This is a genomic window from Mycobacterium haemophilum DSM 44634 (assembly GCF_000340435.2).
Classification (GTDB): Bacteria; Actinomycetota; Actinomycetes; order Mycobacteriales; family Mycobacteriaceae; genus Mycobacterium; species Mycobacterium haemophilum.
In genome coordinates this window covers 1,670,520-1,785,862 of the sequence record NZ_CP011883.2, presented here as the reverse complement: position 1 = coordinate 1,785,862, position 115,343 = coordinate 1,670,520, and the positions used below count along the sequence as shown (strand labels likewise).

Here is a 115,343-nt window from a genome sequence, read left to right as displayed (position 1 = left end):
TGTGGCCCGCCTTCACGAAATGATCAAGGAACCGCTTCCTGATCTCGTGTGTCTGCACTCTTTCTTCTTCCCTAGTTCCCAACGTGCCTGGGGTCGATTCCAAGCCTATTCGCCAGACAATTGGAAGGCCGTCTAACGACACTTTCGACCGCACAGATTACCGGTCTGGCGCCACCCCGTGTGCCATGTGTAACGCCGGTTACGCCTCCACGAAAGTCAAACGCACCGACCGCCGCGGGTTATCTCGGTTGAGATCGACCAGAACGACGCTTTGCCAGGTCCCCAGCAGCGGCGCGCCGCCGAAGACCGGCACCGTCACCGACGGTGCGACGATCGCCGGCAACACATGATCGGCGCCGTGACCCGCTGAGCCATGCGCATGCCGGTAGCGGTCGTCGCGCGGCAATAGCCGTTCCAGCGTGTCGATCAAGTCGTCGTCAGAGCCCGCACCGGTTTCGATGATCGCCAGCCCCGCCGTGGCGTGCGGGACGAATACGTTGCATAGGCCGGCGCTGTGGGTCACGCAGAATTGGCGTACCGCGTCGGTGAGATCCACGATGCGGCGACGCGCAGTGTCTACCTCCAGCACATCGGTATGCACACAGTCCAGCCTACGGGCGTGACTTGTCGACCTGCCAATCCTGATGCGCAACCCTCGAGAAAGCCCCGCCAAGAAGCATTGCCAACGCCTACGTGGTTGGAGGAAGGTAGTTGATGGACCGGTGGCGCCACCGGGGCGCTGCCCCGACATAGGAGGGGTCGATCGTGTACGCACGCTCTACCACCATCCAGGCGCAACCCCTGTCGGTCGACATAGGAATTGCGCATATTCGCGATGTCGTCATGCCCGCCCTGCAGGAGATCGACGGGTGTGTCGGGGTGTCGCTGTTGGTCGACCGGCAGTCCGGCAGATGCATCGCCACCAGCTCTTGGGAGAACGTGCAGGCGATGCGCGCCAGCGCTGCGCGGGTGGCGCCCATTCGCGATCGGGCTGCGCTGATGTTCGACGGCAGCGCCCGGATCGAAGAATGGGAGATTGCTCTGCTGCACCGCGACCACCGCTCGCACGAGGGCGCATGCGTGCGGGCCACCTGGCTCAAAATGGTACCGGACCAGCGCAGCCGATCCGTGGACTTCTATCGGACATCGGTGCTTCCGGAACTGGAGAAACTCGACGGGTTCTGCAGCGCCAGCCTGATGGTCGACCACCCCGCATCCCGGCGTGCGGTGTCCTGCTCGACGTTCGACAGCATGGACGCAATGGCGCGCAACCGCGACCGAGCGACCGAGTTGCGCAGCAAGCGGGTCCGGGATTTGGGAGCCGAGGTACTCGACGTGGCCGAATTCGAGCTGGCAATCGCGCACTTGAGGGTACCCGAGCTGGTCTGATGCCGAGCGTGCGGCCAGCCGCACACTCGCACGGCTAGCCCCGCCGGCCGCGGATGATCGCTCGCAGCCGGCCTAATCGACCGACGATCTCACGTTCACCGCCGCGACCGGTGGGCCGATAGTAGTCCACTCCCACCAGCTCGTCCGGCGGATACTGTTGGTCGACAACACCGTCGGGGTCGTCGTGGGAATACTTGTAGCCTTTGGCGTTACCCAGCGCCGCCGCACCGGAATAGTGCCCGTCGCGCAGATGGGCCGGGACCAAACCGGCCTTGCCGGCTTTGATGTCGTCTATCGCAGCACCCAGCGCGATCGTGACGGCGTTCGACTTCGGCGCAGTGGCCAGATGAACGGTGGCATGTGCCAGCGTGAGCTGGGCTTCGGGCATGCCGATTAGCTGCACAGTCTGCGCGGCGGCGACCGCAACCGGAAGCGCGGTCGGGTCGGCCATGCCGATATCTTCGCTCGCCAGGATCAGCAGCCGGCGCGCGATGAACCGCGGATCCTCCCCGGCGACCAACATGCGCGCCAGGTAGTGCAGCGCGGCATCCACGTCGGAGCCACGCACCGATTTGATGAAGGCGCTGACGACGTCGTAGTGCTGGTCGCCGTCCCGGTCGTAGCGCACCGCGGCTTTGTCCAGGGATTGCTCGATGGCCGTGACCGTCAGCTCGTCACCGGCGTGGACGGCTTCGGCGGCCACCTCCAATGCGGTCAAAACCCGGCGGGCATCGCCGGCTGCCAACCGCACCAGCAGGTCGACGGCCTCGGGCGCCACCGCGACCTGCCCGCCCAGGCCGCGGGGATCGTCGATGGCCCGCTGCACCACGGCACGGATGTCGTCGGCGGTCAGGGGCCGCAGCTGCAGGATCAGCGATCGAGACAACAGCGGCGCCACCACTGAAAACGACGGGTTCTCGGTGGTCGCCGCGACCAGCAACACCACCCGGTTCTCCACCGCGGAAAGCAGGGCGTCCTGCTGGGTCTTGGAGAACCGGTGCACTTCGTCGATGAACAGCACGGTCCGCTCGCCGGAAAGGAGTCCCTGCCGGGACCTATCTATAACAGCTCGAACATCTTTGACACCCGCCGACAACGCCGACAGCGCCTCGAACCGGCGCCCGGTCGCCTGCGAGATCAACGCTGCCAGGGTCGTCTTACCGCATCCCGGCGGGCCGTAGAGGATGGCCGACGCCACACCCGAGCCCTCGACGAGGCGGCGCAGCGGCGACCCCGGCGCCAACAAGTGACCCTGCCCGACCAGCTCGTCCAGCGATGCCGGACGCATCCGCACCGCCAGCGGGGCCCCGGCCGAGATGCCCACGGCGTGGTCGGTCGGCTGCGGCGGGCCAGGAAGGTCAAACAGACTGTCAGACACAACGTTAGACATACCACGAAGGGTAGACACGTCGTTCGGGGTGAACTTCGCCGAGATTGCCGTCAAGGCTGTGATTCGACCGCCGATCGCAACCATGACGGCAATCTCGGCGCAAACAGCAGCCGGGAACCCGCCCGGGCCGCAGCTGCCCTAACCCCGGCCGCGTACCTCGGTGCTGATGGTCGGACTGGAGGCCACCTCGTCGACGACGGCGTGGATGAACTGCATCTTGTCCAAAACGGCGGGCGGCAACACGAACGGGTATAGGTCGTCATGGCCCATCGAACGGTTGACCATGTTCAGCGACCAGGACAACGGCAGCCACATGTCGATGATGGTGGGAAAAGCGCTGGGGCCCAACACTCGTCGCTCAAAGGTCGCCGACGCCGGCGCCAATCCGCACCAAGCCGAGGTGTCCAGGGCATCGCGGATGTGCAGATAGTGGGCGAACGTCTCGGCCCAATCCTCGGCGGCGTGCATGGTGGCATACGAGGACACGAAGCGCTCCTGCCAGTCCGCGGGCACGCCGTCGTGGTAATGGCGGTCTAGCGCCTCGGAGTAGTCGGCGTCGGGATCACCGAACAGTTCACGGAAGCGCTCCAAATACACACCCGAGTTGGCGATCAGCCGGTAGAAGTAGTAATGCCCGATCTCGTGGCGGAAGTGCCCGAGCAGAGTGCGGTATGGCTCGTCCATCTCAACCCGCAACTGCTCACGGTGAACATCGTCGCCCTCGGCCAAATCCAGTGTGATGACGCCGCCGTCATGCCCGGTGACGACCTTCTCGTGCTCGCTGGACAGCAGATGAAACGCCAGCCCAAAGTCGGGATCCTGGTCACGCCCGACAATCGGCAGCTTCAACTCGTTAAGTTCGGCGATCAGCCGCCGCTTAGCCGCCTCAGCTCGGGCGAACCCGGCCAGACCAATGGTGTCCGCATCGTGCGGCCGTCGTTGAGTCAACGCGCACGACGTGCACAGCCCACCGGGTTGATCAACGGGGACCAACCAATTGCATTCGGCCAGATGAAGATTGGCGCACAGTTGATACTCGCCGGCAGCAACGGCACCGGCGTGCTCGGCGTCGCCAATCACCAGCAGCGCCATGTCCTTCAGCGAAAACCCCAGCGCACTGCCGCAGGACAGACACGCGGAGTTCTCGAACGTCAGGCGCTGGCCGCAGTTGGGACATCGGAAGTCACGCATACCGCGCTGGCCTTAAAGAGGGCCTTCGTAGGGCGCTACGTCAACGGCGACGTCGATCACGCTGTGCTCGGAGTTGGTGTAGATGATGCCGCGCAGCGGTGGCACGTCCGCGTAGTCGCGGCCCCGGCCGACGACGATGTATCGCTCGTCGACCAGCTGGTCATTGGTGGGATCCAGTCCCAGCCACTCGAACCGGCCGGGCTGTTGCGGCGTCCACACCGAGGCCCAGGCATGGGTCGCATCGATGCCAATCATCCTGTCCTTCCCCGGTGGAGGGTCGGTGGCCAAGTACCCGGATACGTAGGTGGCCGCCAGACCGTTGGCCCGTAGGCACGCAATCGCCAGCCGAGCGAAGTCTTGGCATACCCCTTCTCGGGCCTGCAGAACCTCGTTGACTCCGGTGGAAATCGTCGTGGAGCCCGACCGATAGGTGAAATCGGTGTAGATCCGCGTGGTGAGGTCACGCAGCACCTCGACCAATGGACGCTGCGGCTCGAAGCTGGGCGCAGCGTACTGCCGCACTTCGTCGGTGATCTCCGGCGGATTCAGATCCAGGGTGAATTCGGTCGCCAGCGCTCCCTGCCGGCCGGCCGGCCGGGCCGCCTCCCACGGCGCGGACGCCGGCCCACTGGTGAACAGCTCGAGCGGGGTCGGGTACACGTCGACGATGGATTCGCTGGTGACGGTCAGCGTGCGGTGCGGCTCGGTGACGTGGAAGTAGGAGCTGACGTTGCCGTAGCCGTCGCGGCTGATCGAGCTGTCGGCGGGGGCCGGCGCAATATGCAACCGATGATCGACACAGCGCTGTCGCAAGGAGTCGCGTGGCGTGAGAAACCCGCGGCCGTAGGAGCTGGTGACAACATCGGAATAGCGGTATTCGGTGCGGTGGCTAACTCGGTACCGCCGGGTCGCCGCGACGTCAGCTGCGTCCGCTTCATGGGATGTCATGGCATCACCCGACGCTGGTCTGGCCCCCACAGTGGCTGCATCTCGCCGGGCAGCGAGAGCTGGGTGGTGGTGATGACGTCGGCCAGGTCAAGCAGCCCGTGGTGTATCCCGGTCAGCAGCGCGGCCAGCTCGGCGCGCTCCCCGTCGGCGGTGACCACGTCGAGGTCGGCCGGATCGAGCCGACGCAGCCGGGTACTGATGTCGTCGACCAGCCGTTCGGCCCGCGACGAGCCCGATGCTCCAGGTAGCGCCCGCAAGTCGGCCCGCAGCCGCTCCAGCTGGTAGGCCAGCGACCGCGGGTTCTCCGCCTCGAACAGCACCAGCTCGGCAACCGTGGCGACACTCACCGCGCCGAGGTTGCGCCGCAGATAGATCACCGACGACTCGCAGGCCACCAACGTGGACTCGATGATCGTTTGCTCGGCAGCGCGGCTGCGGGCCTTCAGCAGGGTGGCCGCCAGCAGCGCAGTCAGCCACTGCCCGCGTTCGATCCGTTTGCCGATATCGGTCATGGTCCAGTCGACATCGCGCACCACCGATTCGGCCGCCACCCCGGACAACGCCAGCATCCCGGCTAGTGTCGTGGCCTGCACCGCAGCCAATTCGGTGTCGTCGGCGAGTGCGGAGGGTTCGCCGGATTCGCCAGGTTGGCCCGGTTCAAAGGACCGCCCGGACGCCGGGACCGGTGCCGACAGCTGCGCCAGTGACCGCTCCACGCTGCCGAGCACCATCCACGTGTCCTTCGACATCTGATCCCGCACCGCCCGCGCGGCCAGCCCCAGCCGTGCGACCGACTGCGCCAGCGATCCCGGACGCTCCGGGTCAACGGTCAGCGACCACAGCGTCGCTGACGCGTCGACGCCGGCGGTATCGGTACCGGTGACCTGACCGAGTGCAGCGAGCAGCACCGGCACGCATTCGCTGCCGTCGGTGTCCTCGCGGTGGTGGAATTCGTGGTACCGCTCGCGGGTGGCGGCCAGTAATCGGGCCATGCCTTCAGCGCGTTCGGCGTAGCGCCCGACCCAAAACATGTCGGACAGCACCCGTGGCGAGCTGATGCCGCGGGTGCCGCCGGGCTTTACCGCCGCCGCCAACTCAACCGACGGAATGGTGACTTCGGCGCGAGCCCGGGTCGGCGGCTTGACCCAGATATCTTTAGCCGCAACGGTATTCAGGCTGTACGAGGCGTTACCCGGGGCAAGAGCATAACCCAGGCCACCGATCATCGGTGCGTAACCACCGCGTTGTGAGACGGTGAACAATCGCATCCCAACGCCGGCGGCGGTCAACCCACCCGGGTCGTGGTCGGTGGGCGCGGACGAAAACTCTGGCAGCTCCTGACCGACCCACTGCCAGGGCGCGGCCTCGATACGCGCGGCCAGCGTCTGCCGCTGCGTCGCCGACAGCATGGGACCGACGATCGACTCGCCGCCGGCGGTCGACTTAATGAGCAGCGACGACAAGCGCGTCAGCAGGTGCGAACGCTCCGCATCGATGCCGGCCCAGTACAGCGCGGCCGTCGGCAGCAGCGGGGCTTCGCCAAGCAGCTGCAGCGACAACTCGGGCAGGAACCGCATGAGCCCCGCGCTTTCCAGGATGCCGCTGCCCAGTGTGTTGACCACAGTCACCGTTCCGCGCCGCAGCACCTCGACCAACCCCACCACGCCCAGCTTCGAATCGGACCGCAAATCCAGCGGGTCGACATAGTCGGCGTCGACCCGACGCAACACCACATCGACCTGTTTCAGGGTGCCCAGCGACCGCATCCACAGCTTGCCGTCACGGACCACCAGGTCAGCGCTTTCCACCAGCGGGAAACCCAACACGGATGCCAGGTAGGCCTGGTCGAACGCTGTCTCGGAGTGGATGCCGGGGGTAAGCACCACGACCACCGGATCCTCGGCGGCCTCGGGCGCGGCATCGATCAGTGCCAGCCGCAACGTCTGCGCGAACGGTGACGCCGGACGCGGCCCGACCCGTTCGTACAAGTCAGGAGCCGCGTGCGCGACGACCCGACGGTCGGCCAGCGCATATCCGGCTCCCGACGGTGCCTGCGTCCAGTCCGCATTGACCAGGAAGCTCCCGGACCGGTTCCGGCTGATGTCGCAGCCGTGCATAAAAAGCTGATGACGGCCCGGTATCTCGATCGCATTGGCCGCCCGGACGTAGCCGGGGTGACCGAACAGCAGCGCAGCCGGCAACACCCCGCTGGTGACGCAGCGACGCGGCCCATAGAGGTCAGCGAGCACCGCATCGAGCAACCGGCTGCGTTGCACGATACCGGATTCCAAGGTGGCCCAGTCTTCCGGAGTAAGCAGCAACGGCAGCGCGTCCAGGTGCCAGGGTGTGGGCCCGCCGGCACCTGGACGGTGCCGACCGGATCGGTCGCTGTGATTGATAGCGATATAGGTGATGCCGTCGTTGTCAACCAGGGCACGTACCGTTGCGCGCAACCGATCCAGGCCGGCGCGGCCACGCTCACCAATGACTTCGGCCAGCTCTTGCCAGCCCGGCCGGACGTTGCCGGCGGCGTCGACGCACTCGTCGTATCCAGCGAAACCGGACCGGCCGTCGCGCACGTCAAACAACGGCTGCTGCGCCCACGCGGCGCGGTAACCGGCCAACAACTGGTCAGGATCGTAGGGCCCACCGACCAGATCGGCGGCCGGCGGCGAGTCGAACAAGGCGTCAGACGGCAACGCGCTACCTCCTGACAAAAACAACCTCCTGCGTCTCGATACCGACCTCCTCCACGAGACAAGCCCGGCTCCGCGCGCGGGCTCAGTCGGCAACCGACACTAAGCGCACCATAGCCGGCGCACAATCGACACGTGGCCACGTGGAACGACGTCGCAAGCGTCGTGGGACGATTGCCACTCACCGCCGAGCAGTCACCGCACGTCTGGTGAGCGGCAAGAAACCGATGGTGTGGGAGCAACCCCTGCGGATTCGCCGTAATTCGCCCGGCGGGTCATTGCACGAGGCACGACACCGTCTTGACCGCCTTGGTCTGGTGAACGATCTGCGGCGCCTCGGCAAACGGGGTCATCAACGACAGCGCAGTCGCCACCTCTTTGGCATAGTCCCTCATCACCCGGGCGTTATTTTCCCAGTACCGGTGGTAGATGGCCTCGTTGGCCACGATCACTGGATAGTATTCGCCGAACCGGTCCCGCGCGATCAGGTCATCGATGTCAGCGCGAAGGTCGGCGCACGTCTGCACGGGCACCATCGCCGCCTGCGCCGCGTCATAGGCTACCGCGATGCACTGGATCTGCTCAGCGGTCACGTCGGCACGAGCTATGGTGTCCCGCAGCCAAACCAGATACCGCACGGCCGCCTTGATCATCTGTGTCGCCGCCGCACCCATCCACAACCCCGGCAACGTTCCGAGCACCACATGAATATCCGCCGCCGCTGCAGAAAACCCATTCGACAAGGCAGACCACGCCTTAGCGGCGGCAAACAGCGAGGACGCGCCGTTGCCATGCAGTTGCGTGGCGTTCTCCGCCGGCGTTAGCGCATCGAAACGCATCAGTTGGAATTGAAACAACCCCTTGCTCCTGTCGGCGCTAGAACTCGGCGTTGTCCTCCTCAGCGGTCAAATACATGTCCGCGGCGCTCGACACCGAGTCCCCGAACCTGTCAAAAATCAACCAGGCCCGTTCGCTGACCTTCTGATACTGCTTCGTGTGCGCAGCCAAGAAGCGCTGCACCTCTTTTGACACCACGTCGGCACCCGGGGCAACAACACTGGTCATATCCCAAGTCGCGCTGACCTCGGTGTTAACCAGGTCATACCAGGTTTTCGTCAGCCCACCAGCCGCTGCCGCCAACGTCTTGGGGGCTGTGATCACAAAAGACATGCCAACTCCGCCTCTCGCCGGTACTGCCCGTGCCAAACTTCGCCCAATGATCACCGTGACGTGACAAGGGCAACAGGTTAAATCCAGCCCCACTGGCCAGAGCCTAGCAATCTACACAACCGACCCCACCTGCAGACCACGACCACGCGACACCGGGTTGCCCCCTGGTAGCGGAGACCTCCGCATGTCGGGCAGCGCCGGAATGTGCACCCCGAAGTTGCGGGAGTGGGCCGCCCGCTTGGCAATTGCGATACCGGCGCGGTGCAGGATGCTGATGCACGCGCGAAATTCGAGCACTGTGCCAGGAACATCGAATTGCGTTGAGGGCGTGAATTTTTGAAACCAGCAGGGACTCGGTCTGATTACCGATCGCTCGGCCCGGTGCAGCTCGAACAGCGGGATCTAGCTAGCTGCTATTGCACGAGGCACGACGCCGTTTCGACCGCCTTGGTCTGGTGAACGATCTGCGGTGCCTCGGCAAACGGGGTCATTAACGACAACGCAGTCGACACCTCTTTGGCATACGTCTTCATCACCTGGGCGTTACTTTCCCAGTGCTGGTGGTACTTGGCCTCGTTGGCCGCGATCACTGGATAGTTTTCGCCGAACCGGTCCTGCGCGATCAGCCCGTCAATAGCAGCACGTAGGTCAGCGCAGGTCTGCTTGGGCACCATCGCCGTCTGCGCTGCATCGTAGGCTACCGCGATGCGCTCGATCTGCTCAGCGGTCACTTCGACATGGGCTATGGTGTCCCGCAGCCAAGCCAGGTACCGCGCGCCCGCCTTCGCCATCCCCGTCGCCGCCGGACCCGTCCACACTCTCGGCAGCGCCCGGAGCGCCACGTAAATATTGCCCACCGCTATCCACAGCTGACGCGACAAGGCAGACCACGCCCTGGAGGCGAGAAACAGCGAGTTAGCGCCCCCGGCGTCACCCAGTAGCTCGGCGTTTGCCTCCGGCGTTAGCGCACTGAAATCCACCAATTCAAATTCAAACAACCTCTTTGCTCCTTTCGGCTGGTAACGACTGCCGCTATTCGTGTCGCGTCGGCTGTGCAGGGTCACCTACAGCGAGGACCTGGCGTTCTCCTCAGCGGTCACATAGCTGTCCGCAGCGGCCGACACCGAGGTCGCAAACTCGTCGAAAATCCCCGCCCAGGCCCGGGCGCTGACCTCCCGATACTGCTTTGTGTGCGCGACCAAGAAACGCTCCACCGTTACTGACACCACGTCGTAACCCGGGGCATGAGCACCGGTCGTCACCGGCGCCACCCTGAGCTCGGTGCTAGCCACCTCATCGCCGACTTGCCTCAGCACAGCAGCCGCTGCCTGCAACGTCGTAGGATCTACGATCACCAAAGGCATACCAACTCCACTCCTGCTCAAAACCCGAACAATTACCAGGGGACGGTCAATGATCGTTCGCTTTGCACTGTCGTGCCATGCTGCGCCCAATGATCACGGTGATGCTACAGGCGCAACAGGTTAACTCCATCCGAACCGCCAGAGTCTACGACATCGAGACTGGGCACCGGTTCGCTCGATCCCACGGGCACCGACCAACTACGCCGAGCAACACTTCCAGTCGCCCACAGAAAGCGACCTCACCCGAAAACCAGCCAAGCCGAGCTATGACGGCAGACACACTCGGTCTCGCCGAGCCCGATCATGTTCTCACACAGCGCATTATCGAAGACATCGCCGACCACCCCGGCGGGATCAGCCCAGCCACATCAATTTATCGCCGGAATACATTGCAGCATAGCGACATCCAGAACCGCACTATCACAGACCTAAGCGGTCTGCAGAAGCGGTATCGGCTGGATCAACCCGGTGTTGTTGGCGATCGACGGCGGCTGCTGCCACGGAGTCAACCTCGACAACGCATCCGACAACCTACGCCTATCGCCCGAACGCGTTGCTATAGACCAGCTTCGTCCTCCGAGCGCGGTTAACGGTAATCCACCCCGGAGGCACCACCTCGCGACGTGCATCGCGAAAGGCCAGCACCATGTTATAGATCTGTTTCTCGGCCTCAGAGCACTGCTCCCCGACGTCATCTAGCCACCTCAGGAACGGCTTGACCACTAGGACGGGTTAGTCACCACTAGACCCGCTGCAGCTCGAACAGTGGGAGCACCCGGCTGGTCTTGGCCTGGTAGTCCGCGAATCCCGGTGCCGCGGCGGTAATTTTCGGGAAGATCTCGTCACGCTCCGCCGACGGCAGTTCACGCGCCGTCACGTCGAACGCTTCGACCCCGATCTCGACGTGTGCCCGCGGGTTGGCCCGCAAGTTGTGCACCCAGGCCGGACTGACCGGGGCACCGGCGAAGGATCCGATGATGATCAGCTTGCCGTCGATGCGGAAATAGGCCAGCGGCGAGGCCCGGTGTTGGCCGGACTTGGCGCCCGTGGTGGTGAGCAGCAACAAGTTCGAATTGGCGAATTGCCCGCCAACCTTGCCGCCATTCGCCCGGAACTCGTCGACGACGGTTTTGTTGAACGCATTCAGCGTGCCAACGTCAGGGAATTGTTCGGTCATGCCCCGTCAACGTGCTTGGGTTGGGCATCTATTCCGGACTCCTTGCGCTGCTGGGCGGTGATCGGCGCCGGCGCATCGGTGAGCGGGTCGACTCCACCGCCGGTCTTGGGGAACGCAATCACCTCACGGATCGAGTCCATCCCGGCCAGCAAGGCATTGGTCCGATCCCAGCCGAAGGCGATCCCGCCGTGCGGCGGCGCGCCAAACGTGAATGCCTCCAACAGGAATCCGAATTTCTCTTCCGCCTCAGCCTTGTTTAGGCCCATCACCGCGAACACCCGTTCCTGGATATCGCGGCGGTGAATACGAACCGAGCCGCCGCCAATCTCGTGGCCGTTACAGACGATGTCATAGGCGTCGGCCAGCACGCTGCCGGGATCGGATTCGATGTTGGCCTCGAATTCCGGTTTCGGCGAGGTGAAGGCGTGATGCACCGCAGTCCACGCCCCGGAACCCACCGTCATTTCGCCGGCCTCGGTGGCCTCGTCGGCGGGTTCGAAGAGCGGCGGATCAACCACCCAGACAAACGCCCACGCCTCGGGGTCGATCAGGCCCAGCCGGCTGGCGACCTCGCTGCGGGCGGCCCCCAGCAGTGCCCGCGACGACTTCGCCGGGCCCGCTGAGAAGAAGATGCAGTCCCCGGGTTCGGCGCCCACGTGGGCGGCCAGCCGAGAACGTTCGGCGTCGCTGAGGTTCTTGGCCACCGGGCCGCCGAGCGTGCCGTCGTCTGCTACCAGCACGTAGGCCAGGCCGCGGTGCCCGCGCTGTTTGGCCCACTCCTGCCACCCGTCCAGCGTGCGCCGCGGCTGTGCAGCACCACCGGGCATCACGACCGCACCGACGTACGGTGCCTGGAAGACACGGAACGTGGTGTCGGAGAAGAACTCTGTGCATTCGACGAGCTCCAGCCCGAACCGCAGGTCGGGCTTGTCAGAGCCGAACCGTCGCATGGCATCCGCATAGCTGATCCGCGGGATCGGCGTCGGAATCTGGTAGCCGATCAGCGCCCACAGCTCGGTCAGGATCTCTTCGGAGATCGCGATGATGTCCTCGGCGTCAACAAAGCTCATCTCCATGTCGAGCTGGGTGAATTCCGGCTGGCGGTCGGCGCGGAAATCCTCGTCTCGGTAGCAGCGGGCGATCTGGTAGTAACGCTCCATCCCGGCCACCATCAGCAACTGTTTGAACAATTGCGGGCTCTGCGGCAGGGCATAGAACGTGCCCGGCCGCAACCGGGCCGGCACCAGGAAGTCGCGCGCCCCCTCCGGGGTCGAACGGGTGATCGTCGGTGTCTCGATCTCGATGAAGTCGTGGCGCGCCAGCACCGCACGCGCGGCGGCATTCACCTTAGAGCGCAACCGAATTGCGGCACCTGGGCCGTCGCGACGCAGGTCGAGGTAACGGTATTTCAACCGCAATTCCTCGCCCGCGGGCTCATCGAGCTGGAACGGCAGCGGCGCGCTCTCGCCGAGCACGGTCAGCGACGTGGCGTTGACCTCAATCTCCCCGGTGGGAATCTCGGCGTTGGCGTTACCCTCCGGGCGAATCTCGACGACGCCGGAGACCGCGACGCAGAACTCAGCGCGCAGCCGGTGCGCCTGGGCCAGCACTTGAGTGTCCTGGGGGTCGCGGAACACCACCTGCGTGATGCCCGAAGAGTCGCGCAGATCGATGAAGATGACGCCGCCGTGGTCGCGGCGGCGAGCCACCCAGCCGGCTAATGTCACCTGCTGCCCGGCATCGCTTTTCCGCAATACACCAGCGCCGTGGCTACGCAGCACAAACACTCCCCTTTTACTTGGCATATAACGACTGCCCAGTCTAAGGGGCGGTGTAATTTCGGCCGTATCGCCACCAACCCCACAACCAAGATCGCACTGGTCGGTCCCGGCGCCGTCGGCACGACGGTCGCCGCACTATTGCATGCAGCCGGGCATTCGGTGCTGGTGTGTGGTCACACGCCGCGCGACAGCATCGAATTGCGGCCCGACGGCAACCATCGGATCGTGGTGCCCGGTCCGGTGCGCACCGATCCCGGCGAGGTGACCGGCCCGGTCGACGTCGTGGTGCTGGCGGTCAAAGCCACCCAAAACGATGATGTGCGCGGGTGGCTGACTGGGCTGTGTGACGAGCACACCATTGTCACCGTGCTGCAAAACGGTGTTGAGCAGGTCGAGCAGGTGCAGCCGCTCTGCCCGTCATCAGCCGTGGTTCCGGGGATCGTCTGGTATTCCGCCGAAACCCAGCCGCAGGGCTGGGTGCGGCTGCGCGGAGAAGCTGCGCTGGTATTACCCACCGGACCCGAGGCTGAGACGGTCGCCGAGCTGCTGCGTGGCGCCGGCTGCCGGGTGGACTGCGACCCGGATTTCCACACCGCGGCCTGGCGCAAGCTGCTGGTCAATGCGTTAGCCGGATTCATGGCGCTGTCCGGGCGGCGCAGCGGAATGTTTCGCCGCGACGACGTCGCCGCGCTGTCGCGCCGCTATGTCGCCGAATGTCTGGCCGTCGCGCAGGCTGAAGGCGCGCGGCTAGCTGACGACGCAGTCGACGAGTTGGTCGGGCTCTTCGGCCAGGCGCCAGAAGATATGGGCACGTCGATCCTGGCCGACCGGGAAAACCATCGGCGGCTGGAATGGGATATCCGCAACGGGGTGATCATCCGCAAGGCACGCGTCCACAACCTGGCGACCCCGATCAGCGACGTCGTGGTACCGCTGCTGGGTGCGGCCAGCGACGGGCCCGGCTAGCAACGCTGGCCACGCTCGGGGGCTGCGGTGTGCAAAGCTGGACTGCAGGCTGGGTCAGTTTGCAGGGGCAAGTGCAACGGAGCGTGTGATGACCTTCAACGAGGGTATGCAGATCGACACCAGCACCACGTCGACCTCCGGCGGCGGGCGGCGGATAGCGATCGGGGGCGGCATCGGCGGGCTGCTGGTCGTGGTGGTCGCGATGTTTTTGGGCGTGGATCCGGGCGACATTCTGAGCCAGCAGCGAATCGACACCACCGATGACGTCGCGCCTGGTTTCGACTTGAACAGGTGCAAAACCGGGGCCGATGCCAACAAGTACGTACAGTGCCGGGTGGTAGCCACCGGTAACTCGGTGGACGCTGTCTGGAAACAACTGCTGCGCGGCTACACCCGTCCGCACGTACGGCTGTTCAGCGGCCAGGTGAACAGCGGTTGCGGACCGGCCACCAGCGCAGTGGGACCGTTCTACTGCCCAGTGGATAGAACGGCGTACTTTGACACCGACTTCTTCCAAGTGCTGGTCGACAAATTCGGTTCCAGCGGCGGCCCACTTGCCCAGGAGTACGTGGTGGCTCACGAATATGGCCATCACGTACAAAACCTGCAAGGAGTGCTCCGCCTCACCCAGCAGGGCGCCCAGGGCGCCCACGGCAACGGCGTGCGCACTGAGTTGCAGGCAGACTGCTACGCCGGCGTGTGGGCGCACTACGCGTCGACGGTCAAGCAGGACAGCACTGGGGTGCCCTACCTGGAACCGTTGAGCGACAAGGACATCCAAGACGCCCTCTCGGCTGCGTCCTCGGTGGGCGACGATCGCATCCAGAAAGCCGCGACCGGACACACCAACCCCGAATCGTGGACACACGGTTCGTCCGCGCAACGGCAGAAGTGGTTCACCGTGGGATATCAGACCGGTGACCCGAACAAGTGTGACACCTTCGACGCCACAAACTTGGGATAGCCGCGACGTGCCCCACGACGTCTTGTGCAACGCGAAGGAGACGACCTAGTGTAATGATGCGTAATCATGCGTAATGATCCGCAAATCCTCTTGATGCGGATCATTCGCTTGTTATGTTGCGCCTCATGAGAAATGCAAGCAAGAGAGGCACCCAGAGCAAACGGGATCGGATCTTGGACGTGGCCGCCCGCCGACTGCACGAAAGACTGAAAGTCGGACGCACGGCCTGGATCATGCTCACGCTGGTAGCGCTTTCGATGCCCGCGAACCAGGTTGTCTCCGGATGCGGCGGCTTTTTTCAGCCTTCCAACCAGCAGCAGGTTGCTCCCGTAGCAGAAGCGCAACCGGCCGCCACTGAGTAGGACACCTGCAGCATCGTCACCGCGTCGGCGCTGGCCTGTTGCGCATGTTTGGCACGCCGAATCGTCTTGGTGATGGTCACATCTGAGACGCCAACGATGACGGGCAGACCCGCGTCGATGGTCACCCACCAGCTGTCCTGACCTGAGATGCAGAGACGCCGTTGGTCTGAGGCGGGCAGGGTCGGGTGCGACGGTGCTCAATGTCGGTATGGTCATCGCACTGTGATGCCATGTTTGGCAAACCACGCGTTGGCCCCGTTGCCAGAACGCGGCCGCGGTTTCTTACGTTCGTCTGCCAACAGCTCGCTGTTGGCCAATTGGGATTGCCCATGGCGCGACCCAACATCCGCCACCCACCGCCAGCCGGGATCTTGCCGAGCTTCTGACATCGACATGCACCATGTCACCGCACCGGGCCGATTACCAGGGCCGCGTCGAGCACGAAACGCCGCTGCCACCGTTTTGCGATACTACTGTCTGACCGTCCACCGCGACCTCACAGTGGAATTCGGGATTGACCCGCAGCCCCCCGCTGGCGGTAACGATCGCCCATTGGTTCGGATGTGCCAGCGTGGTCGTATAGACCAGTGGCGATCAGATCGCTGGTGATTGTCACGGTGTAGATCACCTGATGACCTCGGGGTCCGCGGCTGCCGTCGGCGCAGTCGCTGCGACTTCCGGCACCGCCGCACACGTTGTCATCGCGACCGCGCTGATCACTTTTCGCAGGCCCGTCATGACAAAGACGCTACCGGATTCAATGACCCGAGCTGCGGTCTCGGCAGACGTTCACCGGCAGATGTACCAACAGTCGCCCGGCTCGGGTATGAAGCATGAATGAGCGACGATCCGCAACGGGCCGACGGCCCTGACCCGGCCACCCCGGACATCAGACCCGGCGTCAACCGCCGCCGCATGCTAACGGCGAGCGCGGTATCGGCGATCATTGGCGCGGGCGTCGGGGTAGGTGGGGCCGCACTGGTGTGGTCTCACCCGCGCGGCCCGACGGTGTGGTACCAGCCGGACCGACATGGCGCGCCGCCGGTGGGCGGTCTGCATCTGCAATTCGGCAAAAACGCCGCCACCGAGGTTGTGGTGTCATGGCACACCACCGACGCCATCCGCAACCCACGCGTCATGCTCGGCACACCGACGTCTGGGTTTGGCCAAACCGTGCCGGCCGAAACCCGAACGTACCGAGACGCGCAGTCCAACACCGAGGTCCGCGTCAACCACGCCCGCTTGACGAACCTGACCGCGGACACCGACTACATTTACGCGGCGGTCCACGACGGTGCGGCACCCGAGCTGGGGACCGTCCGCACCGCACCAGCAGGGCGAAAACCGCTGCGCTTCACCAGTTTCGGCGACCAATCCACTCCGGCGCTAGGCAGGTTGACCAATGGCACATACGTAAGCGACAACATTGGATCGCCCGCAGCCGGCGATACCACGATCGCGATCGAACGCATCGCTCCGCTGTTCAACCTCGTGAACGGTGACCTGTGCTACGCCAACCTCGCCCGAGACCGGATCCGCACCTGGTCGGACTGGCTTGATAACAACACCCGCTCGGCGCGGTACCGGCCGTGGATGCCGGCCGCCGGCAATCACGAGAACGAATTAGGCAACGGGCCAATCGGTTACGGCGCCTATCAGACTTACTTTGCGGTGCCCGATTCGGGCTCTAGCCCGCAGCTGCGTGGGCTGTGGTACTCGTTCACCGCCAGCTCGGTGCGGGTAATCAGCCTAAACAACGACGACGTGGCCTTCCAAGATGGCGGTAACTCATACGTGCACGGATACTCGGCTGGAGAGCAAAAGCGCTGGCTTGCAGCAGAACTCGCCGACGCCCGGCGCGATCCGGATATTGACTGGGTGGTCGTTTGTATGCATCAGACGGCGATCTCCACCGCTGACCGCGCCAATGGCGCCGACCTCGGGATCCGCGAGGAATGGCTGCCGTTGTTCGACCAGTACGGGGTCGATCTGGTGGTGTGCGGCCACGAACACCACTACGAGCGCTCACACCCGTTGCGCGGAACATTGGGCACCGACACCCGAACACCAATCCCCGTCGACACCCGCAACGACCTCATCGACGCCACCAGGGGCACGGTGCACATGGTCATCGGCGGCGGCGGTACCTCGCTGCCCAGCAACGCGCTGCTGTTCCCGCAACCCCGGTGCCGCGTGTTGACCGGCGTCGGCGCATTTGATCCTGCGATCGGGCGCAAGGCACCGATCTACGTTTTAGAGGATGCGGCGTGGTCGGCATTTCGCGACCGCGACAACCCTTACGGCGTTGCGGCTTTCGACGTCGATCCAGGTCAACCAGGCGGCAATATGTCAATCAAGGCAACGTATTACGCGGTGAGCGGGCCGTTCGGCGCTATCACCGCAATAGACCAGTTCACTCTCACCAAGCCGCGCGCCGCATAACTCAGAACAGGGTCGGCTGGGCAGCTACCGGAACCACCGCCGATGTGGTCGCCAGCGGCAACCGGCGGTGATCACCCATCAGCCGATACTTCGTCATCAGCGACGCAGCGCGTTGCCGAAGCATCTCGCGGTAGCCCGGCGGCAGATACGCTCCGCGCCGGTAGAGCTCCCGGTACTGGCCGACGAGTTCGGGATGCGCACCGGCCAACCAGGACATGAACCAGCCGCGAGTCGCACCACGCAGATGGAGACCGAAAACCGTCGCACCGGTGGCGCCGGCGGCCGCGATCTGGCCAAGCAGCCGGTCGAGGTGCTCGATGGAGTCGGTGAGATGCGGCAGGACCGGCGCCACCATCACATGGCAGTCCAGACCGGCGTCGCGGATTGCGCTGATCAGCCCCAGACGCGCCTGCGGCGTCGGTGCGCCCGGTTCGACGTCGCGGTGCAGCTCCGCGTCCGCTACTGCCAGCGACACCGACACCGACACCGGGACCTGTTGCGCGGCGTCGGCGATGAGCGGTAAGTCCCGGCGCAGCAGGGTGCCTTTGGTCAAGATTGACAGCGGCGTACCGGACCCGACGAGCGCGCCGATGATGCCGGGCATCAGTGCGTAGCAGCCCTCGGCCCGCTGGTAGGGATCGGTGTTGGTGCCCAGGGCGACGGTTTCCTGCCGCCACGACGGCCGATGCAGCTCGTGGCGCAGGACATCGGCAACATTGGTCTTCACCACCACCTGTGTGTCAAAGTCAGTGCCGCAGTTGAAATCCAGATATTCATGGCTGGGACGCGCGAAACAATAACGACAGCCGTGCGAGCAGCCGCGATAGCCGTTGACGGTATACCGAAACGGCAACGCGGCCGAGTCCGGCACCTTGTTTAGCGCTGATTTACATAGCACCTCGTGAAAGGTGATGCCCCCGAAACGCGGAACGCGCACGCTTCGGACCAGGCCGATCCGCTGCAGCCCCGGCAACGCCCCGTCGTCGACGGGCATCCCGTTGACCGCGACGGCCTGACCAGCCCAGCGCATGCAGTTATTCGAACATTAGTTCGATGATCTGTCAAGTCCTTGCCCGGAAGCGCTACACCGCCCCCGTGATCCCTGGAGCGCCCGCCAATTGACCACCGTTGCCGCCCATGCCGCCGTTGCCGCCGAAGTTGCCGGCCCCGCCATTGCCGCCGTTGCCGATCAGGCGAGCGTTACCGCCGCTGCCACCATTGCCGGGCGCAAAGCTGGCGCTGGCACCCGCGTCACCACCGGGACCGCCGTTGCCGATCAAGCCACCGTTACCACCGCCGCCACCGTCACCACCACCGCCGACGATGCTGATCCCGCCGGTCCCGCCGGCCCCGCCGTTGCCGAACACACCGATAGCGTCGCCGCCGTGGCCTCCGGTGCCGCCGATTCCGGCGAGACCGAACCCGCCGGCGCCGCCGTTGCCGCCGGCGCCGATCAACAGTGCGCCGCTACCGCCAAAGCCACCGGTCAGCCCGTTGCCGGTGTTCACATCTGTCCCGCCGACTCCGCCCAGCCCGCCGTGGCCGAACAATCCCACAGCGTTGCCGCCATTGCCGCCAGCCGAGCCGTCTCCGACGATCACGCCATCCCCACCCTTGCCGCCATTGCCGGCGAGATAGCCGCTATCCCCGCCACGGGCACCGGCACCGCCGTTACCACCGTCGCCGATGAGGAATCCACCGTTGCCGCCGGCCCCGCCAAGACCTGCTAACCCGGGTGCGCCGGCACCGCCGTTACCGCCATCACCGATAAACCGTGCGTCGCCGCCGTTACCGCCAACACCGGCAGTTCCACCCCCGATGTCCAGGGCGCCGGCCCCACCGTCACCACCGCGACCGATCACCCCAGCCGTGCCGCCATTGCCGCCGGCCCCGCCGTTGCCACCAATGCCGATCCCGCCGGTCCCGCCGGCACCCCCGTAGCCGAACAGCCCGACGGCGTCACCGCCATTACCGCCGGCCCCTCCGATTCCGGCGCCGCGCCCTGGGCTAGCGAGCCCACCGTCGCCGCCGTGACCGCCGTTGCCGAACAACTGCCCGCCGGTACCGCCGTCGCCGCCGATCCCACCCTGGCCTCCGCCCCGCCGCCCCGCCGGCCCCGCCATCGCCAATCCACTGGGCATTGCCACCGTGCCCTCCGAGGCCGCCATCGCCGGTGCTGCCGCCGAACCTGGCACCTCGGCCGCCGGCTCCACCGCTGCCGGCTGCCCCACCATCACCCCACAGACCCCCGGTGCCACCGTTGCCACCATTGCCACCGGTGCCACCGGTGGCGCCGCGGCCGAACGAGTCCCCACCGACCCCGCCATTGCCGCCTACCCCACCGTTGCCATACACCCCGCCGGCGCCGCCATCCCCGCCATTGCCACCGTTGCCGCCGGTTGCGCCGTTGCCGCCATTCCCGCCGGCGCCTCCAGTGCCCCATAGCCCGGCAGCGCCGCCGACCCCGCCATTGCCACCATTGGCGGCGCCAGCGAAGCCTGCTCCGGTGCCGTCGCCGCCGACCCCGCCGATCCCGCCGTTGCCGAACAGCCACCCGCCGTGGCCACCGTTGCCGCCTGCCGCGGCGGTGCCGCCACCACCACCGGCCCCGCCGTTGCCGATCAGCCCAGCATCACCGCCATTGCCACCGGCGATCCCCTGCCCAGGGTTGGTGAAGCCGTCGCCACCATTGCCGTACAACAAGCCCCCGGGGCCCCCGTTGGGTTGTGTTGCCGTCCCGGGAGTGCCGTTACCAATTAGCGGGCGCCCCAGCAGCGCCTCGGTGTGGGCGCGTTGATCAGACCCAATAGATCCTGCTCCAGGGTCTGCAACGGCGAGACGTTTGCCGCCTCAGCGCTGGCGTACTGCGCCGCACCGGCATTGAGCGCCTGGACGAACTGTTGGTGAAATTGCGCCACCTGGGTGCTGAGCGCCTGGTAGGCCTGGCCATGCCCGGAAAACAACGCCGCAATGGCCGCCGACACGTCATCAGCACCGGCCGCCAGTACTCCGGTTATCTGGGCGGTCGCCGCGGCGTTGGCTTCGCTCAGCGAAGTACCGATTCCCTGCAGATCTGTCGCTGCGGCCGCCACCAACTCCGGGACCGCGATCACAAACGACATGCTTTGCCTCCCAACGCCTCAGCATCTCCGCCGAACGGCTTTTACGGCTTAGTCAATTCTTGAACCGTATGGTAGATAGCGGCGGTGCCTGATTCAGGCGAACGACAAATTTCGTCCGGCGAGTTCGGCCAAGCTAACCCGGCGCCAGCCGTGAAATCACGTCGGCGACAACCGAATCCACAGGAACCGAGACCTGCTCACCGGTGGCTAGATCCTTCACCCCGACGGTGCCGGCCTCGATATCTCGATCACCGACTACCAGCGCGACGCGGGCACCGGAACGGTCCGCCGCGCGCATCGCACCCTTGAGTCCGCGCGCCCCGTAGGCCAGGTCGACGCGGACGTCAGCAGCACGCAGCCGCCCGGCCAACACCGCCACCTTGAGCTTGGCCGTTTCGCTTAGCGGCACGCCGAACACGTCGCAGCGCGTGGTTTCCCCCACGGTCTTGCCCTCGGCGCGCAGGGCCAGCAAGGTCCGGTCCACCCCGAGCCCGAATCCGATGCCCGACAGGTCCTGTCCGCCGAGCTGATGCATCAGACCGTCATACCGTCCGCCGCCGCCGATGCCGGATTGCGCGCCCAAGCCGGGGTGGACGAACTCGAAGGTGGTTTTCGTGTAGTAATCCAGTCCCCGCACCATCCGCGGGTTGATGACATATGGCACCCGCAAGGCGTCCAGGTGAGCCAGCACCGTATCGAAGTGCTGCTTGGCGACATCGGACAAGTGGTCGAGCAACACCGGCGCTTCGGCTGTCATCGCCTGCACCTGGGGTCGTTTGTCGTCGAGCACCCGCAGCGGGTTAAGCTCGGCGCGTCGGCGGGTGTCCTCATCAAGGTCAAGCTGAAAGAGGAACTCCTGCAACAGTTCTCGATATTGCGGGCGGCAGGTCTCATCGCCCAGGGAAGTGATTTCTAACCGGAACCCGTCCAAGCCCAGGGAGCGGAAGCCGACGTCGGCGATGGCGATCACCTCGGCGTCCAGGGCCGGGTCGTCGACGCCGATCGCTTCAACGCCGACCTGCTGCAGTTGGCGGTATCGGCCGGCCTGGGGACGCTCGTATCGGAAAAACGGGCCCGCATAGCACAGCTTCACCGGCAACGCGCCGCGGTCCAGACCGTGCTCAATCACCGCCCGCACCACCCCGGCGGTGCCCTCGGGGCGCAGCGTTACCGAGCGGTCACCACGGTCAGCGAACGTGTACATTTCCTTGGCCACCACGTCAGTGGATTCACCAACGCCGCGAGCGAACAGCGCGGTGTCCTCGAAGACGGGTAATTCGATGTCGCCGTAACCGGCCCGGCGGGCGGCGGTGAGCAACCCATCACGGACCGCGACAAACTGCGCCGAGTCCGGCGGAAGATAGTCCGGTACCCCCTTGGGCCCAGAAAACGCAGTGAATGACTCCGTCACAAGCTACAGGCCCTCGAGGAACGGATTGAGACGACGCTCGGCGCCGATAGTGGTGGAGTTGCCATGCCCGGGTAGTACCACGGTCTTGTCGTCGAGTACCAACAATTTTTCGACGATGGAGCGGTAGAGGTCACGGCCGCTGCCACCGAACAGGTCGGTGCGGCCGATGGTGCGCTCGAACAACGTGTCGCCGGTCAACACCACGTCTGTTGAGTCGGTGTCTGCTGCGACCCGGAAGCATACCGAGCCGCGGGTGTGTCCGGGTGTGTGATCGACGTTGACGGTCACACTGCCCAGGTCGAGCTTGTCGCCGTCTCGGTCCAGCTCGACGACCTGCTTGGGCTCGCGGAAGAACGCCCCCGTGACGATTTGCGCCATCCGCGGACCGAAGCCGAAGATCGGATCGGTCAGCATGAACCGGTCCTCGGGATGGATGTAGGTGGGGCAACCATAGGTGTCGGACACTTTCTGGGCCGACCACATGTGGTCGATGTGGCCGTGAGTGAGCAGCACCGCGGCCGGAGTCAAACGATTCTCGTCGAGGATGCGCCGCAGCGGGCCCATCGCACGCTGGCCAGGGTCCACGATGACGGCATCCGTGCCCGGCCGGTCGGCCAGCACGTAACAGTTGCACTGCAGCATCCCGGCGGGAAATCCGGTGATAAACACGGTCCCAGTTTCCCATCCCGAGCCGTCGGCGACGATGCGGGCCGCAGCGGCCCGCTCAGCAGCGGGGAAGGACGCCGGGAAACGAAAACTTGACACGGATCGAGGCGCCCACATTAGCCTGGGCTGGCAACTCTGCACCCACTCACCGGACAACCATGGAGGCATACCGGACGTGCCGACCAACGAACAGCGACGCGCGAGCGCCAAGCGCAAACTCAAACGGCAGCTGGAGCGCCGCGCTAAGCAAGCCCGATGGCGCCGAATCCTGGTGATAAGCGGTGGCGTGGTAGCGGCGGGGGCCGTGATCGTCGCGGAAGTGGCCACCGTCGTAGTCGGCAAGCATGACCACAAGAGCGATACCGCCTCGACGACCGCCAGCAACTCCCTGACAACGACTAGGGCTCCCGCCGTCACGCCGTCGGTGCTGCCGTTGCCGTCGTTCCAACCGTCGGCCAACCTGGGCGCCAACTGCCAATACCCGCCGTCGGCGGACAAAGCCGCCAAGCCGGTCAAGCCGCCGCGGACCGGCAAGGTGCCGACCGATCCAGCCACGGTGAGCGCGAGCATGGTGACCAACCAAGGCAATATCGGTCTACTGCTGAATAACGCCGAATCACCTTGCACGGTAAATAGTTTCGCCAGTCTGACCGGCCAGGGCTTCTTCAACGACACAAAATGTCACCGGTTGACCACTTCGCCGATGCTGGGCGTCTTACAGTGCGGCGACCCGAAAGGCGACGGCACCGGCGGCCCGGGCTACGAGTTCGCTAACGAGTACCCCACCGATCAGTACCCGCCTAATGACCCCAAATTGCGGCAGCCTGTCCTGTATCCGCGTGGCACGCTGGCGATGGCCAATGCCGGTCCGAACACCAATGGCAGCCAGTTCTTCTTGGTCTACCGGGACTCGCAGTTGCCGCCCGAATACACCGTCTTCGGCACGATCCAGGCCGACGGGCTGGCCACGCTGGACAAGATCGCCAAAAATGGAGTGGCCGGCGGCGGTGAGGACGGGCCACCGGCCACCGAAGTCACCATCAAGTCGTTGCTGCTCGACTAAATCTGCAGCTCATCTCCCAACGAGATTGCCGCGGCGGTTGTAATTAGCCCCGAAAGCGCAACCCTGGCGGCAATCTCGGCGCCAAACGTCAGGACGCAGACGTCACCCGATAGACGTCGTAGACGCCTTCGACATTGCGGACCACATTGAGCAGGTGTCCGAGATGCTTGGGGTCACCCATCTCGAAGGTAAACCGGCTGATGGCCACCCGGTCACCCGACGTGGTGACCGACGCGGACAGGATGTTCACCTTTTCGTCGGCGAGGGCCCGCGTAATATCTGATAGCAGCCGATGCCGGTCGAGCGCCTCCACCTGAATCGCCACCAGAAACACCGACGACGACGACGGCGCCCACAGCACCTCGATGATGCGCTCGGCCTGCTGCTGCAGCGACGCCGCATTGGTGCAGTCGGTGCGGTGCACACTGACCCCGCCGCCACGGGTGACGAACCCCATGATCGCATCGCCGGGCACCGGCGTGCAGCATTTGGCTAGCTTGGTCAGCACACCTGGGGCGCCGGGGACCGATACCCCGACATCGTCGGTGCTGCGTTGACGTCGCAGCATGGTCGTCGGCGTGGACCGTTCGGCCAGTTCCTCTTCAGCCTGATCGATACCGCCCAGCTCGGCCAACAGCCGCTGCACGACGTGCCGGGCCGACACGTGTCCCTCACCGATGGCGGTGTACATCGCGGACACGTCAGCATAATGCAGTTCTCGGGCCACCGCCGCCATCGACTCACCATTCACCAAGCGCTGCAACGGAAGTCCACCGCGACGAACCTCGCGCGCCATGGCCTCCTTGCCGGTTTCCAGCGCCTCTTCACGGCGTTCTTTAGCGAACCACTGGCGGATCTTCGTCTTAGCGCGCGGCGACACCACGAACTGCTGCCAATCCCGCGACGGCCCGGCATTAGGCGCTTTGGACGTGAAAACCTCGACGACTTCCCCGTTTTCCAACTGGCGCTCCAACGCCACCAGCCGCCCATTGACCCGGGCACCGATGCAGCGGTGCCCGACCTCGGTGTGCACCGCGTAGGCAAAGTCCACCGGCGTAGACCCGGTCGGCAGCGTGATGACGTCCCCTTTGGGGGTAAACACGAAAATCTCTTGCACCGCAAGGTCGTAACGCAATGACTCCAAGAACTCGCCCGGGTCGGCGGCCTCCCGCTGCCAGTCGAGCAGCTGCCGCATCCAGGCCATATCGTCGATCTCGGCGGCCGCATGAGGATGGAGAACGCCGTTGCGGCCCTTGGCTTCCTTGTAGCGCCAGTGCGCGGCGATGCCGTATTCGGCGGTACGGTGCATGTCACGGGTACGGATCTGCACTTCCAGCGGCTTACCCTCAGGCCCGACGACCGTGGTGTGCAGCGACTGGTACACACCATATCTCGGCTGAGCAATGTAGTCCTTGAACCGCCCCGCCATCGGCTGCCACAACGAATGCACCACGCCGACAGCGGCGTAGCAGTCGCGGATCTCGTCGCACAGGATGCGAATGCCGACCAGGTCGTGGATGTCGTCGAAGTCTCGCCCCTTGACGATCATCTTCTGATAGATCGACCAGTAATGCTTGGGCCGGCCCTCCACCGTCGCCTTGATTTTCGACGCGCCCAGGGTGCTGACGATCTCGGCACGGACCTTGGCCAGGTAGGTGTCGCGGGATGGTGCACGGCCCGCTACCAGCCTGACGATCTCCTCGTATTTTTTGGGGTGCAAGATCGCAAAGGACAGGTCTTCCAACTCCCACTTAACACTGGCCATACCCAACCGATGTGCCAGTGGCGCAATGACTTCCAAGGTCTCGCGGGCCTTGCGCGCCTGCTTTTCTGGGGGCAGGAAGCGCATGGTGCGCATGTTGTGCAGCCGGTCGGCCACCTTGATCACCAACACCCGCGGATCGCGGGCCATCGCGGTGATCATCTTGCGAATGGTCTCGCCCTCAGCGGCGCTGCCCAGCACCACCCGATCCAGCTTGGTCACCCCGTCGACGAGATGGCCTACTTCTTCGCCGAATTCTTCGGACAATGCCTCAAGGGTGTAGCCGGTGTCCTCGACCGTATCGTGTAGTAGCGCGGCCACCAGGGTGGTGGTGTCCATACCCAACTCGGCCAAAATGTTGGCCACGGCCAGCGGATGGGTGATGTACGGATCACCGGAACGCCGCAGCTGACTGGCGTGCCGTTGGTCGGCTACCTCAAAGGCTCGCTGCACCATCGACAGGTTTGCCTTGGGATAAATTTCCCGGTGCACCGCCACCAGCGGCTCGAGCACGGGACTGATGGTGCTGCGTTGGGCGGTCATCCGGCGGGCCAACCGGGCCCGGACCCGACGAGACGCACTGCTAGAAGTCTTTAGGGTTTCGACCGGCGGCTCTGGTATCTCAACGGCCGGCCCGAGGACCAGCGGAGCTGGTGCCGACGGCTGCAGAGCTTGCGCCGTGCCCTGGTCGTCCGCCACGTTGGTCACCTCCGACCTCGAGGATATCTCTGAGTCCGATTGCCCCGCTTCTCCTCGGGCCATCCCGGCCCGCATCGTCGCGAGGCTGAGTCCGATTGCCCCGCTTCTCCTCGGGCCATCCCGGCCGGTCGGAAGTACTCGGGTCGCGAGGCTAGGTGCGGCTCAAGCTGTGTACCGGTAGCGGCGCGATCGCCTCGCGACCACCCAGCGCCGTGAGTTCCATCACCACCGCCGCCGTGATCACATTGGCCCCACCACGCTCCAGCAACCGGCACGCCGCACCGAGGGTGCCACCGGTGGCCAACACGTCATCAATGATCACCACGTTGCGGCGCCGCAGCTCGATGGTGCCGGCAGGGATCTCCACAGTGGCGGGGCCGTACTCTCTCTCGTAAGCCTCGCTGAGCACCGGCGGCGGCAACTTGCCGCTCTTGCGGATGGCCAGCACGCCAGTGCCCAGCCGGGCGGCGACGGCGGCTGCCACCAGGAACCCGCGGGCGTCGATGCCGGCCACCAGATCAGCGCCAGATACAACGTCGGCCAACGCATCAGTCACCGCGGTCATCGCCTGCCGGTCGGCGAACAGCGGAGTGAGGTCTTTGAACTGGATTCCTGGCGTCGGGAAATCGGCCACATCCCGGGTCAGGGCAGCGATGAGGTCGGCGACGGGAGCACTCCCCCTAAGACTTTTCACTCCACTAACGCCCATCGGTCCATGTTCCAACCCGCACCCCAACGGGTCGGATTCCTGCTCACTGCATACATTGTCTTCGACATCAGCAGCATTCGCTGCTGTCGATATAGCGGCAATGTCGGCATATCTGCCCAGAGTACCGGTGCACTATCGGCGAGCAGCCTAACACGCTCGGCCGGGTCAGCAGATACCGCCAGCGCGCCGATAGTGTTGTCGACCTGGACGTTTGCGTAGCCAGACAGGTTGTTGCCGTTGCCGCTGTGTAGGTCATAGGCGTCCATCGCGGATGACCCACTCGATCCGCTGCCGGTGGCGCCACCGGTGCTGGCCAATAGCACGTCGATCTTTCCGTCCCGAAGCGCCCGCGGGCCTGAGGGGTCCTTCGAGGAGTCCAAGGTGACGCTGGACACGGTGATACCAGCTGCAGCGCACGTCTTGGCGATGGTCCCGATGGTGGCCGCCAGCCGTGCGTTGGGCCCCTGGTAGCCGATCCGCACCGGCAGCGCCGCACCACCCAGCGCGTCGCGCGCTGCCGCGGGATCCGCCTTGCTGAACTGGCCGGCCTCGGGGGCACCGTCGGCCGCAGCGATGGCATCCTCGGTGGCCGGGGACAGCCGTGAGTTGGCAACTGGCACCCCCACATCCCGAGCGATCACGTCGCGGGGCGTACACAGCGCCAGCGCGCGGCGGGCGGCAACCGCAGCCAGCGGCCCCTGCGGCGCAAAGATCAGCTGCTCGATGCCCGCCGACGGCGAGTCGATGCGCGCGTAGTTGTCCGGAGTGGCCAGCGATCCCGACGACCCGACCGCGACGTCGACGACGTCGACGCTCCGGTTGTTGACTCGGTCGCCGATGTCGGTTCCCTGCGGCCATACTGTGATCCGCTTGGTGATCGCCTTGGAGCCCCACCAACGGTCGTTGGCAACAAGCACCACAGCGCCACCGTTCAAGACAGATTCGATCTTGTACGGGCCTGACGACGGGAAGCGTTTCAAATCGACAGCTGGTTTGAGATCCCAGGTGGTGTTCCACAATCGCGCGATCTGTTCCACCAATGGCGCCTTGTTGGTCAGCAATGCCGCCGTCACGTCGATATCCAGTTGGTCGGCGATGACGTGTGACGGCATCATCGAGGTCGCAGCGAACAGCTGGTCGTAGTCGACCACGCTGCGGTCCGGGACGAAGGACACCCGGGCTTTCTTCTGCCCGGTCAAGCACTCGATGTTGGCGATGTCGCGGTAACCAGCCTGGGTGGCAGCATCGAAGCCCGGAAACCGCCCGGACTGGGCCGCCCAGGTCAGCACCAGGTCGTCGCAGGTCACCGGCTTGCCGTCGGAGTAGACGGCGTTGTCGGCGATCTGATAGTCGAGCACTAATGGCGCCCCGCCCACCACCGTGACGGTTCCGAAGTCGTGGTCAGCGATCACCTGTCCATCGGGGCCGTGATAGCCGAAGCCGATGAGCGTGCGGGCAAACGCCTGCGCTCCGGCCGATGCGGCACCGACGACGGTGTTGGTGTTGTAGGTGCCCAGCGCGCCGTCGACCACATAGACGATCTCCCCCGCGGCGCTTCCAGAGCACGCGGTCAGCGTCACCGAAGCCACTAGCGTCGTGACTAAACCTATTGCGGTCCACCGCAAAACCCCGAGCAAGCCGGCCCGCAAGTCACGATCGCCCACGGCTCGCCGACCTCGGGTGGCCACCTTGACTACCGCGACTACCGCCGGCCGGCGTTCCGCTTGCCGGTGGGACGTCGGGTACCGGTCGGCCGCACCGGACGCACCCCCGGTGCCGGCTTGCTGGGTGCCGTCGGCGCGGACGCGGTGGCGGCATCGGTGCTCACCTGCGATGCTGCGTCAGCGCAGGATTCCGTTTGATTCTGCGGCTTTTGGGTGTCAGCTGCAGCGTTGCTATCAGCGTTTTTACCGCCCACGTGCGAACCGGAGGTACGCCGTTTGACTACCCGGCGGGTGTGGGCGCGTACCAGCTCGGTGCGTTCACGGAGCGTGACCAGCAGCGGAGTGGCAAAGAAGATCGACGAGTAGGTACCGACGATGATGCCGACCAGCTGCACCAATGCCAGGTCCTTGAGCGTGCCGACTCCCAGCAGCCACACCGCGACCACCATCAGCGCCAGCACCGGTAATACCGAGATCAAGCTGGTGTTGATCGAGCGCATGAAGGTCTGGTTGATCGCCAGGTTGGCCTGCTCAGCGAAGGTGCGCCGAGTGGTGTGCTGGAAGCCGTGGGTGTTCTCCTCAACTTTGTCGAACACGATGACGGTGTCGTAGAGGGAGAAACCGAGGATCGTCAGCAGGCCGATGACGGTGGCCGGAGTGACTTCGAAGCCCACCAGCGAGTACACACCGGCGGTGACGGTCAGGTCGAAACACATGGTCGTCAGTGCGGAGACCGCCATATAACGCTCGTACCGCACGGTGATGTACAGGCCGACGAGCACTAGGAACACCACCAGGGCGATCACCGCCTTCTTGGTGATCTGACCGCCCCAGGTCTCCGATACCGCCGCGTCGCTGATGGCCTGCTTGCTGGGCTTACCGTCGGCGCCTTTGGGTCCGAACGCATCAAACAAGGCGTTACGCAGCTTCGACGTCTGGTCATTGGACAGCGTTTTCGAACTGATCTGCACCGTCGCTGACGCGCCGCTACCGACGATGACCACCGATTGGGGATCCGCGCCGAGGGCCTTATGGAAGACGTCCTCGACCTGCGCGACCTGAGCGCTGCCGCGGGGCATGGACACCGTGGTGCCGCCCTTGAAATCGATCCCGAAAGTGAACCCGCGAACGATGATGGACAGGATTGCGACCGCCACGATGGCACCGCCCACGCTGTACCACAGCCGCCGGCGTCCCACCACCTCGAACGCACCCGTGCCGGTGTAGAGCCGGGAAAGAAAGCCGTGCTGCGGCAGCTGCGTGGCGGGATCGTCAGTCAGCTGCACGGCGTCCTCGGCGGCTTTAGTGACGTCGACCGCACCGGTGCCCGTGCCGTCGGTGTTGTCATCTCGGTCTGATTCGCCGATGCCCTTGGCGGTCTCGGTGCCGGCTTTAGCTCTGGAGGCCATCGCGCTACCCCCGTCCCGTCTTGATGGAGGCCCGTCGTTCGCGGGCAACCTGTTGAACGGCGCCCAAGCCGTTGTATGCCGGCCTTGCCAATATCGGGGACTTGGAAGCCAGGTACACCAGCGGCCAGGTCACCAGGAACACCACCACCAGGTCCAGGATCGTAGTAAGGCCCAGGGTGAACGCGAATCCCTTCACCTGACCAATCGCCAGGAAGTACAGCACCGCAGCGGCCAAGAAGGTGACGGCGTTGCCCGACACGATCGTCTTGCGGGCCCGCGCCCAGCCGCGAGGAACCGCTGACCGGAACGAACGACCTTCGCGGATCTCGTCTTTGATGCGTTCGAAGAACACCACAAACGAGTCGGCGGTGGTGCCGATACCGATGATCAGACCCGCGATGCCCGCGAGATCCAGCGTGTAGTTGATATATCGACCCAAGAGCACCAAAATGGCGAAAACCATTGCGCCAGAACAAACTAGCGACAATGCTGTGAGCAATCCCAGTATCCGGTAATACAGCAACGAATACAGCAACACCAGGATCAGACCGATCGCGCCCGCGATCAGGCCCGCCCGCAGCGATGTCAACCCCAAAGTCGCCGAAACGGTTTGGGCTTCCGACGATTCGAAGGACAGCGGCAGCGATCCGTATTTCAAGACGTTGGCCAGCTGGCGCGCGGTTGCGGCGGTGAACGGTGGATCTCCACCACTGATCTGGGTACGCCCGCCCGGGATTGCTTCGTTGATTACCGGGGCGCTGACCACCTCGGAGTCCAGGGTGAAGGCAGTCTGGGTACCGATGTGGGCGGCGGTGAAGTCAGCCCAGATATTTGCCGCCGCAGACTTGAACTGCAAATCGACGACGTAGCCAACCCCACGCTGGTTCATGCCGGACGTGGCGTTTTGGATCTGGTCACCGCTGATGATCGACGGCGCCAGCAGATACGCCGTCTTATGGTCAGTCGAGCAGGTCACCAACGGCAGATTCGGATCGTCATTGCCGGCCAGAATGTCGTCTTTGTCGCAGCGGGTGGCTTCGAACTGCAGGGCGAGGAATTGAATGCCCTGTTTGGTGCTCTGCCGCCACTTCTTCTCCTCGGCGATGCGTTCGGCGAGGTCCTTGCGCGGATCCGGCGGCGCGGGCTGCTCACCCGGGGGTACCTCAGCCGGTGGCGCCGCCCCGGGTGCGGGCGCCGGACTCGACGGCGGGGCTGGGCTAGGTGGTGGCGTCGGGTCCTGCGGGTAGGGACGCGGCTGCACGCCCGGGTGGCCAGGCTGCGCCGGCGCGGGACTGGGCGCCGCGCCACCCGGTGCCGGAGGAGCCGCCGGCGGCGTGCCGGCCGGCTGACCCGGCGCAGGTTCTTGACCGCTTTGCGCCGGCAGCGAGTTGAGCACCGGCCGGATGTACAGACGTGCGGTCTGCCCCAGGTTGCGGGCCTCGTTGCCGTCGTTCCCGGGCACCGTGATGACCAGGTTGTCGCCATCGACGACGACCTCCGAACCCGAAACTCCGAGCCCGTTCACCCGGGCGCTAATGATTTGCTGCGCCTGTGACAACGCCTCCCGGCTCGGACGCGAGCCGTCGGGCGTGCGCGCGGTCAACGTGACGCGGGTGCCGCCCTGAAGGTCGATACCGAGTTTGGGAGCGACCCGTTTGTCTCCGGTGAGAAACACCAACAGATAGACCCCGATGAGCAACACCAGGAACACCGACAGGTAGCGGCCAGAATGCACCGGCGCCGAAGACGATGCCACGTTCCTTGTATCTCCTTGAAATCGGTTTTTCCTCGACAGAGCCTACGTGTCGCGTCACTGGGCTCTTTCGCACAAGCGCTGTCAGGAATCCCTAATCACTCGCTTCTCGACGTTAGCGGAGCCGTCGGACTCTTCTAGGTCATCGCGGTCCGCGAAGTCCCCCGGTTCGGCCTCGTGTTCATCCATGTCCTCATCGTCAGCCACGATCCGGTCACGAATCGCCAGCTTCATCCAGGTAGTCACGACGCCCGGCGCGATCTCCAGATCGACCGTGTCGTCGGTGATGGCGACGACGGTGGCCTGCAGGCCGGAGGTGGTGTGCACTCGGTCGCCCGGCTGTAGCGAGTCGTGCAGGTCGATCGTGGCCTGCATCGCGCGTCTTTGACGCCGCGACGCGAAAAACATGAACCCACCCATGATGAGCAGGAACGGCAAAAATAAGACCAAACTCTCCATCGACCCGCCTGTCTTTCGTATCGGTATCTTTCGTATCGGTATTGCGCGCAACGCCGCCAAGCCGACCAGCAGGCGCGCACACCGGTAACCGTCCAGTGTGTGCTCACCTAGTCTGGCAGGCCCCAGGTCGCACCCAACCGGCACGGTGCCGCCCACCCCCGCCCAGGGGGACGTGGCCTAGCGGCGATCGCGAGCGCGGCAAAGCCGGACGCAGCGGGTCGCCGCCAGACAGCCTAGCGGCGATCGCGAGCGCGGTTGCCCGCCTCTCCCCCGCAAGCAGGTGGGGGTACCTCCCACTTGTGGGGGCGTACCCCACCTCACGCCACTACGCGGCGCGCGTCGTCGCCGGGCTAGGCTTTATCCGCGGCGCAACCGGCGTGTCGCAGGCAGGAGGATCCTCGTGACCAGCGTCGAGCAAAGCCGTCAGCTGGTCACCGAAATCCCCGGCCCCGCATCACGTGAACTGGCGAAACGCCGCGTCGCGGCGGTGTCTCGTGGGGTGGGAGTGACCCTACCAGTGTTTGTCACGCGCGCCGCCGGCGGCATCATCGAGGACGTCGACGGAAACCGGCTTATCGATCTGGGTTCTGGAATCGCCGTCACCACCATCGGCAACTCGTCCCCCCGCGTCGTGGACGCGGTCCGCGCGCAGGTGGCCGACTTCACCCACACCTGTTTCATGGTCACACCGTACGAGGAATACGTCGCCGTCGCCGAACAACTCAATCGAATTACCCCGGGTTCCGGCGAGAAACGCTCGGTGCTGTTCAATTCCGGCGCCGAGGCAGTGGAGAGCTCCATCAAGGTCGCGCGTTCGTACACTCGCAAGCCCGCCGTGGTCGCGTTCGACCACGCCTACCACGGTCGCACCAACCTGACGATGGCGCTGACCGCTAAGTCCATGCCGTACAAAAGCGGCTTTGGTCCTTTTGCGCCAGAGATTTACCGGGCGCCGCTGTCCTACCCTTATCGGGACGGCCTGCTTAACAAGGACCTCGCCACCGACGGCACGTTGGCCGGCGCGCGGGCCATCAACGTCATCGAGAGGCAGGTCGGCGCCGACAATCTGGCTGCTGTCATCATCGAGCCGATCCAGGGCGAAGGCGGTTTCATCGTTCCGGCCGCGGGGTTTTTGGCCACCCTGCTGGATTGGTGCCACAAGAACAACGTGGTGTTCATCGCCGACGAGGTGCAAACGGGGTTTGCCCGCACCGGCGCCATGTTCGCCTGCGAGCACGACGGAATCGTGCCCGACCTGATCTGCACCGCCAAGGGCATCGCCGACGGATTGCCGCTGTCGGCGGTGACCGGACGGGCGGAGATCATGGACGCCCCGCATGTCAGCGGCCTGGGCGGCACTTTTGGCGGCAACCCGGTCGCCTGCGTGGCAGCGTTGGCAACCATCACGACCATCGAGAACGACGGCCTGATCGAGCGAGCCCAACAGATCGAACGGCTGATCACCGACCGGTTGTTGCGGCTGCAGGCCGTCGACGATCGGATCGGCGACGTGCGTGGCCGCGGCGCCATGATCGCCGTCGAGTTGGTGAAATCCGGAACGGCTGACCCCGACGCCGAGCTGACCGAGAAAGTGGCCAGCGCGGCGCACGCCGCCGGCGTCGTCGTCTTGACGTGTGGCATGTTCGGCAACATCATCCGGCTGCTGCCGCCGCTGACCATCAGCGACGAACTGCTGGCCGAAGGCCTTGACATCCTGAGCCGAATCCTGGACGACCTCTAGGCCAGAGCCCCCATGGGGTGGGCGATCTCACACCTGTGGCCCGGCCATTGAGGAATGCCTTTAGTTTAGCTAACGTTCTAACGGTCAGCGCAGCGTGGCGCCAACGATCTACTTCTCGTCGCAAGGAACTGTTATGTCGACTATCGCTACCAGGGACGAGCGGCTCGCACGCCGCGTTGCCGACCTCACCGCCAACGACCCGCAGTTCGCCGCCGCCAGGCCCGACCCGGCGGTCGCCGCCGCCCTCGAGCAGCCTGAGCTGCGACTGCCGCAGGTCGTTGCGGCCGTGCTGGAGGGATACGCGGACCGGCCCGCACTCGGGCAGCGCGCCGTGGAGTTCGTCAAGGACGCCAGGACCGGACGCACCGGGCTGCAGCTACTCCCCCGCTTCGACACCATCACCTACCGTGAGCTGGGCGACCGGGTCGGTGCGCTGGCGCGCGCCTTGACCACCGACTCGGTGCAAGCCGGCGACCGGGTCTGCGTGCTGGGCTTCACCAGCATCGACTTCACCACCATCGACATGGCACTGGGCCAGATCAGCGCGGTGGCGGTTCCGCTACATGTCAGCGCGACGACCAGTGCACTACGGCCCATCGTGACCGAGACCGAGCCCAGCGTGATCGCGGCGAGCGTGAACCAGCTGGCCGACGCGGTCGAGCTGATCCTGTCTGGCCCCGCGCCCGCGAAGCTCATCGTGTTCGACTACCACCCCGAGGTCGACGACCAGCGCGAGGCCGTGGCGACCGCCCGCGCGCGGTTGGCGGACACCGCGGTCGTTATCGACACACTGACCGACATGCTCGACCGCGGCAAGGCGCTGCCAGCCGCGCCGGTCACCGTGCCCGATGACTCTGACCACCAGTTGGCGGTGCTGATCTACACCTCGGGCAGCACTGGCGCACCCAAGGGTGCGATGTATCCCCAGAGCAATGTCGGCAAGATGTGGCGCAGGTCGAGCAGAAGCTGGTTCGGGCCGACCGCCGCGTCAATCACGCTCAACTTCATGCCAATGAGCCACATTGCGGGACGCGGAATCCTCTACGGCACGCTCGGTAACGGCGGCACGGCGTACTTCGCCGCCCGCAGCGACCTCTCAACGCTGCTGGAGGACCTCAAGCTGGTGCGCCCCACCGAATTGAACTTCGTGCCGCGAATCTGGGAGACCCTATTCGGCGAATTCCAACGCCAGGTCGATCGCCGACTCACCGATTCCGCTGACCGTGCCACACGCGAGGCCGTGGAATCCGAGGTCATGGATGAGCAGCGGCAATACCTGCTGGGCGGGCGGTACATCTTCGCGATGACGGGTTCGGCGCCCACCTCCCCGGAGCTGAAGCACTGGGTCGAATCCCTGCTCGAGATGCATCTGTTGGACGGCTACGGCTCCACCGAGGCCGGAATGGTCTTGTTCGATGGCGAAATACAACGTCCGCCGGTCATCGACTACAAGTTGGTCGACGTTGCCGAGCTGGGCTACTTCAGGACCGATCGGCCGTATCCGAGAGGCGAATTGCTGCTTAAGACCCAGAACATGTTCCCCGGCTACTACAAGCGGCCCGAGGTCACAGCGGGCGTGTTCGACGCCGACGGCTACTACCGGACCGGAGACGTCGTTGCCGAGGTCGGTCCCGACCGGTTGGTGTACGTCGATCGCCGCAACAACGTGCTGAAGCTCGCACAGGGCGAGTTCGTCACCATCGCGAAACTCGAGGCGGTGTTCGGCAATAGCCCACTGGTCCGGCAGATCTACGTCTACGGCAACAGCGCGCACCCGTACCTGTTGGCTGTTGTGGTGCCCACCGAGGATGCGTTGGCTAGCAATGACATTGAGGTGCTCAAGACGCTGATTGCCGGTTCGCTGCAGGACGTCGCGAAAGAGGCCGGCCTGCAGTCCTACGAGGTGCCGCGCGACTTCATCGTCGAGACCACGCCGTTCAGCCTGGAAAATGGTCTGCTCACCGATATTCGCAAGCTGGCGTGGCCGAAGCTCAAGCAGCACTACGGCGCTCGACTCGAACAGCTCTACACCGATCTGACCGAAGGTCAGGCAAATGAACTGCGGGCGCTTCGTCAATGCGGGGCCGACGCGCCGGTGCTGCAGACGGTGAGCCGGGCCGCGGCCGCCATGCTGAGTGCCGCGACCACCGACCTGTCGCCCGATGCGTACTTCACCGACTTAGGCGGAGACTCGTTGTCCGCGTTGACATTCGGCAATCTGCTGCGCGAGATCTTCGACATCGACGTGCCGGTGGGCGTGATCGTCAGCCCGGCCAACGACTTGGCGGCGATCGCCGACTACATCGAGGGCGAGCGACAGGGCAGCAAGCGGCCCAGTTTTGCCTCGGTGCACGGTCGTGACGCGGTCGAGGTGCACGCGAGTGACCTCACGCTGGACAAGTTCATCGATGCGTCGACGCTGGCTACCGCGCCCACGCTGCCGCAGCCCAGCGCCGAGGTGCGCACCGTCCTGTTGACCGGCGCTACCGGCTTCCTGGGGCGCTACTTGGCCCTGGAATGGTTAGAGCGGATGGATCTGGTGGGCGGCAAGGTAATCGCCCTGGTGCGGGCCAAGTCCGACGAAGACGCGCGGGCGCGGCTCGACAAGACCTTCGATAGCGGCGACCCCGAACTGCTGGCGCACTACCAGGAACTGGCCGCCGACCACCTGGAGGTCATCGCCGGCGACAAGGGCGAAGCAGACCTGGGAATGGACCGGCAAACGTGGCAACGGCTGGCCGACACGGTCGATCTGATCGTCGACCCCGCCGCCCTAGTCAACCACGTGCTGCCCTACAGCGAGCTATTCGGCCCCAATGCGCTGGGCACCGCCGAGCTGATTCGGATCGCGCTGACCAGCAAGCAAAAGCCATACATCTACGTGTCGACAATCGGCGTGGGTGATCAAATCGCGCCGGCGAAGTTCACCGAAGATGCCGACATCCGGGTCATTAGCCCGACGCGCAACATCAACGACAGCTATGCCAACGGCTACGGCAACAGCAAATGGGCCGGCGAGGTGCTGCTGCGCGAGGCCCACGACCTATGCGGTCTGCCGGTCGCGGTGTTCCGCTGCGACATGATCTTGGCCGACACCAGCTACGCCGGTCAGCTCAACGTCCCCGACATGTTCACTCGCATGATGCTGAGCCTGGCCGCCACCGGCATCGCACCCGGCTCGTTCTACGAGCTCGACGCCGAGGGCAACCGGCAACGCGCCCACTACGACGGTCTCCCAGTCGAATTCATCGCCGAGGCGATTTCCACTCTTGGTGCCCAGCGAGCCGTTGCGTTCCGCACCTATCACGTGATGAACCCGCACGACGACGGCATCGGGATGGACGACTTCGTGGACTGGCTCAATGACGCCGGCTGCCCGATACAACGGATCAGCGACTACGGCGAATGGCTGCGGCGGTTTGAGACGTCACTGCGCGCCCTGCCCGAAAGGCAGCGCCACAGCTCGCTATTGCCGTTGCTGCACAACTACCAGAAGCCTGAGAAGCCATTGCACGGGTCGCTGGCACCCACAGACCGGTTCCGTACAGCCGTTCAAGACGCGAAAATTGGCCAGGACAAAGATATTCCGCACATCTCGCCGGCAATCATCGCCAAATATGTTAGCGATCTGCAACTGCTCGGGCTGCTCTGAGATCTTCAGCTTTGCGACGTCCATCGCGGACCTTATTGCGGATGCGGCCAGCGCAAATAATTGGCATCAGGTGAGCCCGCTGCCGCGCCCGCGCGCTGTCGGTGCTGCTCCGCCCGTGGCGTGGTCAGCGCATCCGGTGTCGCCTCGGGCGTTGACTCCTCCGCGGCCGACACGTACGACTCGGCTGCCGGCACCGAAACCACAGGCTGTGGCAGTTCCTCAGGAGCAACGTCGCGTGCCAACCGAACGGCAAGGCGCGCCAAGACGACGCCACCCACAAAGACGATCAGCGCGCCCAGACCCGAGAAGTACGAAATCTCCAGAAGCGCCCGCTTGCGGTCCGTGGAAGCAACCGGATCGCCCACGCTCCCGATCCGCAACATGGGAGCGAACTCACCGCCGACAATGAACCATGCGCCACCCAGGACCGCCAGCCAGCCACCCAACATTGCGCTAGCGCGATTTTTAGAACCGATCAGCAGCAGGCCACCCACCGCGGTGGTGACTCCCGGGAACACCTCGAGCCAGCCCCGGGCCGGGTTCCACGCCCAATCCTGGTCGGGTGTGTAAGCGAAATTGAAGTATGGACCGACGAACGGTATCAACGCGCCCCAAGCACCCAAGAGAACTAGAAGTAATCCGCTCACCGCGCCGCGGGAGCGTGGCATGCGCAAGCCGCCGACATGGTCCTTCTCCGCGTGTTTCATCACATCTCCTCGTATCCGCACCGGACGACACCGGCATCGGCTGGGTACCCCGACGGTGCGAGATGTAACCCGCACGCTTGCGCCCGAGGATTCCGGCAATCACATTGCGACAGGTGTGTCTGGTATTACGACAGCAGGCCGAGCACCAGCAGCACGATCGCGATTACCGGGAACGTGCCCTGCGTCAACGCGGCCCGTGCCTTGTCCGGCGACGACACCAGCAGCACAACCGCGGCCAAGGCCATGGATCCGACGCCGGCGAAAATGAGGGCGGCCCCAACGGCGTCGTGTCCCAGGGCAACCCCGACAATGCCGATGCCACTGACGATCGCCAAAAATAAGTTGTAGAAGCCCTGGTTGAATGCGAGCAGCTTGGTGGTCTCAGCTTCCTGCGCAGTCGTGCCGAACGTGGCCCGGGTGCGTGCAGAAGTCCACGTCAACGATTCCATGGTGAAGATGTAGACGTGCAGTACCGCCGCCAGGGCGGCGCAGATCAGACCGGCGGTGATCATCACCCTGCTCCTCGCTACTCGAATAACCCCGGTTGACTCAGCCCGGTAACCCCGGCCGGCGGTGTCATGCCCAGGTGTGTCCAGGCCTGCGCCGTGGCAACCCGGCCGCGCGGGGTGCGCGCCACCATGCCGGCGCGCACCAGAAACGGCTCGCACACCTCTTCGACGGTGGTCGCCTCCTCCCCGACCGCCACCGCTAACGTCGAAACCCCAACCGGGCCGCCACCGAAGCTGCGGGTCAGCGCCGACAGTACCGCCCGATCCAGTCGGTCCAGGCCCAGCTCGTCGACGTCGTAGACCGCCAGCGCCGACTTCGCGACATCGCGGGTGATGACGCCGTCAGCGCGCACCTCGGCGAAGTCACGGACCCGGCGCAGCAACCGGTTGGCGATCCGCGGCGTCCCACGCGACCGTCGAGCGATCTCCGCGCCCGCCTCGGCGCCCAACTCGATGCCCAGAATCCCGGCCGCACGAGCCAACACCCGCTCCAACTCGGCGGGCTCGTAGAAGTCCATGTGCGCGGTGAACCCGAACCGGTCACGCAGCGGCCCGGTCAGCGCGCCGGATCGAGTGGTCGCGCCGACCAGGGTGAAGGGTGCGACTTCCAGGGGAATCGATGTCGCCCCAGGGCCTTTGCCGACGACCACGTCGACCCGAAAGTCTTCCATCGCCAGGTACAGCATCTCCTCCGCGGGCCGGGCGATGCGGTGGATTTCGTCGATGAACAACACGTCGTGCTCGACCAGGTTGGACAACATCGCTGCCAGGTCACCGGCGCGTTCCAGCGCAGGCCCGGACGTCACCCGCAACGAGGAACCAAGTTCAGCAGCGATGATCATGGCCAACGACGTCTTACCCAGCCCCGGCGGGCCGGACAGCAGGATGTGATCCGGCGTGCCGCCACGGTTCTTGGCCCCCTCAATGACCAACTGGAGCTGTTCACGCACCCGTGGCTGACCGATGAACTCCCGCAACGAGCGCGGCCGCAGGCTGACATCGATGTCGCCCTCGCCGACGGTCAGCGCCGGGGAAACATCCCGATCCGAGTAGTCCTCGCTCATTTGCGCCGCTTTCCCCCGCAAGCGGGTGGGGGTACCTCCCGCGCGCGGGGGAGTGCCCCCACCCCATCGCTTCGTCCCCCGCAAGCGGGAGGTGCCCCCACTGCATCGTCGCCGGCGCGGCTCATCGGGCCTTGCCCAGCAACGACAGGGCGGCCCGCAGGGCACTGGACGTCGTCGCCGCGCCATCTTTTCCAAGGTCACCGCTGAGCACCTGATCGGTCGCTTCCTCGGCTTGCTTGGCCGCAAAACCCAGCCCGACCAGGGCTTCGACTACGGGACTTCGCACCGCGTGGCCGTTAGCAGCAGCGCCCGCAGCCGATCCGGGTGCCGCGACCGCACCCACCTTGTCGCGCAACTCCAGCACCATCCGTTCGGCGCCGCGTTTACCGATACCGGGCACCCGAGTCAGCGCGGCAACATCGCTATCGGCCAGTGCCTGCCGCAGCGCCGCCGCGTCGTGCACGGCCAGTGTCGCCATAGCCAGGCGAGGCCCCACTCCCGAAACCGACAGCAACGTCAGGAACAGGTCGCGGTTCTCGGCGTCGGAAAACCCGTACAGCGTCATCGAGTCCTCACGCACGACCATTGCGGTGACCAGCCGGGCCTGACTGCCCTGCCGCAACGTCGCCAACGTCGCCGGTGTCGCGTTTACCCGGTAGCCGATGCCGGCGGCTTCAATGACGGCGTGGTCAAGTGCGACCTCGAGTACCTCGCCGCGGACTGAGGAAATCATCGGGCGGCCTTAACCTTGCTGGCTACCTTGGCCCGATAGGCCTGACGGTGCTGCGCGGCCAGCGCTTCGGCCGCGGCCATCCGGGCGATCATCGGCGCTCTCCAGCAGTGGCAGATCGCCAGGGCCAACGCGTCAGCCGCATCGGCCGGTGTCGGTTTAGCTTGCAGCGCAAGGATTCTGGTGACCATCGCGGTAACTTGCGCCTTGTCGGCGGCACCGTTGCCGGTCACTGCGGCCTTCACCTCGCTGGGGGTATGGAAGTGCACGTCGATACCGCGTCTCGCCGCGGCCAACGCGATCACCCCGCCGGCTTGTGCCGTACCCATCACGGTCGACACATTTTGCTGAGAGAAAACCCGCTCGATGGCCATGACATCCGGATGATGGGTGTCCAGCCAGTGCTCGACGGCATCGCTGATAGCCAGCAATCGCTGAGACACCGGTGCGTCCGAGGGTGTGCGCACCACGTCGACATCCAACGCGACAACGTGGCGACCGCGCCCACTTTCGACGACGGACAACCCGCACCGCGTCAACCCGGGATCGACGCCCATCACGCGCATCACATGCTCCCCATCTAACACCGAACAGTTGTTCGATAGCCTACCGGCCGACTTCGACAGCATCGGGTAGGACACGCTGTGGCACGGCCTGTCGGCCAGCCCGTTACGCCGCCGAGGCAAGCGAAAACTGTTAACTTAATGCGCACACTCGCTGTCCGGCACGGAAGGGTCTGCGTGGGATCACTGCTGGTCGTCCTTGCCGTGGTGCTGTTCATCGCATCCATCGTTATTCTCGTCGTGGCTTTGCGGCGACCCAAGACACCGACTCAGCCGGGCTGGCGTTCCGACCCGCTTTCTTTTAACGCGATGCCGCAATTCGGGCCTCGGCAGCTCGGCCCCGGGGCCATCGTCAGCTACGGCGGCGTCGACTACGTGGTCCGCGGATCGGTCACCTACCGCGAAGGCCCCTTCGTCTGGTGGGAACATCTGCTGGAAGGCGGCGACCAGCCGCTCTGGTTCAGCGTCGAGGACGACGATGGACGTCTCAAACTGGCGATGTGGGTCACCCGCAAAGACCTCGAGTCCTTGCAGCCCGGCGGCCAACAGGTGGTCGACGGCGTGACGTTTAGCGAATCCGAGCGCGGCCATGCCGGCTACACCACCGAAGGCACGACCGGCCTGCCGCCCGGCGGGGAGATGGACTTCGTCGACTACGGCAGTGTTGATCGGGGAGCCGACGAAGCACTGCTGCTGTCGTTCGAACGCTGGGCGCCGGACATGCCGTGGGAAATATCGACCGGCAAGTCCGTGCTAACCGGTGAACTCACCGTCTACCCCGCACCCCCGCCGTCGGCATAAAACCGCAGAGGATTAGGTCGGTGCCGCTTCATCAGCTCGCCATAGCTCCTGTCGACGTCGACGGCAGCAGGCTCGGACTGGCACTCAACGCGCCCGCGCCGCCGCCGCTGGCCAGGTACGTCCTAAAACACCCGGACGGAAGCGTCCTGCTGCTTGGGGTCCTCGGCGCATCGCATGTGGTGACGATCGAACACCCCAGCTGCCGCTTCTCCGAGCAGGTCTCCTGCATCGTCTGCAGCTCTGGAAGCGATCTGCCGGAGTGCGCCGACGCGGCCGGCTACCACCTCACGTCGGCCACCAACACGCACGACGAGGCCACGTTTCGCCGGCTCGCGCACCGACTCCGCGAGCGATGCGCACAGCAAGCCGGGTGGCTTGGCGGCATGTTCCCCGGTGATGATGCCGCGTTGACCGCACTTGCTGCCGCACCCGACGGCACCGGCTGGAGCTGGCAGACGTGGCACCTGTATCCGCGACGTCCTTTGGGGTCTGGCGGGACGGTGGTCCACACGGCGAGTCGGTGGCGTCCATGAGCCGCAATCGCCTGTTGGTGATTGCCGGCGCGTTGGCCGTCACCGCCACCGTGTCGCTGGTTTTCGGAATCATGTTGCTGAACAAGAACATCAGCTCGTATATCGCGTCGCACTATCACGAATACTCCCGTGATGCCAACGGAATTCGCTACGCCTGCACCGGATCACCCGCGCAGGTAGCCCAGACGCTCGCCAACTATCAGACACCCGAAGCGCGCGCCGCCAACGGCACCAACCAATACCTGCGCTACAGCAACAACATTGTGACCGTCGGCCCGGATGGCAACTATCCGTGCAGCATCCGCATCGAACCGCTCAGCGCCGGATACAGCCACGGCACGTTCATATTCCTCGGCCCCGGGTTCACCCCAGGATCACCATCGGGCGGTGCCGGAGGTAGCCCTGGAGGCCCCGGTGGAACGAAATAGCAAAGGAGACAGACAGCCATGAACCTCGCCGTCCAGATCGGAACCGTCGACCTTAATCCCGTCCTGAAAGGCGCGGTCGCGACGATCCTGTACTTTGCGGTCGGTATGGCCGTACTGCTCGTCGGGTTCTACATGGTCGACTGGCTGACCCCGGGAAAGCTGCGCCAGCTGGTGTTCATCGATCGCCGGCCCAACGCTGTCGTCCTCGCTTGCGCCATGTACATCGCGCTCACCACGGTCATCATCAGCGCCATCACCAACAGCTACAGCCAGCTCGGTCAGGGACTGCTCGGCGTGGCGGTGTACGGGTTCATGGGCGTGATTCTGTTGGGAATAGCAATGCTGGCCATACACCTGCTGATACCGGGTAGTTTCCACGAGCACGTCGACGAGCCGGAGCTGCATCCGGGATCGTTCGCGGTGGCGCTGATACTGCTGGCCGTGGGAGGAGTGACCGCCGCCGCGCTGTCATGAGCTCTATTCCGGTGCCCGCAGTCGGCCGGCCCGCCGAGTTTTCGAGACGGTGGCGGGCCGTGCTGCTGGCTGCCGTCGCCGCGTGTGCGGCCTGCGGCATCATTTACGAACTCGCGCTGCTGACCCTGTCGGCAAGCTTGAACGGCGGCGGCATCGTCGCAACTTCACTGATCGTCGCCGGCTACATCGCCGCGCTGGGTGCTGGGGCCTTAGCAGTCAAACCGCTGCTGACGCATGCGGCAATCACCTTCATCGCGGTCGAGGCGCTGCTGGGCATCATCGGCGGCCTGTCCGCGGCGGCGCTCTACGTGGTGTTCGCGTTTATGGACGGGTCAACATGGGTCCTGGCGGTGAGCACAGCGCTGATCGGCGGCCTGGTCGGCGCCGAGGTGCCCCTGCTGATGACGCTGCTGCAACGCGGCCCTGCCGACCCCACTACCGATATCGCCACCGCTACCGGCCGCACACTGGCGAACCTCACCGCAGCCGACTACCTGGGCGCGTTGATCGGCGGGCTTGTCTGGCCCTTCGTTCTGCTGCCGCAGCTGGGGATGATCCGCGGCGCGGCGGCCACCGGCATCATCAACCTGGTCGCCGCGGCTATCGTGTCGGTCTTTCTGCTGCGCCGCGTCGTGTCCCCAACGCAGCTGGTGACGGCGTTGTGCGCGCTGTGCACGGCGCTCGGGCTGCTGGCCACGCTGCTGCTGGGTGCTCGCGACATCGAGACCACCAGCCGGCAACGTCTCTACGCCGACCCGATCATCGCCTACCGGCACACCGCCTACCAGGAGATCGTGGTAACCCGCCGCGGTAACGACATGCGGCTATACCTGGACGGGGGTCTGCAGTTTTCCACCCGGGACGAATACCGGTACACCGAGAGCCTCGTCTACCCCGCACTGGGCAACAATGCACACTCGGTGCTGGTGCTCGGCGGCGGTGACGGCTTAGCGGCCCGCGAACTGCTGCGCCAGCCTGGCATCGGCACGATCGTTCAGGTGGAGCTCGATCCCGCGGTGATTGACGTAGCGCGCACCACACTGCGGGACGCCAACGGCGGCGCGCTGGACAACCCGCGGGTGGCCGTCGTGATCGACGATGCCATGAACTGGTTGCGCACCCCCCACCCGCAGCTGCGCCCCGCCGGAGGCTTTGACGCGGTCATCATCGACCTTCCCGACCCTGATACGCCCGTGCTGGGCCGGCTGTATTCCACCGAGTTCTATGTGTTGGCCGCGCATGCGCTGGCTTCCGCGGGGCTGATGGTTGTGCAGGCAGGCAGCCCGTTTTCCACCCCGACGGCGTTTTGGCGGACGGTCTCGACGATCCAGGCTGCCGGCTACGCCGTCACGCCGTACCACGTCCACGTGCCCACCTTCGGTGACTGGGGGTTCGTCTTGGCGCGCCCCGGCAGCGCCGCGCCCACACCCGGCATGCCGGGCGACGCTCCGCCGCTGCGATTCCTCAACCCGCGAGTGCTCGAGGCTGCCACCGTGTTCTCCGGCGACATCGGGCCGCGCCCGCTCGACCCGTCGACCCTGGAGAACCCGCGCATCGTCGAAGACATGCGCCACGGCTATGACTAGCTCACTCGTCGTCGAGAGCGGCCAGCACCTCGTCGGATAGGTCGACATTGGTCCAGACATTCTGCACGTCGTCGCTGTCCTCCAGCGCGTCGACAAGCTTGAATACCTTGCGGGCGCCATCGAGGTCGACGGGCACGCTGACCGAGGGCTGGAAACTGGCTTCAGCCGACTCATAGTCAATGCCGGCACCTTGCAACGCGGTGCGGACCGCGACCAAATCACCTGGCTCAGAGATCACCTCGAAGCTGTCACCAAGATCGTTGACATCCTCAGCGCCGGCGTCCAGCACCGCGGTGAGCACATCGTCTTCGGTGAGACCGTTCTTCTCCAAGGTGACCACGCCCTTGCGGGAGAACAGGTAGGCCACCGACCCCGGATCGGCCATGGCGCCGCCGTTGCGGGTCATCGCCACCCGCACCTCACTGGCAGCTCGGTTGCGGTTATCAGTCAGGCATTCGATGAGCACCGCCACACCGTTGGGTGCGTAACCCTCGTAGGTGATGGTTTGCCAGTCGGCGCCACCGGCCTCCTCACCAGCGCCGCGCTTGCGCGCCCGTTCGATGTTCTCGTTGGGTACCGAGCTCTTCTTCGCTTTCTGGATCGCGTCGTAGAGCGTTGGGTTGCCCGCTGGATCACCGCCACCCACGCGCGCCGCAACCTCGATGTTCTTGATCAGCCGGGCGAACATCTTGCCGCGGCGGGCGTCAATGACGGCCTTCTTGTGCTTGGTGGTGGCCCACTTGGAATGGCCGCTCATCGGTGTGTCTTACCTCTTCCATCGCACTCTGCTGCTCGACAAGTTCGCTTGACGAGTCTACGTGGACACCGAAGGCCGCGAGAGTGCCACCACCGACGGCTCCACTCGCTCAATGCGTCGCCAGTCGCACTTTCGCGGCACTATATCCGGCCGTTGACGATGTCGACGAACAACTGGTGGATGCGCCGGTCGCCGGTCATCTCCGGGTGAAACGCCGTCGCCAACACCGGGCCCTGCCGCACCGCGACAACGTGGCCCGCGGCTCGGGCCAGCACCTGCACGTCGTCGCCGACCCGCTCCACCCAGGGCGCGCGGATGAACACCGCCCGCACCGGCTCAGCAAGACCAGCGAACCCAATATCGCCTTCAAACGAGTCGACTTGACGCCCAAAAGCGTTGCGCCGCACCGTTATATCTATCGCATGCAGCGGCAGCGCCGCCCGCCCGCTCGCGCCAGCGTCGAGGATCTCACTGGCCAGTAGGATCATGCCAGCGCATGCGCCGTAAGCCGGCAGCCCGTCGGCCAGCCGCGCCCGCAACGGCTCCAGCAAGTCGCAGTCGAGCAGCAGGTGGCTCATGGTGGTGGATTCCCCGCCCGGAATGACCAGCGCGTCAACCGCGTCCAGCTCGCCGCGGCGGCGTACCGGCATAGAATCGGCCCCGGCTTCGCGCAGCGCCGCGAGGTGCTCACGGGTATCTCCTTGCAGCGCCAAGACGCCCACCCTTGGAAAACCGCTCGGAAAGCTCATCGCGCTCACCGCGGGGTCGGCTGGTATCCGCGCGGAAAACGGGTCAACCCCTCCTGCATGACGGCGGCCACCATCGCCCCGGTTCGGTCAAAGATCTTGCCTTGGGTTAGCGCGCGGCCGGCTTGCGCGGACGGCGACGACTGGTCGTACAACAGCCATTCGTCGGCTCGGAACGGTCTCATGAACCATAGCGCGTGATCCAGCGACGCCACCTGCAGAACATCGCGCTCACCCGGATGGATCGACCACGCCGTGCCCAGCAACGTCAGATCGCTCATGTAGGCCAGCGCGCAGATGTGCAGCACCGGGTCGTCGGGCAACGGATCGCGATGGCGGAACCACACCTGCTGCTGGGCGACCTTGCCCGGTCTAGGTTCGAGCAGCTTACGCGGCACCCGGCGCAGGTCCCATTCCTGAAACTGCTTGATGGCCTCGTCATCGAACGCCTTCATGCGGCTGACCTCGGGCAGTTCCTCGGGGTCCGGCGCCGGAGGCATCTCATCCTGGTGAGTGATGCCCTGTTGCGGCGTCTGAAACGACGCCGACATGTGAAAGATGGTCTGGCCGTGCTGCACTGCGCTGACGCGGCGGGTGCAAAAAGAACCGCCGTCGCGGACATGCTCGACCAGAAAGACAGTGGGTGCGCCTGCGTCCCCCGGCAACAAGAAGTAGCCGTGCAGCGAGTGCACGCGATACCGCTCGTCGACCGTGCGCACCGCCGACACCAACGACTGCCCCGCCACCCGGCCGCCAAAGGCGCGGTTCCGGTTTTCCGGCGTCGAGCTGGCTACGCCGCCACGGAAAATGTTGACCTCGAGCTGCTCTAGATCAAGGATTTCCTCGATTGCCACGCTACGGCCGTCTGCTGTTCGCGCAAGCGATCATCGAGGTTCTTACCAGCCCCGCTGGGCCAGCCGATCGGGCTGCGCGAGCTGCTCAACATTGATGCCCACCATCGCCTCACCCAGCCCGCGCGACACCTTGGCCAGCACATCGGGATCGTCGTAGAACGTGGTGGCCTTGACGATCGCGGCTGCCCGCTGCGCCGGATCGCCCGACTTGAAGATGCCGGAGCCCACGAAGACGCCCTCGGCGCCGAGCTGCATCATCATCGCCGCGTCGGCGGGAGTGGCGATGCCGCCTGCGGTGAACAGCGTAACCGGCAGCTTGCCCGCCCTGGCGACTTCGACGACAAGCTCGTAAGGTGCCTGCAATTCCTTTGCCGCAACATACAACTCGTCCTCAGACAACGACGTCAGCCGGCGGATGTCGCCGGCGATGGCCCGCATATGCGTGGTTGCGTTGGACACGTCACCGGTACCGGCTTCGCCCTTGGACCGGATCATCGCCGCCCCCTCGTTGATGCGCCGTAGCGCCTCACCGAGATTGGTGGCCCCGCATACAAACGGCACGGTGAACTTCCACTTGTCGATGTGATGGGTGTAGTCAGCGGGAGTCAGCACCTCGGACTCGTCGATGTAGTCGACACCCAGGCTCTGCAGGATCTGCGCTTCGACGAAATGCCCGATCCGCGCTTTGGCCATCACCGGAATCGTGACCGCGGCGATGATGCCCTCGATCATGTCGGGGTCGCTCATCCGTGACACCCCGCCCTGAGCGCGGATATCGGCGGGCACCCTTTCCAGCGCCATCACCGCGACGGCACCGGCGCCCTCGGCGATTCGGGCCTGCTCGGGGGTAACGACGTCCATGATGACGCCGCCCTTGAGCATCTCGGCCATGCCGCGCTTCACCCGCGCCGTTCCGGTCTGGCCGGAAACCGACTGGGCCTGGTTCGACTGTGCGGCGCTGTCCACTAGCTTTCTCTCCCTTAACTGATCTGCTTTAACCCACTCTAGGTGGATGGTGATGACCCGCTGCGCCCGGCTTCGCCGCGCTTGCGACCATCACTAAAGGTGGATGGTGATGACCCGCTGCGCCCCGGCTTCGCCGCGCTTGCGACCATCACTAAAGGTGGATGGTGATGACCCGCTGCGCCCCGGCTTCGCCGCGCTTGCGATCATCACTAAAGGTGGGGCGATACCCGAGTTTTGCCCTGCTCAACGAATCGACAGCGGCACGCAGGCGTTGCGCGTAGCCGCCGTGGCGGCCGCAGTGCCGGTCAAGGCATCCGCCAATTGGTTGGCCGCGGGCAGCAGCTCGCCCAGCTGCCGCGGATACACCTGCTCGCCGGACTCGACCAGCTCCGCGATGTCGTTGGCGTCGCACCAGCGCGACCCGCGCAGGTAACGGTGTTCCAACTCGGTCCGCCCCGCGCTGGACGGCTCGAACCGCCGCGTGCGGTACACCAGGTAGAACTCCTCGCTGTCGATCACTGAACCGTTGAACTCGAAAATCGCGTCGCGTCGCCAAATGGGTCCGACCATATCTGCCGGGGCAACCCGCAGACCCGTTTCTTCGGCCAGCTCCCGCGCTGCGGCCGCCGCCAACCGCTCGCCTGGTCGTACTTCGCCACCGACGGTGATCCACCATCTGGGTGCGTGGCCATTGGTAATCGCCGGGTCCGAACCGCACAGCAACAGCACCGCCCCGGTTTCGTCAAGGAGCACCACCCGCGCCGAGGTCCGCTGGTTAGGTACACCATGATCGCCGTGCGCCAACGCGTGGGGCCGCTCGACGATCTCGAAATAGGTTGGCAGCACAGCGGTTCCACCGAGCCGTAAGGTGCGTACCAGGCGTCGTTCGCCCAGTGCGAGGGTGTCACGGACCGCATCGTTGTGGAATCGGCGGGCCAGCAGCACGCGGGCTTCGGCGTCAGCCAACTCGGCGATCAAGGCTGCCGGCAACGACGCCGGATCAACCATCGCCAACGCAGCCGAGAGCTCGTTTTCCGCGTTTTCTCGCGCCTGCCGGGGCGCGCACTCGGCGGCGTCGGCCAGCGCCGCCAACCGCCGGCCCGGCAAAGCACCGCCGTACGCGTCGATGGCCACGGCACGCGCCACCACCGCGCGCCGCGCCAGCGCGCCGTCCAGAGCCTGCCATGACAGGTCGTAGCGGACGTGCAACCGGTCCAGCCGATGGGCTGTCTGATATCCCCAGCCGCCCGCCACCGTGACCAGCGCCACTGCCAGCACCACGATGGCCAGCATCAGCCACGTCATCAGCTGGCCACCTGAACCTTGGCACCCGACGCGGCGACCGTCTCGTACACCCGCATGATCTGGCTGGCCACCACCGACCAGTCATAGCGGCGGACCGCGTCGGCGCCGGCGGCCACATAACGCTCCCGCGCGACGTCGTTGCGCAGCAAGGCGACCAGCGCATCGGCCAGCGCGGCGCCATCACCCGCCGGCACCAAGCGCCCGACTTCGCCGTCGCGCAGCACGCGTCGAAACGCGTGCAGGTCACTGGCCACCACCGGGGTGCCGGCGGCCATCGCCTCCACCAGGACGATGCCGAAACTCTCGCCGCCGATGTTGGGCGCGCAGTAGACGTCGGCACTGCGCATCGCCGCGGCCTTTCCGGCGTCATCCACCTGGCCAAGAAAACGGATGTGCTCCACCAATCCGCCTGCCTGGCTGCACAATTGCTCCTCGTCGCCGCGGCCGACGATCAGCAGCTGCAGGTCACTGAAGTGCTCGACCACCCGCGGTAGGGCATCAAGCAGGACCGACATGCCTTTGCGCGGTTCGTCGTAGCGGCCGAGGAACAGCACCGTCTTGCCGGGCCGCGGGTACCCGTCTAGCCGGGGCGCCGAGGCCAACGAATCGACGTCCACCCCGTTGGGGATTTCCACCGCATCGGACCCCAACGCCTCCATCTGCCAGCGCCGCGCCAAGTCGGACACCGCGATCCGGCCGATGATCTTCTCGTGCCAAGGCCGCAGCACGCCTTGGAATACCGCCAGCGTCAGCGACTTGGTGGTGGAGGTATGAAATGTCGCCACGATCGGTCCCTCAGCCACTCGCAACGCCCACATCGACAGGCTGGGCGCATTCGGCTCGTGTAGGTGCAGTACATCAAAGTCACCCTGCATGAGCCACCTCCTGACCCTGCCGTGTACCGCCGGACTAAACTGCAGCCGCGCCACCGAACCGTTGTAGGGAATCGGGATAGCCCTGCCGGCGGAGACAACGTATTCGGGCAGCGAGACATCCGGCGACGCCGGCGCCAGCACACTGACCTGGTGCCCGCACGCACGCATCACCTCGGCCAGCTGTAAGACGTGCGATTGCACCCCGCCCGGCACATCGAACGAGTACGGACAGACCATCCCGATCCGCATCAGGCTTGCCTCAATGTGGCCTCAGCTGACCTCGCCTGGCCCCCCTGTCAGTGGACAGGTCGGCCAACCATTGTGGTTGCAGCATGTGCCAGTCGGCGGGGTGGGCGGCGATGTTCTGGGCGAACCGGTCAGCCAACGCCTGAGTGATGGCGCCGACGTCACCGCTGCTGCAATCCAGCGCTGGATGTACCGAACAGCCCCAGCCGCTGCCCTGGAACCAGCAGTGCGCCGGCAGCAGTGCGGCCCCGGTCTCGATCGCGAGCTTCGCCGGGCCTGCGGGCATGCGAGTGGGTTCGCCGAAGAAATCGACCTCAACGCCGGTGCGGGTGAGGTCGCGCTCGGCCATCAGACACACCACGCGGTTGGCCCGCAGCCGCTCGCACAGCAGCTCGAAGGGGGCCTGGAAGCCAGTGTCGTTGCCGCCGGACAGCGGCAGCACTTCGAAACCGAGGCCTTCGCGGTAGTTGATGAAACGCCGATACAGCGACTCGGGTTTGAGTCGCTCCGCGACGGTGACGAGGGTACCGTGGGACTGCGCCAGCCACACACCGGCCATATCCCAATTACCGCTGTGCGGCAATGCCAGCACAGCGCCGTGCCCAGCATCCAAGGCCTCCCCGACACGGTGCAGGCCGACGCCATAAGCCTCGACCTGCTTTGCCACCGCGTGGGGATTCATCGTCGGCAGACGAAACGCTTCCCGCCAATAGCGGGCATAGGACGCTAGCGAGGCGCGCATCAGTACGTCCGGCACATCGGCAGGTCGCACACCGATGACGCGGGCCAGGTTCTTGCGCAATTGATCCGGCCCGCCGTTGCGGGCCGCGTAGCGCGCTCCGGTGTTGAACGCGAAACGCGCGACAGATTCCGGCATCGCGCGCACAGCCCTCCAGCCAGCCGCATACGCCCAGTCGGTGGCCCGCCCGGTCACGGCTCACCGCCCGGTCCGGCAATGCGACCGGCTGCCCCCGGCGAGGTGCGCACCGTGTGCAACCGCTGCGCACAGGTGATCAGGCTGGCGCCCGCCAGCAGCCACATCGCCACCGGCAACGCCCAGGGCAACGAATACCCCGGAAAGTCCGACAAACCCGCGCCGACCAGCACGATGATCAACCGTTCCGGCCGTTCGATGAGGCCGCCATCGCCGCGCAGCCCGCTGGCTTCGGCCCGGGCCTTGATGTAGGAAATCACCTGCGAGGTAACCAAGCAGATCAAGGTTGCCACCACCAGATGTTTGCTGTGCAGGCCGAACGCCGCCCACCACAGCAGCCCGCAGAACACCGCGCCGTCGCTGACGCGATCGCACGTCGCGTCGAGCACCGCACCGTACCGGGTGCCACCGCCGCGTTCCCTGGCCATCGCCCCGTCGAGCATGTCGAAAAGCACGAAGAACCAGACCACCAGCGTGCCGGCGAAGAGCTGGCCGATCGGGAAAAGTACCAGCGCCCCCGCCACGGCCACGATGGTGCCCAAAATGGTGACAGCATCCGGCGTCAAGCCGACCCGCAGCAACGCCCTTGCGGTCGGAGTCGTGAGCCGCGTGAACGCCGCCCGGGACAGGAACGGCACCTTGCTCATCTGCGCCGCTCCTCCTCATCGCTTCGCTCTGCATCGTCGCCAGCGCGGCTCATCTGCGCCGCTCCTCCTCATCGCTTCGCTCTGCATCGTCGCCAGCGCGGCTCATAGACGGCTCATGGCTGCTTCGCCCACTCCGTAGCAAGCAGCTGCCGAGTGTCGCGCAGCAACTGCGGGATCACCTTGGCGCCGCCGATGATGGTGATGAAGTTTGCGTCGCCACCCCACCGCGGCACCACGTGCACATGCAGGTGCTCGGCCAGCGACCCTCCCGCCGATGTCCCCAAGTTCAGGCCCACATTAAAGCCATGCGGCCGAGACACGTTCTTGATGACGCGAATCGCCTTCTGGGTGAACGCCATCAACTCCGCACTCTCCGCGTCGGTCAGGTCCTCAAGCTCGGAAACCCGCCGGTAGGGCACCACCATCAGGTGCCCGGGGTTGTACGGGTACAGGTTGAGCACGGCGTAGACGAGTTGACCGCGGGCCACCACCAAGCCGTCCTCATCGGACAGCTGCGGAATCTCGGTGAACGGCTGCGCCGGGGTGGAGTTGTCCCGATTGACTGGCGCTTCGGCCAGATAGGTCATCCGGTACGGCGTCCACAGCCGCTGCAAGTGGTCGTGCTCGCCGACACCCCTGTCCAAGATGTTGCCGTCTGCGCGATCGGCACATACGTCGGGCCTTTCCTGCTCACTCACCGCCGGTCACTTTCACCAATTCGGCTGTGGGAGAAGCATTCTCCCGGCTAGCAATCCACTGCGCAATGACCTCGACGGCGCTGTCGCGGGCAACTCCGTTGATCTGTGTGCGGTCACCGAAACGGAAGCTCACCGCCCCGGCCTGCACGTCGCGGTCGCCGGCCAACAACATAAACGGCACCTTCTGGTTGGTGTGATGGACGATCTTCTTGGCCATCCGATCATCGCTGACATCCACCTCAACCCGCACCCCACGCGACTTCAGTTGCACGGCAACCTCTTCCAGATAGGCGACGTGCTCATCGGCGACCGGGATGCCGACCACCTGAACGGGCGCCAGCCAGGCAGGGAACGCTCCCGCGTAGTGCTCAGTGAGGATGCCGAAGAATCGCTCGATCGATCCGAACAGCGCCCGGTGGATCATGACTGGGCGCTCCCGCCTGCCATCGGGAGCGGTGTACTCCAGTTCGAAACGTTCCGGAAAGTTGAAGTCCACCTGGATGGTGGACATCTGCCAGCTACGACCCAGCGCATCGCGCGCCTGCACCGAGATCTTCGGGCCGTAGAACGCGGCGCCACCTGGATCGGGAACCAACTCGAGGCCCGAATCCCGGGCGACCTCCGCCAGCGCGGCCGTGGCTTCTTCCCAGATCTCGTCGGAGCCAACGAATTTCTCCGGGTCTTTGGTAGAAAGCTCGAGATAAAAATCTTCTAGCCCATAGTCGCCGAGCAGATCCAGGACGAACCGGAGCAGCGACGCCAACTCGCCGTGCAGCTGCTCGCGGGTGCAGAAGATGTGCGAGTCGTCCATGGTGAACCCGCGAGCACGGGTAAGCCCATGCACCACACCGGATTTCTCGTAGCGGTAAACCGTACCGAACTCAAAGAGCCGCAGCGGCAGCTCCCGATACGAACGCCCGCGCGAGGCGAAAATCAGGGTGTGCATCGGGCAGTTCATCGGCTTGAGGTAGTAGTCCTGCCCCGGCTTACGCACCGTGCCGTCATCGTTGCGCTCGGCGTCGAGGTGCATCGGCGGAAACATGCCCTCGGCGTACCAGTCCAGGTGACCCGACGTATGGAACAGCTGCGCCTTGGTGATGTGCGGGGTGTTGACGAATTCGTAGCCGGCTTCGATGTGCTTGCGCCGGGAGTACTCCTCCATTTCCCGACGCACGATGCCGCCTTTAGGGTGGAAAACCGCTAAGCCAGAACCGATTTCGTCGGGGAAGCTGAACAGATCCAGCTCGATGCCCAGCTTGCGATGATCACGGCGCTGGGCCTCGGCAACCATCTCAAGGTGGCGGTCGAGTGCCTCCGACGACTCCCACGCGGTGCCATAGATGCGCTGTAGACTGGCGTTCTTCTGGTCGCCCCGCCAGTACGCAGCGGAACTTCTGGTCAACTTGAACGCGGGGATGTGCTTGGTGGTCGGGATGTGCGGCCCGCGACACAGATCACCCCAAACACGTTCCCGATTGCGGGCGTTGAGGTTGTCATAGGCGGTGAGCTCGTCGCCGCCGACCTCCATGATCTCGGCCGTGTTCTTGGCAAAGCCGGATTTGTCATCGACAAGTTCCAGCTTGTATGGCTCGCTGGCCAACTCGGCGCGAGCTTGCTCCTTGGATTCGTAGACCCGTCGCGAGAACAGCTGTCCGTCCTTGACGATCTGCCGCATCCGCTTTTCCAGCGCCGCCAAGTCGTCAGGCGTGAACGGTTCAGCCACGTCGAAGTCGTAGTAGAAGCCATCGGCAATAGGTGGCCCGATCCCCAGTTTGGCGTGCGGGAACAGGTCTTGGACGGCTTGGGCCAAAACATGTGCCGTCGAATGCCGGATGACGCTGCGACCATCGTCGGTGTTGGCGGGCACCGGGGTGACCTCGACGTCGACGTCGGGCACCCAATTTAGGTCGCGCAGCTTCCCGTCGGTGTCGCGCACCACCACGATCGCGTCGGGAGCGCCACGCCGCGGCAACCCCGCCTCACCGACCGCGGCGGCAGCGGTAGTCCCGGCGGGAACCCGGATTGGGGCTTGCGGTGACCGCAAGCCCGGTGCAGCCGGGCCCAGCGGGTCGCCGCCATCGGCTCCGGGGGCGGGGTGTACGGGGGCGCTCATCGGGTTGGTCTCCAAGACGTATTTGTAGCGGGGTTTGTAATTGGGGAGATAACTGATAACGGTTGCCATGCTATCGGGGCGGGCTTTGAAGAAACCAAGCCATTAAGGGTCGGGGGCGTCTCGGTCGGTCGGCATCATGGCTGGCCAGGCTTAAGCCGCACAAATAACGCGTCAGCTTCGGTCAGCAGGGTATCTCCGTCGGTCAACCGGCCCGAAACGAAGATCGTGGGATGTCAACCCCAGCACGGTATCGAACAGCATTCCGAGAGCTCCGCCGTGCACGGCACCGTTGCGTCCCAGGTTGCCGGCCACCAGAACACCGTATTGGCTACGCAGCCTGTAGGGAGCCCGTAGGGAGGCTGGGCACCGGCACGGTCACTGCACCCCGGCGGCCGCCAGCATCTCGAACTCGTCGTCGGACAGGCTGATTTCGGCGGCGGCGACGTTCTCCTCCAGATGCGCCACCCGCGACGTCCCCGGGATCGGCAACATCACCGGCGACCGCTTCAGCAACCAGGCCAGCGCCAGCTGCGACGGCGTCGCGTGGTGGTCGGCGGCGATACGCTGCAGTGGGCCGTCCGGAGCCGCCAGCGGTCCCGCGGCCAGCGGGAACCACGGGATGAAGCCGATGCCCCGGCTTGTCACGGCATCCAACAGTGGGTCGGCAGCTCGCGCCGACAAGTTGTACATGTTTTGCACCGACACGATTTCGGTGATCTGCTGGGCCGCGGCGAGTTGATCGAGGTTAACCTCGGACAGACCAATATGGCGGATCTTGCCTTCGTTTTTCAAGGTGAGCAGCTCGCCCACCTGGTCGGCCAGTGGGAAGTTCGGGTCGATCCGGTGCAGCTGAAACAGGTCGATGGTGTCGACACCAAGACGGCGCAGGCTCATCTCCAGTTCTTGGCGCAGGTAGCTCGGATTGCCCAGCGGGATCCATACGTCTGGGCCGGTCCGCAGCAACCCGGCCTTGGTCGCGATCACCAGCCCGTCATAGGGATGCAGCGCCTCGGCGATGATCTCCTCGGAGATATAGGGGCCGTAGGAGTCGGCGGTGTCGATGAAGTTCACCCCCAGTTCGACGGCGCGCCGCAGCACCCGCACGGCCTCGTCGCGGTCAGCGGGCGGACCCCACACCCCCTTGCCCGTAAGTCGCATCGCGCCGAAACCAAGTCGGTTGACCGTCAGGTCGCCGCCGAGGGTGAACGTTCCGGATGCCTGCGCTAGAGCCTGAGAATTTTGTGCGGTCACTTCTACGACCGTACGCCAGAACCGCCGCATTTCTGAGCGTGGCAAGCTGAGCGGGTGCACCTCGATGCGCTTGAGGCATTGCCGCTGACCTACCAGGAGGTGGGCGCCACCGCAGCCGATCAACTGCCACCGGCATATGACCACCTGTACGTGCAAACCCAAATCGGCGCGGGAGAGCAGCGTTTCGAACACGCCGCCGACGCCGTCATGCACTGGGGCATGCAACGCGGAGCTGGCCTGCGCGTGCAAGCCAGCTCCGAGGTCGCCGCCGTCGGGACAGTGGTGCTGGTTCGACTGGGTTTCCTAACCGCGCCGTGCCGGGTGGTGTATGTCGTCGACGAACCCGAGCTACGCGGATTCGCCTACGGCACTTTGCCGGGTCATCCGGAGTGCGGCGAGGAACGGTTTGCGATCCGCCGCGACCCGACCACCTCCGCGGTGTTCGCGGAGGTATCGGCGTTCTCCCGGCCCGCGACCTGGTGGAGCAAGGCCGGCGGCCCGCTGGTGCTGGTGGCCCAACGCGTCATCGCCAAGCGCTACGTGCACGCGGTGTGACACGCCGGCTGGCCGGTTAATGGCATCCGATGCTGCCGTCATGCATTCCCTGCGCCAGCCGGGCAAGTGCGATGGCACCGACCAGCAACCCGAAATCACGCAGGGCTATGTCGTAATAGCCGGACAGGGTCAGCAGGTCAACGATGATCCCGGCTAGCCAGGCCGCGACCACCCAGGCACCGATCCGCGGCGCGACCGCTACCAGCACACCGGCCGCAATCTCGATCACACCCACGAGGTACATGCACTGGTCGGAGCTGCCGGGAACCAGGTGGCTGATCCAGCCGGCCAAGTACATGCTCCAGTGATGCGGGTGGGTCAGCAGATTGAAGAATTTGTCTAACCCAAACAGGATGGGCGCGACGGTAAATACGGTGCGCAGCAACAGGTACGCCGAGTACGCCGGATCCCGTAGCTGATCGGCAAGGGCAGGGGCCGCAGCGGCTGGTTTGGTACTCATGCCTGTCCTCCATTTCTAAAGGTTAATAATCTGAACGTTAGAATCGGTAGACTGTAACGTCAAGTGTTTTATCTGTTAGAAATGAGGATGTAGCAGTGGATGGTGGGGATTCCCGGGAGCGTGACGCCGCCGGGATCGGCGCACTTGCTGACCCAGTGCGTCACCAGCTTTACCAGTTTGTCTGCGCTCAACCCGCGCCGGTCAGCCGTGACCAGGCCGCCGATGCCGTCGGAATCCCACGTCACCAGGCCAAATTTCACTTGGACCGGCTCACCGCGCAGGGCCTGCTGGAAAGCGACTATGCCCGCCTGACCGGCCGATCCGGCCCCGGCGCGGGGCGAACCTCCAAGCTGTACCGCAGGTCCCCCCGCGACATCGCGATCAGCCTCCCGCAGCGCGAGTACGAGTTGGCCGGGCGGCTGATGGCCGCGGCCATCGCGCGGTCGGCCAGCACCGGAGAACCCATCGTCGAAGTGCTCAACCAGGTCGCCCACGACTACGGGCTAACCATCGGTGTTGCCGCCTGCCAGCAACCGCCCACCGACGCCGCGGTGGCGCTGCAGCTGGCAGTCGGCGTGCTGAGCACCTACGGTTACGAACCCCACCGTGCCGGGCCTGCCGATCATGACGTGTATCTAGCGAACTGCCCGTTCCACGCGCTGGCGCAACAGCAGACCGAACTGGCCTGCAATATGAACCACGCCCTGATCACCGGTGTGGCCGACGCCTTGGCGCCACATGGCCCGGACGCCCAGCTCTCCCCCGGCGCGGATCGGTGTTGTGTCGTGCTGAAGCGCGGCGTCGAGTAGTAACCCTATGCTCCCCAGGCGGCGAGTAAACCCTGCGCGCCTGAGCACATCGTCTCGATCACCTCGCTGACCGAGGCGTCGTCGCCGATCATCCCTACGCCCTGACCAGCGTCAACGGGGGCGATACGGCAGTCGTCGACGGCGATCGAGGCAACCAGGCCGGCACGCGCTGCCCGATCAGCAGCCAACGCGTCCTCGTTGCCCGCCCAGCGCGCGACGAAGTCGTTGGCCAGCACGCGCGACGGAAACCGCGCCGGCCAGGGCAGACCCATGGCGACATCGAAGACTCGGGTGACCGCGGTGTCGGTTGGCTGCGCCGCGATCAGGGCTCGGCGGCTACCGTCGCCGGTCAGCGCCTCTGGGCACGCCGCCAGCCGGGTGCCCACCCACGCCCCGCTCGCGCCGGCGGCCAACACCGCGGCCAGGCTGCGGGACGAGGCGATTCCGCCGGCGGCAAGCACCGGCACCGACACCGCATCCAAAACGCTGTCAAGCAACGGCAGCGTGCCGAGCTTCACGTCCCCGTGCCCGCCGCCCTCAGACCCGCGGGCGACCAGGATGTCGACACCGACGTCCACTGCCCGACGGGCCTCGAGGCTGTCGTATACCTGTGTGGCCGTGGCGATTCCGGCGTCATGCGCCTTATCGACCCACGACCAGTCCGCGCCGAAACTCACCGACAGCAGGATGGGTCGCGCGGCAAGGGCATCCTCCAACAGCTGGGCCTCGTGGCGCATCACCCAGTCCACCAGGCCGATTCCGAACTGCCCTGGCACGTACTGCAATTCGGTTTTCAGCAACGCCCTGGTAGCGACACTGCCCATGCCGACCATGCCCAGCCCACCGGCAGCGGTGACCGCCGCGGCCAACCTCCCGCCGGCAATCCCGCCCATCGGGGCGTTAACGATCGGTACCCGTAGGCCGAAACTCCTTGACCAGGGCGTCGATAACATCGCTGCGCGCTATTGCGGCGAGGGAGCGATGCTCTTCAGCACGGTCAGGATGATCACCGAATCCTCAACGGCGTGCAGCGCGTGCCGTTCCCGCGGAATCGCGATGTAGTCGCCGGCCTTGCCGTCCCAGGCGTCGCCACCGGCGGTGAGGCGCACGTGACCGCGCAGCACCTGCAGCGTCGCCTCACCGGGGCTGTCGTGTTCCGACAGATCGTGGCCAGCAAGCAGCGCCAGCACGGTCTGGCGAAGCTCGTGAGCATGACCACCGTGGATGGTGTGCGCGGCCCGCCCGCTGTGCGACTGTTGCGCCTCGGCCAACTTTTCGGAGGCCAGGCTGGTCAGCGAGATGGATTCCATGTCGGGGTCCTTTGGTCCGTGGGTTGGTCGATTCAGCTGGTTAGTAGCAGTATCCCCGCCACAAGCAACGCGACCGCCTTGACCGCCTCCAAACCGACATAGACGTAGTGACCGCGGGAGCGAGGAGCTTGCAGTCCGGCGAGCACCTCGTCGGAACGGCGGGCCAGTCGGGGACGCACCGCGATCAACTGAATGGCCAGTGCCACGAAAGCAACCGACAATGCCCCGATAATCCGTCCCGGCGTCGGACTGGTTGCCACGATCGCCAGGATGACAACGGCGAACCCGACCTCCACGGTGTTGAGGGCGCGGAACACCAACCGGCCAATGCCGAGCCCAATCTGCAGCGTCACGTTTGGCGCCCGAAACTTCAGCGGAGCTTCCAAAAACGAGATGGCCAGCACCATGCCCAGCCAGACGAAGGTGATGGCGACGACAACCGCTTGCCCGGCGGTCACCGGGCCGCTGGCAACGTCAGACAGATTCGGCGCGAAGTCGAATTTTTGGGCCCGCCACTCCACACAGCGTTTTCACCCTAGACAGAACAGCTCAGGCTGCTGAGCAGTTCGCGAGACACTCGCTCTTGCTCTTCGTAGCGGCTGGCGTCGCGTAGCAGCCCGTCACGCACCCCGCACAGCATGCTCACCACGTTGCGAGACGCCCAATGCATCTGTCCCATAGCGTCCAGCGAGGTCGCCTCGGTAAGCCACCGGGCATGCATGTCAAAGCGGCCCGCCATCGCCCGCATTTGCTCCGGGTCGGTCAAAAAACGCGCGGCCACTGTTTGTCTCCTTACCGAGAAATACTGCGACGACGTGGGTACTACCGCACAGTCACACGATTTATTCCCAGCTAGGCGGAATCGGTGTTGACCGACGATATCAACAGGCCGTCGACGTGGTCAACAACCCGTCGATAGTGTTCGACATCACATTTCGGGCAATCAACGTAGCGTTGGCTTTAATCGACAGTTATGTTGACAACCGTCGACCTATCTGTAGGGTAGTTAGCGTGTCCAACCAACCGGCGCAGACCGGCTACGCGCCTGCCTCACGAGGCCGCCGTCCGTCACGCACCTCAGGCGATGACCGTCAACAGGCCATCCTGGCCACCGCCGAGCGGCTGCTGAAGGAGCGACCACTAGCGGACTTCTCCGTGGGCGACTTGGCAAAAGGGGCGGGCATCTCTCGTCCCACCTTCTACTTCTATTTCCCCTCCAAGAATGCGGTGCTGCTGTCGCTGCTCGATCAGCTGAGCAGCAAGGCACACGCGGCGCTTGACGGCGAATTTTCCGGCGACCCCACGACCGCCTGGCGGGCCCGTATCGAGGCGTTTTTCGAGGTATCGGGTTCTCACCCGGGGGCCGGTGCGGCGGCGGAGGCCACCACCCCCGAGATGCGGCAGCTGTGGTTGACCCTTATGCAAAGCTGGATTTCCCACACCACCGCGGCGATCGAGGCGAAGCGCCAGCGAGGCACGGCCCCCGATAGCGTTGCGGCCGACGAGCTGGCGATCCCCCACGACCGGGTGATCGATACACTTGTGCACGTCTGGCTGGCCAGTATCTACGACCGCTGACAGTTCCTGGCTGCCGCGGATCCGGCGGGCGGGCTATGGTAGGTCGAGGGTACGTCGAGGCCACTACTACTATCGCGCCGCCGATGCTGCCGGCCCGCTCGGGCATCTACCCGGAGGACTCCGTGGCGAAGCTGATCATCCTACGTGGGGAGCAGCAGCATGTCTTCGCCCTGAATGACCCGACGAGCGTCGGCCGCGGGCCAGACAACATGCTCTGGCTGGACGACCCGGGCCTGTCCCGCCGCCACTGCGAGTTCCGTCGCAGCGGCCCGAACTGGCTGCTGCGCGATCTCGGCAGCTTCAACGGCTCGTTCGTGAACAGCCTCCTGGTGACCGAGCACACCCTGCGCTCGGGCGACCGCATCCAGCTCGGATCGACCGTGCTCTACTTTGCACCCGACGACGGTCCACCTAGCCCGGCCCCCCTGACATCATCACCGGACGACGACGAGGTCCAGCTCGTCACCAGCCACAAGGTCCGCAGACTGACGGCGCTCATCGAAATCACCAAGGCCCTTAACAGCGAACTCGACAAGGCGACGATCTTGGAGACGATCGTCGACAAGGGCGTCGAGCTGATCAAGGCCGAGCGCGGGTTCCTGATCCTGGTGCATGACGGGGAGCTCGAATTCCGAGTGGCGCGCAATCGCGAAAAGACCGACATCCAGAACCCGTCGAAGCTGATCTCGCGCTCCGTGCTCGACAGCGTCATGAAGACTGGCGAGCCGATGCTGACGACGGACGCGCAAACCGCGCTGCGCGGGTCCCTGTCGATCACCGCACTGGAAGTCCGCTCGCTGATCTGCGTGCCGCTACGGCTCAAGGATCGTATCCTCGGCGCGTTCTATGTGGACAGCAAGGTCGTGGAGGCGAAATTCAACGAGGAGTCACAGAACCTTCTGCACGCCTTCGCCGACCAAGCGGCGATCGCCATCGAAAACACCCGGCTTTTCGACGAGGTCGCCGAGTCACGCGAGGCGGAAAAGAGCGTCCGCCAGGTGTTCCAGAAATATGTGCCCGCCGACATCGTGCGCGAGGCGCTCAAGATCAAAGACGGTGGGCGGTTGAGCTCGAAACTCACCGCGACCGTGCTCTTCAGCGACATCCGCGGCTTCACCTCGATCAGCGAGAAGATGCCCCCGGAGAGCGTCGTCGGCTTCCTCAACGACTACCTGCAGCGCATGGTCGACATCGTTTTCGACGAGGGCGGAATCGTCGACAAGTTCATCGGCGATGCCGTGATGGCCGTTTTCGGCGCACCGGTGCCCAAGGCGGACGACGCCACCCGCGCCGTCCGCGCGGCGATGCGCATGATAGAGGAAATCGATCGCTTCAACGACGAGCAACGGACAAAAGGCGGCGTCGAGATCGACGTCGGGATCGGACTCCACACCGGCCCGCTGATCGCCGGGAACATCGGCTCCGACCGCAAGATGGAGTACACCGTGATCGGCGACACGGTGAATGCGGCCAAGCGGGTCGAGGCACTCAATCCGGAGATGAAAACGCACATCCTCATCACGCGAGAGTGTTTCGAGGCGACTGGCGCAGCCTTCGCGGTGCGCGAGTTGCCGCGCGTGCAAGTCAAGGGCAAAGAGCAGCCGCTGCAGCTGTACGAGGTGCTGGGCGAGGCGACCGTTTCCCCCGCAACCGAAATCATGCCGTACTCGGGGGCCCGTGAATCAGATACGGTGCGCCTTCCGCAAAAGCCGCGGGCTGACCGTCATCAGTAGCACGCGAACTGTATGAGCGCTATCAGGCCTGCCGGGAACCTGCGGCTGCCAACAGGCTGGGCATGCGCTTTCTGATCTAAACTTGAAGGCTCAAAGCTCGGCTGCGACTTGGTTTTCCGCCCACCGGTAGTCAACCTTGCTGAACGGTGACTGTTGCAGTTCGCCATGCACCACCCAAGATGGCTTTGGCCCAACTCATATAGGGCCAACTCGGAGCTTTCCTGCCGCGCGCCGAATCCCCACGCTGCAGCGCTCGGGCAAACCGGCGGGCACGTTCGCCGGTCCGAGAGAAGCCAAATCGCTTGTCCCCGAACAGGATGCAGTCCAAGACAGGTTGGCCGCGGCCACCGTCGCAAACACATGTCATTGCCCTCCCGGAGCACATCCAGCGACCTGTCGGCGGCGTGGTTTGCCGCAGCCAAATTCGGCAACCTAACTAATCGCGTCGCCGAAGGTAATACCGATGGGGGTGTCAAGATGTGATGCGAACGCCGTACTCGCCCACGCCACAAAATCGGTGGCAGCCCGGTCCAGTGCGGCAACGGCTGCCAAGAGCAAAGGGTTGGCATCGGACTTGCGATAAATCGTGTGAACTCGCCTGCGGGGGGGATTAGGGCCGATGCGACCGAGCTGGATGGCTCGGTCGGTTCCCAATGCAAGAGCTGGCAACAGTGCAATCCCTAGGCCCTCTTTCACCAGGCCGCGGATGATATCGAAATCGTTGCTTGTGAACATGACCTGGGGAACGAAACCTGCGGCGGCGCATATGCGATAAAAATTTTCAGATTCGTCTGAACAGGCTCGGTTAGTTACCCATTTCCGTTCCGATAAATCGGTGATGGCTAGCCGATGGTCGGGTTCCCGTGGTTCTAGACCACTTTCGATTACCACCAATTCTTCATCGAGGACGGTCCTCACTTCGACATTCTCTGGCCAGATTCGTGGCATAAGCCCGTACTCCATCACGATTCCAAGGTCGACCTTGCCCTCGGCCACAGCAGTAGTCATGGTGATTTGTAACAGTCCTTCGTCCTCGACGGTGATTGTGGCGCCGGGGTGCGCTTTTACTAGCCAGGCGAGAGCTTTGGGCACAAGTTTGGCCCCGGCGCTTCCGGATACACCGACTCTCAGGCGTCCATGCGTGCCATACGAGTAGGCACGCATCTCCTCCTCGGCCTCGTTGCTGTGCGTGATGATCGTGTCAGCGTGTTTGACCAAGGCTTCGCCGGCCGGGGTTGGCCATAAGCTTCGAGGGCCTCGTTCGAACAGCGACACTCCCACCGACTTCTCCAGGCTGGCGATCTGTTGCGATACAGCCGAGGTGGTGTAGCCAAGCTTCTGCGCAGCCCCTCGCAGCGATCCGGTTTTGACCACCGTTTGGAGAGTGTGGAGGTGAATGATGTTCAACAATGTGTGTCACCTCGCCGACGTTCGCTGCAACACAGTGCGGTGAGTGGAACCGAGCCTTCTGCATATAGGGTTAGTTGGTGCTGAGCAGCGAAGCTCGATCTTGATGGCTTGGTCGCGGCATACTGAGCCGATGCCCATCGCGCTTGTCCCTGGGGCGTTGCACTTGCGTCAGTGATTGGCTCCACCATCGAGAATTAAATCAGATGATGACGCCACCGTGTGGTTGGCTGCACATGGCGGGTAGCATTGTCATGCCTCGGAGAGATCTGCCCGGTACGTTTCGCGGAGTGCGAACACACATGCTAGGGAAATCGCAGCGCCGACAATGATGTACCAGGATACTGCCAAGGTGGTTTCTGCGGCATTGACCAGAATTCCGGCAATGGCCGGCGCCGGGGCACCGGAAACTACAGAGGAACATTGGTAGGCAATCGAGCACCCGGTGTATCGATAACGTGTCGGATATTGTTCTGAATAAACCGGTCCCTGGATGGAGCCAGGCGGTGCCCAACCGAAAACCAGCCCGGCGGCGATCGCGACGATGATGACCACGTGGTTACGGGTGTTGAGCAGGTAGAAGAATGGGATTGCGTAGAAGCCGATGATCAGGACGCCCAGCGCGTAGATCGGGCGTCGGCCGTATCGATCGGACAAGGCCGCGTAGAACGGCATCACAACCAGGCACAGGGCTGCCCCGACAAACACGCCTGTCAGGGGAACTGACCTCGAGATGTTCAGGTCTTTGGTCACATACACCAGCGAGTAGACCGTGAAGAGAAAGTACCCGATCGTCGATGCGAACTGTACAAAGATCAGCAGAAGGGTGACCTTCTTTTTGTGGTTCCAGACCTCGGCGATTGGTTTGCGTACCATGTCGCCGCGTTGCCGAATTTCCTGAAAACGAGGTGCCTCTTCTTGTTTGAGACGAATGTAGAGGCCGGCCCACACGATAAGCGCGCTTGAGAGAAATGGGATTCTCCAACCCCAGCCAAAGAATTGTTCGTTCGGTAGCAGCCCGAACACCGCCAGCATTCCTGCGGAAGCAAGCTGACCTGCCGGAACGCCGAGCTGTGTTGATACTGCGTAGAGACCTCGCTTGTCTGTTGGAGCGGATTCCATCACCACCAGAGTCCCACCGCCCCATTCACCTCCTAGCGCAATTCCTTGGGTGATCCGTAGAATTACCAGGATAATCGGCGCCGCCACACCGATCTGCGTCGATGGGGGCAGACATCCGATAAGAAAAGTGCCTATTCCCATCATCAGCAGGGTGGCGACGAGTGCGAACTTGCGGCTGACTCGATCACCGATCTGGCCGAAGATCAATCCGCCCAGTGGGCGGAAAAAGAAGGCGACGCCGAAACTAGCCAACGATGTCAACGTGCCGACCGTCGAGCCCATCTCAGCGAAGAAAACATGGGGAAAGACAATCGCTGCTGCGCTGCCATATAGAAAGTAGTCATACCACTCAGCTGAGGTGCCCAAGAAGCTGGATTTCACGGCCTGCCTGGCGGTCTTTCGGTCGACTAGCACGCCGGTTGCAACCATTTCGGCGTCGTTGGCGGGTCGACCGGCACTAGGAATCGTGGTCATGGTGCGGGCTCTTCATTCTCTCCAAAGTTAATGACGATGCCATTGAGTCCGCATCACCTCTGCCGGTGGTTCGCGCTTGCTGCGTGCAGTGAGGATGCCTTGGACGGTGATGATTTAGAGGCCCTGGTAGGGGTACTGGCGTCTGGTGACCTGGTGACACTTCAGAAGACAGCATTCTCGACTTCGCCGACGAGGGGTGCTTCGAATCGTGTGATCGAAAGGGGCGACAAATCGAGATCCGGATGTCCGTACAACAACAATTGGGCGACCGAGTTTCCGACAGCTGGCGATTGCATGAATCCGTGCCCAGAGAACCCCGCAGCAATATACAGCCCCCCAACCTCGCCAGCAGGTCCAATGATGGCCAGACCGTCCGGGGTCATCTCACGTAAGCCGGCCCAGCCCGCAGTAATCTTCAGCTCCGCCAAATCCGGAAAGCGATGCCATAAGGCTGCGGCCAGTCCCTGTGCCTGGCCCGAGTCAACCCGTGCCTCTTCTGTGGATGGAACGTGGCGATCGTTTCCTCCGATTATTGCACCGCCAGTCTTCAGCGGATGCAGGTAGGCCCCAGTCGCCATGTCCACCGTCAAGGGGAGGTTTCCGTTGATCGACGGTACTGGTCCGGCGGCAAAGGCCTGGCGCGAGTGCGGGAAAACCGGAATGTCGAGACCGCAGAGCGCACCGACTGCGCGGCTCTGAGGTCCAGCCGCAATCACGACCACCTCGGCTGCGATGTCTCCCTCCGACGTTTGCACGCCCGATACTGTTCCCTCAGAACCGACCACAATGTCAAGAACTCGGGTGTTCTGCATGACAAGCACGCCATTGCGGCGGGCAGCGTGCGCGTAGCCAGCAACCGCATCTGCGGGCCAAGCGGATCCATCGTTGGGCGTGTATGTCCCCGACAATAGGTCATCGGTACGCACTCCCGGGAAAATGGTTCTGATCTGCGCCGGATCGAGAATTTCAACATCGACACCGAGCGACCGCTGCAAGGCGGCGTTCTTTCCAAATGCCACCGAAGTTATCTCATCGGATATAAGGAACAAGTAACCGTGTTTACGAAAATCTAGAGGACGTCCCGTATATGCTTCGAAATTTTCCCAGAAGTCGACCGACTGTTGAACTAGCTCGATGTTTACCCGCGACGAGAACTGACAGCGTATTCCGCCTGTCGCGTATGCGGTTGTTCCCTCACCGAGAAGGTTGCGCTCGACCACGGCGACGTTCCGATACCCCGCAACGCCGAGGTGGTAGGCGATGGATATCCCAATTATTCCGCCGCCGATTATGACAACTCGACCGCCGTTAAGGGTCATCAAATCACCTCATCTAGTTTGGCGTCGGAAATTCCGCGACCTGACCCGACTTGCGATCGTATCGGCTCTTCAACCTTAAGCGGGCAGGTGGCCCGTCGATCTTGTTCGACGTGTCTAACAGTTGAAGGCCCTGGGCCTTCTGAATCTTGGGTGTGGCGATGCATTCAGGCCGGGAAGGAGCCGAGGGCTATGCCCGAGGCTACGACAGTGTTGTTGAGGCTGCCAGGAGCTCGAGCTGAGCACGTCGAGCGCCTATGGATACCCAATGGTTGATCGTTGCTTAACCGACCATCAAGAAATACTGTTGCTTTCGGTTGGCCTTGCCAGTGCCTTCGGCTATAGGCTAGGCACTCGAAGATCGCCGACGACTTTAAGGCATGGATCACTTATGGTGAATCCTTGCCGCATTCGAATTCTATTCGACTAATTAATAAAGCATCTGGCCTCAAGATGAACGTCCTAAACTATAACTACATGAAGGTAAAGATGTAGCGAAAGGAAGATCCTCATGGACAGCACGACGATCATTGGCGGGGGACATCGAAATTGCCCTCCTTGCCGACTTAGTGTCGGGCGAGTCGCTGCACGATCATTCCACGAAATTATTAACTATTAATCGGACCTGACATTCATGCGTTGCGGATACGGTGATCCCCACTGGCAACATTCCCAATACCGGCCCCGCACGCCGCCCACAAGTTCAGCGTGCATATCAATGAACGTCCGCAACTAGCGTGGCCAGCAATACTGACTGTTTCGAACATAACAACGAATTGCGTGTCAGGGTTAGCGCTGCCCCTGCTCGGTCGCAGTACGTCCCCGGCCTCCGGATACCAATGATCCACTCAAACACCTTGTGTGGGTAATGCGCTTGCAGTCGATATTTATCCTGGATTGATTATGGGGGGTAGGAATGACCAACCAGGCAGCACTTTTTCAAAGCATCGTGGCGTCACTTGCTGAAGGAGTCGTCGTCATCGGCTGCGACGGCCGCATCGAGCTGGCCAACCCAGCAGCCCAGCACATTCTCGACATAACCGCGACAGGTCATCGATGTGATGGCGCAGAGCGGCTATCACGGCTCGCCACCTACGACGCCGACGGCCGACCAAACGACCCAAACCATGGCACCGCTTTTGAAGCCTTCATCCACGCACCCCATACCGGTTATATCGTTGGCATCGACCGCCCCTCTGATGGGCAACGAATTTGGCTGTTGGTGAACAGCCGACCACTCAACCCCCAAGAGTCGAACGACTCGGCGGTGCTCGTCTCCTTCACCGACATCACCGACCAACGTACGGCCAGCCAGCGGCTAGCCCATCAGGCCGCTCATGATCCGCTAACTGGATTGCCCAACCGCCGGTATATCGAAGCCCGGCTCGACGAACACCTGAGCTTAGAATACCCAGACGTGCTGGGTGCCGTGCTATTCATCGACCTGGATAAATTCAAAACCATCAACGACTCACTCGGTCACAACGCCGGAGACATAGTTCTGCAAACCGTCGCACAGCGGCTTAAAACTGCACTGCGCCCATCCGACATCGTCGGCCGGCTGGGCGGAGACGAATTCGCCGCGCTCATATTAGGCCATGTCACACAACCTCAATTGGAGAATATCTCCACAAGGTTGCATGCAGCACTGGCCGAACCAGTATGCGTCGATGACTTCAGGTTCACTATTCGGGCCAGCATCGGCATGGTGAAAACCCAGCACAACGAACAACGCAACGGTGCCCAGATGCTGCGCGACGCCGACGCCGCGATGTATGCGGCCAAGCGCCAGAATGGAGGCGCCACCTGCTACTTCACCGGCCCAGCAGTCCAGTTGACACCCTCCACGAACCCGCCCTGGCGTGCCTCCGGTTTTCCGGACTGCGGACCAAATACGGTCCGATCCGGAAAGGACAAGTGGAATTGTCAAGAAAATACACAAAATACAAGCCCCGAGTTTCGTGACAAGGTTGCGAAGTTCGGGGTCGAGTCGAATCGGTCGATCGCCGAGGTGTCCCGCGAATACGTGGCTGAGCGAAACGACTGTCGGCGGCTGGGCGAAGAAACCCGACTTAGGACATTTTTCGGCGATTTTTCTGCTGTAGTCCACTGATCTGTGGTTTCGGTCGGTGTCGGGCCGGAATTTGCGCACTTAATCCGGGCTCTTAGGGTGCGGTGGTGGCCTACATACGCACCGTGAAGACCGCCTCAGGGCGACCGCGGTGCAGATCGTATGGTCCACCCAGCGCGGATCTCGCAGGTGGCATTCCCCCCGAGACCGTGGAGGCATCCGCTATAAGGAGTAGCGATGTCAGAGAAACGGAAGAAGAACGATCGGGAGTTCCGTGAGGGGGCTGTTCGGATCGTGCGTGAGACGGGTAAGTCAATCGCGCAGGCCGCGCGGGACCTGGGGATCCATGAGGGCACTCTGAGTAATTGGGTGACCCGGGATCGGGAGGGCCGGGGCGAGTTGACCCGCGACGATCTCGAGGAGCTCAAACGCCTGCGCAGCGAGAACGCTGAGCGGTTGGACCGCGTCAGCATGCCACCCGCAGAACACCGCGACGCGCCACTCGACGCTAAGAACCTGCGACGCGCATCCCGGTCAGGCATCCTTGACGCATGGACGTGGAAGCCCTGCTGCAGTCGATCCCGCCGCTCGCGGTCTACCTGCTGGTCGGCGGTGTGGTCGGGCTCGAGAGCCTGGGCGTTCCCCTACCGGGAGAGATCGTGCTGGTCAGTGCGGCGCTGTTGTCGTCGCGTCACGACCTGGCGGTCAACCCGATCGGTGTCGGTGTCGCCGCCGTGCTTGGCGCAGCGGTCGGTGACTCGATCGGCTACACCATCGGCCGCCGATTCGGCATGCCGCTCTTTGACCGCCTTGGCCGGCGGTTTCCGAAGCACTTCGGTCCCGGACATGTCGCGCTGGCTGAACGATTGTTTAACCGCTGGGGCGCTCGGGCAGTCTTCTTCGGTCGTTTCATTGCACTGCTGCGGATACTCGCCGGGCCGCTGGCGGGAGCGTTGAAAATGCACTACCCGCGCTTCCTAACTGCCAACGTTTCGGGCGCCATCTGTTGGGCGGGCGGCACTACCGCCCTGGTTTACTTCGCCGGGATGGCCGCCGAACGCTGGATGGAGCGGTTCTCCTGGATCGCGCTCGTCATCGCCGTGGTGGTCGGCATCACCGCCGCAATCTTGCTGCGCGAACGAACGTCACGCGCAATCGCCGAACTCGAGGCGGAGCACTACCGCAAAGCCGGCAGTACCGCCCCTAAAGCCGTTTGACGCCCGCCGTGAGGCTAGCCTCGGCATCAGGTGCGTGCAGTGCCACTACGCCGCGTTCACGATCCGCTCGCGAACCCGGGCGACAGCCGTAGCGTCAACGCTAGTCAGCGCGATCCTCGCGTACTCACAGCACGCCGACATAGACAGACCGCCCTGTCTCGTTATAGAAATGAAAGCATCGAATTGGCGAGAAGTCTGTCTTTAGACACCAGGGCGGGCGTCCATCCTGGCGTTTCAGCGCCAGTTGATTAGGAAATCCATCATGCGTTCTCTCACGACAGATCCGTGCTCCACCCACTTGATGCTCAGCACACGGCTCGTTTACGAGTTAGGGGATCCGCAGAGCACGCTCAGGGCGACCACCGATCGCAGCGGCCCGGCGGTGCTGATCAACGCGGGCGGCGAGGTCGACGCGTGCAACGAACACACCTGGCGCCAGCTGGTCGACGAGGCGGCCTCCGTCGTCGCGCCGCCGGGACCCTTCGTTGTCGACGTCAGCGGCCTGGATTTCATGGCCTGCTGCGCGTTCGCCGTACTGGCCGACCAGGGGACTCGGTGTCGCCGTCGCGGTATCGAACTGCGTCTGGTGAGTCGCCAGCCGATCGTGACTCGAATCGTCGAAGCATGTGAGCTCAGCGGCGTGCTGCCCATTTTCCCGACCGCGGACGCCGCACTCGCGGCAACCACGGCCAGCCGGTGACGCGAGCGCCCGCGACCGGACAGTTCGGCTGGTGGTGGCGCTGGAAATTGCGCTGGCGATCACTATCCGCCCGAGTCGCGTTGTAACCTAGCCCTAAGCCGAGTCTCATCGTCCCGACCAACAGTCTCCCCCGCCGGCACCGACCCCGGTGCTAATTCCCCACTTTGGGATTTAGCCCAGCGCTATACCGCGAGCAGGCGAACCAGCCCGATTAGGCCGACCGCCACGATGGCGGCACGCAATGCATTCGGCGGCAGCCGGCGCGCGTAACGGGCCCCAACCGATCCCCCGACCAGCGAGCCTGCCGCGATCAGGCCGGCCGCCGACCAGCTGATCCGGTCGAAGGCCACCAGCGTATAGCCAACTGCCGCAACAGTATTCACTAACAGCGCCAAAAGGTTCTTCGCTGCATTCATCCGCTGCACCGACTCCGGCAGCAATACACCCATCATGCCGACCAGCAAGATGCCCTGGGCGGCAGTGAAGTAGCCACCGTAGACACCGACAGCGAAGGTACCGAGCGCCAGCACAGCCATCCGTGCCGGTGTGATGTGTTCGGCGCGGCGGCCGGCTTCCTCGGCCCGACGCCGCGCCCAGGACTGAATCCGCGGCCCGACCACCACCAGCACCAAAGCCAGCACGAGAAGCACCGGAACGATCGCGGTGAACACCTTCTCAGGCAGGTGCAGCAGCAGAAACGCACCCAGCGCCGCGCCGATCAACGATGCCGGGATCTGCCAGCGCAACCGATTCCACTGACCGCGCAGCTCGGCGCGATAGCCCCAGGTAGCCGATACACCACCAGCCACCAGACCGACCGCGTTCGACATGGTCGACGTGACCGGTGGAAAACCAAGGGCGACCAGTGTTGGGAAGGTGATCAGAGTGCCAGATCCGACGAGCGCATTAATCGCGCCAGCGCCGAACCCGGCCAGGCCGATCGTAACCAAGTGGGAAACCAACACTCCGGGACCTTAGTCCGCCGTCGCGTTGCGCCGCCAATAACCGTGCGCTAAATCACGTCGCACCACCGCGGTCAGTCACCGATCGCCGGCGGCAGGCTCGCGGCGGGATCCGGTGGGCCGCAGTTCGACTGGCAGGTGAAGTCGATGAACAACTCGGCAAATATGACCGGGTATTCGACGGTGACCAAGTGCCCGGCGCCATCGATGGTGTGGCGGCGGGCATCAGGCAGCCGGGCCGTGAAAGCCTCGACGTCTGCCGGGGGCACGAAGTTGTCGTCACGTCCGTTGACGAGCATGACTGGGCATCTGATCAACTCCAAGGGCGCCGGTTGATAGCGGCGCGCCTTGACAGGGACATGGAAGTAAGCCGGCGCACCCACCCCCTTCGTCAATTGCGTGCATAAATCGGGCGCCAGCAGCTCCGGCCGCGCCACGTAGGCACCGAACGCAATTTTGCGCAACCACGGGTAGCGGGACACCCCACGCAACACGAACTCAGGAAGCGGCAAACCCGCGGTAATCATGTCCCCGATCACGGTGAGCGCAAGCCGCGGGTACTGTCACGCAGTGCGGATCGGATGCTGAAACATCGACACAATCGACAACGCCGGACCACCCGCAAGGGTCAGAGTCCGAATCCGATTCGGGTCGGCGACGGCCACCTAGAGCGAAAATAGAACCCATCGAATGGCCAACGAGGTCGCACTTGGCGACGTCGAGACGATCCAAAAATTCCACAATGGTCGCGACGATGCCCGCCATCGACACGGTGCGCCAAGGATGTGCCCTCGATGCTCCAAAGCCCGGCAGGTCCAGCGCGATGACCCGGCGCCGCTGACACAACAGGGCGATCACGTCTAGCCAGTATTGCCACGTTGAGCCGTGGCCGTGCAGCAGCACCACCGGTGGGCCAAGCCAGCCGATGTCGACGTAGTTTAGCTCCCGGCCCGCAATCAAGATTTGGTGTTCATAATGCGACCAGGTGATCGTGCGCCACGCACCGTCCACCGATCCGCCATAGCGCTCGCCTATTCGCCAGCCTCCCATGCTCAAAACGCCCCTGCCGCAATCACCCAACGATCAACTGCCGTCGTCTGACCGGATCTGGTAGGCGCGCACTGTTTTGCCTAGCCAGGCACGGCTAGTCTCGTCGGCCGAGCATAGCCACGCAACGTCACCGTATCCCCCAGCGACCAATAACTGCGCTCCTACCGAAGGCGTGGGATTTGGTGACGTATTTAGCCAGGTATGCCGCGACACGACGCGGCGACAGTCGCGATGCCGTCGTGCTTGCGGGATCATTTGGAGCTGCGGCGGTTTCGGGTATCAACGGTTGGGTGTCGATCTGGGTGTCGAACCGTAATGTGCGCACGGCCGCCTGGATAGGGTCACGGTCGCCGGCAGCAGCGTTGATGCGGGCTTGGCGGGCGGCGTTCCCGTCCGCGCCGGTCGCTCCACTGCGCCAGCCGCCAGCCGCCACCGCGACTAGCTTCGGCCTGACACCATGAGAGCCTCCTGCAACGACCACAAACGGCACGGCCAGGCCCAGCGTGTCCGCACGCACAGCGACCGAGCCTCGTCTTCTTCACTGCTATCAAGTCGGATCGCTGACTTGACCGCGAGCATCGATTAAGCTCATGCCTTACGGATGACACGCAAGGGGCGAACCCAGATGGAAATACTTGTCACGGGGGGCGCAGGCTTTCAGGGAAGTCATCTATCCGAGTCGCTACTGGCCGACGGGCATTGGGTCACTGTCCTGAATACGTCATCGAAGAGTGCGATCCGAAACACGAATGACTTTCGCTCGCACGAGCGAGCGGCCTTTATCTCGGGTTCGGTGACCGATGGAGAAACGGTCTATCGCGCGGTGCGCGAGCACCACGTCGTTTTTCATCTGGCCGCCAATATCAACGTCGACCAGTCCCTCGGTGATCCAGAGAGCTTTCTCGAAACCAACGTCATGGGCACCTACCGTGTGTTAGAAGCGGTACGGCGCTACAAGAACCGGTTGATCTACGTGTCGAGCTGCGAAGTGTACGGCGACGGACACAATCTGAAGGAAGGCGAGCTTCTTGACGAGAGAGCGGAGCTGAAACCGAACAGCCCCTACGGCGCCTCTAAGGCAGCGGCCGATCGGTTGTGCTACTCCTACTACCGCTCCTATGGTCTTGACGTCACGATTGTTCGGCCATTCAACATCTTTGGGGTGCGCCAGAAAACCGGGCGATTTGGTGCGCTGATTCCACGACTCGTCCGTCAGGCCATCAACGGCGAAAACCTCACGGTCTTCGGCGACGGTTCGGCAACACGCGACTATCTGTACGTAAGCGATATCGTCCATGCATACAACCTTGTGTTGCAAAACACCGCGCTTCGCGGACAGGCGATCAATTTCGCGAGCGGCAAAAACACCCGGGTGAAGGACATCGCCGAGTACATCGCCGGAAAGTTCGACGCCAAGATCGCACGTCGTGACGCACGCCCCGGTGAAGTCGCTCGCTTCCCGGCCAACATCGATCTCGCAAAGAGCATCGGATTCAAGCCCGAGGTCGATATCTGGGAAGGCATCGACCGCTATATCGAATGGGCGAAGGATCAGCCGCAATACGCCTATGAGCAAGACGGGTTCAGCGGCGTCTTGTCTCCCCGGTGATCCCCGCGATTACGGGTCTCCGGAAAAGCACGTCTTAGCCCAGTTGCCGCAGTTAGGCTGTGAAAGGTTGCATTCCACAAGCGGCGGGCGTTATGGCGCGTTCAGGGAGTAAAGAAATTGAAGTGAACGGTCCGGCTGAGGTGTCGATGCGTGGCGGCGAGTTGGATGGTGAGTTTTTGACGTCGCTGCGCGGGGAGGTTGACGCGTGGAGTGGGCATAACGCGCTGACTCAGTTGGTTGCGATGTTCGGCGGAGTTTTCCCGCGGCACGACGATCTGGCAGCCCGGTTGGCCGCCCTGGACGAGTTCAGCGGGGTATGGGATTACCGGGGCCGGACGAGGGCACGTCGGAGCGGGGAGCAGGTGCGCTGCCAAGACGCCGACGGCGGGGCACGGTGGATGATCCCCCGTCTAGACCTGTCGGACGGGCAACTGGACACGATTACGACGCTGGCGCAACAGCTGGGCCTTACAGATGAATCATGGCCCACTGAAAAAACATTCGATTACATGCTGGTGATCGGTGCCGGACGTTACTCGAACATGCTTCGGGCCCGGTGGGCGCGGGACCTAGCTGCGGAGAATCGCGTCGGTCATATCGTGCTGGCCGCCGCTTCTCGACGGCTGTTGCCGTCCGAAGACGACGCGGTCGCGTCCTGCGCGCCAGGCGCACGTACCGAATTCGATCTGCTGGCGGCCGCTGCGGCCGACGCGTTCGGGATGGATACTCGCGAAGTGGTACGGCATGGGCGGCAACGGGTCGGCGACCCGCATCTGGGCCAGATGGTCTGGCGTTTCGGCGAAGACAGCAATGACCTCGGGCTTCCCATCACACTGATCGAGGCACCGTCGCCGGACCCAAACAACCGCCGCGCCACCTCCGCGGATACCTTCACCTTTACCGCGCGGACACTGGATATCCAGCAATCAAATTGTCTACTGGTGACCGGTCAGCCGTTCGTCCCCTATCAGCACTTTGACGCGCTGCGAACTCTGACCCTGCCGTTCGGAATCGGTATCGAGACGGTGGGCTTCGGCATCGACCACTACGAAGGACTGCACGACATGGATCTGCAGCATCCCGCCAAACTGCTGCAGGAGGTCCGCTCGACGGTCCGGGCCGGCCACAGTCTGCTGGAACAGATCGAGGCTTGCCAACGAACAGCCCAACGCGCCGCGCTGAGGTCGCCCAAGATTACTCGTCGGCGGTGATTGTGCATGGTGTGGCGGGCGGGTAGCTGCCCGATACCGCGCGTAGCCGCCCCGGCGGCGGCCAGGGCCGCAGCCCCATGTTGCCCAGATAGCGCAGCGGATTGACGTGTGCGCGCCGAACCCGCGTCTCGAAATGCAGGTAACCGTCTGTTGAGTGGTCTTCCGCACCGAGGCTGCCGATCCGGGTTCCCGCACTGATTCGATCACCAAGTGCGATTTGTCTGTCGTCACCAGGCCGAAACACGTAGCGGATTTCGGTATCGCCGTTCGAGATGATCACCGAGTAACGGTGATCGACATCGCTTGCGCAGCAAACAGTTCCGGATATGACGGCGTAGATCGGGCTGCCGGGGTCAGCGGCGAAGTCGACGCCGGGATGGAAACCGTCCGCGCGGGGTCCGTATCCGCGGCCAATCGCGCGTGGCTCCGCCTCGATCGGTAACCGCGCACACGGCTCGATCCAGTCGAAGTCGCCACGTACCCGCCGCTGGTAGTCCGCTTTGAGGAGGCTGACCTCGTCGAGTGCGTAGCCGAACAACAGGGATCGATCATAGGCCACACCGAAGTTGTACCGAAAATCCGGATCGAGCCGCATGTAGTGCCTGACTCGCGAGATCCGTTCCTCCAGCGTCGACCAGCCGTGGTGCGTCAAGCGGATTCCGTCCAGCTGCCCTATCCGACCGTGATCGGTGATGTTGGCCGGCCAGTGCAAATTGTGCATCAACTTGGGTCCCGCATGCAGACCCGGGTACCAACGCCAAAACGGCCCGCGCAGCGCCTCGGCGGTGCCCATCACCGGCACCATGTCCGGGTATTCCGGGTCATCCCAGCGGGAAACCATCGGACACATCAGCGCCGCTACCTCGTCCGGTGTGCGCGTAAGCACCTCACGGATGTCGACGTCGATCTGGAAAGTCCAGTCGGCGTCGACCATCACCATCCAGTCCGGGCGACAGAAATCGGCCATCCGGTACAGCAGCTCCAGCCCGGTGGACTCGGGGATCAACCATGGTGTGGACGGCAGATCTGCCCGGGCGCGAACAACATTGGTGACCGCGGCGTGGTTCGCTAGAATCGCAGCGGTGTCGTCGGTGCTGCGGTCGTCGATCGCGTAGATGTCGTCGCTGAAGGTGGCCAGCGAGTCCAAGGTATCAGCCAAGGTCTCGCCGGCGTTGTGGGCACGCGTTACCGCCAGAATCCGCATCGTGGGTGTCCACTAAGTCGCGTGGATCACGCAAGAACCGAAATGTAGTAGCTGGGCTTGTCGGAAGGCGCGACGTAATTGCCAGGCATCACGGGCAGGTCGTGATCGGCCAGCAGCTGCGCGGCCGTGGTCCCCACCGATCGCCACCCGTGGTTGTCGAGGTAGTCGGCAACCTCGCTGCGGGCCCCGGAATAGTTCAGCGACCAGATGTCTAGATGGAATCCATGGTCACGCCAGGTGCGAGTCGCACTGCGGATGATTTCTTCGACCCGCCCGGAGTCCAGGTCCGACGACCCCATGAACGCCTCCATGGCCATTCGGCTTGCCGGCGCGCTGAGATCGGTGACGTTGTCCAGCAAGCGATCCTGGGCTTCCGGGGGAAGATAGCCGAACAGTCCTTCGGCGATCCAGGCGGTCGGTAACGCCGGTTCGAATCCGCTACGCAGCAGCGCGGCCGGCCAGTCGTGACGCAGGTCGGCCGGCACCATCCGCAGATCCGCCGTCGGTTCAGCACCCAGCTGTGCCAACGTTTCGGCCTTGAACTTCAGCACGTCCGGCTGATCGATCTCATACACCGTCATGCCCGGCGGCCACGGCAGTCGGTAGCCGCGCGCGTCGAGCCCGGACGCCAGGATCACTGCCTGCCGAATCCCGGTGGCTGTGGCGTCCGCAAAGAACTGATCGAAGTAGCGAGTGCGGGCCACCAACTCGGTGGTCATTCGCTGTAGACCCCAGGCCGCTTCGGGCTCGTCGACGTCGGATGCGCGGAGCTCTCCGGTGGCCCATCTGATAAGAAATTCGATACCCACCGCGCGGACCAACGGCTCGGCGAACCGGTCCTCGATCAACGGATCGGCCGAATTGGTAGCCCTCGCGCGACCCGCGGCCACCAGCGTCGCGGTCGCGCCGACATGGCTGGCCAGATCCCAGCTATCGTCGTCGCTACGCATCACAATCCTCCCGTCTAGACGCATTCGGCGCGCACAACGACGGATATCGTGCCCGCCGCAGCCAGCTCGTCCGACCGACGTAACGTGCAACGACGTCCTCATCCCCAGGAATTCGTTGACCACTCCGAACCTTTTCCTCCACCGTTCCGCACAACGGCCAGGCGCCGTCGTCGTCCACAGCCACGGACAGTTCCTTCGTCGTGAGATCTACGTATCCCATCTCGCACAACTATGGTCAAAGAATCGCATACACACGGCGTGTTGAGTGAAACTATTCACCCAAATTAATTAGCCGACGGCGACTGGCATGGGCGGCATGCGGCGAACGCGTTCCTGGCGCATTTGAGCGGACGTGGGTTCCGTCCGGCCACGGTGCGTATGCGTTCGACGTGGTGAACCTGGCCCGGTTCCTCGGCGAAAGAGATGTGGCACAAGCTGTCGTTGATGAGCCGTGTGCTTGCCATGCGTGCCCGACATACGGACATACTTCCCGCAGGACCAGCAGCCCCCCAGTGAGGTGTCCACCATCAGGGGTCAGTCCCTTGGTATTAGGAGTTTCTGCAATCGCGCCAACATCGGATTGGGGAAGCCCGCGGCCCCACGGTCGTCGAGGAAGCGCAGGTGCGCTGCGTATGTTGCGGCGACCGTCGCCAAGCTCAGTGTCATGGCTCCCCGTCAAACGATTGCCATGCAGTCCACCGCGGGGCTGATCACCGCGGCTGGTCGGTCAAGACGCCGCTGATGAAGATGGTGTCGTCGTCGTCTGGAGCGGGCACATTGAGGCCGCTGCGCCGAAACAGTTCTGCTAGCGGCACGCCTTCGAGCTGCCAGCCCTTGGCGCCGAGGTAGTCGAGGACGTGGTTGCGTTGGCCGGTGTAGACCAACGAAGCCAAATCGACGTCGACGCCATGGTCGCGGAACGGGTTGGATATGGTCCGCGCTCGCTCGGCGCCGAAATCCACGATACTGGTAACGAATTCAGTGGCTACCATGCTCCCGGGCGTGCTGAGTGCGGTGATGTTATCGAACAGCCGGTCCTGGGCCTCCGGCTTTAGATAAATCAGTAACCCCTCGGCCAGCCACGCTGTCGGTGCTGCCGAGTCAAACCCGGCGGCTTGCAATGCCGTCAGCCAATCTGCGCGCAAGTCGATGGGCACGGCGCGTCGAGTGACAGAGGGTTCGGCGCCCAAGTCGGCCAAGGTCGTCGTCTTGAACTCCATCACTTGTGGTTGGTCGATCTCGTACATCACTGTCCCGGCCGGCCACGACAGACGGTAGGCCCGGGCGTCCAACCCGGACGCGAGGATCACCACTTGCCGAATCCCCCGGTCGGTGGCGTTGAGGACATAGTCGTCAAAGTACTTCGTGCGGACCGCGTTTCCGTCAACCATCGCCTGCGCCACGGTCGGTGAGACGTCCGCGATCGTCGACATGTCGAGTTCGCCGTCCATCATCTTGGTGAAGAAATCCAGCCCCACCGCACGGACCAGAGGTTCAGCGAACGGATCGTTGATCAAACCGCGCGGATCCTTGGTGGCCATCGCGCGCCCGGCCGCAACAATGGTCGCGGTGACACCGACGCTGGACGTCAGATCCCAGCTGTCGTCGTCGGTGCGGGGCATCAGCCCACCTTAGCCGTGATCGTGACATCGGCGAGCAGCTTGCTCATCGGTGCTGCTGTGCTATTGGCGTCGGAACAGGCGCCCGTGGTGGCTACAGAACCAGGCGATGTTGCCGTCCGGTCCGCGGACGAAGTTGGATCGACTGCCGGTGGGCTTGTTGTCGGGTCCGAGGTCGAGCCCATAGTCGGGCCGGTAGAAGGCGAGGCCCAGTTTGGCGCTATTCTGGCCATCCGGGTTGGCATCGCCGGCGCCCATGCTTCCAGCGAGCTGGCCGTCCCTTGCCCGGAACTCGATGACCGTTTGCTCGAGGCTGCCATCCTGGGAGACTTGCTCGGCGATGTACCGGCCCTGGTAGGGCGCCAGGTCGACGGCGCCAAGGTGTTGCGGTGTGGCAGGCAGGTTGGTGACCCCGGCGAATCTGTGCAACGCCCAGTCGCAGGCGAAAAGATCGTTGATCATATGAAATCCGCCATCAGAGTTGGTGAGCACAGTCATGGCGAAGTCGCGATCGGGCACCATGACGAAACCAGAGCGTTGCCCCTTCCAGGTGCCGCCGTGCTCAACGATGGTCACATTCTCCGCGGAGGGCCGCAGCATCCAGGTCACGCCCATCCCGGTCAGCTCGACGAAAAGTGTTCCGCCCGCGCCCGGGTTCGAGCGCATTGCCTCCAGCGACTGTCGGCTCAGAATCTGCTCGCCGTTAAGCGCCCTGCCGTCGCCGAGGTGGAACTGTGCGTAGCGCAGCTGGTCTCGCGCTGTCGACATCAACCCACCGGTGGGGTTGCAGCTGCGCGGGAATGCCCAAAAGTCGGTATCGACAATGGGTTTGCCGTCGACCACGCTGTGCGATGCCGCCACATTCAGACCGATTATTTGGTCGGAAAAGTAGCGGGTGTGAGCCAGCTGCAGCGGGTCAAGCACCAGCTTCTGCGCCGCAGACTCGTAGGTTGTTCCGGCGACAAGCTCGATGATGCGGCCCGCCACCACAAGACCTGAATTGTTGTACGCGAACGTGGTTCCCGGAGGAGTTAGCTGCGGTAAACGTGTCATTGAGTTGACGTAGCGCGCCACCGCGTCATCGCCGCGCCCAAAGTCCTGCCCATTGCGACCATCCCAGCCTGCAGTGTGGTTGAGCAGTTGGCGCACGGTCACCGTGGCGCTGACTGACTCGTCAGCCACCGCGAAGTCAGGGATGTAGAGGCGCACAGGTGAATCCAGGTCTACCTTGCCTTGCTCGACCAGCCGCATCATCACTGTTCCTGTGAAAGTCTTTGTGGTGGAACCGATTCGGAAGACAGTGTCACCGTCGACAGGCAACGGATGGTCGACGTTGGTCACCCCGTAGCCTTTGACGTATTCTTGGCCACCGGCCCAGACAGCAACCGCGACGCCTGGAATCGCATAGGCCTTCATGCCCGCGTTGATCTTGGCATCGAGTTCGTCGAACGCTACGCCAAGGTCTGTGCAGTTAGCAGTTTCAACCACTGCAGCGGCGCTTTCGTCCGATATCGAGTCCGCACCGCGTGCAGGCCCGCGTCGAGGGACTCGAGATCATCGGCGGACATAATGACCGCGGCGACCCGGCCCCTGGCAGCTGATCTGAATAGCCTCGTGGGCGGCATCCGCTTCGTCAACTAGCTCGGAAAGCTTGTCTTTGGCCTTCAGCGGTACCGTCCACATGACTATCAATATAGCTGGACTTACATAAACATCGCGAAGCTCCGGGAGTGGTGCGCTTCGACTGATTCTTCGTGGTGACGCGCCGGGACCCCAAGGGCCTGCTGGAAATGGATTCGGTTGCACCGCTGGGGGCGTCGCGAGAGATTCGGCAAGCCCGACGCTAGAAGGTCCTGATGACGTTCATCGACGCGGTGGCTCGGTTGATGGACGCCATGCACCGCTACTCGAGACCCTGTATCTCGTCGACCGTCGACGACGTCGCGGTCATCGGTGTTCCCGATGACTTCTGGGGCGAATCGGTCAAGGCGATCGTTGTCAGCACCACCGAACTTAAACCCGACGACATCATCGAGTTTGCCGACCAGCAGCTGGCGGGCTACAAATGCCCGCGAACGGTTGACTTCGTAGCAGCGATACCCGCAATGCAAGCGGTAAGACCCTCAAAACCCAGCTCCGGCAGCCCTATTGGAAGGACCGGCCGCACGGAATCTAGGCGCCGTCAGAACCCGAACTGACATTGGTGCAACAGCGCGCCGCATGACATCTCACCCGCACCTAAAGATATGGCAGCGTGGCAGTTGTGTAGCTCTCAGATTCGTCAGCGATCAGCTCGCTTAGTTTGGCCTGACCAACAGCGGCGCCGGGGTCGTACTGGATTGCCTGATGCGGGGTCTCCTTGAGGATCCGACCAACGGAATGGCTTTGCGGGCACTCAAGTTTCAGCACACCTACCCCTGCTTGCCTGGCTACCATCATTCACCGTCCTTACCGGGGTATTGGTCTCGTTCTCAGTGCCACGCTCATTGTCGTCCGGAGATTGAGAGTTGCGGCCCCCACTCACCTCGACCGACCATCCCAGCGCCGGTAGTACCTGCATCGTCAGCAGAGGAGCGAGATCAGTAGGTAGCGCTGGTCGCGCAGGATCAAGCCAGCGAAGCTCCTCGATCTCTGCCGACGGCGTTGCTGCAACGGCAAGCGGATACTCAAAGACGGTTGCCTCCACCTCCAGTCTGTGCTCATTGGCCGCGGGAGCACGGAACCGACCCATCTCCTGCAGTCCGCCCCGATCGAGAGTGACTCCAAGTTCTTCGGCGCACTCACGGATTGCCGCATCGGTGGCCGACTCGTCCGGCTCGGGCTTGCCGCCCGGCAGCATGAAGCGCGTTGTGCCGCGCTTTCGCACCGTCAACATCCTGCCTGCCGCGTCCCGCATCACCACGGCACTGACCTGGATGACGCCCGACAGAGGATGCTCAACCACCGGAATCACATCCCCCTCTCGGCCCGACGAGCGTGCCGGCCGCGCACCGCATCGGCGCGCGCCAACATTACCCGTTAGTGACGGAAATCATGCGGCGGCGCGCCTCCGGCAATGACCTCAGCAGCATCGCCAACCCACCCGCATAATCAACTGGCGAGATCGCGCGTGGCGCTGATTTGCGCGGCCTTGTCGACCATGAAGTGATTGAACTTCAGCACCGCTTCGACAGATTCAAAGCAGGCGCGGCGGCAATCGATAGTGCAGCTAACATTTCTTGCCCAGTACCGGCCGACTTAGCCGAGGCTTGTCGGCGCCCACAATAGCAGCTGGGTAGCAGCCGGATCAGCCCTGCTGGAAATGTCAGTCCACATTATAGGAGTGGGGCAGAGCGACATTAAGTCAAATGACTGCTAGCGAACATCTGGATGGGCACACCGCTACTTACACACGCGGTGTATTCGTGGCGTGCGACAGGCGATGGCGGTACGCGCTAGTGGTGCGCAGGTCCCGTTCGGTCAAGTCCCGGCGCTGACGCCAGGTGCGTGCGTCTTAACGGCCTCGATGCCCTTTCGGCGCTGGCCTTTGCCTCATAGGCTCGGGGTGGCGGCGATAATTTCACCGTTGAGGGCCTTGAGGTGGAACCGGAACTTTCCCGTCTTATCGTTGCTCATCTCGAACTTGCCTACCATTGCAGTTCTCCTTGTTCGTTTCTCGAACAGCAGAAACCGCTACCACCGCTTAACGCCGTGTAGCATCCTTGAACTTAACCAGGACGTCACGACTTGGGGTGTCTACCAGCCCAACTGGCGATTACGAACCTGGCCTCGAATTGCACATTTTGAATTAGCTGCCCTAGGTATACAGCGTAAAGCCGCAACGCCGGGTGAGGTCTTAGACCGGGATGCAACCCAACGGTTAGTGACCTGCGGTTATGCGCTTCGGCGCGCCGCATGCGGCACATTGACCTTTCGCAAAGCGCTTGTGGCAGCACGAATTACCGCTGTCGCGACTACTCGGCCCGGCCCCAACGAATACCGCGACTCGGCTAGCCAAGGATCAAGAGTTGAGGTATACCATGTACGGTTTAGGTATACCTAACCAAAGTACCTGCGAAACGTTAGGACGGGTCATGCTCAGGCGGAGGCAGATCTCACAGGGCCAATCCGGTTCGGATCAATCCGGTTCGCGCCAGTCCGGTCCGGTGATCCCGCTAGCTCAGCTGGCGCCCGGGCAGCGGGCCACCATCGTAGGCACGGTGCACCACGCAACATCTGCCGTCGCGACCCGGCTACAGCAACTGGGCTTTCGGTCGGCGGCGTCTATCACAGCGATCCGTCGCGCACCGCTTGGTGATCCAACGATCTACCGGGTGCAAGACACCGAACTGTGCCTCCGTCGCCGGGAAGCGCGACTGATCGAAGTTGTCCCAGTAGCACAGGGATGACGTCCTGCCACGACGGTGATCGCGGCCCAGTTGCCCTTGCGGGTACCCACCGAGTAGTCCTGGTCGGCAATCCGAACGCCGGCAAAACCACGGTGTTCAATCGGCTGACCGGGCTACGCGCAAAAACCGGCAATTATCCGGGTGTCACGGTCGGACGCAGCGTCGGCACCATCAAGGTCGACGGCGTCACCATCGCCGTCGAGGACCTTCCCGGCACCTACAGCCTTGAGGCGATCAGCCCGGACGAGCAGGTGGTTACCCACGTGCTCTCCGGTGAGCTCGACGGCATCGACCGTCCCGACGCGATCGTGGTGGTCACCGACGTGACCACGCTTCGTCGTTCGATCCTGCTTGTGGCGCAAACGCTCCGGCTAGGCCTTCCATGCCTACTGGCACTCACCATGAGCGATGAATTAACCGCCCGCGGTGGCCGGGTCGACATCGATGCGTTGTCGGCAGCGGTGGGGATACCAGTAACCGCAGTCGTCGCGCACCGTGGTTCGGGCATCGACGGACTGCGTGCACAGCTGGGCTCCTTCGACCGGTGGCAGCGGCCGCCGATACCGCCACCGTCTGATCCCGATGCTGCCGACGCCTGGGGAAAATCGGTGCTCAATGCCGCTGATTACGTTGCACCACAAGCGGATCAGCGTACGAGCCGGATCGACCAGGTTGTGCTGCACCCGTTGTGGGGCTCCGTCGTTTTCTTCGCGGTGATGTTTGCGTTCTTCCAGGTCGTCTTCACCGCTGCGGCGCCACTGCAGGATTTGGTCGAGCAGGGGCTCACCTGGCTGGGCGGCCAGGTCACCGGTCATTGTGGCAACTGGGCGCTGGCTGGTCTGCTCGGCAACGGGATCATCGGCGGCGTCGGCACCGTCCTGCAGTTCATCCCGCAGATTGCGCTGCTGTTCTTGCTGATCGCGCTGCTAGAAAACGTGGGCTATATGGCACGAGCTGCATTCCTCATGGACCGGGTAATGGCCAGGACCGGGCTGGAAGGCCGCGCCTTTGTCGCCATGCTGTCCTCGTTCGCCTGCGCGGTCCCGGGCATCATGGCCACCCGAACGTTGCCGTCGTCACGCGACCGAATCGCCACCATCCTCTCCGCGCCACTGATGACCTGTTCCGCTCGCCTGCCGATATTCACGTTGCTGATCGGTGCGCTGGTCGCACCACATAGACGCTGGTGGGGCCTCAGCGCGCAGGGCGTAATGATGTTTTTGTTGTATCTCAGCGGTGGCGCGGTGGCGCTCCTCACCGCGTGGATGTTCAAGTCGACGATCCTGCGCAGCGACCTGCTGCCGTTCACCATGGAGCTGCCGCCTTACCGGTTTCCCTCCCCCCAAGCCGTGCTGGTGACAATGTGGGGCGCAGCGAAGATGTTCCTGCGTAAGGCCGGAACCATCATCCTGACCACGTCAGTGGTGTTGTGGGCGCTGCTCAATCTGCCACTGCGCGACGCCGAGACAGCGCAGCTGTCCCCGGCCGCCGCCACCGCATACGTGATAGACCACAGCTATGCCGCGGACATTGGCAAGGCCATCGAGCCGGTGTTCAAGCCACTCGGCTTTGGCTGGCGCACCGACGTCGCATTGCTCGGCTCCCTGGCAGCGCGGGAGGTGTTCGTATCCACCCTCGGCCAGGTGGCGGCGGCAACAAACCCCGACGAACCACTTGAGTCGTTGGCCACCATGACCGACGACCGGGGACACCGGGAATTTACCGCGCCGACGGTCATCGCGCTGTTGGCGTATTTCATGTTCGCGCTGCAGTGCATGTCGACCATCGCGGTGATGCGCCGCGAAACCAACTCGTGGCGATGGCCGGCGCTCGCGTTCAGTTACATGTTTGTCCTTGCCTGGGCGATAGCGTTCGCTGCCCGATCGATTGCGACGGGTCTTGGCGCATGATTGCGATGCACGCCATGGCCACCGACGACCCGCGACAACTGCGCTGGGTGGTCGCGCCCGATGACCTCCCGCCTGCCGGCACCGTCCAGCAAGCTCCAGGCCGGCTCGGCGCACTGCTGGACAGCGGGGTAATCGAGCAGCTGGTCGTGCGTACCGCCGACGTGTTGATCACGCTGAGCACCGGAAACAGTTGGCGCGAACTTGGCGACCAGGTCCAAGACGCACTCGCCGACGCGCTACTGCACCCGGCGACCTGGCAGGCCGATGCGGTAACTGACGACCTCGCCAACTTGGCAGAAATCGCCAGCAAGCTACTCATGGGATCGATCGGCGACCTAGCCGAATCACATGGTGGATCAATCGAATTGGTGTCGGTGACTGGCACCAATGTGGCGGTTCGGATGTCTGGCGCCTGCAAGGGGTGCCCGGCAGCGAGCTCGACACTGCACGACAAGCTACAACGCGAACTGCGCCGACAGGTCGGACAGCAGGTCACCGTTTCCAGTGAAACTGGTTCAGCTCCATTGGCATTGGGCAAAAAGTTGCTGTCCTTGATGGTCCGTTGAACAAGCTGGCACGCACGCTTTTGCCAAAGGCTAAGTCTAGGTTAGGTTTTCAAGGGACGTCGAGCTCATCCGTGTAGCCTAGCGCGATCGACCAGACAACCCGTGCCTAGCGGGCCTCGGTTTCGGCGTGCTGCAACCAGTGCCGGCTGGTATCTCGCATCGTCGCACGATGAATCAGGTCCCGCGAAGTACATCCGAATGCCGATACAGACATTGTGGGTTGCGCTTACGCAAACTGCTGTACCGCCATCGATGAGTGCGGCGTCAGCGACCGCTGACCCGGCCAAGGTCGAGTTTGGGCGGCCGAAGATCTACGCGCCGTTAAGGCCACAGATACGCATCTATGCTGACGCAATCGGCCCCCGTATCACCGGATGCTGGCAAGCATGAGCCCGATTGATACTCTCCAACAGGCCAGCCATCCATTGATCACGGTGGTGGATGCGTTGCTAAATGAGCCGAGACCTGCGCCGTTTGAGCCGTACCAGGTTCCAGATGGCTCTTTTCCGCTTGCCCATGCCACAACCGGCTTATATTTGGCTGCGAACGCGATAGCTGAAGCTGACTATGCTCGAGCCGTGTCGGATTGGCAGAAGCGGCAGCAGATATTGCAGAGATGGCGTAAGCGCTTACAGAACCGTTCTATTCCGCACACTCGGTTGGTCACCATGGAAATGACGCGGAGCACCCGGCCAACCCTTAAAAGGCATTGTGGTCTTGATACCGATCAGTACGAAACAATGCTTACGACGCTCGAAGTCATCTTCCATTGGCCACAACTTCGCGATGCCGAAAGAGCTCGTAAACATAGGAGCCTGGCGGACAGATTCTCCTCCGTTAGCACCATCTTTCGGCGCTGCGAGCAAAGGACGCACGAGATCCTTCAGCATGCAAAGAACCGGATCGAAGCGCTCGACCCCTCCGATCATGCTGGACGAAACCAGATCATCGCGTCAGCCCACCGTGACATAGAAACAACTAGCGAAACGGCCATCGGGCGCATCAACACCCAAACCCGCCGGATTCTCGACCTGGACGAAAACACTGCAGGCATCAGCGTCAAACAGTGGCTACGTGATCACGGCCTAGTCATATCAACGTGACTCGGGAGTGTGCTTCGAGCCCACCTGAGACCCGTTGGTAGGACTGATAATCAACAGCCGTTGCGAACGGCGACACCCCCCAGGGCCACCCGGACCTCACTGGTGATCTCCGGCGGCTCGGGCCACGGGGTTATCTTCGACAACCTATCCGCCACCGCAGCTGCATAGGCCTCCATCACCTTGACATTCCAGGCCCAGAACCGGTGGTATTGGTTCTCGACTGCCGCGATCGCCGAAGCGTTCTCCCCGAACATGTCGGCCGCGATCAGCGCCTGGAACTGAGTGCGGTTCCAAGCAATCGCTTCCGGGGACACCACCATCTGACGCGCATCGCTATACGCTTCCACAAGGCGGTAAGCCTGTTCGGCGGTCCGATAGATTTGCCAGCAGAGAACATCCAGCCACTGCCGATACGGCGCGGCCGCCTCGGCCATCCCTATCGCCGACGCACCTAACCACTGCTCTTGTAGCACCGCTACCGCTGCCGCCAACGGGCCAACCGTGTCACGCATCGCATAACACGTGTTCTCCCACTCTGCAGCGGCGGCAAACATCGAATCAGGACCCGCGCCCGTATACATCTTGGCGGAGATGATCTCTGGCGGTAACGAATCGAAAAACATCTTTGTTCCGTTGTTCCTTCCGGCTCGTAACGACAGGCCACTGAGGCCGACGTCTGCTGTGCTGGTATCGGACGCCCCTCACCCTGACTACGTGAACTCCAGGCCGAGATAGCAGCAGCCCACCCTAGATTCGTACCAGGTCTGGATCGCGGCGTCGTCACAGACACCTATCGGCGGTGTAGCCGAAGTTGTAGATCGACGGGTTTAAGTATCAGGGCCTCGGAGACCGAGAGCCAGTATCCGGGTCGTGGTTCAAGGTTGTGGTGGAGTACGGTCGCGAGGGTCAAAAGGATCTCGTGGAACGCGAATTGATCGCCGATGCAGACCCGGGCACCGGTTCCAAATGACTTGTAGGTGCGTGGTGGAAATTTGCGCAGATTCTGGGGCAGGAAGCAGTCGGGGTTGAATTCGTTGGCGTCAGGTCCAGCAGCCCGAGCGTGGGATGTGGCGACACCCCGTGATAACAACGAGGAAACCCGTGAACTCGGCGGTCAGTAAAATCATCGTCCGGTACGACAACTCCTGCGCGATGGTAACCGTCATTCCGCGACGATGAGCAAGGAATTCCTCAATAATATTGTTGCGCAGTAGGTTACAGACGACCAAAAGCGCAAAGCAGGTGGTTTAGGTACGTTTCATACAGGCTGGTTGTTGAAGCGGATATACCACACGGCCAGCACAGCAGCCATGAATGCCAGCAGAGGCCATCGTTTTACAGCGACGGTTTCGTAGGTGAAAGCGACGCCTCCGTAGGTTTCTGGCATTCGATTGGTTGGTCATCCACAGCCACTGCAAAAGCCCTGGGTCCATGCAACGTCGAGCAACTCATGGCAAAGTGTTGGTGAAAGTTGTTGATCACCATGGATGTTGGGGCATAGTACGGCGTTTCGTTCATCGACTGTGTGTGAGCGTGTATCGGACGGGCGAGTCCTGGCCGGGATCGTCAGCACGGCCACATTCGCACAGGGAGCAAGGAACTGCAGCGACGGGCACAACAGCAACATTCAAGTTGGAGACCTCAACGCGCGGCGCCTACGCGACCAACGTGTAACCATCTCTGCAACGAGGATCCAACGAATGAAGCAGACCGTGTTCATGCCGGAATTCGTCGAGTACATTTCACGACACCTTCAAGACGGCGTGCTCGACGTGTCATCTACGTGTCGATCTCCTACTGCACCGCGGTGCACAAGTGCGCGTGCGGCTGCGGCAACAAAGGTCATCACTACCTCTCATCAACGGCGATGGTGCGCGTGATCGTGTCGGCGACAACAGGCGCGGCGAGTAGCCACCTGAACCCACTACCATTAAACCGGGTCAAGCGCACCAGCCCACCCAGCCAATTCACCAAGGATGCAGTAGTTGACGGCTACTGATTCTATATGCAACTGTTATGTGGTGGATCGGGAAGAGCGATGGCGCGCAGGCCGATGCAGCTGGGATGAGTTGGTCTTCTGAAAGGAGTTGACGATCTTGGCCATTGCATCGAGTGCAGCTGTGATCTCGCGACATCAGCACGTGCCGCCGTCTTGCCGACCCGCAGGGATAACGCGCCGGGGTTCGATGCGGCAGGTTATCTCAGTCACATCATCATCTCGGAGATTATCGATAGCGTCTATTGGTTGTCCAAAACCGTGACATAATTCGCGGTCATCCGAAGTGGTGGATCGAACTGACCGGTTTTATCTGCGTGATTAAGAAGTGGTGATTAGATCGATGACGCGTTCTCTTCGGCAGCGACAATACGTGGTCGCTGTTCCTGCCGCGGCGGCAATATCGGTCCTGCTTCTTGGACCCGGGGTCTTAATAGGCATGTGGCTGCTGCTGCCCTGGCCAACCAATGTGTTGACCTGGCCTTATCACCGGTCCTATTCACTTGGTGACACACTACTATTGCCGTTGCTAACTGCGGCCTTGCTGGTGCTCGGACGCGGACAGCGTGGACAAGGAGCAAGCAGGCCGTCGCGCTTGCCAATGTTGTTCGCGACGGTTATTGCTGTCGCGGTGTCAGGGTGGGTTCAATACCGATGGTGGTCCGACCCGACGCCACCTCCGACGTGGTGGACGGCGGGGCGACCCCATCACTTCACCGTCGCCGGAGCCTGGCATGCCGCGTTTTTTGTAGCCATGTCGGCAGTTCTGGCGTATCTGTTCGTGAATATGCTGATGACCTGGAAGACGCTTCGCCGCACCGATCCTGCAGAATTAGATCGTCGGCTTAAACACCCCGCATTTCCAATGCTCTTATGCTGCGGTCTCACCTTTGCTGCACTCGTCACGATGGATTCAATTCCGACGGTCACAACAACGTCGAGCCACTCCACAGTAATCACTATGGCGGGATCTATAGCATTCACGCTTACGGTACTTGTTTTTGCCGCGCGCAGCCACCTTATTCGACGAGCATTTGCGATTGCTTTGTCCCTGATCACCACTGTAACCATCGCCGCGGTATGTCGTTCTTGGCCACCGTCCGTGTGGGGGTGGGTGACCATAATCGCTGTCATGAGCGTCGCGAGCGCCATCTTCGCGCTAGCGAGCGGCCGCAGTCGCAGGTGATCCCGATGGCGTCGGCATGGGGGTCACCGTGTCGCGTCGCCACGATTACGTTGGTTTCGCGCCCGCACGAGTGGAGTGCGGGTTAGGATACCGGGCACGTCGATATTGACGCAGTTAATTGATGAGGCATTTGCATTGACGGAACGGTAGCAGAGATGAGTTATTTCAAAGTTAGTTCCGGTCCGAGGGCGGGTTGGTGGAGTACACGATGCCTTGCTCGGTGTACCTCCTGCGGCGATGAGGGCGGTTGTGACGCAGGATAATAACAGCATTGACTGTCGATTCGTCGCGAGTGGCACGGTCGGATCCCAGCGAATTTCTAACGACGTCAGCGCCCGCTACTGCTGCATCGCGGAAACTGTATGAGCACTAACTACGGAAGCAGTAACCCTGCCGAACAGCCATTTATAGCGCGTACGATCCGCAGATTTTCAATCCCTATAATCCTCGCTTGGGTAGCGCTTGTCGTCGTCCTGAGCGTCTTCGTCCCATCGCTGGAAAAAGTCGGTGAAGAACGTGCCGTGTCGATGGCGCCTAAAGATGCGCCTTCACTAGTGGCGATGAAACGCATCGGCCAAGTATTCCAAGAATCGAATTCCGACAGTCTGGCGATGATTGTCCTGGAGGGCGACCAGCCTCTCGGTGAGAACGCTCACAAGTATTACGACGAGTTGATTCGCAAGTTAAAAGCAGATACGAAGCACGTGCAGCATGTCCAGGACTTCTGGGGGGACCCACTGACCGCGGCGGGCGCGCAAAGTCCCGATGACAAGGCCGCTTATGTTCAAATAAATCTCGCTGGTAACCAGGGCGAGCCATTAGCGAACGAGTCCGTCCTAGCGATCCGAAAAATCGTGGAACAGACACCTCCGCCAGCTGGGATCCATGCCTTGGTGACCGGGCCATCGCCGCTGATTACGGACATGCACAACACGGGCAACAAATCTCTCCTGAGAATCACCATCGCCAGCGTCGTGGTGATCTTCATCATGTTGCTTCTGGTGTACCGGTCGCCCATTACCGTGATACTTCTGCTGTGCACGGTCGGGATCGAATTTGCAGCGGCCCGAGGAATCGTGGCGTTTCTGGGGCATGCCGGCCTCATTAGGCTTTCCACTTTTTCGGTAAACCTGCTCACGGCCCTGACGATCGCCGCGGGAACCGACTACGGGATTTTTCTCATCGGACGTTATCGCGAAGCCCGCCAGGCCGGTGAGGATCGCGAAACCGCCTACTACACGACATTTCGCGGGGTTACCCACGTGATCGTGGGCTCTGCAATGACCATCGCCGGGGCCATGTACTGCCTCAGTTTTGCCCGACTGCCCTACTTCCAGACCGCAGGCATCCCTAACGCCGTGGGCATGTTGGTCGTGCTCGCGGTAGCGATCACCGTGGGACCGGCGATTCTTACCGTAGGCGGGCGCTTGGGTGTGTTCGACCCCAAGCGCACGATCAAGACACGAGGATGGCGGCGCGTCGGCACCGTGGTAGTTCGCTGGCCTGCGCCTATCCTGGCCGCGGCAAGTGCTCTCACCCTGGTCGCCCTGCTCGCTCTGCGCGGATACACGGCAAGCTACGACGACCGTGCCTATATGCCAGCCGCCAGCCCCGCCAACGTCGGATACGCCGCCTCGGACCGCCATTTTTCCCAGGCCAGGCTGAAACCCGACGTTCTCATGATCGAATCGGATCATGACATGCGTAACCCCGCGGACTTTTTGGTTTTAGACAAAGTCGCCAAAGCAATCTTCCATGTTCCGGGTGTCTCCAGAGTGCAGGCCATAACCAGACCCCAGGGAAGTCCGATCGAGCATACTTCGATTCCATTTCAGATCAGCATGCAAAATGCCACTCAAATAGAGAATATGAAGTATCAGCAAAACACGATGGACAACATGCAGCAGCAAGCCGATGATATGGCTAAATCGATCGAGATCCTGAAGCACGAGTACTACCTGATGACTCAGGTTGCCGATAACACTCACCGCACAATGCTCGACACGAGCGGCATGAAAGATGCTACCGACCAGTTGCGAGATCACATCGCGGATTTTGAGGATTTCTGGCGGCCGATCCGCAGCTATTTCTACTGGGACAAACACTGCTTCGATATTCCGATCTGCTGGTCGTTGAGGTCGATATTCGATGCACTAGATGGTGTGGACCAAATCGCCGAGAATGTGACCGCCCTGCTGGGGGACTTGAAAAACCTTGACCAGCTCATGCCTCAAGTGGCCGCGACCTTGCCACGCATGATCGCGACGATGGAGGACATGCGAAAGATGACGCTCACCGTCCACAGCACCATGTCCGGGATCTACAACAAGATGGCTGAACAAAGCGATAACGTGACGGCTATGGGTAAGGCTTTTGACACCGCCAAGAACGATGACTCGTTCTACCTTCCCCCCGAGGTGTTCGACAACCCCAATTTCATGCGGGTCATGAAGCTATTCTTGTCGCCGGACGGAAAAGCGGCTCGCTTCATCATCTCACACAAAGGAAACCCCGCATCGCTCGAAGGAATCGCCAGCGTCGATCCAATCAAGACCGCGGCCGAGGAAGCACTCAAGGGAACCCCGTTAGAAGACGCCAGGATCTATCTCACGGGCACCGCAGTCGTCGACAAAGACCTCTTCGACGGTTCTAGTTATGACCTGGTGATTGCCGGGATTTCTTCTCTTTGCCTCATTTTCATCATAATGCTGATCATCACGCGAGCCTTAGTTGCAGCCCTCGTCATTGTGGGCACGGTAGCGCTTTCACTCGGCGCGTCCTTCGGACTATCCGTACTGGTGTGGCAACATATATTCAATTTCCAATTGCACTGGCTGGTGCTCGCCATGTCCGTCATCGTTCTGTTGGCGGTCGGATCTGACTACAACCTGCTTTTGGTCTCGCGGTTCAAACAAGAGATGAGCGCCGGGCTCAACACGGCTATCATCCGCGCGATGGGCGGTACCGGCAAAGTCGTGACATCCGCAGGCCTCGTATTCGCCGCCACGATGGCGTCCATGATCGTCAGCGACCTGCGGATCATTGGTCAGCTTGGCACCACTATCGCCCTGGGCTTGCTCGTCGACACCTTAATCGTTCGTTCGTTCATGACGCCCTCCATCGCCGCCCTACTGGGACGCTGGTTCTGGTGGCCCCTGAGAGTAAATAGCCGGCCCGCCACCCGATTCCGAGCTCGATCAGCCTCCTCCGTCCCGGTCGCCTGCTGTTGTTGCCGACACAATCACGCGCACCCTTGCCTTGAGGGGTGACGATCGTCGGCATCGCCGTTGATCAGAAGCTGACAACAATCTTTTGCACTCCGGCCGACGGCCCGTTGGTGCCGTCAGTGGCGGCCGAGATCCGCCGTCGAGGTTGGCGTTCATGTGTTTGGTCGGCATCAGGCGTGAAGGACCACGGTGCGGATCGCGATCGACGAGGCACATTTCTGGCAAGGTTTGAAAGCTTGCGGCGCCGGCCGTTACTCAGAGGTAAGTTCAACGTGTGACTGTCGCAACGGGTTTGAGAATGCTCGACTATGTAACCCATGCCCTTCTGCTGCACTTCGACAGCACCATCGAAGTGCCAACCGTCGCCGACGGCGTTATCGCCGATCCGGCGCCGCCGATACCTCGCAATTGGGAGCAATTCCGGGAGGCGCGATGACGACCGAGTTCACCACCAGGTCGGTTCGCTCCCCTGCCCCGACGCTTGAAATCATGCGCACCGGGCCGCTTGCGCTAGTCGAAGACCTCGGCCGGCCCGGCCTAGCCGATCTTGGGGTCACCCGCTCCGGTGCCGCAGATAGGCGCTCGCATGGATTGGCCAACCGGCTGGTGGCCAATCCCGCCGACTACGCCACGATCGAGGTGACCTTCGGCGGGTTGACCGCACAGGTACGCGGCGGTGACATCGCGATCGCTGTGACCGGCGCGGATACCGATCCCTCGGCAAATGGAATCCCCTTCGGCATCAACAGCATTCACTACGTACACGACGGTCAGGTGATCTCACTGGGCCCACCACACTCTGGGCTGCGCAGTTACCTGGCCGTGCGGGGCGGCATCGCGGTCGAGCCGGTGCTGGGCTCACGCAGCTACGACGTGCTGTCGGGTATCGGTCCGCAGCCGCTGCAGCCCGGTGACGTACTTCCCGTTGGGGAACACACCGCGGACTTTCCCGAACTGGACCAGGCACCGGTGGCGTGGTTCATCGGGGACCCGATCGAGCTCAATGTGGTGCCCGGGCCGCGCGACGACTGGTTCACTGATCCCGATGCACTGGTGCATACCGAGTGGGTGGCCTCCGACCGCATCGATCGGGTTGGCATGCACCTGGACGGCCGGCCGCTGCAGCACCGCTGGCCGGATCGCCAGTTGCCCAGCGAGGGTGTGACCCGCGGCGCGATCCAGGTGCCGCCTAACGGGTTGCCAGTCATCTTTGGCCCGGATCATCCGGTGACCGGCAGCTATCCAGTAATTGGGGTAGTTAGCGATCACGACATCGACCGAGTCACACAGATCCGCCCTGGTCAGCAGGTTCGGTTGCATTGGTCACGGCCGCGCCGGCGGTAGTCAGCGCTGAACGGGTCAGACTGTGCCGTATCCGCCGCCGCCCGGGGTTTCAATGACCAGTGTGTCGCCGGGCTGGACTTCGGTCGAGTCGCACCCTGCCAACTCCACGGTGTTGCCATCGGCCCGTTCTACGTAGTTGCGTCCCAGCGTCCCGGGTGAGCCGCCAGCCATACCGTAGGGAGCTACCCGCCGATGCCCGGACAACATGCTCACAACCATGGGCTCGCCGAATTGGATCCGGCGCACGGCGCCGTCACCGCCACGCCATCGTCCGGCACCACCGCTGCCGCGACGGATGGCGAACTGCTGCAGCAGCACCGGGAAGCGCCATTCGAGCACTTCGGGATCGGTGAGCCGGGAGTTCGTCATATGCGTCTGCACCACCGACGTACCGTCGAACCCTTCACCGGCCCCGGAACCGGATCCGAGGGTTTCGTAATACTGGTGGCGCTCATTACCGAAACTGACGTTGTTCATTGTCCCGGCTCCTTCGGCCTGCACCCGCAGCGCGGCGAACAGCGCGCCGGTGATGGCTTGTGAGGTTTCAACATTGCCGGCAACGACCGCGGCTGGGTAGGTCGGTGCGAGCAGCGTCCCTTCCGGGATGACGATGTGCAGCGGACGCAGGCAGCCATCGTTGAGCGGGATGTCGTCAGCGACCAAGGCCCGGAACACGTAAAGCACCGCGGCGGTCGCCACCGAAGACGGCGCGTTGAAATTCGTGTCCAACTGGCCCGAGGTCCCGGTGAAATCGATGATCGCACTTCGAGCGGCGCGGTCGATGCTGACACGCACGGCGATCGTCGCACCGGAATCCATCCGATAGCGGTATTCGCCATCTTCAAGCCTGTCGATGACGCGCCGGACCGCTTCCTCAGCGTTGTCCTGGACGTGGCGCATGTAGGCCTGCACGACATCAGGGCCGAAGTGATCGATCATCTTTCTGACCTCATCGACGCCCTTCTGGTTGGCAGCGATCTGCGCGCGCAGATCGGCGAGGTTGGTATCGGGATCGCGGGACGGGAAAGACGCTTCGGTAAGCAGGCGCCGAGTTGCGATCTCGCGGAATTGTCCATCCTCGGCCAGTAGCCAGTTGTCGAACAGCACACCTTCTTGGTGGATGTCGTGGCTGCTGGCTGGCATGGAACCGGGGGTGATCCCGCCGATTTCGGCATGGTGCCCGCGTGAGGCGACAAAGAACAGGATGTGCTTGCCCGCAGCGTCGAAGACCGGGGTTACCACGGTGATATCCGGCAGGTGAGTGCCGCCGTGGTACGGATCGTTGACCGCGAACACATCACCGGGCCTCATGACGCCGACCCGGCGACGGAGGACTTCCTTAACGGTGGTGCCCATCGAGCCGAGATGAACCGGGATGTGCGGCGCATTGGCGACCAGGTCGCCGTCCGGATCGAACAGCGCGCACGAGAAGTCCAGCCGCTCACGGATATTCACCGACTGGGCAGTCGCCTCAAGCCGAAAACCCATCTGCTCGGCGATCGACATGAACAGGTTGTTGAAGGTCTCCAGCAGCACCGGATCGGCCTCGGTTCCTGCATTGGGCTGCGCGGGGGCAACCACCCGCTGGGCAAGCAGATGCCCGGACTGGGTCATCGTCGCCTGCCAACCGTCGTCGACGACGGTGGTGGCGTTGGCCTCGGCGATGATAGCCGGGCCGATCACAGTCTCGTCTGGCCGCATCCGCTCCCGGTGACGCAACGGGGCTTCGCGCCATTTTCCGCCCGAGTAGACCCGGATGGCCTCCGTGTGGGCGCTGCCAGCGACCTGATCAGCCAGGTCGGACAGATCGGGTTGCTCGGTGATCCCGGTCGCCTCCACCGAGATCGCTTCGGCGATCAGCCGGCGGTCCATCAAAAACGAGTACATCGCACGGTGGCCGGCTTCGAACGCCGTGGTCATCGCCTCAAGCCCAGCAAGTTCAACCGGGATCACGGTATCGGTTCGGTCGTAGCGCAGATGCACCCGGCGAACCACCCGGATCCGCTCGGCCGGGACGCCCTCGTCAACGAGCTCGGCGCGCGCGGACTGCTCAAGGGAGTCCGCGACGGTGGCCAATCTTTCCAGGGCGGCGGTCTCGAGCCGGATCTCCACCGACTGCTCCCGCATCGTTGTGGTGTCGGCCAGGCCGATCCCCAGCGCGGAGAGCACACCAGCCATCGGGGGGACGAGCACGGTACGGATGCCGAGCGCATCGGCGACCGCGCACGCGTGCTGCCCACCGGCGCCGCCGAATGTGGCCAGTACGTACCGGGTCACGTCGTGTCCCTTTTGGACGGAGATCTTCTTGACCGCGTTGGCCATATTCGCCACCGCGATCCGCAGGAACCCCGCGGCGACCTGCTCGGGTGAGCGGTCATCACCGGTGGCCGCCTGGATGGCGGCAGCCAACTCGGTGAACTTGCGCCGCACGATGTCGGCGTCCAGCGGCTGCTGACCGTCGGGACCGAACACGGCCGGGAAATGCGCGGGCTGGATGCGGCCGAGTACCACATTGGCGTCGGTGACGGTAAGCGGACCGTCGGCGCGGTAGCAGGCCGGGCCCGGGTCGGCTCCGGCGGAGTCCGGGCCTACCCGATAGCGGGTGCCATCGAAATGCAGGATCGACCCGCCGCCCGCGGCCACCGTGTGGATGTCGAGCGTCGGTGCGCGCAGCCGGACCCCGGCCACCTGGGTGTTGAACACCCGCTCGTACTCGCCGGCATAGTGCGACACGTCAGTGGAGGTGCCGCCCATGTCGAAACCGATGACGTGATCGAACCCCGCCAGTGCCGACATCCGTACCATGCCGACAATGCCCCCGGCCGGACCCGACAAGATTGCGTCCTTACCGCGGAAATGCCCTGCCTCGGCCAGCCCGCCATTGGACTGCATGAACATCAACCGCACGCCGCGCATCTGGTCCGACACCTGGTTGACGTAGCGACGTAGCACCGGGGACAAGTAAGCATCGACCACGGTGGTATCGCCTCGGGGGACCAGTTTCATCAGCGGGCTGACCTCCGATGACAGCGAGATCTGGACAAAGCCAACCTGCTCGGCCAGCTTGCCAATCTCCCGCTCGTGCGCCGGATACAGGTAGCTGTGCAAGCACACCACTGCAACCGCACGGATCCCGTCGACGTGGGCCTGCCGCAGCTGTTCGCCCAGCAGCTCCAGATTCGGCGCGCGCAGCACGGCACCCTCGGCCGTGATCCGCTCGTCGACCTCGACGACCCGCTCGTACAGCATCGCTGGCAGCACAATGTGCCGGTCGAAAATGCGAGGACGATTCTGGTAGCCAATGCGCAGCGCGTCACCGAAACCGCGAGTGATCACCAGCAGCGTGCGTTCCCCCGTGCGCTCCAGCAGCGCATTTGTGGCCACAGTGGTGCCCATCCGCACCGCCTCGATTTGCGCAACCGGCACCGCATCTTCGGCGGTCTCGAGCAGCGTTTGGATCCCGGCAACCGCCGCATCGCGGTACCGCGCAGGGTTCTCCGACAATAGCTTGTGCGTCAGTAATCGCCCATCTGGCCGACGCGCCACGATGTCGGTGAAGGTGCCACCCCTGTCAACCCAAAACTGCCACCCCGCACCGGCCACTAGGACTCCCTTTCATCGTGCACCAGCTTTCGGCGAGCTGGGGGTTTCCCCGCATGCCGCCTCGGCCGCTTGGCGCCCCAACGGCGAGCAGCGCACGATAACGCGTGAGCGCTCGTGCGTGCTCCGCAAAACGCTCGTGACAGCGTGCGGCCAGCTCCACTGCACTAGTCGCCGTGTGCGACTCCACGACATCGGCTGCCTTTGCAGCTGTTTCGAAGCGAACCTCACTCAGCTCACGAAGCACGCCCAGAAGTGGGGCCGATATCGACGCCCAGCCACGCCGGGTCCGGGCGATATCGGCGACCTCGCGCGCCAGTTGCCCAATGCGCTCGGTTTCGGCATCGATGTGGACAGCCGCGATGGTTGCCAGCAGCTCTAGCACTCCCGACTGGACACGAAGTCCTAATAGCACGGCCGCATGGTCCTCGAGCTCATCACGCAAGACGGACACCGCTTCATAGGCGGCAGTAATGCTTTCGGCTGCGGGAGGATCAGCGTTGAATAGGGCGGCCGTGGCGTGCCTCATTGCGGTGCTCGCAAGACGAATGAGGTGGACCAGCTGAGCAGTCATGCCCGCGAACCCCTGGGCCCGCGCTTGCCGCATCTGTTGACCCCCCGGTTCGCCATCCGCCACGGTCAGTAAGACTACGCGTCGGCGAGCCCCACAAACGTTGGCCGTAACCAGGTCCGACACTCAGTGCCGACCGATGACCGGTTGCTGTTCGAGGCCGTGGGGAACATAAAACTCCGTCCCGGCGCGTTCCAGCGGCCTTCCCAAACGTGGCTCCCCGCGTAACCGCTTTCTCAAAAACGGCTGGGTTTAGCGGGAATACAGCCGGCGGGATCTCCGGGAGTTGTTGGAGGTGTGGATGGCACGCTCGACGAAAGGGGTGTTGTTGGCGTGTTGCTTGCTGACAATCGTCTCATGGGTGGGTGCTCGGCGCCGCGCGTCCGACCTCGCCGGTCAGGTCGGTCGGCTTGGCCGGCGTTATTGTTTGATGGGTGTGGTCAACCCGAGGTTGCCGTCCGACCCGATATACCACGGCACCCTGCCCGGTCTGGGCGTCGGCGAACAAGTGCACGTCATAGTCCGTCGCATCCATCACCGCCACCGCATGCAACGGTGTAACCCGTTGCAGCACATAGGCTTTGCGGCGGACAATCACCGCTCCAGCAGCAATCCACAGCGGGCGGGACCGGTCGGGCCACGGGCGCAGCCGCCATGGTCGCGGCACTCACCGAATCCGCTCTCTTCACATCTTCCCGGCCCCAGCAGCGGCTAGAGTCGATGCTTCGCTGGCAGTCACAGGATTGGCAAGAGTCCCCCTTTTAGATGTGGCGGACGGCGCGCTCGGCCCGCTGTTTACCGACGGCCCCGGCACGGCACCTCGAGCAGGGCCGCACCGGCGGCACTGTTTCACATGAGGTCGCGACTGTGGACCGGACCAATCAAGCTTTCACGGAACAGGACAGCTGTCGCCCCCACGTGTAAGTTGGTGACGGCAGCTGGCGCTGCTGCGCGTGCAGTCAAGCCATCTCGGGGACACGCAGGTGTGCGAGCGCCAACTCGAAGTCGCACTCGTCGAGGACCTGTGCACCTACTTCCTGGCTGCCGGTGGCTCTGATCCTGTCCAACTGGTCTCTGTTGCGATCCCTCGCTTCGACGCTGTCGAAGGTCGCCGAAGCCACGCCACGACCGGATGCTCGGTCGACTAGCAGACTGCCACTGCAGAAACCTTCCAGCTCCTCGAGAGCGGGCAGGATCGTCATCTTGTAGAAGTCGATGCCTCGATCGATCTGATCCGCGTCGACCTTGACCCAGGTGGCTCGGACACAGGCACCCTCACTCGCGCGGTGCTCGCGATGCATCGCTGCGATCTCCCATTCCTCGGCGTACCTGCTACCACCCAATAGCTCGGCAGCCCGATCACGAATCGGCCGAATAGACTCCTCGCTTGCGCGCATCGCCTCCTTAGACTCCCAGGAGGTGGTAACAATGCAGCGACCGGACGTTCGATCGACCAACAGGGACAAGCCAACGCACCCGCCGATGCCCTCGAGCGCGGGCATCACACTGTCGCGCGTATGAGCGATACCGGCGTCAATGGACGAGGGCTGCCCTTGGATGGTGGTGCTTCGTGCATACATGATCTGCCTCCGTTGTATGTGGGGCAGCGTCTCGACGGCGCCGCCGGACTACTTCATCGTCCTCCCTCAGGTAAGACGCGGCAATGGGCGGGCGGCGGTCAGCCGGACGGCAATTCGGCAGTTGCCGCCGGTGCGTGCGTACCGGCATTCCCCCACCACACAGCAACTCGCAAACCAACCCTGGACTTCGCAAGGTAAAACTGGACTTCGCAGCCTTAATGTCAAGGATGTCGACTGAGTGCTCGCCGACTCGCGTGCGTCGGTCAATGACACAGGTCCGGGGGCAAACTGATGGACGGCAATCCGAAATCACAGGCTGGCCGACGTTCAGTACCCACTCCCCCAACGCTTGATTCCAATACTTAAGGCGCGGCTTGACGCGCGACCTCACGGCGCACCGGCGATCGCGTCTCCCCAGGGTGGGGGATCTGCGCCGGCCCTACGCGTCGCTGTCGCGCAGGGCCGGGGCCGACCTGAGCCGCCCTGCAGAAGGCCATGGGCCACGCGTCGATCATCGTGACGGCGCACACCTACGCGAACTCTTTGACGACGAACTTGACGACAGCGCTGCAGTGCTCGGCCCGCTCGACGACGTTTAGGAGGGTGGGAGCTGACGCCAGTTTGGCCCCAAATCACCGATTACGAAGGGGATCCGCGCGCCTCCGAAAGGCGTTCTCAAACGGCTGACCTCGATAACTACTCTGGTGGTCCCGGCTGGGATCGAATTAGCCGCCTCTGTAGTTGCTCCGCACAGCCGATACCAGCCATAATATGCCTGTTACCTGCTGCGATGCCCACTGTACTCCGGGGACACCAATACCCACAAGAGTCCACAATCTGACATGCGGATAACACATGGATAACATCATTTAGGCGGCTGGGTGACCGGAAAACGGGGACATCGCGGGTGGGGTTGGCTACGCCAAAGCGGCCGACGACAGAAGCGGTGGCAAGCCTCTTACATCGGCCCCGACGGGGTACGCCACAAGGCGCCGCACACCTTCGGAGTCAAGATCGACGCTGAAGGCTGGTTATCGCGTGAACGCCGCTTGATTGACCTCAATGCATGGACGCCCCCGGCGCAGCGCGCCGCGGAGGAGAAGGCCCAAGTACTCACGTTGGCCCAGTACGGCCCGACCTGGATCAAGGAGCGCACCGTCAGGGGTGAACCCCTTAAAGAACGGACGCGCATCCACTACGAGCGCCTGTTTGATGAGCACATCAAGTCGACCCCGATCGGCACGGCCCCACTCGCCTACATCACCACCGAAGCCGTTCGCGCATGGCACTCAGCCACACTGATCGACCGGCCCACCTACCGTAGCCACGCGTACCAGCTCCTTCACGCAATGCTGGCGACCGCCGTCTCCGACGGGCATCTGTCGGTCAACCCGGCACAGATCAGGGGTGCGGGCAATGCCGCCACAAAGAAAAGCGCCGTGGTCCTCGACGTTGCCGAGGTCGGTCAGCTCGCCGACGAAATAGATCAGCGATACAAAGCACTCATCCTCATCAGCGCGTGGTGCGGGCTCCGGTGGGGTGAAGTCACCGAACTCAGGCGCAAGGATTTCAGCGCCGACCGCGCACTCATCACCGTCGAACGCGGCGTCGTCCACCGCGACGGCAGGTGCTTCGTCGACACCCCAAAGTCCAAACGAGGCCGCAAGGTCGTCACTCCCCCGCACATCCGCCCCGCGATCAAGCACCATCTGACGGCTTTCGTCGCCAAAGGCGCTGACGCGCTTGCTTTCCCAGCCGACCGCAGCTGCCACCTCTCCGACAAAACGTTCCGGCGGTATTTCCAGACCGCGCTCACCGCGATCGGCCGCGACGGAAAGAAGAAGCCGCGACCAGCCATCCACGATCTCCGCCACTTCGCCGGCACACAAACAGCCCGGGTCGGCAACCTCGTGGAAACCATGGGCAGGCTGGGGCACTCGACAGTCAAAGCGTCTCTGATCTATCAGGGCATCGTGTCCGGGCGGGACGCCGAGATCGCCGAGGCTCTATCGGCACTCGCCAGGGGCAGCGACACGCCCGACACGCCGGCCAGAAGCTAAAAAGTTTTCGCCGCTCAGGCACTGTACCCGAAAGTCTCACGCGAGCTTTGCTGCGACCCTAGCCGAGTTCACGGATAAGCGATGGAACGTTAAGAGGCAATCGCCGTCGTTGGTTGTCATTGGTAACGCGAAAGTACGCGAAAGTACGCCAAAGTGACAGACCGTAACGATTTCCTCATAAACAAATGCAAACGCCATCTGTTTGCTGGTAGTCCGCAGATCCCTGGGCTGAATACCCATGGGTATACAGGCATTTCAAGGTTTTACCCGGTTGCGCAAAAGTCACCCAGGGGTATTAGTGGTCAGTTATGACCACCCAAAAACTCGAAATGCCCGTACTACTCACGATCGGTCAGGTCGCCGCAGCGACCGGCTTGTGCCCAAAAACAATTCGACGGCGAATAGCGGACGGTACCCTCCGGGCCCACAGGGTCGGGCCGCGCGCTATCCGCATCGACCGCGACAGTCTGACACACCTGCTGCAGCCGGTGGGGGCGGCATGACCGCTCTCCCCCTGAGCCACAAATCATGAGCCCCCCGACGCGACGATGCCCGGCCACACAGGACCGGGCACCCGCAGACCCCACATCTACCGCCCAGCATACCGCACCGCACCACCCCTCGGGGATTGCTAGCGACACCGACCCTCTGACCCGGCCACGGCGGGCACTATCCCAGGACCACCTCGAGATGCTGGCCGCGTCGGGTATCACACCCGAGCATGCCGCGCTGCGCGGCTACATGACCTGCGGCCCCGCGCAGTCGTCATTCCTCGCCCGAACGAAGGTAGTCAAAGCAGGGCAACGGATCCCGGGATTGCTTGTCCCGATGCTGCGCAGCGACGGCAGTACATGGGGGTACCAGTACCGACCGGATGAACCACGGTTGCGTGACGGCAAGCCGGTCAAGTATGAGACACCGTGGCAGCAGCGCAACGGTATTGATGTCCCGCCCGGTGTCGGCCCGATGCTCGCCGACCCATCGATACCCCTCTGGGTGACAGAAGGTGTCAAGAAAGCCGACTGCGGCGCCGTCAACGGCTTGTGCATCGTCGGTCTGGTCGGTGTATGGAACTGGTTGGGCGCCAACACGTCGGGCGGGAAGATGGCGCTACCCGAGTGGCGCGACATCGCCCTGAACGGCCGTCGGGTGATCATCGCGTTCGACGGTGACGTAGCGCGCAAAGAGTCGGTGCAGAAGGCCGTGCGCAGCCTCGCCGCGTACCTCGCAACCAAAGGTGCACGCATCGAATATCTCTGGCTACCCGACACCGATGACAAAACCGGCCTCGACGACTACCTGACGGGCGGTCACACCGTTGACGATCTGTGGCGGCTCGTCAAGCCGACAGCACCGCCACCAGCGACACCTGAGCCAGACCAGGCGTCACAGCCAGCACCGCAGCCGGAAATACCGGTCACGCAGACGATGTCGCTAGACGATGTGCGTGACGTGTTCCGCCGCTGGCTCGGCGACGCGCTCGATATCGACGCACTCAACGCGGTGATGGCGTGCGCCGCAGCCGAACGCCTCGACGGCGACCCGCTCTGGCTCATGCTGGTCTCGGGCAGCGGCAACGCGAAAACCGAACTCGTGCAATCACTCGGCGCGATCGGCGCACTAGTCGTATCCACCATCACCAGCGAAGCGGCTCTACTATCCGGCACACCCGCCAAGGACCGCGCCAAAGACGCCACCGGCGGGTTGCTGCGCGAGATCGGCGACACCGGCATTCTCGTTGTCAAAGACGTAACCTCAATCTTGTCGATGCACCGCGACCAGCGCGCGCAAGTCCTCGCAGCGCTCCGTGAAATCTACGATGGATATTGGGTGCGCAGACTCGGCACCGACGGCGGCCGCAAAATCCCATGGACCGGGCGTGTCGCCACCATCGGCGCAGTAACGACCGCGTGGGACGCCCACCATGCGGTCATCGCCGCGATGGGCGACCGTTTTGTCTTGTGCCGCACGTCCAGCCGCGATCACCGGCTAGCAGCCGGCCGACAAGCCATCACCAACACCGGCGGCGAAACCGTGATGCGCCACGAACTCAGGCAGGCCGTAGCTGGGCTACTCGACCACCTCACCTACGACGGCGCGATCCAGCCCGACAGTCACGAGGCCGAAATGATATTGCGGGCCGCGGACTTGGTGACATTGGCGCGCACCGCCGTCGAATACTCCTATAACGGCGACGTCATCGACGCCCACGCACCCGAGATGCCCACGCGGTTCGCCAAGCAGCTTGCGCAGCTGTTTCGGGGGGCGATGACCGTCGGACTCGACCGGGGTGCAGCGCTGCGGCTAGCCATCCGCTGCGCCCGCGACTCCATGCCTCCACTAAGGCTGGCCATCATCGACCACCTCGCCGACCATCCGTATGACACCACCAACGCCATACGGCAGGCCCTCGGCAAGCCGTATAACACGGTGCGCCGCCAGCTCGATGCACTGCACATGCTCGGGATCGCCGACTGTGACGAGATTCCCGGCGCGACCGCTGCGGGGAAAACGGTGTGGCATTACACCCTCGCCAACGATATCGACCCGACCGCAATTCAACCGCCCACGTTTCCAAAAAAGTCATGTCACCCTCCTGTCCCTTGTGTAGAGGAAGGTCCAGAGGCCAAAGAGACCCACACGAACGTCTCTCCCAGAGCACCTTCTGACTTTTTTGGAAACGGGATAACCCCGACAAACGGGCACACCGCTGTGGTCGCCCCGTCTAGCCCGGCCCAAAACGCTAACTACCGCGCCGGGCTGTGCATGGACTGCCAGTCCAGCAAACCCTCGGCGGGTCGACCGCGCTGCGAGCAATGCCACCGCACCCATATCACCGTCATGAGGGGGTACGACCGATGAAGCGGGCCACGATCCGTGCGCGCCGCCGTCTCGCTGACGGCCGCCGCCTGATCAATGTCGTTTGCCCAATATGTGGCGGCCGGCATTGGCTGCCCGACACCGACCCCATCGCGGCGTGCCCCCGCAGACCTGGCGAGTTCACCATCCCAACCGAAAGGAAATCGAAATGACCAGCTCCCGCTTCCCCGTCCTCGACGCGCCGCGACACATCGCCAACGCCGACTACCAACGCATGGTGGTCGACAGTTTCGGCGACGTAGAACCATTCATCGAGGAGACCGATTCGTGGGTGGCGATGCCGCTGCGGCTGGTCCACGACTCGGCCGCCGGCTGGCGCGTTGAACTCGGCCCGTATTCGCTGGACCGGCGCGACATTGGTCGGCTGCGTGAGGCGCTCGCTGCATACGATTCCGCCAATTCGCCATCATCCCAGAAAGGAATCGCCGATGACTGACATCAATGACGACGAGCGGGCAGGCCGAATACGGGCACTGCTCACCCAAGCCGTCGCGAACCTCGACCCCGCCGACCGTGACCAACGCATCGCGTTCTGCCGCGAACACAACCAACACGGTGTACGCATGCACCTATCCAAAGAGGACGACCTCATCGAGTTTCGGTGGGGCGGCCGAACACTGGCCATGGTGCACCGAGACCACCTCGACAGCGACGCCCCGTTACATGCAGAGTTCATCATCACCGACTTACCCGACACCCCGGAAGGACTGATGCCATGAGCGGCAACCTCAGCAAGGGCATACCCGTCGACTCACCGCAAATGGACACCCGTCCGCGGCATCGCCAGCGAAGGGAACCTATCTTGAGTCAGGTTCTCGAATTCATCGACTACGACGCCGAATATCGCAAGCTCCTGCGAAATCGCATCGTGCTTCGGCTCCGCCGCCGACCGCTTAAGGAGGACGCTATGACCGAGCCCAACCAACTCGAATTGCCAGGCGGAACACAAAATGACCCCGATTAATCGCCCTCTGAACGACGACGAACGCAACCTAATACGCGACCTAGCCATCCAAGTCCTTTGTGTACAGACCGGCTGCACAGTAGACGCGGCGGTCGACGCACTCGAATCTTTCGCAGAAGACGGGACGCTCATTCTCCGCGGCGACACCGAGACCGCCTACCTAGAAGCTGCCGGCAACGTACTAGTTCACGTCGAGCGTGACTGGCTGGCCTTCCATGCTGCCTATCCCGGCAACGACCCGCTGCGAGACGCCCGACCTATCTGGCAGGCCGACGACCAGGGGGCGGGGTAGGCATCGTGTGTCACGCCAGCCCCCTGACCCCAGCGGCCCCAGTCAACCTTCTATCCCGTGACAAATCAATGTCACGTGACGGTCATGTGACCGCCAGACCCGCAAGCGCGCCTCCTCAAGCGTGTCGCGGAACCGTTTTGTCGGCCTGTTGTGCTATGGTGGCTAGCCAGACCGCGTGTCAAGCACCCGGTCTGGCTAGCTCGGTATCTCCGAGACGCCGGGAGCCGCAGGGGCGGCCAACCCCGCGCTATCCGGGTCACCATGCATCGCACATCGTCGTTGCTGCCCTGAATTTGGTGGACTCGTGAGTGAAATCCTTTACCGCGCAGCGGAACTGCAGTCCGGCACCGGTCGTACAGTGTTCGGCACCGTCGTGCCGTATGGCCAGGAGATCACCGTGCGCGACTTCGACGGCGAATACCGTGAGCGGTTTGCGCCCGGTGCGTTTGCGCGCAGCATCGCCGAGCGCGGCCACAAGCTGAAACTGCTTGTATCGCACGATGCCCGCACCCGCTACCCAGTCGGCCGGGCTGTGGAGCTGCGCGAGGAACGGTTCGGATTGTCCGCGGCCTTCGAGATCGCCAACACCCGTGACGGAGACGAGGCGCTGGCGAACGTTCGTGCTGGCGTTGTCGATTCGTTCTCCGTCGGTTTCCGGCCTATCCGGGACCGCCGTGAAGGCGATGTTGTGGTTCGTGTCGAGGCCGCGTTGCTTGAGGTCAGCTTGACTGGTGTCCCTGCCTATCCGGGTGCCGAAATCGCTGGTATCAGATCGAAATCCCTTGTAATTCCGCGTTCGATAGCCGAAGCCCGGCTATCCCTTATGGATTGGTAACACTCATGACTGATATTGACATCGACAACATGACCTTCGAGCAAGCCCGCGGCGCTGCGCGGGAACTGCTGGACTCGACGACCGGCGACCTGACCGGCGCCGACGCCGAACGGTTCCAAGCGATTCACCGCCGCGCCGAAACCCTGCGGGCGGCCGACCGCGACCGCGACGAGCGGCTCGGCGAGTTGATGCACTTGGTCCGCGACGGCGAGTATCGCACCGAAGGCGGCGCTACGGGCATGCACCGTATGGACGGCACCACACCCGACGATGACCGGCCGCGCGACCGACAGCGTGACCCCGCGATGCGCACGCTCGACCGCGCCGTGAAGGACGACCGGCTCAACGCCCGCGGCGCCGAGCTCGTCGAGAGCCTGATGCGCAGCGGCAGCCCGGTACACCAGGCCTGGACGCAACGCTGGGCCGCTGCGGCCGGCAACGAGCACTACCAACGGGCGTTCGCGAAGCTGCTCGCCAACCCCGAACGCGGGCACCTGGAATGGACCACGGAGGAACACGCCGCCTACCGCGCCGTGGCTGCGGTGCAGACCGAGCAGCGCGCCATGGGATTGACTGACAACGCCGGCGGCTACATGGTGCCCCTGACTCTTGATCCGGCCATATTGCTTACGTCGAACGGCAGCATCAACCCGCTACGCCAGATCAGCCGCGTGGTGCAGACCGCCACCGACTCGTGGAACGGCGTCACATCGGCTGGTGTGACGGCCGAGTGGATCGCTGAGGCCGCCGAGGTGGCCGACGCCAGCCCGGAGCTGGGCCAGCCGTCCATCCCGGTGCACAAGGCCGACGCGTTCGTGCCGTTCTCCTTCGAAATCGAAGGCGACGCCATGAATTTCATGTCAGAGCTGGGCAAGCTGCTGGCCGATGGGGCTGAGCAGTTGACCGCTGCCGCGTTCACCACAGGTTCGGGCACGGGTCAGCCCACCGGGCTCATTACCGCCTTGGTGGCAGCGTCGGGCACCGTTCCGCTGGTGCCGCCCGCGGTGGCCGAAACGTTCAGTGCTGTAGATGTGTACGCGGTGCAGAACGCACTACCGCCACGTTTTCAACCGATGGCGTCATGGAACGCGAACCTGGCCCTTCTCAACGCGATGCGGCAGATGGAAACCACCAACGGCGCATTGAAGTTCCCTGAGCTGCAAACGAATCCGCCGATGCTGCTGGGCCGCAGCATCTACGAGAACAGCAACATGGACGGCGTGATCAACGCCAGCGCTTCGGAAAACAACTACGTCCTGGTGTACGGCGACTTCCAAAACTTCATCATCGTTGATCGCGTGGGAAGTACGGTCGAGCTGGTGCCCCACCTCTTCGGAGCCAACCGCCGGCCCACCGGGCAACGTGGCGCACTTTTGTGGTTCCGCACCGGCTCAGATGTGGTCATCCCCAACGCGTTCCGGCTGTTGTCGATCCCGACGACCGCCTAGTTGACGTCCGTGCGGGCGGGATTCACGTGAGCTGCTCCTCGCCCGCACTCAAGACCGGCCGGGTAAACCCTCAGACGAGGAAACAGGGTACGCGAATGTGCGTACCCTGATGGGTCAACATCGGGGTACGTCTTAAGCCCCCTCGATTGTGGCAATTACCAAGTCTGCTAACGCTGAGGTGTCGATATCGAGGCGTTCACGGCGGACGGTTCCGCGGTTCCAATGGAAGCCGCCGTTATCGGGATAGAGGGGAAAACGCATGTGGACTGTAAATGGTGCGTCGAGTTTTCCGTCGGGTCCTGCCTGGATAGTGCAGGAACTCCCCTCAACTGTATTGCCTGTGCCGCACCCGTAGCCCCGGCGTTGAAGCTCTTGCGCTAAAGATGTTGTGCTTGCCACCTCACCATGGTCGCAGGCCCCACCGCCTCACAATGGCAGGGCCGAGCTGTGTCACGCCGCGACGCAATCCAACTCCGGGCCGCCAACACTTTTTATCGGCTCCGATAAAAAGTCCGCTACCAACAACCAGCGGCGCAGGGGCTGGGGCTGGCTGCTGTCAGTAAAAGACAGGTGGGAGGCCACAAGCTTGTGTTGGTGGCTCTTTATAAGAAGATGCCCGAGAACGGGCCTGAACGGTTGACCGGCCGGCTGGGTGCTGGTGCAGCGATGCATGCCGGATGAAATCGTACCGGGCGCACATCCGAACGGGCGATGCGGCGAGTTGCGTGACCGGCGCGGAACGCACACACTACGTTAACCGCTATGTCAGGTGTGCAGCCGCGTCGGAGGCGGTGATATCTGTTGGGCCGGCCGAAGCACCCAAAGAAGGAGCTTGAGCAAGTTCTACGCGAAGCAGAAGCGAAGGGCTGGCGGGTCGAAAAGCGCCCCAACAGGTACTTCAAGATGAAATGCCCATGTGACAAGGCCCATATAAAAACCGTGAAGGTTAGCCCGTCGAACCCCTACTATGAAAAGCAGCTACGCGCACAACTCTCGCGTGTGACATGTTGGGACGGAGGGGAGTGAATATGGCCGATATGTACGAGATGGAGTTTCAGTTCACGCCCGGCGAGAATGATCCTGACGACTACGCCGGTTTCGAGGCGTTCCTCGACTCCATCACTGATGAGTTGGCCAACCAAGGTTTCGATACCGACTACACGGCGGCTGCCGCCGAATTGCGGGCAAGTTGGACGATCGAGCTTCCCGACAGCTCCGAGGCATCGCTCATCGCAGCTTTGGGGGCATTCCAGAAAGTGCTGAGCGCCGCGGGGTGTTTCGATAACGCTCGGCCACGCGGACATGAAGTACTTGGCGCGCGGCGTCTAGCTCTGGCCTGACACGTGCGCTGATACGCAATGACTTACGCGCGGTCACACCCTTTTCGCTGCAGGCGGCTAAAAGGGTGTACCTAATTGTGGACACCCCTGGGTGGCCCGAGCCGAACTGACTGACATCCTGTCAGCCACAGGCTTCTGGCCCACAGCTACCCCACGGCATTCCCACCAGCCAGCTTAACCGTTTGGGTAAAAAGGGTGCGGACGACGCCGACGGATCGATCCCGAGTTCTGTCACTGGCCGAGGTGAGTGACAACATGTCACTCACCTCACGAGGTGCGGCCGGAAGCTAGTGGATCTCGGCATCACTGGTCGCAGCTTCGGACCACCCGCAGATTCGGCTTAACCGCATCCTTTTTCGTGCGATCACGAAAAAGACCGGAGTCCCTGGTGTGGCCGTTGCTTGAGCCGAATTCGAGGTCGAAGACGGCGATGAGGGCCGCGAGGAGGCGCGGTGACCAGTCGTCTGAGGGGTAGGAGTCGAAGCGGGCGGCCAGCTCTTTTCTCAGGTATTTGAGGTCGGCATCGTGAGTGGTAGCGGTCATCGGACCACCCGCAGGTTCGGCTTGGTCTGAGCGTTAGGCGCCGCCGGGGTGTTCCCGAGCTCGAGGTCGAAGACGGCGATGAGGGCGCGCAGTAGGGCGGGTGAACAGTCATTGAATGGCGTCTCGTCAAGGCGCTGCAATAGTTCGCTTCGCAGCCGCCGGACTTCCGGCGACTCCTGTTGTTCTTTCATAGCGCTCACCATGCCCACTTATCGACCTGGTTGCATAGTTTCAGGAGGGCCTGGGCCAGCTCCCGGGCCCCCTCAACGCCGAGGGTCAGGCGCTCACGCAAGGACCCGTCGTATTCGTCGCACTCATCGACGTGAATTGACGGTTCGTCGCCGAGTGACCCGTCAGCCAACTGTGTGACCACCGCCGACACCAGCAGCTCGGTGAAATCAACCTGCTGCGCATCAGTCGACAAGACGCGTCGGCCGTCTTCCCAGCCGCCAACAGGGCGGGTTCCGGCAGGCAGGGGGACGTCGGGGGGTGGTGTTGTGGTCATGACCGGCCGCCGTTCTTGACGACATAGGGGCGGAATCTTGGCGCCGGGATGGCTGGCGGCTCGCCGAATTCGAGATCGATAGCGGTGTTGACGATCGCGAGCAGCGATGTCGACCAGGTGCTGGGCGGGTGGTCCTTGAACCGTTGGACCAGGCCCTCGCGTAGGCGCGCTAACTCGGGGGTCAGGGGTGCGGGGGTGGTTGTCATGACCCGGTCACCATTGGTGGGCATGGATGTTCTCCTACTTGAGATTTAGTAGTAGGCGGAGAACCCCATGAGGCGGCGTAGTCTCGATAACACCGGCATAACGTCGGTTTTGATTTGCTGGGCTAGATACCCTATTCTACGTGCGTGAATGTGGGTGGTCCCGGCTGGGATCGAACCAGCGACCTTCCGCGTGTGAAGCGGACGCTCTTCCACTGAGCCACGGGACCGGCACCGAGAGGCGAACGACGTCGAAGATTAGCACGAGCCGCGGATCCGCAGTATGCCCCACGTGCTGACGACCTGGTCGAGCGATAGCCTAGAGAGGCGCCGCACTGAAGATTTGTGTGCGCCCGTTCACGTGGACTATCGTCGTGCTTCGCACCGGGCGACGATCTCGTCCGTTGCGCGCGGATGTAGCGCAGTTGGTAGCGCATCACCTTGCCAAGGTGAGGGTCGCGGGTTCGAATCCCGTCATCCGCTCGAAGGTGCAAGTGGCATCAATCCCTGCGGTGGAGTGGCCGAGTGGTGAGGCAACGGCCTGCAAAGCCGTGCACACGGGTTCGATTCCCGTCTCCACCTCTAGATTCAACCCCCTAGCGCGATTAGCTCAGCGGGAGAGCGCTTCCCTGACACGGAAGAGGTCACTGGTTCAATCCCAGTATCGCGCACCAGAGTTTACGCAGGTCAGAGGCGGTTTTTAAGCCTCAGATTCGGCGATGTGCCAGGATGCGACCATTTTGTTGCCGCTCTTCGACTCTCGGCTTTTCGATCTCCTCTAACTGCCGTCCCATAGTCAGTAGTTCGGATGGGGTGAAGTTTATGCGGAGGTGTGAGCCGCCACTGCCCGGAAACCAGACGGTTATCCAGTGTCACCACCACCGGCTGGATGAGGCCGATATCTTCGATGCTGGCCGCCAAGCCCGTGATGTGACCTCGGTCGGTGTGGTGTCGGCCCTCCACGATGATCGCGTCAACACACATCAAGATGAAACGTTGAAACGTCTCCCTCCTGGCACACCACCCCGAGCCGCCACCGAGGCGCCGCCCACGGCCGATTAGCATGCTGATGGGGGGATTGGCACGAAGGGGGATTCGTGGACGGGACTCGCAAAAGCCGCACCGTAGGGGAGCTGTCATTTAAGGCTCAGCTGGCCTGTGTCGTGGCCCAGATGGCGTTCTACGGCACGCTTATCGCGTTGGTGATGCTGCTTTTGCCGCGCTAAAGGCCGACCGCAAGGTTAAGACCAGCACGCCGTCGCAGCGCGCACTCAACGCATCCACCACGCGAGTACGTTTTCCGCAGCGGCGCCGAGCTCGACGATGCGATGGCTCGATCCGCGCCACATCATCCGCTCTCCCAATCCGGCAACGGATCACGGTCAAACGGCCCAGCCGCTTCACCGCGACTGACGACGACCATGCCACCCGCATCGGCCGTAAACGACCAGGGGTGATCGTTGACGATGCGCTCAAAGTCGTCGTCGTCGGGCAGAAGTAGACCCCGCAGCTGCAGCCCGTCCTGGTGGCTTAGGGCAATACCGCACCGCGCCGCCATAGCGCCGCCATCCGATACGGGTGCAGCTCGGCGATGCAAATGCCGAAATCTGTTCTGGATGACCGGCAGCGACAAGCGCGGCACCCCCACGGGTCAACGTCGAGCCGGCAAAGCCGCCAACCCCGTTGCGTCACTACAGCATCCGATCATCCCACGGTGTATTACCGATCTCACACGGCAACTCGTCCACCGACATCCCGTGGCGCTTCACCCACCCGGCCCGCTAGCGATACCATTCCTCAAGCGCCGCCTCCCATTCCGCCGCCGACACATAACATTTCTCCAATCAACCGGAAACCGTTAATGTACAAGCGATTTCCAGCGTTTCCCTGCCACCGATCTTGTTGCGTCACAGCCAAATTGGAATTGGAATCATTTCAGTCCTGGTAGACAGATAAGAGGCCAGCTCGGGTGTCCTCCAAGCCAGCAAACAACACGGCAATTGGCCTGGACCTTACCGAGGTTGTGCGCGCAGACCGACCAGTGGAAGCGATGAAAAGCGCCGGTAAAGGGGCCCGGACCAAGCCGAACCTGCGGGTGATCCGATGACCAACGCATTCTTCACACGGCCACGCTGCAAAGATAAGGTTTACACGCGAAGGTGAAGGCTAGTGCCCGCAAGCGCGGCATCAGCGACGACGCCACGCTCCACGCATATCGCAACGCGTTGCTAGTCATCCCAGCAGCTGAACCGTCGCGGATCATCCACGCTGACGTGCTACGCCCGAAGTTCTACGACTACCTGAGGTAATGACATGAGTGTGAAGCACAAAACCGACACCGACGAATGGCTAGACAACCTTGACGTCGACCCCGCCAAAGCCCGCGACGCCAGCCATATGCGCCGCATCATCGCAGCGAAAGAAGCGGTTGAGACCGCAGAATCCGAGCTGCGAGCCGCAGTTGACGCCGCCCGCGCCGCCGGGGGCACCTGGGCGGCAATCGGTGTCGCCCTCGGCATCACTCGTCAGGCCGCGTTCCAGCGATTTGGCCACACCACCACAGGGACGCTGGCGCGGTGATGGACACCCTCTCACCTTGGGCGGGGCCTACTAGGCATTTGTCGGCACGGTCAGCAGCCGGAAAGCGTTGTCCACCAACACATCAGAAACCGACCCGCAGCCACAACCGAAACCGGTTGACCAGATTC

Annotated in this window: 108 protein-coding genes, 4 tRNA genes and 12 pseudogenes (1 of these 124 only partly in view); 50 read left to right on the top strand and 74 right to left on the bottom strand. The window is 63.4% G+C overall.

Going from position 1 to position 115,343, the window contains the following annotated elements; all coding sequences use genetic code 11:
* Positions 1-58 carry the start of an alanine--tRNA ligase gene (alaS, locus tag B586_RS08575; RefSeq protein WP_054880189.1) on the bottom strand. 2,666 nt of this gene lie to the left of the window's left edge, so 58 of the gene's 2,724 nt are visible here — the first part of the coding sequence; it begins with the start codon at positions 56-58; the stop codon falls past the left edge of the window.
* A gap of 141 nt (positions 59-199) precedes the next feature.
* Complete coding sequence (locus B586_RS08570) at positions 200-589, bottom strand: secondary thiamine-phosphate synthase enzyme YjbQ (protein WP_156166590.1); 390 nt, start codon at positions 587-589, stop codon at positions 200-202.
* A gap of 176 nt (positions 590-765) precedes the next feature.
* Between B586_RS08570 and B586_RS08565 the strand changes: the two genes are divergently transcribed.
* Complete coding sequence (locus B586_RS08565; RefSeq protein ID WP_047316562.1) at positions 766-1,389, top strand: hypothetical protein; 624 nt, start codon at positions 766-768, stop codon at positions 1,387-1,389.
* Positions 1,390-1,423: 34 nt separating this feature from the next.
* Here the strand turns inward: B586_RS08565 and B586_RS08560 are convergent, their stop codons facing one another.
* The 11 genes from B586_RS08560 to aspS form a co-directional block, all read right to left on the bottom strand.
* Complete coding sequence (locus B586_RS08560; protein ID WP_054881002.1) at positions 1,424-2,779, bottom strand: replication-associated recombination protein A; 1,356 nt, start codon at positions 2,777-2,779, stop codon at positions 1,424-1,426.
* Positions 2,780-2,917: 138 nt separating this feature from the next.
* A complete protein-coding gene (locus B586_RS08555; protein ID WP_047316563.1) occupies positions 2,918-3,970 on the bottom strand; it encodes a zinc-binding metallopeptidase family protein in 1,053 nt (350 codons plus the stop codon).
* Between the two features lie 12 nt (positions 3,971-3,982).
* Positions 3,983-4,918, bottom strand: coding sequence for a transglutaminase family protein (locus tag B586_RS08550; RefSeq protein WP_054880190.1), 936 nt, complete (start codon positions 4,916-4,918; stop codon positions 3,983-3,985).
* Positions 4,915-7,602 (bottom strand): circularly permuted type 2 ATP-grasp protein, encoded by a 2,688-nt coding sequence (locus B586_RS08545; RefSeq protein WP_054881003.1) that lies wholly within the window; start codon positions 7,600-7,602, stop codon positions 4,915-4,917. The genes B586_RS08550 and B586_RS08545 overlap by 4 nt, the downstream gene beginning before the upstream one ends.
* Positions 7,603-7,889: 287 nt before the next feature.
* A complete protein-coding gene (locus B586_RS08540; RefSeq protein WP_052915724.1) occupies positions 7,890-8,453 on the bottom strand; it encodes a PPE family protein in 564 nt (187 codons plus the stop codon).
* 37 nt (positions 8,454-8,490) lie between these two features.
* A complete protein-coding gene (locus tag B586_RS08535; protein ID WP_054880191.1) occupies positions 8,491-8,784 on the bottom strand; it encodes a PE family protein in 294 nt (97 codons plus the stop codon).
* 413 nt (positions 8,785-9,197) lie between these two features.
* On the bottom strand, positions 9,198-9,782 hold the full coding sequence (locus B586_RS08525; RefSeq protein ID WP_054880193.1) for a PPE family protein: 585 nt from the start codon (positions 9,780-9,782) through the stop codon (positions 9,198-9,200).
* 66 nt (positions 9,783-9,848) lie between these two features.
* Entirely contained in the window at positions 9,849-10,148 is a 300-nt protein-coding gene (locus B586_RS08520) for a PE family protein (RefSeq protein WP_047316568.1), read from the bottom strand.
* 537 nt (positions 10,149-10,685) lie between these two features.
* On the bottom strand, positions 10,686-10,871 hold the full coding sequence (locus B586_RS22735) for a PPE domain-containing protein (RefSeq protein ID WP_054880194.1): 186 nt from the start codon (positions 10,869-10,871) through the stop codon (positions 10,686-10,688).
* A 19-nt stretch (positions 10,872-10,890) separates the two neighbouring features.
* Positions 10,891-11,325, bottom strand: a complete 435-nt coding sequence (locus tag B586_RS08510) for a nitroreductase family deazaflavin-dependent oxidoreductase (protein WP_047316569.1) — start codon at positions 11,323-11,325, stop codon at positions 10,891-10,893.
* Positions 11,322-13,112, bottom strand: a complete 1,791-nt coding sequence (gene aspS, locus B586_RS08505) for an aspartate--tRNA ligase (protein WP_156406880.1) — start codon at positions 13,110-13,112, stop codon at positions 11,322-11,324. The genes B586_RS08510 and aspS overlap by 4 nt, the downstream gene beginning before the upstream one ends.
* 60 nt (positions 13,113-13,172) lie before the next feature.
* Here aspS and B586_RS08500 point away from each other — a divergent pair, with 60 nt between their 5' ends.
* Together B586_RS08500 and ypfJ are read left to right on the top strand one after the other, a co-directional pair.
* The gene (locus B586_RS08500) at positions 13,173-14,072 is read left to right on the top strand and encodes an oxidoreductase (RefSeq protein ID WP_257720480.1); all 900 of its coding nucleotides are present in this window, start codon (positions 13,173-13,175) and stop codon (positions 14,070-14,072) included.
* An 88-nt stretch (positions 14,073-14,160) separates the two neighbouring features.
* On the top strand, positions 14,161-15,036 hold the full coding sequence (gene ypfJ / locus B586_RS08495) for a KPN_02809 family neutral zinc metallopeptidase (RefSeq protein ID WP_054880195.1): 876 nt from the start codon (positions 14,161-14,163) through the stop codon (positions 15,034-15,036).
* Positions 15,037-15,394: 358 nt separating this feature from the next.
* Here ypfJ and B586_RS20870 read toward each other — a convergent pair.
* From B586_RS20870 to B586_RS22585, 3 pseudogenes are all read right to left on the bottom strand, one after another.
* Positions 15,395-15,505, bottom strand: a pseudogene (locus tag B586_RS20870) (dihydrodipicolinate synthase family protein); the annotation flags it as partial.
* A gap of 50 nt (positions 15,506-15,555) precedes the next feature.
* Positions 15,556-15,818, bottom strand: a pseudogene (locus B586_RS21990) (IS481 family transposase); the annotation flags it as partial.
* A pseudogene (locus B586_RS22585) lies at positions 15,819-16,136 on the bottom strand (hypothetical protein).
* Positions 16,137-16,235: 99 nt separating this feature from the next.
* Here B586_RS22585 and B586_RS08475 point away from each other — a divergent pair.
* Complete coding sequence (locus B586_RS08475; protein ID WP_054880198.1) at positions 16,236-17,840, top strand: purple acid phosphatase family protein; 1,605 nt, start codon at positions 16,236-16,238, stop codon at positions 17,838-17,840.
* 1 nt (position 17,841) lies between these two features.
* On the opposite strand, the gene B586_RS08470 is transcribed toward B586_RS08475, so the two are convergent.
* The 4 genes and pseudogenes from B586_RS08470 to B586_RS08455 form a co-directional block, all read right to left on the bottom strand.
* Positions 17,842-18,870, bottom strand: coding sequence for an Rv2578c family radical SAM protein (locus tag B586_RS08470; RefSeq protein WP_054880199.1), 1,029 nt, complete (start codon positions 18,868-18,870; stop codon positions 17,842-17,844).
* Positions 18,871-18,922: 52 nt separating this feature from the next.
* Positions 18,923-20,962: pseudogene (locus tag B586_RS08465) on the bottom strand (PE family protein).
* Between the two features lie 133 nt (positions 20,963-21,095).
* Positions 21,096-22,373 (bottom strand): histidine--tRNA ligase, encoded by a 1,278-nt coding sequence (gene hisS / locus B586_RS08460; protein ID WP_054880200.1) that lies wholly within the window; start codon positions 22,371-22,373, stop codon positions 21,096-21,098.
* Positions 22,374-22,376: 3 nt separating this feature from the next.
* Positions 22,377-23,042 (bottom strand): MBL fold metallo-hydrolase, encoded by a 666-nt coding sequence (locus B586_RS08455; RefSeq protein WP_047316003.1) that lies wholly within the window; start codon positions 23,040-23,042, stop codon positions 22,377-22,379.
* A 172-nt stretch (positions 23,043-23,214) separates the two neighbouring features.
* On the opposite strand from B586_RS08455, the gene B586_RS08450 reads away from it, so the two are divergent.
* Positions 23,215-24,102 (top strand): peptidylprolyl isomerase, encoded by an 888-nt coding sequence (locus tag B586_RS08450; protein WP_054880201.1) that lies wholly within the window; start codon positions 23,215-23,217, stop codon positions 24,100-24,102.
* 88 nt (positions 24,103-24,190) lie between these two features.
* On the opposite strand, the gene B586_RS08445 is transcribed toward B586_RS08450, so the two are convergent.
* The 6 genes from B586_RS08445 to yajC form a co-directional block, all read right to left on the bottom strand.
* Complete coding sequence (locus B586_RS08445; RefSeq protein ID WP_054881005.1) at positions 24,191-26,563, bottom strand: RelA/SpoT family protein; 2,373 nt, start codon at positions 26,561-26,563, stop codon at positions 24,191-24,193.
* Positions 26,564-26,714: 151 nt separating this feature from the next.
* The gene (locus tag B586_RS08440) at positions 26,715-27,272 is read right to left on the bottom strand and encodes an adenine phosphoribosyltransferase (RefSeq protein ID WP_047315957.1); all 558 of its coding nucleotides are present in this window, start codon (positions 27,270-27,272) and stop codon (positions 26,715-26,717) included.
* Complete coding sequence (locus B586_RS08435; RefSeq protein ID WP_054881006.1) at positions 27,254-28,921, bottom strand: ABC transporter substrate-binding protein; 1,668 nt, start codon at positions 28,919-28,921, stop codon at positions 27,254-27,256. Before B586_RS08435 ends, B586_RS08440 begins: the two co-directional genes overlap by 19 nt.
* 53 nt (positions 28,922-28,974) lie before the next feature.
* Positions 28,975-30,345 (bottom strand): protein translocase subunit SecF, encoded by a 1,371-nt coding sequence (gene secF, locus B586_RS08430; RefSeq protein ID WP_047315958.1) that lies wholly within the window; start codon positions 30,343-30,345, stop codon positions 28,975-28,977.
* 4 nt (positions 30,346-30,349) lie between these two features.
* Positions 30,350-32,101 (bottom strand): protein translocase subunit SecD, encoded by a 1,752-nt coding sequence (gene secD, locus B586_RS08425; protein WP_054880202.1) that lies wholly within the window; start codon positions 32,099-32,101, stop codon positions 30,350-30,352.
* Positions 32,102-32,182: 81 nt separating this feature from the next.
* A complete protein-coding gene (gene yajC / locus B586_RS08420; RefSeq protein ID WP_054881007.1) occupies positions 32,183-32,557 on the bottom strand; it encodes a preprotein translocase subunit YajC in 375 nt (124 codons plus the stop codon).
* 400 nt (positions 32,558-32,957) lie between these two features.
* Between yajC and gabT the strand changes: the two genes are divergently transcribed.
* Together gabT and car are read left to right on the top strand one after the other, a co-directional pair.
* A complete protein-coding gene (gene gabT / locus B586_RS08415; protein WP_054880203.1) occupies positions 32,958-34,298 on the top strand; it encodes a 4-aminobutyrate--2-oxoglutarate transaminase in 1,341 nt (446 codons plus the stop codon).
* 133 nt (positions 34,299-34,431) lie between these two features.
* On the top strand, positions 34,432-37,950 hold the full coding sequence (gene car / locus B586_RS08410) for a carboxylic acid reductase (protein ID WP_054880204.1): 3,519 nt from the start codon (positions 34,432-34,434) through the stop codon (positions 37,948-37,950).
* 32 nt (positions 37,951-37,982) lie between these two features.
* Here the strand turns inward: car and B586_RS08405 are convergent, their stop codons facing one another.
* From B586_RS08405 to ruvC, 6 genes and pseudogenes are all read right to left on the bottom strand, one after another.
* Entirely contained in the window at positions 37,983-38,657 is a 675-nt protein-coding gene (locus B586_RS08405) for a hypothetical protein (protein WP_054880205.1), read from the bottom strand.
* A gap of 125 nt (positions 38,658-38,782) precedes the next feature.
* Positions 38,783-39,169, bottom strand: a complete 387-nt coding sequence (locus tag B586_RS08400; RefSeq protein ID WP_047315963.1) for a DUF1304 domain-containing protein — start codon at positions 39,167-39,169, stop codon at positions 38,783-38,785.
* Positions 39,170-39,183: 14 nt separating this feature from the next.
* Positions 39,184-40,230 (bottom strand): Holliday junction branch migration DNA helicase RuvB, encoded by a 1,047-nt coding sequence (ruvB, locus tag B586_RS08395; RefSeq protein WP_047315964.1) that lies wholly within the window; start codon positions 40,228-40,230, stop codon positions 39,184-39,186.
* A 35-nt stretch (positions 40,231-40,265) separates the two neighbouring features.
* A pseudogene (locus B586_RS21980) lies at positions 40,266-40,355 on the bottom strand (hypothetical protein); the annotation flags it as partial.
* Positions 40,352-40,963 (bottom strand): Holliday junction branch migration protein RuvA, encoded by a 612-nt coding sequence (ruvA, locus tag B586_RS08390; protein ID WP_054880206.1) that lies wholly within the window; start codon positions 40,961-40,963, stop codon positions 40,352-40,354. The pseudogene B586_RS21980 and the gene ruvA, both read right to left, overlap by 4 nt.
* Positions 40,960-41,526, bottom strand: coding sequence for a crossover junction endodeoxyribonuclease RuvC (ruvC, locus tag B586_RS08385; protein WP_047315966.1), 567 nt, complete (start codon positions 41,524-41,526; stop codon positions 40,960-40,962). The genes ruvA and ruvC overlap by 4 nt, the downstream gene beginning before the upstream one ends.
* 174 nt (positions 41,527-41,700) lie before the next feature.
* Here ruvC and B586_RS08380 point away from each other — a divergent pair, with 174 nt between their 5' ends.
* The 5 genes from B586_RS08380 to B586_RS08360 are packed head-to-tail and all read left to right on the top strand — an operon-like array spanning position 41,701 to position 45,345.
* Positions 41,701-42,324 carry a DUF4178 domain-containing protein gene (locus tag B586_RS08380; protein WP_047315967.1) on the top strand — a complete coding sequence of 208 codons (624 nt, stop codon included), beginning with the start codon at positions 41,701-41,703 and terminating at the stop codon, positions 42,322-42,324.
* A 20-nt stretch (positions 42,325-42,344) separates the two neighbouring features.
* Positions 42,345-42,857, top strand: a complete 513-nt coding sequence (locus B586_RS08375; protein WP_047315968.1) for a DUF2617 family protein — start codon at positions 42,345-42,347, stop codon at positions 42,855-42,857.
* A complete protein-coding gene (locus B586_RS08370; RefSeq protein ID WP_047315969.1) occupies positions 42,854-43,285 on the top strand; it encodes a DUF4247 domain-containing protein in 432 nt (143 codons plus the stop codon). Before B586_RS08375 ends, B586_RS08370 begins: the two co-directional genes overlap by 4 nt.
* Positions 43,286-43,303: 18 nt before the next feature.
* Entirely contained in the window at positions 43,304-43,759 is a 456-nt protein-coding gene (locus B586_RS08365; protein WP_047315970.1) for a DUF350 domain-containing protein, read from the top strand.
* The gene (locus B586_RS08360) at positions 43,756-45,345 is read left to right on the top strand and encodes a polyamine aminopropyltransferase (protein WP_054880207.1); all 1,590 of its coding nucleotides are present in this window, start codon (positions 43,756-43,758) and stop codon (positions 45,343-45,345) included. Before B586_RS08365 ends, B586_RS08360 begins: the two co-directional genes overlap by 4 nt.
* A gap of 1 nt (position 45,346) precedes the next feature.
* Here B586_RS08360 and B586_RS08355 read toward each other — a convergent pair whose 3' ends face one another.
* From B586_RS08355 to B586_RS08305, 12 genes and pseudogenes are all read right to left on the bottom strand, one after another.
* A complete protein-coding gene (locus B586_RS08355) occupies positions 45,347-46,102 on the bottom strand; it encodes a YebC/PmpR family DNA-binding transcriptional regulator (protein WP_047315972.1) in 756 nt (251 codons plus the stop codon).
* Between the two features lie 140 nt (positions 46,103-46,242).
* The gene (gene pdxT, locus B586_RS08350; RefSeq protein WP_047315973.1) at positions 46,243-46,851 is read right to left on the bottom strand and encodes a pyridoxal 5'-phosphate synthase glutaminase subunit PdxT; all 609 of its coding nucleotides are present in this window, start codon (positions 46,849-46,851) and stop codon (positions 46,243-46,245) included.
* A gap of 5 nt (positions 46,852-46,856) precedes the next feature.
* Positions 46,857-47,702, bottom strand: a complete 846-nt coding sequence (gene tesB / locus B586_RS08345; protein ID WP_047315974.1) for an acyl-CoA thioesterase II — start codon at positions 47,700-47,702, stop codon at positions 46,857-46,859.
* Positions 47,703-47,744: 42 nt separating this feature from the next.
* Complete coding sequence (gene pdxS / locus B586_RS08340) at positions 47,745-48,668, bottom strand: pyridoxal 5'-phosphate synthase lyase subunit PdxS (protein WP_047315975.1); 924 nt, start codon at positions 48,666-48,668, stop codon at positions 47,745-47,747.
* A 243-nt stretch (positions 48,669-48,911) separates the two neighbouring features.
* Positions 48,912-49,973: an NUDIX hydrolase gene (locus B586_RS08335; RefSeq protein WP_054880208.1), complete on the bottom strand. Its 1,062-nt coding sequence runs from the start codon at positions 49,971-49,973 to the stop codon at positions 48,912-48,914.
* On the bottom strand, positions 49,973-51,097 hold the full coding sequence (locus B586_RS08330) for a glycosyltransferase family 4 protein (protein WP_047315977.1): 1,125 nt from the start codon (positions 51,095-51,097) through the stop codon (positions 49,973-49,975). Before B586_RS08330 ends, B586_RS08335 begins: the two co-directional genes overlap by 1 nt.
* 10 nt (positions 51,098-51,107) lie before the next feature.
* On the bottom strand, positions 51,108-52,028 hold the full coding sequence (locus B586_RS08325) for a phosphatidylinositol mannoside acyltransferase (protein ID WP_054880209.1): 921 nt from the start codon (positions 52,026-52,028) through the stop codon (positions 51,108-51,110).
* Positions 52,025-52,675: a phosphatidylinositol phosphate synthase gene (pgsA, locus tag B586_RS08320; RefSeq protein WP_047315979.1), complete on the bottom strand. Its 651-nt coding sequence runs from the start codon at positions 52,673-52,675 to the stop codon at positions 52,025-52,027. Before pgsA ends, B586_RS08325 begins: the two co-directional genes overlap by 4 nt.
* Positions 52,676-52,788: 113 nt before the next feature.
* Positions 52,789-53,373, bottom strand: coding sequence for an ATP adenylyltransferase (locus B586_RS08315; protein ID WP_047315980.1), 585 nt, complete (start codon positions 53,371-53,373; stop codon positions 52,789-52,791).
* Entirely contained in the window at positions 53,366-55,486 is a 2,121-nt protein-coding gene (thrS, locus tag B586_RS08310) for a threonine--tRNA ligase (RefSeq protein WP_054881008.1), read from the bottom strand. Before thrS ends, B586_RS08315 begins: the two co-directional genes overlap by 8 nt.
* A 134-nt stretch (positions 55,487-55,620) precedes the next feature.
* Positions 55,621-55,789 (bottom strand): annotated as a pseudogene (locus tag B586_RS20010) (PaaI family thioesterase); the annotation flags it as partial.
* Between the two features lie 72 nt (positions 55,790-55,861).
* Positions 55,862-56,767: an aldo/keto reductase gene (locus tag B586_RS08305; protein WP_054880210.1), complete on the bottom strand. Its 906-nt coding sequence runs from the start codon at positions 56,765-56,767 to the stop codon at positions 55,862-55,864.
* A gap of 24 nt (positions 56,768-56,791) precedes the next feature.
* On the opposite strand from B586_RS08305, the gene B586_RS08300 reads away from it, so the two are divergent.
* Positions 56,792-57,292, top strand: coding sequence for a DUF1990 domain-containing protein (locus B586_RS08300; protein WP_054880211.1), 501 nt, complete (start codon positions 56,792-56,794; stop codon positions 57,290-57,292).
* A 16-nt stretch (positions 57,293-57,308) separates the two neighbouring features.
* Here B586_RS08300 and B586_RS08295 read toward each other — a convergent pair whose 3' ends face one another.
* Positions 57,309-57,752 carry an Rv2617c family stress response/phage resistance protein gene (locus B586_RS08295; protein ID WP_054880212.1) on the bottom strand — a complete coding sequence of 148 codons (444 nt, stop codon included), beginning with the start codon at positions 57,750-57,752 and terminating at the stop codon, positions 57,309-57,311.
* 95 nt (positions 57,753-57,847) lie between these two features.
* Here B586_RS08295 and B586_RS08290 point away from each other — a divergent pair, with 95 nt between their 5' ends.
* On the top strand, positions 57,848-58,561 hold the full coding sequence (locus tag B586_RS08290) for a helix-turn-helix transcriptional regulator (protein ID WP_047315984.1): 714 nt from the start codon (positions 57,848-57,850) through the stop codon (positions 58,559-58,561).
* Between the two features lie 5 nt (positions 58,562-58,566).
* On the opposite strand, the gene B586_RS08285 is transcribed toward B586_RS08290, so the two are convergent.
* The 4 genes from B586_RS08285 to B586_RS08270 form a co-directional block, all read right to left on the bottom strand.
* Positions 58,567-59,514, bottom strand: coding sequence for an NAD(P)H-dependent flavin oxidoreductase (locus B586_RS08285; protein WP_047315985.1), 948 nt, complete (start codon positions 59,512-59,514; stop codon positions 58,567-58,569).
* 9 nt (positions 59,515-59,523) lie between these two features.
* Complete coding sequence (locus tag B586_RS08280) at positions 59,524-59,871, bottom strand: cupin domain-containing protein (protein WP_047315986.1); 348 nt, start codon at positions 59,869-59,871, stop codon at positions 59,524-59,526.
* A 32-nt stretch (positions 59,872-59,903) separates the two neighbouring features.
* The gene (locus B586_RS08275; protein WP_047316008.1) at positions 59,904-60,329 is read right to left on the bottom strand and encodes a hypothetical protein; all 426 of its coding nucleotides are present in this window, start codon (positions 60,327-60,329) and stop codon (positions 59,904-59,906) included.
* A 77-nt stretch (positions 60,330-60,406) separates the two neighbouring features.
* Entirely contained in the window at positions 60,407-60,652 is a 246-nt protein-coding gene (locus B586_RS08270; protein WP_047315987.1) for a hypothetical protein, read from the bottom strand.
* A 230-nt stretch (positions 60,653-60,882) separates the two neighbouring features.
* Here B586_RS08270 and B586_RS08265 point away from each other — a divergent pair, with 230 nt between their 5' ends.
* Together B586_RS08265 and B586_RS08260 are read left to right on the top strand one after the other, a co-directional pair.
* Entirely contained in the window at positions 60,883-61,449 is a 567-nt protein-coding gene (locus B586_RS08265; RefSeq protein WP_047316009.1) for a TetR/AcrR family transcriptional regulator, read from the top strand.
* Positions 61,450-61,532: 83 nt separating this feature from the next.
* Complete coding sequence (locus B586_RS08260; RefSeq protein WP_054880213.1) at positions 61,533-63,182, top strand: adenylate/guanylate cyclase domain-containing protein; 1,650 nt, start codon at positions 61,533-61,535, stop codon at positions 63,180-63,182.
* A 432-nt stretch (positions 63,183-63,614) separates the two neighbouring features.
* Here B586_RS08260 and B586_RS08255 read toward each other — a convergent pair whose 3' ends face one another.
* The 3 genes from B586_RS08255 to B586_RS08245 form a co-directional block, all read right to left on the bottom strand.
* The gene (locus B586_RS08255) at positions 63,615-64,589 is read right to left on the bottom strand and encodes a LysR family transcriptional regulator (RefSeq protein ID WP_211141594.1); all 975 of its coding nucleotides are present in this window, start codon (positions 64,587-64,589) and stop codon (positions 63,615-63,617) included.
* A 252-nt stretch (positions 64,590-64,841) separates the two neighbouring features.
* The gene (locus B586_RS08250; protein WP_047316011.1) at positions 64,842-66,140 is read right to left on the bottom strand and encodes an MFS transporter; all 1,299 of its coding nucleotides are present in this window, start codon (positions 66,138-66,140) and stop codon (positions 64,842-64,844) included.
* Positions 66,141-66,346: 206 nt separating this feature from the next.
* Positions 66,347-67,504: an NAD(P)/FAD-dependent oxidoreductase gene (locus B586_RS08245; RefSeq protein ID WP_047315989.1), complete on the bottom strand. Its 1,158-nt coding sequence runs from the start codon at positions 67,502-67,504 to the stop codon at positions 66,347-66,349.
* 913 nt (positions 67,505-68,417) lie between these two features.
* Between B586_RS08245 and B586_RS08240 the strand changes: the two genes are divergently transcribed.
* The 4 genes and pseudogenes from B586_RS08240 (at position 68,418) to B586_RS08230 (ending at position 71,489) form a co-directional block, all read left to right on the top strand.
* Positions 68,418-69,614: a GGDEF domain-containing protein gene (locus B586_RS08240; RefSeq protein ID WP_054880214.1), complete on the top strand. Its 1,197-nt coding sequence runs from the start codon at positions 68,418-68,420 to the stop codon at positions 69,612-69,614.
* A 195-nt stretch (positions 69,615-69,809) separates the two neighbouring features.
* Positions 69,810-70,013: pseudogene (locus B586_RS20005) on the top strand (transposase); the annotation flags it as partial.
* 110 nt (positions 70,014-70,123) lie between these two features.
* Entirely contained in the window at positions 70,124-70,789 is a 666-nt protein-coding gene (locus B586_RS08235) for a DedA family protein (RefSeq protein WP_054880215.1), read from the top strand.
* A 262-nt stretch (positions 70,790-71,051) separates the two neighbouring features.
* Positions 71,052-71,489: an anti-sigma factor antagonist gene (locus tag B586_RS08230; protein ID WP_047315991.1), complete on the top strand. Its 438-nt coding sequence runs from the start codon at positions 71,052-71,054 to the stop codon at positions 71,487-71,489.
* 182 nt (positions 71,490-71,671) lie between these two features.
* Here the strand turns inward: B586_RS08230 and B586_RS08225 are convergent, their stop codons facing one another.
* The 4 genes from B586_RS08225 to B586_RS22730 all read right to left on the bottom strand — a co-directional run bounded on the left by B586_RS08225 (position 71,672) and on the right by B586_RS22730 (position 74,018).
* Complete coding sequence (locus B586_RS08225; protein ID WP_211141618.1) at positions 71,672-72,439, bottom strand: sulfite exporter TauE/SafE family protein; 768 nt, start codon at positions 72,437-72,439, stop codon at positions 71,672-71,674.
* Between the two features lie 86 nt (positions 72,440-72,525).
* Positions 72,526-72,978, bottom strand: a complete 453-nt coding sequence (locus B586_RS08220; RefSeq protein WP_054880217.1) for an alpha/beta fold hydrolase — start codon at positions 72,976-72,978, stop codon at positions 72,526-72,528.
* Positions 72,950-73,501 carry an alpha/beta fold hydrolase gene (locus tag B586_RS08215; RefSeq protein WP_054880218.1) on the bottom strand — a complete coding sequence of 184 codons (552 nt, stop codon included), beginning with the start codon at positions 73,499-73,501 and terminating at the stop codon, positions 72,950-72,952. Before B586_RS08215 ends, B586_RS08220 begins: the two co-directional genes overlap by 29 nt.
* A gap of 127 nt (positions 73,502-73,628) precedes the next feature.
* Positions 73,629-74,018: a replication initiator gene (locus B586_RS22730; RefSeq protein ID WP_054880219.1), complete on the bottom strand. Its 390-nt coding sequence runs from the start codon at positions 74,016-74,018 to the stop codon at positions 73,629-73,631.
* A 108-nt stretch (positions 74,019-74,126) separates the two neighbouring features.
* Between B586_RS22730 and B586_RS08205 the strand changes: the two genes are divergently transcribed.
* Together B586_RS08205 and B586_RS08200 are read left to right on the top strand one after the other, a co-directional pair.
* Positions 74,127-75,110, top strand: a complete 984-nt coding sequence (locus B586_RS08205; RefSeq protein WP_054881009.1) for an NAD-dependent epimerase/dehydratase family protein — start codon at positions 74,127-74,129, stop codon at positions 75,108-75,110.
* A gap of 146 nt (positions 75,111-75,256) precedes the next feature.
* Positions 75,257-76,321 carry a hypothetical protein gene (locus B586_RS08200; protein WP_236971392.1) on the top strand — a complete coding sequence of 355 codons (1,065 nt, stop codon included), beginning with the start codon at positions 75,257-75,259 and terminating at the stop codon, positions 76,319-76,321.
* On the opposite strand, the gene B586_RS08195 is transcribed toward B586_RS08200, so the two are convergent.
* The 4 genes and pseudogenes from B586_RS08195 to B586_RS08180 form a co-directional block, all read right to left on the bottom strand.
* Positions 76,305-77,525: a peptidoglycan DD-metalloendopeptidase family protein gene (locus B586_RS08195; RefSeq protein ID WP_047315995.1), complete on the bottom strand. Its 1,221-nt coding sequence runs from the start codon at positions 77,523-77,525 to the stop codon at positions 76,305-76,307. The genes B586_RS08200 and B586_RS08195 overlap by 17 nt on opposite strands.
* Before the next feature lie 26 nt (positions 77,526-77,551).
* Entirely contained in the window at positions 77,552-78,478 is a 927-nt protein-coding gene (locus tag B586_RS08190) for a class I SAM-dependent methyltransferase (RefSeq protein ID WP_054880220.1), read from the bottom strand.
* 707 nt (positions 78,479-79,185) lie between these two features.
* The gene (locus tag B586_RS08185; RefSeq protein ID WP_054880221.1) at positions 79,186-80,097 is read right to left on the bottom strand and encodes a class I SAM-dependent methyltransferase; all 912 of its coding nucleotides are present in this window, start codon (positions 80,095-80,097) and stop codon (positions 79,186-79,188) included.
* A gap of 60 nt (positions 80,098-80,157) precedes the next feature.
* A pseudogene (locus B586_RS08180) lies at positions 80,158-81,652 on the bottom strand (serine hydrolase domain-containing protein).
* A gap of 190 nt (positions 81,653-81,842) precedes the next feature.
* On the opposite strand from B586_RS08180, the pseudogene B586_RS22725 reads away from it, so the two are divergent.
* Positions 81,843-81,951, top strand: a pseudogene (locus B586_RS22725) (galactofuranosyltransferase GlfT1); the annotation flags it as partial.
* A 74-nt stretch (positions 81,952-82,025) separates the two neighbouring features.
* A pseudogene (locus tag B586_RS08175) lies at positions 82,026-82,270 on the top strand (AMP-binding enzyme); the annotation flags it as partial.
* A gap of 363 nt (positions 82,271-82,633) precedes the next feature.
* Here B586_RS08175 and B586_RS08170 read toward each other — a convergent pair.
* Positions 82,634-83,038, bottom strand: a pseudogene (locus tag B586_RS08170) (NUDIX hydrolase); the annotation flags it as partial.
* Positions 83,039-83,625: 587 nt separating this feature from the next.
* Positions 83,626-83,727 carry a DUF1508 domain-containing protein gene (locus B586_RS21360; protein WP_082129588.1) on the bottom strand — a complete coding sequence of 34 codons (102 nt, stop codon included), beginning with the start codon at positions 83,725-83,727 and terminating at the stop codon, positions 83,626-83,628.
* Positions 83,728-84,113: 386 nt separating this feature from the next.
* On the opposite strand from B586_RS21360, the gene B586_RS08160 reads away from it, so the two are divergent.
* The 4 genes from B586_RS08160 to B586_RS08145 all read left to right on the top strand — a co-directional run bounded on the left by B586_RS08160 (position 84,114) and on the right by B586_RS08145 (position 88,061).
* Positions 84,114-84,482, top strand: a complete 369-nt coding sequence (locus B586_RS08160) for a FeoA family protein (RefSeq protein ID WP_335338190.1) — start codon at positions 84,114-84,116, stop codon at positions 84,480-84,482.
* Entirely contained in the window at positions 84,479-86,392 is a 1,914-nt protein-coding gene (feoB, locus tag B586_RS08155; protein WP_082607562.1) for a ferrous iron transporter B, read from the top strand. Before B586_RS08160 ends, feoB begins: the two co-directional genes overlap by 4 nt.
* A gap of 14 nt (positions 86,393-86,406) precedes the next feature.
* The gene (locus tag B586_RS08150) at positions 86,407-86,958 is read left to right on the top strand and encodes a NifU family protein (protein WP_236971370.1); all 552 of its coding nucleotides are present in this window, start codon (positions 86,407-86,409) and stop codon (positions 86,956-86,958) included.
* Positions 86,959-87,344: 386 nt separating this feature from the next.
* Positions 87,345-88,061: an ATP synthase subunit B family protein gene (locus B586_RS08145; RefSeq protein WP_156166539.1), complete on the top strand. Its 717-nt coding sequence runs from the start codon at positions 87,345-87,347 to the stop codon at positions 88,059-88,061.
* 50 nt (positions 88,062-88,111) lie between these two features.
* On the opposite strand, the gene B586_RS08140 is transcribed toward B586_RS08145, so the two are convergent.
* Both B586_RS08140 and B586_RS19990 read right to left on the bottom strand, forming a co-directional pair.
* Entirely contained in the window at positions 88,112-88,684 is a 573-nt protein-coding gene (locus tag B586_RS08140; RefSeq protein WP_052915707.1) for a PPE family protein, read from the bottom strand.
* Between the two features lie 167 nt (positions 88,685-88,851).
* Positions 88,852-89,151, bottom strand: a complete 300-nt coding sequence (locus tag B586_RS19990) for a cytochrome P450 (protein WP_082129591.1) — start codon at positions 89,149-89,151, stop codon at positions 88,852-88,854.
* A 2,329-nt stretch (positions 89,152-91,480) separates the two neighbouring features.
* On the opposite strand from B586_RS19990, the gene B586_RS22720 reads away from it, so the two are divergent.
* The 4 genes from B586_RS22720 (at position 91,481) to B586_RS08125 (ending at position 95,814) form a co-directional block, all read left to right on the top strand.
* Positions 91,481-91,609, top strand: coding sequence for a hypothetical protein (locus B586_RS22720; protein WP_156166540.1), 129 nt, complete (start codon positions 91,481-91,483; stop codon positions 91,607-91,609).
* A complete protein-coding gene (locus tag B586_RS08135) occupies positions 91,606-94,512 on the top strand; it encodes an MMPL/RND family transporter (protein ID WP_054880225.1) in 2,907 nt (968 codons plus the stop codon). The genes B586_RS22720 and B586_RS08135 overlap by 4 nt, the downstream gene beginning before the upstream one ends.
* A 232-nt stretch (positions 94,513-94,744) precedes the next feature.
* Positions 94,745-94,906, top strand: a complete 162-nt coding sequence (locus B586_RS20845; RefSeq protein ID WP_156166485.1) for a hypothetical protein — start codon at positions 94,745-94,747, stop codon at positions 94,904-94,906.
* Positions 94,903-95,814 carry a 5-oxoprolinase/urea amidolyase family protein gene (locus B586_RS08125; RefSeq protein ID WP_047315384.1) on the top strand — a complete coding sequence of 304 codons (912 nt, stop codon included), beginning with the start codon at positions 94,903-94,905 and terminating at the stop codon, positions 95,812-95,814. The genes B586_RS20845 and B586_RS08125 overlap by 4 nt, the downstream gene beginning before the upstream one ends.
* A 15-nt stretch (positions 95,815-95,829) precedes the next feature.
* Here the strand turns inward: B586_RS08125 and B586_RS08120 are convergent, their stop codons facing one another.
* From B586_RS08120 to B586_RS08105, 4 genes are all read right to left on the bottom strand, one after another.
* The gene (locus B586_RS08120) at positions 95,830-99,417 is read right to left on the bottom strand and encodes a hydantoinase B/oxoprolinase family protein (protein ID WP_054880227.1); all 3,588 of its coding nucleotides are present in this window, start codon (positions 99,415-99,417) and stop codon (positions 95,830-95,832) included.
* Positions 99,386-100,051 carry a PhoU domain-containing protein gene (locus tag B586_RS08115; protein ID WP_156406737.1) on the bottom strand — a complete coding sequence of 222 codons (666 nt, stop codon included), beginning with the start codon at positions 100,049-100,051 and terminating at the stop codon, positions 99,386-99,388. Before B586_RS08115 ends, B586_RS08120 begins: the two co-directional genes overlap by 32 nt.
* Before the next feature lie 289 nt (positions 100,052-100,340).
* Positions 100,341-100,652: a sigma 54 modulation/S30EA ribosomal C-terminal domain-containing protein gene (locus B586_RS22510; protein ID WP_054880229.1), complete on the bottom strand. Its 312-nt coding sequence runs from the start codon at positions 100,650-100,652 to the stop codon at positions 100,341-100,343.
* A gap of 292 nt (positions 100,653-100,944) precedes the next feature.
* On the bottom strand, positions 100,945-101,565 hold the full coding sequence (locus B586_RS08105; protein WP_047315380.1) for a hypothetical protein: 621 nt from the start codon (positions 101,563-101,565) through the stop codon (positions 100,945-100,947).
* A 374-nt stretch (positions 101,566-101,939) separates the two neighbouring features.
* On the opposite strand from B586_RS08105, the gene B586_RS21585 reads away from it, so the two are divergent.
* The 12 genes and pseudogenes from B586_RS21585 to B586_RS08055 all read left to right on the top strand — a co-directional run bounded on the left by B586_RS21585 (position 101,940) and on the right by B586_RS08055 (position 111,384).
* Entirely contained in the window at positions 101,940-102,164 is a 225-nt protein-coding gene (locus B586_RS21585) for a hypothetical protein (RefSeq protein WP_211141592.1), read from the top strand.
* Positions 102,165-102,446: 282 nt separating this feature from the next.
* Positions 102,447-103,625, top strand: coding sequence for a tyrosine-type recombinase/integrase (locus tag B586_RS08095; RefSeq protein ID WP_054880231.1), 1,179 nt, complete (start codon positions 102,447-102,449; stop codon positions 103,623-103,625).
* A gap of 308 nt (positions 103,626-103,933) precedes the next feature.
* Positions 103,934-104,128, top strand: coding sequence for a helix-turn-helix transcriptional regulator (locus B586_RS19985; RefSeq protein ID WP_082607561.1), 195 nt, complete (start codon positions 103,934-103,936; stop codon positions 104,126-104,128).
* 25 nt (positions 104,129-104,153) lie between these two features.
* Positions 104,154-104,237, top strand: a pseudogene (locus B586_RS22715) (DUF2742 domain-containing protein); the annotation flags it as partial.
* A gap of 78 nt (positions 104,238-104,315) precedes the next feature.
* Entirely contained in the window at positions 104,316-106,487 is a 2,172-nt protein-coding gene (locus B586_RS19980) for a DUF3854 domain-containing protein (RefSeq protein ID WP_264069061.1), read from the top strand.
* Positions 106,488-106,653: 166 nt separating this feature from the next.
* A complete protein-coding gene (locus tag B586_RS08085; protein WP_054880232.1) occupies positions 106,654-106,941 on the top strand; it encodes a hypothetical protein in 288 nt (95 codons plus the stop codon).
* Positions 106,934-107,224 (top strand): hypothetical protein, encoded by a 291-nt coding sequence (locus B586_RS08080; protein ID WP_054880233.1) that lies wholly within the window; start codon positions 106,934-106,936, stop codon positions 107,222-107,224. Before B586_RS08085 ends, B586_RS08080 begins: the two co-directional genes overlap by 8 nt.
* Positions 107,221-107,469 carry a hypothetical protein gene (locus tag B586_RS08075; protein ID WP_054880234.1) on the top strand — a complete coding sequence of 83 codons (249 nt, stop codon included), beginning with the start codon at positions 107,221-107,223 and terminating at the stop codon, positions 107,467-107,469. Before B586_RS08080 ends, B586_RS08075 begins: the two co-directional genes overlap by 4 nt.
* Entirely contained in the window at positions 107,456-107,761 is a 306-nt protein-coding gene (locus B586_RS08070; protein WP_054880235.1) for a hypothetical protein, read from the top strand. Before B586_RS08075 ends, B586_RS08070 begins: the two co-directional genes overlap by 14 nt.
* Positions 107,762-108,065: 304 nt before the next feature.
* Positions 108,066-108,596: an HK97 family phage prohead protease gene (locus tag B586_RS08065; RefSeq protein WP_054880236.1), complete on the top strand. Its 531-nt coding sequence runs from the start codon at positions 108,066-108,068 to the stop codon at positions 108,594-108,596.
* 5 nt (positions 108,597-108,601) lie between these two features.
* The gene (locus tag B586_RS08060; RefSeq protein ID WP_054880237.1) at positions 108,602-110,044 is read left to right on the top strand and encodes a phage major capsid protein; all 1,443 of its coding nucleotides are present in this window, start codon (positions 108,602-108,604) and stop codon (positions 110,042-110,044) included.
* Positions 110,045-111,072: 1,028 nt separating this feature from the next.
* Positions 111,073-111,384, top strand: coding sequence for a hypothetical protein (locus tag B586_RS08055; RefSeq protein ID WP_054880238.1), 312 nt, complete (start codon positions 111,073-111,075; stop codon positions 111,382-111,384).
* A 303-nt stretch (positions 111,385-111,687) separates the two neighbouring features.
* Here B586_RS08055 and B586_RS08050 read toward each other — a convergent pair whose 3' ends face one another.
* The 5 genes from B586_RS08050 to B586_RS08030 form a co-directional block, all read right to left on the bottom strand.
* Complete coding sequence (locus B586_RS08050; RefSeq protein ID WP_054880239.1) at positions 111,688-111,927, bottom strand: hypothetical protein; 240 nt, start codon at positions 111,925-111,927, stop codon at positions 111,688-111,690.
* On the bottom strand, positions 111,924-112,118 hold the full coding sequence (locus B586_RS08045) for a hypothetical protein (RefSeq protein ID WP_054880240.1): 195 nt from the start codon (positions 112,116-112,118) through the stop codon (positions 111,924-111,926). The genes B586_RS08050 and B586_RS08045 overlap by 4 nt, the downstream gene beginning before the upstream one ends.
* Before the next feature lie 5 nt (positions 112,119-112,123).
* On the bottom strand, positions 112,124-112,432 hold the full coding sequence (locus tag B586_RS08040) for a hypothetical protein (protein ID WP_054880241.1): 309 nt from the start codon (positions 112,430-112,432) through the stop codon (positions 112,124-112,126).
* Positions 112,429-112,638, bottom strand: a complete 210-nt coding sequence (locus B586_RS08035) for a hypothetical protein (RefSeq protein ID WP_211141589.1) — start codon at positions 112,636-112,638, stop codon at positions 112,429-112,431. Before B586_RS08035 ends, B586_RS08040 begins: the two co-directional genes overlap by 4 nt.
* Before the next feature lie 155 nt (positions 112,639-112,793).
* Positions 112,794-112,865, bottom strand: a tRNA-Val gene (locus B586_RS08030).
* Between the two features lie 180 nt (positions 112,866-113,045).
* Between B586_RS08030 and B586_RS08025 the strand changes: the two genes are divergently transcribed.
* The 4 genes from B586_RS08025 (at position 113,046) to B586_RS22400 (ending at position 113,861) form a co-directional block, all read left to right on the top strand.
* Positions 113,046-113,118 (top strand) — tRNA-Gly (locus tag B586_RS08025).
* 28 nt (positions 113,119-113,146) lie between these two features.
* A tRNA-Cys gene (locus B586_RS08020) sits at positions 113,147-113,217 on the top strand.
* 17 nt (positions 113,218-113,234) lie between these two features.
* A tRNA-Val gene (locus tag B586_RS08015) sits at positions 113,235-113,309 on the top strand.
* Positions 113,310-113,732: 423 nt separating this feature from the next.
* Complete coding sequence (locus tag B586_RS22400; protein ID WP_257720474.1) at positions 113,733-113,861, top strand: hypothetical protein; 129 nt, start codon at positions 113,733-113,735, stop codon at positions 113,859-113,861.
* A 122-nt stretch (positions 113,862-113,983) separates the two neighbouring features.
* Here the strand turns inward: B586_RS22400 and B586_RS08010 are convergent, their stop codons facing one another.
* Positions 113,984-114,283, bottom strand: coding sequence for a hypothetical protein (locus tag B586_RS08010; RefSeq protein ID WP_054880243.1), 300 nt, complete (start codon positions 114,281-114,283; stop codon positions 113,984-113,986).
* Between the two features lie 511 nt (positions 114,284-114,794).
* On the opposite strand from B586_RS08010, the gene B586_RS21355 reads away from it, so the two are divergent.
* Positions 114,795-114,944, top strand: a complete 150-nt coding sequence (locus tag B586_RS21355; RefSeq protein ID WP_168162519.1) for a hypothetical protein — start codon at positions 114,795-114,797, stop codon at positions 114,942-114,944.
* A gap of 10 nt (positions 114,945-114,954) precedes the next feature.
* On the top strand, positions 114,955-115,215 hold the full coding sequence (locus tag B586_RS08005) for a hypothetical protein (protein ID WP_054881012.1): 261 nt from the start codon (positions 114,955-114,957) through the stop codon (positions 115,213-115,215).
* The last annotated feature ends 128 nt before the right edge of the window (positions 115,216-115,343 follow it).

What these genes read in the sequence shown, in the direction of transcription:
- B586_RS08560 (WP_054881002.1), bottom strand. Translation starts at nt 2,779, where the DNA reads ATGTCTAACGTTGTGTCTGACAGTCTGTTTGACCTTCCTGGCCCGCCG.
- B586_RS08555 (WP_047316563.1), bottom strand. Translation starts at nt 3,970, where the DNA reads ATGCGTGACTTCCGATGTCCCAACTGCGGCCAGCGCCTGACGTTCGAG.
- B586_RS08550 (WP_054880190.1), bottom strand. Translation starts at nt 4,918, where the DNA reads ATGACATCCCATGAAGCGGACGCAGCTGACGTCGCGGCGACCCGGCGG.
- B586_RS08540 (WP_052915724.1), bottom strand. Translation starts at nt 8,453, where the DNA reads ATGCGTTTCGATGCGCTAACGCCGGCGGAGAACGCCACGCAACTGCAT.
- B586_RS08535 (WP_054880191.1), bottom strand. Translation starts at nt 8,784, where the DNA reads ATGTCTTTTGTGATCACAGCCCCCAAGACGTTGGCGGCAGCGGCTGGT.
- B586_RS08520 (WP_047316568.1), bottom strand. Translation starts at nt 10,148, where the DNA reads ATGCCTTTGGTGATCGTAGATCCTACGACGTTGCAGGCAGCGGCTGCT.
- B586_RS08510 (WP_047316569.1), bottom strand. Translation starts at nt 11,325, where the DNA reads ATGACCGAACAATTCCCTGACGTTGGCACGCTGAATGCGTTCAACAAA.
- ypfJ (WP_054880195.1), top strand. Translation starts at nt 14,161, where the DNA reads ATGACCTTCAACGAGGGTATGCAGATCGACACCAGCACCACGTCGACC.
- B586_RS08475 (WP_054880198.1), top strand. Translation starts at nt 16,236, where the DNA reads ATGAGCGACGATCCGCAACGGGCCGACGGCCCTGACCCGGCCACCCCG.
- B586_RS08470 (WP_054880199.1), bottom strand. Translation starts at nt 18,870, where the DNA reads ATGCGCTGGGCTGGTCAGGCCGTCGCGGTCAACGGGATGCCCGTCGAC.
- B586_RS08440 (WP_047315957.1), bottom strand. Translation starts at nt 27,272, where the DNA reads ATGGGCGTTAGTGGAGTGAAAAGTCTTAGGGGGAGTGCTCCCGTCGCC.
- secF (WP_047315958.1), bottom strand. Translation starts at nt 30,345, where the DNA reads ATGGCCTCCAGAGCTAAAGCCGGCACCGAGACCGCCAAGGGCATCGGC.
- yajC (WP_054881007.1), bottom strand. Translation starts at nt 32,557, where the DNA reads ATGGAGAGTTTGGTCTTATTTTTGCCGTTCCTGCTCATCATGGGTGGG.
- car (WP_054880204.1), top strand. Translation starts at nt 34,432, where the DNA reads ATGTCGACTATCGCTACCAGGGACGAGCGGCTCGCACGCCGCGTTGCC.
- B586_RS08405 (WP_054880205.1), bottom strand. Translation starts at nt 38,657, where the DNA reads ATGAAACACGCGGAGAAGGACCATGTCGGCGGCTTGCGCATGCCACGC.
- B586_RS08400 (WP_047315963.1), bottom strand. Translation starts at nt 39,169, where the DNA reads ATGATCACCGCCGGTCTGATCTGCGCCGCCCTGGCGGCGGTACTGCAC.
- ruvB (WP_047315964.1), bottom strand. Translation starts at nt 40,230, where the DNA reads ATGAGCGAGGACTACTCGGATCGGGATGTTTCCCCGGCGCTGACCGTC.
- ruvA (WP_054880206.1), bottom strand. Translation starts at nt 40,963, where the DNA reads ATGATTTCCTCAGTCCGCGGCGAGGTACTCGAGGTCGCACTTGACCAC.
- ruvC (WP_047315966.1), bottom strand. Translation starts at nt 41,526, where the DNA reads ATGCGCGTGATGGGCGTCGATCCCGGGTTGACGCGGTGCGGGTTGTCC.
- B586_RS08370 (WP_047315969.1), top strand. Translation starts at nt 42,854, where the DNA reads ATGAGCCGCAATCGCCTGTTGGTGATTGCCGGCGCGTTGGCCGTCACC.
- B586_RS08365 (WP_047315970.1), top strand. Translation starts at nt 43,304, where the DNA reads ATGAACCTCGCCGTCCAGATCGGAACCGTCGACCTTAATCCCGTCCTG.
- B586_RS08360 (WP_054880207.1), top strand. Translation starts at nt 43,756, where the DNA reads ATGAGCTCTATTCCGGTGCCCGCAGTCGGCCGGCCCGCCGAGTTTTCG.
- B586_RS08355 (WP_047315972.1), bottom strand. Translation starts at nt 46,102, where the DNA reads ATGAGCGGCCATTCCAAGTGGGCCACCACCAAGCACAAGAAGGCCGTC.
- pdxT (WP_047315973.1), bottom strand. Translation starts at nt 46,851, where the DNA reads ATGAGCTTTCCGAGCGGTTTTCCAAGGGTGGGCGTCTTGGCGCTGCAA.
- B586_RS08335 (WP_054880208.1), bottom strand. Translation starts at nt 49,973, where the DNA reads ATGACGTGGCTGATGCTGGCCATCGTGGTGCTGGCAGTGGCGCTGGTC.
- B586_RS08330 (WP_047315977.1), bottom strand. Translation starts at nt 51,097, where the DNA reads ATGCGGATCGGGATGGTCTGTCCGTACTCGTTCGATGTGCCGGGCGGG.
- pgsA (WP_047315979.1), bottom strand. Translation starts at nt 52,675, where the DNA reads ATGAGCAAGGTGCCGTTCCTGTCCCGGGCGGCGTTCACGCGGCTCACG.
- thrS (WP_054881008.1), bottom strand. Translation starts at nt 55,486, where the DNA reads ATGAGCGCCCCCGTACACCCCGCCCCCGGAGCCGATGGCGGCGACCCG.
- B586_RS08305 (WP_054880210.1), bottom strand. Translation starts at nt 56,767, where the DNA reads ATGCGGCGGTTCTGGCGTACGGTCGTAGAAGTGACCGCACAAAATTCT.
- B586_RS08295 (WP_054880212.1), bottom strand. Translation starts at nt 57,752, where the DNA reads ATGAGTACCAAACCAGCCGCTGCGGCCCCTGCCCTTGCCGATCAGCTA.
- B586_RS08285 (WP_047315985.1), bottom strand. Translation starts at nt 59,514, where the DNA reads ATGTTATCGACGCCCTGGTCAAGGAGTTTCGGCCTACGGGTACCGATC.
- B586_RS08280 (WP_047315986.1), bottom strand. Translation starts at nt 59,871, where the DNA reads ATGGAATCCATCTCGCTGACCAGCCTGGCCTCCGAAAAGTTGGCCGAG.
- B586_RS08260 (WP_054880213.1), top strand. Translation starts at nt 61,533, where the DNA reads ATGCTGCCGGCCCGCTCGGGCATCTACCCGGAGGACTCCGTGGCGAAG.
- B586_RS08250 (WP_047316011.1), bottom strand. Translation starts at nt 66,140, where the DNA reads ATGGTTGCAACCGGCGTGCTAGTCGACCGAAAGACCGCCAGGCAGGCC.
- B586_RS08245 (WP_047315989.1), bottom strand. Translation starts at nt 67,504, where the DNA reads ATGACCCTTAACGGCGGTCGAGTTGTCATAATCGGCGGCGGAATAATT.
- B586_RS08240 (WP_054880214.1), top strand. Translation starts at nt 68,418, where the DNA reads ATGACCAACCAGGCAGCACTTTTTCAAAGCATCGTGGCGTCACTTGCT.
- B586_RS08235 (WP_054880215.1), top strand. Translation starts at nt 70,124, where the DNA reads ATGGACGTGGAAGCCCTGCTGCAGTCGATCCCGCCGCTCGCGGTCTAC.
- B586_RS08230 (WP_047315991.1), top strand. Translation starts at nt 71,052, where the DNA reads ATGCGTTCTCTCACGACAGATCCGTGCTCCACCCACTTGATGCTCAGC.
- B586_RS08220 (WP_054880217.1), bottom strand. Translation starts at nt 72,978, where the DNA reads ATGATTACCGCGGGTTTGCCGCTTCCTGAGTTCGTGTTGCGTGGGGTG.
- B586_RS08215 (WP_054880218.1), bottom strand. Translation starts at nt 73,501, where the DNA reads ATGGGAGGCTGGCGAATAGGCGAGCGCTATGGCGGATCGGTGGACGGT.
- B586_RS08205 (WP_054881009.1), top strand. Translation starts at nt 74,127, where the DNA reads ATGGAAATACTTGTCACGGGGGGCGCAGGCTTTCAGGGAAGTCATCTA.
- B586_RS08200 (WP_236971392.1), top strand. Translation starts at nt 75,257, where the DNA reads ATGCGTGGCGGCGAGTTGGATGGTGAGTTTTTGACGTCGCTGCGCGGG.
- B586_RS08195 (WP_047315995.1), bottom strand. Translation starts at nt 77,525, where the DNA reads ATGCGGATTCTGGCGGTAACGCGTGCCCACAACGCCGGCGAGACCTTG.
- B586_RS08185 (WP_054880221.1), bottom strand. Translation starts at nt 80,097, where the DNA reads ATGCCCCGCACCGACGACGACAGCTGGGATCTGACGTCCAGCGTCGGT.
- B586_RS21360 (WP_082129588.1), bottom strand. Translation starts at nt 83,727, where the DNA reads ATGGTAGGCAAGTTCGAGATGAGCAACGATAAGACGGGAAAGTTCCGG.
- B586_RS08160 (WP_335338190.1), top strand. Translation starts at nt 84,114, where the DNA reads ATGTACGGTTTAGGTATACCTAACCAAAGTACCTGCGAAACGTTAGGA.
- feoB (WP_082607562.1), top strand. Translation starts at nt 84,479, where the DNA reads ATGACGTCCTGCCACGACGGTGATCGCGGCCCAGTTGCCCTTGCGGGT.
- B586_RS08150 (WP_236971370.1), top strand. Translation starts at nt 86,407, where the DNA reads ATGGCCACCGACGACCCGCGACAACTGCGCTGGGTGGTCGCGCCCGAT.
- B586_RS08145 (WP_156166539.1), top strand. Translation starts at nt 87,345, where the DNA reads ATGAGCCCGATTGATACTCTCCAACAGGCCAGCCATCCATTGATCACG.
- B586_RS08140 (WP_052915707.1), bottom strand. Translation starts at nt 88,684, where the DNA reads ATGTTTTTCGATTCGTTACCGCCAGAGATCATCTCCGCCAAGATGTAT.
- B586_RS22720 (WP_156166540.1), top strand. Translation starts at nt 91,481, where the DNA reads ATGAGGGCGGTTGTGACGCAGGATAATAACAGCATTGACTGTCGATTC.
- B586_RS08135 (WP_054880225.1), top strand. Translation starts at nt 91,606, where the DNA reads ATGAGCACTAACTACGGAAGCAGTAACCCTGCCGAACAGCCATTTATA.
- B586_RS08125 (WP_047315384.1), top strand. Translation starts at nt 94,903, where the DNA reads ATGACGACCGAGTTCACCACCAGGTCGGTTCGCTCCCCTGCCCCGACG.
- B586_RS08105 (WP_047315380.1), bottom strand. Translation starts at nt 101,565, where the DNA reads ATGTATGCACGAAGCACCACCATCCAAGGGCAGCCCTCGTCCATTGAC.
- B586_RS19985 (WP_082607561.1), top strand. Translation starts at nt 103,934, where the DNA reads ATGACCACCCAAAAACTCGAAATGCCCGTACTACTCACGATCGGTCAG.
- B586_RS19980 (WP_264069061.1), top strand. Translation starts at nt 104,316, where the DNA reads ATGCTGGCCGCGTCGGGTATCACACCCGAGCATGCCGCGCTGCGCGGC.
- B586_RS08085 (WP_054880232.1), top strand. Translation starts at nt 106,654, where the DNA reads ATGACCAGCTCCCGCTTCCCCGTCCTCGACGCGCCGCGACACATCGCC.
- B586_RS08080 (WP_054880233.1), top strand. Translation starts at nt 106,934, where the DNA reads ATGACTGACATCAATGACGACGAGCGGGCAGGCCGAATACGGGCACTG.
- B586_RS08075 (WP_054880234.1), top strand. Translation starts at nt 107,221, where the DNA reads ATGAGCGGCAACCTCAGCAAGGGCATACCCGTCGACTCACCGCAAATG.
- B586_RS08070 (WP_054880235.1), top strand. Translation starts at nt 107,456, where the DNA reads ATGACCCCGATTAATCGCCCTCTGAACGACGACGAACGCAACCTAATA.
- B586_RS08060 (WP_054880237.1), top strand. Translation starts at nt 108,602, where the DNA reads ATGACTGATATTGACATCGACAACATGACCTTCGAGCAAGCCCGCGGC.
- B586_RS08055 (WP_054880238.1), top strand. Translation starts at nt 111,073, where the DNA reads ATGGCCGATATGTACGAGATGGAGTTTCAGTTCACGCCCGGCGAGAAT.
- B586_RS08050 (WP_054880239.1), bottom strand. Translation starts at nt 111,927, where the DNA reads ATGACCGCTACCACTCACGATGCCGACCTCAAATACCTGAGAAAAGAG.
- B586_RS08045 (WP_054880240.1), bottom strand. Translation starts at nt 112,118, where the DNA reads ATGAAAGAACAACAGGAGTCGCCGGAAGTCCGGCGGCTGCGAAGCGAA.
- B586_RS08040 (WP_054880241.1), bottom strand. Translation starts at nt 112,432, where the DNA reads ATGACCACAACACCACCCCCCGACGTCCCCCTGCCTGCCGGAACCCGC.
- B586_RS08035 (WP_211141589.1), bottom strand. Translation starts at nt 112,638, where the DNA reads ATGACAACCACCCCCGCACCCCTGACCCCCGAGTTAGCGCGCCTACGC.